Here is a 110,460-nt window from a genome sequence, read left to right as displayed (position 1 = left end):
GGTGCACGCGTTGACCAGCGCGAACCGCAGCCGGCGGGACGCGGTCTGGGCGCCGGGAAGCAGCGGGACGGTCGTGGCGACCGGCTCGCCGGGCTCCACGAGAACCGGGTCGGGCGCAGCGGGGAGCGCGAGAAGCGCGGGGGCCGCGACGGGGTCGGGGCCGGTGTAGATGACCTCGGCCCGGGTGGCGGTGGCGGCGCGGCCCGCGTCGGCGGACCGGCGGGCCACCCGCACCAGCAGTGCCTGGCGGGCAAGGGTGCCGCCGCGGCGCAAACGGCCTGCCCAACGGCGACCGGCGGGACGGGGACTATCCGTCGTTCGACGCCGGCGCCAAGGGGTTCTCGGCACGTGTCTCCTCCATGGGATCGGTATGCCCACCGGCAACTCTTGCGGTGGGTCGTGGCCCCCTAACCCGCCGCACGCTCCGTCACCGGAAATGCGGGGGTTACACCATTGCACAGCCGAGCGATCTTGGCGAGAGATCGACCGGCACCCCGAACTACGAGCGCGCGGGCGGGATCGGGTGCATTTTCCCTCTCCCTGTGACGATTTTAACTCGCGCGTTCCGCATCGATCCGGTCCACAGCCTCGCGGGCCAGCTCGGTGAGCGTCAGGGCGTCGACCTCGGATCTGGTGAACCAGGACGCCTCGGCGGTGGAGCCGCCGGCCGCCTCGGTCACTACGGGTTCTGTCGGCAGGTCCACCCGAACCCTGAACAGGACCCGGATGACGTGCCAGTCGATGGGGACCCCCTCCGGCCCAACGGCGGTGGGGTCGTATCGGTGCGAAATGCCCAGCAGGCCGGTCACCCGGCCGTGTTGCGACGTCTCTTCGAACAACTCGCGGGCCAGCGCCTGTTCCGGAGTCTCGCCGTGATCGGTGCCACCGCCGGGCAGATGCCAGAGGCCGGCGCCGGGGTAGCCGGCGGAGATCCGGGTGAGCAGGATCCGGCCGTCCGGGCCGGTGGCGGCCGCGTACGCCCCGAAGCGCTGCACCCGCCGCGGCCGGAAGATCTCCTCGGGGTTGTCCGCGATGTCCGGGAAGTCGGCCGGAAGGCCGAGCTGAGCGGCGGTGAACGGCATCAGCGGCAGGCCGGCCGGGGTGACCCAGTCGACCAGGTCGGTCGTGCCGTCCGCCTCGGCGCGCAGGGTGCCGCCGACGATCGTCACGTCGTAGATGATCCGGTCGGTGTGCTCGAGGTTGCCGCTCGGCAGGCGGAAGACATCGGCCGTCACGGCGCGCAGCGCGCCCGGGCGCACCCGGAGGCCGGTCTCCTCGGCGAACTCGCGCACGACCGCCTCGTCGGGGTGCTCGCCCTGCTCGACGCCGCCGCCGGGCAGCGTCCACATGCCAGGGAACTCGCTGGCCGCGGAGTTCCGGGCGAGCAGCACCCGGCCGGCCTCGTCGCGACAGACGCCGTAGGCCCCGACCCGTCTGATCTTCACCCGGCTAGGCTAGCCGGGCCTTTTTCAGCGCCTCGGCGGTCACCTCGGTGAACTGGTCGTCGTCCATCGCGGTGACCTCCGTGAGCGGCATCCAGCGCGCCTCGGAGGTCGAGCCGCCGACGTCGTGGATGGTCACCTCGGTCGGCGCGTCGACGATCACCCGATAGAAGGCGCGGACGCCGTGCCAGTCGATCGGGTAGCCCTCGGGGCCCAGCGAGGCCGCGTCGCGATGGCTGGCCACGCCCAGCAACTCGATCAGCCGGCCCTGCTGGCCGGTCTCCTCGACCAGCTCGCGGATCAGCGCGGTGCCGGGCTGCTCGCCGTAGTCGGTGCCACCGCCGGGCAGGTGCCAGCGGCCCGCCCCGGGATAGCCGGGAGCGATCCGGGTCAGCAACAGGCGGGTCTGCTGGGCGTCGGTGGCGATCGCGTACGCCGCGAAGCGCTGCGCCCGGTGCAGGCCGTCGGGGCCGGGATAGGCGTAGAACGACGGGAACTCCGGCGCCGGCTCGGGCCGCAGGTCGGCGCTGGCCGCGCCCAGGCCCAGCGCGTCGGCGGTGAACTGCCGGAGCTTGAGCCGGGCCAGCTCGTCGCGGGTGTGCCAGCGGGCCAGGTCGGTGGGGTGGCCGACCCGGTCGATCAGCGTGCCGCCGCGGATCGACACCGCGTAGATCAGGCGGTCGGTGTGGATCGTGACGCCGCGGTGCGGCAGCGACCGCATGTCGGCGAGCACGTCGCGCAGCCCGGTGACGGCGACGGACAGGCCGGTCTCGGCCGCGGTCTCGCGGACGACGGTGTGGTTGGGATCTTCGCCATGGTCGACTGCGCCGCCGGGGAGCGACCAGACGCCGGGGGTGCCGGAGCGGCTCGAGGCTCGGACGAGCAGCACACGACCGCCGTCGTCGGTGGCGACGGCGTACGCGGCGATTCGCCGGAGTGGTTCCAGTGCGGGGGTCACGGGCGGCAATTCTGCCCGGAATCTGTTACCTACAGAAAACGTCTGTCAGATTCCTGACAGAGGGATGGCGGTGCGTAACCGCAGGTTACGGCGTTGACGCCTACTTTTGGCTGTTGGTCCACTACGAGGAGTGGCCGGGATTTCAGGGTCGTTCTCGGGGCTGTCACCGAGGTCGCCGGGCCGGTCGAGCGTCCAGCATGGTGGCATGACTGACGCACCCTACCGCCAGCTCCTCCGCCCCCAGGACGACCGCATCGTGGCCGGCGTCTGCAGCGGCATCGGCCGCTACTTCGGCGTCGACCCGGTGCTGATCCGGGTCGCGTTCGCCATCTTCGCCGTGGTGACCTGGGGCGTGGCCCTGATCGCCTACCCGGTCTGCTGGTTCCTCATCCCCGAGGCGCCGGCGCCGGCCGCGCCCGGCTGGCGGCCGCCGACCACCCCGTGAGCGCCCCGCCTACTCCCACTCGATGGTGCCCGGCGGCTTGCTCGTGACGTCGAGGACGACCCGGTTGACCTCGCGGACCTCGTTGGTGATCCGGGTCGAGATGCGGGCGATCAGCTCGTACGGCAGGCGGGACCAGTCGGCGGTCATCGCGTCCTCGCTGGAGACCGGGCGCAGCACCACCGGGTGACCGTAGGTGCGGCCGTCGCCCTGCACGCCCACGCTGCGGACGTCGGCCAGCAGCGCCACCGGGAACTGCCACACCTCGCGGTCGAGGCCGGACGCCGCCAGCTCCTCGCGGGCGATCAGGTCGGCCGCGCGCAGGACGTCGAGCCGGTCGCGGTCGACCGCGCCGATGATGCGGATCGCCAGGCCCGGGCCGGGGAACGGATGGCGGTCGACCATCTCGTCGGGCAGGCCCAGCTCGCGGCCGAGGGCGCGCACCTCGTCCTTGAACAGCGTGCGCAGCGGCTCGACCAGCGCGAACCGGAGGTCGTCGGGCAGGCCACCGACGTTGTGGTGCGACTTGATGTTGGCCGTGCCGGTGCCGCCGCCCGACTCGACCACGTCGGGGTAGAGCGTGCCCTGCACCAGGAACTCGATGTGCCGCTCGGCGTCGAGCTCACGGGCCGCCGCCTCGAACGTACGGATGAACTCCCGGCCGATGATCTTGCGCTTCTGCTCGGGGTCGGTCACGCCGGCCAGGTGGCCGAGGAACACGTCGGCCGCGTCCACGACCTTGAGCCGGATGCCGGTGGCGGCGACGTAGTCCTTTTCCACCTGCTCGGCCTCGCCCGCGCGCAGCAGGCCGTGGTCGACGAAGACGCAGGTCAGCTGGTCGCCGACGGCCTTGTGCACGAGGGCCGCCGCGACCGCCGAGTCGACGCCGCCGGAGAGGCCGCAGATGACCTGCTTGTCGCCGACCTGGGCGCGGATGGCGGCCACCTGGTCGTCGATGATGTTGCTCGGGGTCCAGGTGGGCTCGAGGCCGGCGATGTCGTACAGGAAGCGCTTGAGCATCTCCTGCCCCTGCTCGGTGTGCGCCACCTCGGGGTGGAACTGCACGCCGGCGCGCCGGGCGGTGAGGTCTTCGAACGCCGCGACCGGGGCGCCCGGCGAGGAGGCGACGACCGTGAAGCCCTCGGGGGCCACCGCGACGCTGTCGCCGTGACTCATCCAGACCGGGAGGCCGGCCGGCAGGTCGCGCAGCAGGGTGCCGCCCTGGGCGGTGAGGTGGGTACGCCCGTACTCGCGGGCGCCGGTGTGCGCCACCGTGCCGCCCAGCGCCTGGGCCATCGCCTGGAAGCCGTAGCAGATGCCGAAGACCGGCACCTCGTTGTCGAACAGGGCGGCGTCGAGGGTGGGCGCGCCGGTCTCGTACACGCTGGACGGACCGCCGGACAGGATGATGGCGGCGGGGTCCTTGGCGAGCATCTCGGCGACCGGCATCGAGTGCGGCACGATCTCGGAATAGACGCGCGCCTCGCGGACGCGGCGGGCGATCAACTGGGCGTACTGGGCGCCGAAGTCGACGACGAGCACGGGACGCGGGGTACTCACCCCGGAAATGCTACCGACGGACGGTGACCGCCCGGACGTTGCCCGCCCGGTCGTAGGCGCGGACCACCACGGTCCTGGCCTTCTTCGGAATGCCGAACCAGCGCAGGTAACCCGCGTACCGGGAGACGACCTTGCCGTTGACGACCAGCTCGAGGCGGGCGATGCCGGAGGCGTCGGTGGCGCGGGCCGTCACCGACGTGGCGCGGGGATAGACCTTGATCGCCGGTGGCGTGTTGTCGGTGCGGACGTAGCGGCGGACCAGCGCCACGTTGCCGGCGCGGTCGTAGGCGCGCAGGTCGAGGGGGACGTTGGCGGTGGTGGGAGCGGAGTTCCAGCGGAACGAGTACGGGGCCGACGTGTCGGTGGCGATGAGCTTGCCGCCCGCGTACAGCTGAACTCGCTGAACGCCGTGCTGGTCCGCGGCCGCCGCGGTGACCGTGACCACTCCCCTGGCTCGCGTGGGTGTGGCGCCGAAGGCGACGATCGGCTTGGTCTTGTCGCCGGCGTAGGGCAGCGCCGCCAGCGAGCGCAGGGCGTCGACGCGACCGCCGGTCAGCGCCTTGCGGATCGCCGCGGCCGAGGGCCGGGGATCGGTCGAGGCGAGCAGCCCCGCGACACCGGCGACGAACGGGGTGGCCGAGGAGGTGCCGCAGTACTGCCCGATCTTGCCGTTGGGCTGCTGGGCGGCGTTGCAGCCGGGAGCGGTGACGTTCACCCAGCTGGCGCCGTAGTTGGACCAGGAGTAGCGGCGGTCGTGCTCGTCCACCCCGCCGACCGCGAGCACCGACGGGATCGCCGCCGGGTAGTGCGGCTGCGCGGAGCCCTGGTTGCCGGCCGCCGCCACCACGAGCGAGCCCTTCGCGTCGGCATACGTGACCGCGTCGCGCAGCAGCTTGCTGTCGTCGGCGCCGCCCAGGGAGAGGCTGATGACGGTGGCGCCCTGGTCGGCGGCGTAGCGGATGCCCTTGGCGATCGTGTCGTAGCCGCCGTTGCCCTTCGCGTCGAGGACCTTGACCGGGAGGATCCGGCAGTACCAGCAGACGCCGGCCACACCGGTCTTGTTGTAGCCGGAGGCGGCGGCCACCCCGGCCGCCATCGTGCCGTGGCCGTTGTCGTCGGCCGGGTTGTCGTCGTCGTTGACGAAGTCGTGGCCGGTCAGCATGCGCGGGGCCAGGTCGGGCAGGCGGGTGACGCCGGTGTCGACGATCGCGATGGTGACCCGGGCGTTGCCGCGGACGGCCGACCAGGCCTCGTTGACGTGGGTGCGGACGATGCCCCACTGGCCGGCGTAACCGGGGTCGTCGGGGCGGATCGCGTCGGCGTGCGCGACCGGGGTCCCGCCGAGAGCGAGCAGAAGACCCAGAAGTACGCGCATCGACCCGCCCCCGTGACATGAAAGGAGCCGGCCACGGTGGCCGGCTCCTCCACGTTCGGTTCGCGGTCAGATCTTTTCGGTTCCGCGCGGTAGCAACCGGGTTGCCGCTCATGACGCCATTGAGCGATGGGGATGGGTCCTCTACTGTTCCGCTGTGCAAAACCGGAAGCTGTTGTGGTGGATCGTCGGGGCCGTCGTGGTCGTCCTCCTGGGCGGTGGCGGGATTGCCCTGGCCGTCGCCACCAAGCCGGCGCGGACCGAGCCCCAGGCGGCTCCGCCGTCGTCCGAGCCACCGCCCGCGGCTTCGCCGACTCCCACGCCGTCGCCCGCGGAGAGCCCCGGGGCCGACATCACCGGGCCGCTCGACCTCGTGCTGCTGGGCGTCGACACCCGGGTGAGCGTGCCGGGCTGGGAGCCGCATTCCGACACGATCATGCTGCTGCACGTCGAGCCGGGACTGAAGAAGGCGTACCTCTACTCGCTGCCGCGCGACCTGCGGGTCAAGATGCCGGCGTTCGCCAAGGCCGGGTTCGGCGGCGGGACGTACAAGCTGACCGAGGCCATGGGCCGGGGATCGCGGGTGCCGGGATCCAAGAAGCACAGCGTGCAGCAGGGCTACGAGCTGCTCACCCGGACGCTCACCAACTACACCGGGATCAAGCAGTTCCAGGCCGGAGCGATCCTCAACTTCGGCGGGCTCGACAAGCTCGTCGACGAGCTGGGCGGCATCGACATGGTCGTGGACCAGAAGGTGAAGTCGCACCACCGCAAGCCGGACGGGTCGCTGCGGCCGCTCAAGCCGGGTGGCGGCGACTACCTCGGGGCGCAGGCCGTCTACCGGCCCGGCAAGCGGCACTTCGTGGGCTGGCAGGCGATCGACTACGCCCGGCAGCGGTACGGCCTGCCCGACGGCGACTACGACCGCACCCGCCACCAGCGGCAGCTCGTGCGAGCCATCCTCGACAAGGCGCTCAGCCAGGGCCTGGCCGAGGACCCCGGCAAACTGCAGTCGGTGATCACGGCCCTCGGTGAGACGCTGGTCTACGTCGGCGGGCGGACGCCGCTGGAGTACGCGTACGCGCTGCGCGACCTGAGCCCGGGCGCGATCACGCTGGTGCAGCTTCCGGGCAGCGGGGTCGGCAGCGGCGGCGCCTACCGCGGCGAGCAGCTCACCGCCGAGAGCAAGGGCTTCCTCCAGGCGGTCGCGAAGCGGCAGATCGCGCCCTACCTGGCCAAGCACCCCAAGCTGATCAATAAGTAGGCGCCTTCTGGCCGTACAGCCAGGCCTGGAAGAACGCGCCGAGGTCCTGGCCGGAGATCTTCTCGGCCAGCGAGATCAGGTCGCCGGTGTTCACGTTGCCGTCGCGGTGCGCGCTGGTCCAGGTGGTGAGCAGCTTGTCGAAGGCTTGGTCGCCGATCTTCCGGCGCAGCGCGTACACGGTCATCCCGCCGCGGTCGTAGACGGCGCCGCCGAACAGGTGCGCGACGCCGGGGTTGCCCGGCGTCTGGGACCAGTCGAAGCCGGCGTACGTCCGCTCGAAGCTCTGCTTGACCGACTCGGTGCCCTCGTGCTCCTGCCACAGCCACTCGGCGTAGGTGGCGAAGCCCTCGTTGAGCCAGATGTCCTGCCAGCGCTCGAGCGCGACGCTGTCGCCGAACCACTGGTGGGCCAGCTCGTGCGCGACGACCGTCGGGTTGGGCCCGCCGTCGAAGAAGCCCTGGCCGTACGTGGGCCGCGACTGGGTTTCCAGCGCGTAGCGGATCCGGGTGTCGTCGATGACGATCCCGCCGTACGAGTCGAACGGGTACGGCCCGAACTTGGTGGCCAGGAAGTCGGCGATCTCGCCGGTGCGGGCCATCGACGTCGCGGCCGGCCCGTCCGCGGGCAGCGACGCGGGCACCGCGGTCACCATCGGCTTGCCGTCGTGGGTGGTCGTGGTGACGCGGTACTTGCCGATGACCACAGTGGAGAGATAGCTGGCCAGCGGCGAGCTCTCGGTCCAGCGCCAGGTCGTCCAGCCGGCGGCGCTGGTGCGCGGGCCGGGCACGCCGATGCTGAGCGCGGTCAGCCCGTCCGGGACGGTGATCGCCAGGCTGAAGGTGGCCTTGTCGGAGGGGTGGTCGTTGACCGGGAACCAGGTGCTCGCCGACTCGGGCTGGCCCAGGGCCAGCGCACCCTTGGCCCCGGCGCTCAGCCAGCCGCCGTCGCCGAGGGTCTTGTTCGACAGCTGGCCCGGAGTGCCGCCGTAGTCCACGACGACGGTGAAGGCCTTGCCCCGGCGCAGCCCCGACTTCGGAGCGATGACCAACTCGTTGCCGTCGGCTCTCGAGGTTGCCACCGCCCCGTCCACGGCGACCTTGGTGGCGGCGAGATGCACGAGGTCCAAATTGAATTGGGACAAGTCCTGGGTCGCCGTGGCGGTGATCCGCGCGGTGCCGGTGAGCTTGCTGGCGGCCGGGTCGTACCGGACATTTAAGTCATACCCGGAGACGTCGTAGCCGCCGTTGCCGTAGGTGGGGAAGTACGGATCACCGGCTCCGGCGGCGCCCGGCCGGTAAGCGGGCGCGGCGGCGGGTGCCGGATGGCCCGCCGAGCACGCGCCCAGCAAAAGCACAGCAACCAGACATCCCGCACGCCTCATGCGACCGAGAGTAGCCACCGTCTACCGGTCGAGGACCAACGCCACCTTCTGGAACTCCTTGACGTCGCGGTACCCGCACTTGGCCATCGCCCGTTTGAGCCCACCGAACAGGTTCAGCTGGCCGTCGGGCCGGTCGGCCGGGCCGTACAGCAGCTCCTCCAGCGTGCCGTCCGGCTCGCCGGCGATGCAGAAGCCGCCGCGCGGCAGCGACGGGTGGCTCGCCGAGGAGTGCCACCAGGCGCCCCCGGCCGGCGCGCCCTGGGCCAGCGACAGCGGCTCGCCGAGCATCACCGCGTCGGCGCCGCAGCCGATCGCCTTCGCGATGTCACCCGATGTGCTGATTCCACCGTCGGCGATCAGGTGAACGTAACGGCCGCCGGTCTCGTCCAGGTAGTCGCGGCGGGCGGCCGCGGCGTCGGCGATCGCGGTGGCCATCGGCACCCGGATGCCCAGGACCGTGTCGGTGGTCGACCACTCGTCGGCGCCCACGCCCACGATCACGCCGGCCGCGCCGGTGCGCATCAGGTGCAGCGCCGTCTTGTAGTCGGTGCAGCCGCCGACGATGACCGGCAGGTCGAGGTCGGCGATGAACTCCTTGAGGTTGAGCGGCTCGTCGGTCGTCGAGACGTGCTCGGCGCTGACCAGCGTGCCCTGGATGACCAGCAGATCGACGCCGGCGTCCAGCACCACCGGGGCGAGCGCGAGGGTGTGCTGCGGCGACACCCGCACCGCGACGGTGACGCCGCCCTCGCGGATCGCCCGGACCCGCTCGGCGATCAGCTCCGGCTTGATCGGCTCGGCGTACACCTCCTGGAGGCGCTTGGTGGCGTCGGCGTCCTCGCCGAGCGACGCCAGCTCCTCCAGGATCTTGGTGGGGTCTTCATATCGCGTCCACAGGCCCTCGGCGTTGAGCACGCCCAGGCCGCCGAGGCGGCCCAGGGCGATCGCCGATTCCGGGCTCATGGTGGCGTCGGACGGGTGCGCGACACAGGGGATCTTGAAGGGGTACGCGTCGACGCGCCACTCGGTGGACACGTCGTCCACGTCGCGGGTGCGCCGGCTCGGGACGATGGCGATGTCGTCCAGGTGGTAACCGCGCTGCGCGGTCTTGCCGAGACCGATCTCCACGACGTCACGCATCTCTGCAGTCCTCTAATCAGCGGGAGTGATAGTTCGGAGCTTCGACGGTCATCTGGATGTCGTGCGGGTGGCTCTCCTTGAGACCGGCGGCGGTAATCCTGATGAGCTGCCCCCGCTCCTGCAAGTCGGGGATGGTCTCGGCGCCCGAGTAGCCCATCGCCAGCCGCAGGCCGCCGACGAGCTGCGCGACCACCCGGGACAGCGGGCCGCGGTAGGGCACCTGGCCCTCGACGCCCTCCGGCACGAGCTTTTCCTCGGGCACGTCCTGCTGGAAGTAGCGGTCCTTCGAGTACGACTTGGCCTGGCCCCGGGTCTGCATCGCGCCGAGCGAGCCCATCCCCCGGTACGACTTGTACTGCTTGCCGTTCACGAAGATCAGGTCGCCGGGGCTCTCCTCGGAGCCGGCCAGCAGCCCGCCGAGCATCACGGTCTCGGCGCCGGCCACGATCGCCTTGGCGATGTCGCCGGAATACTGGATGCCGCCGTCGGCGATCACCGGGACGCCGGCCGGGCGGCAGGCGCGGGCCGCCTCCATCACCGCGGTGATCTGCGGTACGCCGACGCCGGCCACGATGCGGGTGGTGCAGATGGCGCCCGGCCCCACGCCGACCTTCACCGCGTCGGCGCCGGCCGCGACCATCGCCTGGGCGCCGGCGAAGGTGGCCACGTTGCCGCCGATGATGTCGGTGGCGGTGTCCCGCTTGAGCCGGGCGATCATGTCGAGCACCTGGCGCTGGTGACCGTGTGAGGTGTCCACGATGATCGCGTCGACGCCGGCCTCGATCAGGCCGCGGGCCCGCTTGTACGACTCGTCGCCGACGCCGATCGCGGCCGCGACCCGCAGCCGGCCCTGGTCGTCCTTGGTGGCCAGCGGATACTGCTCGGACTTGGTGAAGTCCTTCACCGTGATCAGGCCGCGCAACCGGCCGCCCTCGTCGACCAGCGGGAGCTTTTCCACCTTGTGCCGCTGCAGCAGCGCCTGCGCGTCGTCCTTGCTGACCCCGACCGGCGCGGTGAACAGCGGCGACCTGGTCATCACCTCGCGCACCTTGACGCCGTGGTCGGTGACGAAGCGCATGTCGCGGTTGGTCACGATGCCGACCAGGATGCCGTCGCCGTCCACGACCGGCACACCGGAGATGCGGTACCTCGCGCACAGCGCGTCGACCTCGCGCAGCGTGTCGTCGGGGCTGCAGGTGACCGGGTTGGTGATCATGCCGGACTCGGAGCGCTTCACGAGATCGACCTGGGCCGCCTGGTCCTCGGCCGAGAGATTGCGGTGCAGCACGCCGATGCCGCCCTCGCGGGCCATGGCGATCGCCATGCGCGCCTCGGTCACCGTGTCCATCGCGGCGGACAGCACCGGGATGGTCAGCCCGATGGTGCGGGTGAGGCGGGTGTTGGTGTTGACCCGGCTCGGCACGATGTCCGATTCGACCGGTTGGAGCAGCACGTCATCGAAGGTCAGACCGAGTGGAACCGTACGGGCCGAGTCGCTTTCCACGGAGCATCCCTAACTGCCGGAAGACGGATGGTTCATCGTACCCATCCACCCCGTACGCCCCCGCGCGACGGACAGGACGTGCGGGCCAGCACACTTCCGTCCGAGGTGAGTACGGTATGAGGGTGCAGGATGAGCCCATCGACCCGTTCAACGGCGACCCCACCGACCCGGCGGCGGAGCTCGAGGACCTCGGCGACGACGCCGAGACCGAGCCGCTGACCGAGGCGGAGCGGCAGGATGTCCTCGAGGACCTCTCCGACCTGGAGATCTACCAGGCGCTGCTGAGTCCCACGGGGATCCGAGGGCTGGTCATCGAGTGCGAGGACTGCCACGAGCCACACTACTTCGACTGGGATCTGCTCCGGGGCAACCTGCGGCATCTGCTGTCCAGCGGGCGGCCGCGGGTGCACGAGCCGGCGTACGACCCGGACCCCGATCACTACGTGACGTGGGAGTACGCGAGGGGTTACGCCGACGGCGTACACGACACGTTGACGGAGGGGACCGACGACTGAGCTGGCTGGCTCCGCTTCGCTCCGCGGGCGATCGCCCCTTCGGGGCTGATGAGCGGGCAGGCGATTTCCGGCGCCGCAAACCCCGCGGCGACGAAAAACCGACTGCCCGCTCATCAGCGGGGCGATCGCGGGTACCGAGTTAAGCCACTAATCCGGCGCGGAAGCCGGCGGCGACCGCGTGCGCGCGGTCGCGCGCCCCGAGCTTGCGGAACAAGCGGCGGGCGTGGGTCTTGACGGTGTCCTCCGAGACGAAGAGCTCGCGCCCGATCTCGGCGTTGCTCTTGCCGTCGGCCATCCCCCGCAGCACCTGCAGCTCACGCTCGGTGAGCGTGAGCCGCCGGCCCGAGGGCGCCGGGTCGGCAACGCCGACCTGGGTCTCGTTGCCCGGCCAGGCCACCATCGGCCGGCCGGTGGCCGGGTCGATCGGCGCGTCGCCGCGCTGGGCGGGCACCATCGGCGAGTTCGGGAGCATGGCCGGCACGGCCGCCGCGTTCGGCGACCCCATCGGCATGCCGTTCTGATAGGCGGCGGCCCGCGCCGCTGGTGAGTTGTTGTTCCGCGCGCCGCCGGCGACCCCCGCCGGCTGCGCGTTCGTTCCGTTGATCGGCATGCCCTGCGGCCGCACCGGCAGCAGGAGCAGCAGCAACGCCTTGGCGACGACGCTGACCAGGTCGTGCTCGACGCCACGGATGACGCCGCGGGCGCCGGCCGAGACGGCCGCCGCGGCGACCCGCGGATCTTCGGCGCCGAAGAGCACCACCTGCGCCTGCGGGGAGCGGGCGAGGACGCGCCGGGTGAACCCGACGCTGTCGGGACGGGTCACGGCGGTGTCGGCGAGGACCACTTCGGCCGGCCGTTCAGCCAGTCGGATCATGGCCTCGGTCTCGCTGACCGCCGTCCGGACGACGCCGGTCATGCCGAGCCGGGCCGCGGTGGACGCGACGGTCTGGGCCGCCAGCGGGGTACGGACGCACACGAGGACGGTACGCACAGTGATCCTCCTTCTCTCTCAGAGGAGATCACGCGAGGGCCGCAGCATTACGCGCTTTAGATGGAAAAAATGGGAAAGATCGGTATCAGTTGCTCTACCGATGTCATGCGGCTCGCGAACACATCGAAGATCGGTGTGTGAGCCGGGGATCACCGGGGTAACACCCGGCCAGGCCTGAGCAAGGCCCCTCATGATCGAGGAGGGTGTTTGATGTCGAACGTTCGCAGGCTGCCCGGGCCCATCGCCGACCTCTGGGACTGGCAGCGCCTCGGCCTCTGCCGGGGCCGGGACAGCGCGCAGTTCTTCCACCCCGACGGCGAGCGCGGGTCGTCCCGCAACCGCCGCGAGGCGAAGGCCAAGGCCATGTGTGGCGCCTGCCCGGTGCGGGCGGAGTGCGCCGCTCACGCCCTTGCGGTGCGCGAGCCCTATGGAGTCTGGGGAGGCTTCAGCGAAGCGGAGCGGCTGCGGCTGCTCGCCGTCGGCTGGGAAGACCTCGCGGACCGTCATCACGGACGAGTCGACCTTGCTCGTCTCGAGGCCCGCCTCGGCCGGCCCCACAAGTCGGCCGTGCCGGCGCAGCGGCAGGCCCCGGCGGCCTGAGACCGCCCGGCGCGGGAGACTACCCCGACTACCCGGTACCTGGTCGGAGACCGCTGGGTACCGCGGTACGGCGACCCTTCAACAACCGCATCGGTGGACATACAAGCCACCGTATGAGCGACTTGCGTTCCCGAGCCGCACTGGTAGTGCGACCGCGCACCAATGGCACTAGCCCACGCTGACCTGCACGGAATGCCATCCCGTCGCCCCGTCCGGCGCCGGGTCCGCGGGCGTCGAGGTCTGGGTGTACCCGGAGTTGTCGGTTGCGCGTACCCGGATAGTGTGCTTTCCCTCGGTCGCCTGCCAGGAGTAACTCCACTGCCGCCAGGTGTCGCTCGAGACCGTCGCCGCCAGCGTGGCCTCGGCCCACGCGCCGCCGTCGATCTGGATCTCCACCAGTTTGATGCCGACGTGCTGGGCCCAGGCCACGCCCGCGATCACCACGGTGCCCGGCGAGCGCTCGGCCCCGTCGCGCGGCGTGTCGATCCGCGACTCGGTCTTGATCGGCGCCTGCTGGGCCCAGCCGCGCGGCACCCAGTAGGCATCGAAGTCCGCGAATCGCGACAGCTCGATCTCGGTGATCCACTTGCAGGCGCTGACGTAGCCGTACAGGCCGGGCACCACCATCCGCACCGGGAAGCCGTGGTTCACCGGCAGCGGCTCGCCGTTCATCCCGATCGCGAGCAGCGCGTCCCGGCCGTCGAGCAGCGTCGCGGTCGGCGTGCCGCAGGTCCAGCCGTCCACCGCCCGCTGCACGACCTGGTCGGCGCCGGGCAGCGGACCGGCCTCCTCGAGCAGTTGATTGATCGGCGTGCCCAGCCACCGCGCGTTGCCGATGAGATCACCGCCCACCTCGTTCGACACGCAGGCCAGCGTCACGTACCGCTCGATCATCGGCCGCTGGAGCAGCTGGTCCCAGGTGATGGTGATCGGATTGCGCACCATCCCGTGGATCCGCAACTGCCACGTCGCCGGATCGACCTGCGGCGGATACAGCGCCGTGTCGATCCGATAGAAGTCCTTGTTGGGCGAGATGTAGGGCGTCGCCCCCGGCGCCTGCACACCGGCCGGCAGCGGCGGCGCGGTCTGCCGCGCCGCCGGCAGAACGACTTCCTTGCGCGCCGCGGTCACGGCCTTGCGCGAGGTGAGCAGCCGTCCGCCGACACCCGCGACCAGAGCGGCGCCGGCCGTGATCCCGCACGCTTTGAGGAAGCGCCGCCGGCTTTCGGGATCAATTTTGCGGTACGGGCCGGGTGACGCTCCCCGGCGCGGGGCGACGGCGCCGTCGTGGTCCGGGCCGTCTCCCGCCGCCGGGCCGGCGCCGACCCGGGCCGGTTCGACCATCCGGGCCGGTGGCGCCGAGGCGAGGTCCGCGCCCGCCAGGTCCAGCAGATAGCGCAGCACCCAGACCGCCAGCCCGGCCCCGACCAGCGTCGGCACGGCCGCCAGCGCACCGGCGTCGTGCCGGGTCACCGCCGCCGCCACCCCGATCGCCGCGAACAGCCCGATCCCGGCCAGCGCCCACCGCCACGAGCGCAGCGCGACCACGCCCACCCCGTACGCGTAAATCGCCAGCAGAATCGCGGTGCCGGTGATCAACGCGGTCTTGTCGTGCACGCCGAACACCTGCACGCCGAAGTCCTTCACCGGCGCCGGCACGTGATCGACCACGACCCCGCCCACCGCCAGCAGCGGCGCCGACAGCGGCCCGGTCCAGACCGCGACCACCTCGGCGACGCCCACGGCCGCCCCGGCCGCCGCCACGCCGGAGAGCCCGGCGCGCACCAAAAGATTCACCTCATCATCGTGCCGCGCGAACGGACCGCCGACGACTTTCGTCATCGGCCGGTAAGAATTTCGCTCCGGCTACGGCTCTTCGGCATCCGCGAGCCGGCGGAGCACGCCGAGCCCGGTCCAGACCTGGTGGGCGAAGTAGGCGCCGAGGCCACCGAGGAAGAGGATGCCGGCCGCGGCTCCGCTGTCGCCGCGCGCCAGGGCGACCGCCGAGATCGCCACCCCGCCGGCGAACAGCAAGCTGCCCAGCACTTTGAGGAGCAGCGAAAGTTGCGTCCGGGTGCTCGCCCGGCGGAAGCCGGTAAGCACCTTCTGCACCCGGATGGCGGCGGCCTGAAGCCCGGCGGGCGGGACCGGCCGGGGTCGCGGCCGGGGGATCGAGCCCGGCTCGCGGGGTGGCTGGCCGACCCGGATCTCCGGGCCGACCCGCGCGTCGATGGCCGCCACCGCCTGCGGGCCGTTCGCCGACAGGGTGGGCTCGACCCGGATCGCGGTGCCGTCGGCGCCGAAGAGCTGGCGCGCCCCGTCGGGCCAGGCCCGCACCAGGACGCAGTCGTCGAACCGCACGGTCGTCAGGGTGCCGCCGGCCGTCGCGGTGACCCCGTCGGGACCGACCACCAGCCGTTCGCCGGAGTCCTCGAGCGAGGCGTACGCCGTGCCGGTCACCGCGGACGCCGAGGCGAGCGGAGCCGCGGCGAAGCCGGCCCAGTCGGCGGGCTCCGGCGCCATCAGCAGGCCGGAGTCCCAGGCCGCCGCGGCCACGTCGGCCACGTCCGCGACGGTGACCGCCCGGGCGGCCGCGAGCGCATCCTCGACGTCCTCCACCGGGCGGCCGCTGAGCAGGGCGAACGCCTGGGCGGGCAGGCGCGCCGCGGACTCCTCCCCGTGCCGCAGCGCCTCGGCTCGCTGGTTGACCACCGCGGCGACGTCGGCCGGGTCGATCCGGCCGAACCGCAACGCGGCCAGCACGTCGACGAATCCGCCGAGGACCGCGCCGTGCTTCTCGGGCAGGGCGTCGGCGATCGCGGTGATCACGGCGGAGTCGGCGCCGACCGGCTGGTAGTCGGTCTTGGCGATGTAGGACAGGCCGGCCTCCTGACGCAGTTCGCGGAAGAGGACCCGCTCGAGCACCGCGGCGAAGACGCCGGCGGCGGTGGAGCGCGGCACCATCGCGTCCCAGGCCACGAGGCCGGGCGAGCCGGGAAAGAACGCCGGCGTGCCGGGCAGCGCCGAGGATGGCGCCGGCGCGGGGCGGCGGGCGCCCGCGGGCAGGTCCAGCCGCAGGTCGGCGGGCAGGGCGTCGCCGGCCACCCACAGCACGACGTTCTCCCGGGTGAAGTAGCGGGCCACCCAGGCGCGGAGGTCATCTTCGGTGATCGCGGGCAGACCCCACTCGGGGTAGGCGACGGTGCCATAGTCGCGCCCGCCGTGCCGCCACAGGGCCAGCGGCTCGGCCACCCCGGGCGTACGGCCGTTCGCCTCGGCCTGGAGCAAGTCGCGCTCCGCCGCCAGCCGCCGCATCGGCAGATCCCGCAGCGCGGCGCACACTCCGTTGAGGAATGTCGCCACGTCCTTCTCGGCGCCTCGCATGTGGAAGTAGGTGAACTCGACCCCGGTGGCGCCGTTGTAGTGGTAGTCGGCGACCCCGACCGAGTGCAGCGCCAGGTGCTCGACCAGGTGGGTGATGCCGCGGCGGGCCAGCGGCTCGTCCGCGATGCCGACCCGGAAGACCAGGCCGGCATGGCTGGGCCCGGTGGCGGGCGCCAGCAGCACGGGTACGCCGTCGCTCTCGAACTGCTTGATCATCGGGCGTCTTCCACGGTCCGCCGGGCTTCGGCCCGCCGCGCCGGGATCACCGTGTGCGGGTCGCCCAGGTAGTCCCACGGTCGTTCGCTGCCGAAGTTCCCCAGCAGCGCGAACGCCGCGTCGGCCGATCGCAGGTCGCCGGCCAGGCTGAACGCCATGGCGAAAACGCCGGCCGCCCGCACCCAGCCGATCGTGCGGCGGAAGTCGGCGTGCCAGATCGATCGCTGCGCGGCCTCGACGAGCTCGGCCTGCCGGTCGGCAAGGTACTGCTGGTCGTCGGGCTCGGGCAGATCGGTCCAGTGCTCGATGTGGGCCTCCGCGACCAGCGACCCGGCGTGCGAGCCGGGCGGCGCGGCCAGCATCGCCTCGCGGGCGAACGCGTGCAGCTCGTCCCAGTTGCCGGTCCACTTCGGGCACAGCTCTTGCAGGAGCTGCACCTGGCCCGGCACATGGTGCGGATCGGTCGCGGCGAGCCGGTCGTACCGGCGGCGCGCCTCGGGGCCGCCGAGGGACAGCCCCCGCGCGGTGGGCAGCCGGCACACCCAGACCGCCGGGTCCTCGGGATGGCGGGCGGCCGCCTCGATCAGCACCTGCTCGGCCTTGCACAGCCAGCCGTGGAACTCGGCGAATTGCTCCCGGCTCACGAACTGCGCCGGCCGCCGGGTGCGGATGCGCCAGCCGACCTCGGTGAAATGCGCACCGAGCATCGCCGCGGCCGCGGCGTCGGCCGGGTCCTTGGCCAGCACCCCGTGCAGGAAACCGGCCAGGTCGAAGCGCTCGGCCCCGATGCGGATGAGCTCGGTCCGCTCCGCCGGCTCGACCCGGTCGAGCACCGCCCGCGCGTCCGGCCAGCTCCACCCGGCGAGTGCTTTTCGCAGCTCGGCCACCTCGGGATAGATCCATCCCGGATCGAGCACGACGTTGCCGTTCACCGCCACGGCGCGGAGCATAGATGATCTCCACGGGTCCCGCCGTCCGCCTTCCGGGCGGGTTTCCGGCGGGTTTCAGGCCAGCAGCATGGGATCTTCGAGGAGGTGCTCGAACGCCAGCTCGGCGGCGCCGATCAGGGCCGCGTCGTAGCCGAGCTCGGGGGTGCGCAGGCGGATGTGCTCGCGACAGGCCGGCAGCGCGATGGCGTTCAGGCGGCTGCGGATCTGCGCGGCCGCCACCAGGTAGACATCCCGGAGCGTGCCGCCGAAGATGACGGCCTCCGGGTTGAAGATGTTCATGAGGTTGCCCACGCCGAAGCCGATCCACTCGCCGACCTGGCGCACGGCGAACTGGGCCTGGCTGTCGCCGCGCATGGCGGCGTCCACCACGCCGAGCACCGCCTCGCGACCGCATTGGTCGCTGCGACCGGCGTGCTTGAGCAGCGCGAACTCGCCGATCTCGGTCTCCCAGCAGCCGCGCGAGCCGCAGCTGCACTCCCGGCCGTACGGGTTGACCACCATGTGGCCGACCTCGCCGCCGTATCCACCGTGGCCGGCCACCCGGCGGCCGTCGGCGATGATGCCGGCGCCGACGCCGACGTCGCCGTAGAGATAGACAACGTTGTCGCAGCCGGCCGCGGCGCCCCGGCTGTGCTCGACCAGCGCCGACACGTCGGCGTGGTTGCCCACCGTGAGCTGGCCGGCGTCGCCGAGCTCGGCGCGCAGCGCGGCGCCGACCGGCTCCTCGACCCAGCCGATCGTGGGCGCGAGCCGCACCATGCCGTCCTGGCGCCGGACCATGCCGGCGACCGCCACGCCGGTGCCGATGTAGCGGGCGTCGCCGGAAACCGCGGCCCGCATCTCGTGCACGAAGCTCGACAGGGGCTGCACCGCGTCCAGCACCTGCATGCCGCGCGGCCGGTCGGTCTCCCGGCGGTCCAGGATCTGTCCGCCGAGGCCGACCCGGGCCGCGCGCAGGCGGTCGACCTCGATGCTCAGGGCGTACGCATAGACCTTGGCCGACTCGGGCCGGACGACCAGCGACGGTCGCCCGGCCCGGCCGACGGTCTCCCGCGGCGCCGCCTCGCTGACCAGCCCTGCGGTGGTCAGCTCGGCGGTCAGGGCCCCGATGGTGCTGCGGTTGAGGCCGAGCCGGCTGGTCAGTTCCGCCCGGGACGTCGCGCCGTGCACGTGCACGTATCGCAGCAGCGTCCCGAGGTTGTGCCGGCGAACCTCCTCCTGGCTGGGGCCGGCCCGCATCAGCGTGCCGTCCCCGCACCCAGGATGTCGTTCACCGGTTTCCGGTGGACGCCGCTCTGCGCCGCGCGAGGGCATCGACGCTGGCGGCGATCAGCAGGATCAGGCCGGTCACGATGTACTTGGTGCCGGACGAGTAGCCCATCAGGCCCATGCCGTTGTCGATCACGGTGATCACCGCGCCACCGATGACCGCGTTGATCGCCTTGCCCTTGCCGCCGAAGAGGCTGGTGCCGCCGATGACCGCCGCGCCCACCGAGTACAGCAGGATGTTGCTGCCGCCGGTGTTCGGGTCGACCGAGTTGGCCCGGCTGACGGCGAGGATGCCACCGACCGAGGCCATGAACGAGCCGATCACGAAAACCGAGATGCGGATCCGGTCGACCGGGATACCGGCCCGGCGGGCCGCCTCGGTGTTGCCGCCGACCGCGTAGACGTGCCGGCCGTAGGTGGTGCGGCTGAGGATGAACGTCCAGATGACCAGGAAGACCGCGATGATCGGGGCGACGATCGGCACGCCCTTCACCGAGTTGAGCACCGGGTTGATCGAGCGCTCCTGGGTGAGCAGCGCGGTGGCGACGAGCAGCACGATCGCGAGGCCGGCGATCCGCATCGCCACGATCCCGATCGGATCGGTCACCAGGTTGCGGGCGGCGCGGCTGCGGACCTGGTTGAGCTGGGCCGCGGCGTAGCCGACGATCGCGATGATGGTGAGGATCCAGCTGATGGCCACCGACAGGTTGCCGTTGGCCAGCTTGAGCACGAACGTGTCGTTGATCGAGATGTTCTTGCCGCCGCCGAGCAGCTTCAGCAGGATGCCCTGGAAGGCGAGGAACGCGGCGAGGGTGACCACGAAGGACGGGATGCCGAACTTCGCGACCAGGAAGCCGAGCACGAAGCCGATCACGATGCCGGTGACCATGGCAGCGGGGATGGCGCCGTACCACGGCCAGTCGTGATTGGTCAGCAGGATCGCCATGATCGCGCCGCAGACGCCGGAGGCGAAGCCGGCGGAGAGGTCGATCTCGCCCAGCAGCAGGACGAAGACCAGGCCCATCGCGATGAAGACGTACTGCGCGCCCTGCGAGAACAGGTTCGCGAAGTTCAGCGAGCTGAAGAACGTGTCCCGGGCGACGCCGAAGATCAGGCAGAGAATGATCAGGCCCAGGACGGCCGGCAGACTGCCGAGGTCACCGCCGCGGACACGGCCCCAGTAATCGTGGATGTGACTCGAGACGGTCGGCTTGACGACCTTGACGCCGCCGGCCGTGGTGGTCGTGGTGGTGCTCACTGGTCGCCTCCGGGCGTGATGTCGACGACGTCGCCGTTGAACTCGGACGGCTTCTCGGGGGGCAGGCCGATGTTGCCGCTGCGTCCGGCGGTGATCAGCTCCACGACCTGGGAGTGGGTCACGTCCGTGGCCTTGACCTGGGCGGCCATCCGGCCCAGGTAGAGTGCCGCGATCCGGTCGGACACCGCGAAGACGTCGTTCATGTTGTGCGAGATCAGCACGACCCCGAGGCCGTTGTCCGCGAGGCGGCGGACCAGCTCCAGCACCTGGGCGGTCTGCGCGACGCCGAGCGCGGCGGTGGGCTCGTCGAGGATCACGATGCGGCTGTTCCAGAGCACCGCCTTGGCGATCGCCACGGTCTGCCGCTGGCCACCGGAGAGGCTGGCCACGAGCTGCCGGAGCGACTTGACCGTGCGGACCGAGAGGCTCGCGAGCGTGTCGCCGGCCATCTGTTCCATGGTGGGCTCGTCGAGGACGATGCCGCGCTTCTTCTCCCGGCCGAGGAACATGTTCTGGACGATGTCGAGGTTGTCGCAGAGGGCGAGGTCCTGATAGACGACCTCGATGCCGAGCGCGGAAGCGTCGCGCGGGCTGTGGATCGCCACCGGGTTGCCCTCGAAGGTGATCGTGCCCGAGTCGATCGTGTAGATACCGCTGACGCACTTGACCAGCGTCGACTTGCCGGCGCCGTTGTCGCCGACGAGAGCCGTGACCTCGCCGGGGTAGACGCTCAGGCCGACGTCATGCAGGACCTGAACGGGACCGAAGCTCTTGTCGATCCCGCTGAGCTCCAGAAGGGGTGTCGCGGCCACGCTGGTTCTCCTTCGCTAAGTGACCGGTTTCGTCGTGGCTCCGCCACAGGCGAGAAGGGTGGGGGTGACCCAACTCCGGCGCCGCCCACCCCCGGTGCCCCGGGAGTGAGCGGCGCCGTCGTCAGCCGTTCGGGACTAGCCCGTCACAACTCGGGTCAGCTGATGCCCGCGTCCGTGCACGCCTTGGCGAACTCGGCGGTGCAGACCTCCGCCTTGGTGACGAAGCCGTCAGCGATGACGTCCTTCACGTTCTCCTTGGTGATGGCCTGCGGGGTCAGCAGCACCGAGGCGACGTCCTTCTTCGACTCCGGGTCGGTGACCTTGCCGGTGGCCGTGGTCGGCTTCTGGCCCTTGGCGATCGCGATGGCCAGCTCGGAGGCCGCGTCGGCCTCCTGCTTGATCGCCTTGTAGACCGTCATGCACTGGTCGCCGGCGAGGATGTTCTGCAGACCCTGAACGGTAGCGTCCTGGCCGGTCACCGGGACCTGGCCGTTGAGCTTGTTCTTCTTCAGAACCGAGATGACCGCGTTGCCGAGGCCGTCGTTCGCCGCGAGGACGCCCTTGATGTCCTTCTTCTGGGTCAGCATCTGCTCGAAGATCGTGCCGCCCTGCGCGTTGTCCCAGTCCGGAACGGACTGGTTCGGGCCCTTGACCAGGGTGCCGTCGGCGTACAGCGGGTTGAGCACCGAGTCGTAGCCCTGGGCGAACAGGGTGGCGTTGTTGTCGGTCGGGGAGCCGTTGAGCTCGGCGACGACCGGCTTGGTGTAGTTCTTGGCCTTGAGACAGTCGACCAGGCCCTGGCCCTGCAGCTCGCCGACCTTCACGTTGTCGAACGACACGTAGTAGTCCGCGCCACCGTTGAGGGTGAGGCGGTCGTAGTCGATCGTCGCGATACCGGCGGCCTTGGCCTTGTCCAGCACGGCCTTGCCGGTGCCGGAGTCCAGGTTGACGATGATGAGGACCTTGACGCCGCTCGAGATCATGCCGTCGGCGATGGTCTGGAACTGGGTCTTGTCACCCTGCGCGTTCTGGATGTCGGCCTGCACACCGGCCGCCTTGAAGGCGTCCGTGAGGTACTTCAGGTCCGCGGTCGCCCATCGAGCCGAGCTCTTGGTGTCGGGGAGGATGACGCCTACCTTGCCGGTGGACGAGCCGCTGTCGCCGCCGCTACCGGAATCGCCGTTGTCGTCGCCACAGGCGGCCATGCTGCCGGTCGCCAGGAGGCCGACCGCGGCAAGGGCGAACAGTCCCTTACGCATTCCTTGTGTCCTTTCGGGTAAATCCGGGCCTTCGATCGGATTCGATGGTGTGCGCTGCGGGAGTGTCGCTCCCCGAGACGCCGAGTGATCAGGAGCTAGTTTGTTGTGCCCGGCAACGTATTCCCGTTGCGCCCCGTCGCACAAGCCGTGCGCCCCGGCGATCTCATAACCCGGCATAACAATCCGGCAACACGGCGGTGACACGGGTAATCGGGCCCTGCCGATGGCCGGAGGACTGCCCCGGACGATCGCCTAAGGTCGCTCACATGGTGACGCTAAGTCACTCCCATGCCTGTTCTCGTCCGATCTCGGGATAAAGATCCCCGAGGTCAGTAACGTTGTCGTAACGGCTTGGCACCGATCGAGTTTTATGCCCTGATTGCGGCGGTAACAGCGCCGGTCAGCCGGATCAGATCGCGCGGCGCCAGGCCCACCTGAAGACCGCGGCGGCCCGCCGAGACGAACATGCGGTCCAGCGCGAGCGCCGACGAGTCCACCACCGTCGGCAGCTTCTTGCGCTGACCGAGCGGGCTGATGCCGCCCCGGACGTAACCGCTGCTGCGCTCGGCCGCGGCCCGCTCGGCGAGCACGGCCCGCTTGCCGCCGGCCGCGCCGGCGAGGGCTTTGAGATCGAGGTCGCCGGTGACCGGCACGACGCCGACGACCAGCCCGCCGTCGACCTCGGCGATGAGGGTCTTGAAGACCCGCTCGGGCCCGATCCCCAGCGCCCGCGCCACGAGCGCGCCGTAGTTGGGCGCGTCCGGGGAGACGTCGTAGGGGTGCAGGGTGTGCTCGACCTGCTGGTCGCTGAGCACGGCGGTCGCCGGGGTGCCGGCCGCGGGCTTCTTGGCCATAGCCCAGGAACGTACTCCTGCTCAGATCGGGCTCAGATCGGGCGGCAGAGCAGCGCGGTGGGCGCGCCGGCCACCCGGGTCAGCACCATCGACGCCGCCTCGGGCCCGGAGAGGCGCAGGTCACGGCGGAGTTGATCGGGCTCGAGGGCGGAGCCGCGCTTGCGGATCTCGAGGCGGCCGACGCCGCGCTCGCGCAGCAGGGCACGCAGCCGTTTCAAAGAGAACTGCAGCACATCGGTTATCTCCAGGCGGCGGCCGAACGCGGTGTCGGCGGGCTCGTCGGCGTACACGTAGGCGATCTCGCGATCGGCGAGGCGACCCCCGACGCTCGCCGCGAACTCGGCGACCAGGTGCGAGCGCACGACGGCCGGATCGGGGTCGTAGACGTAGCGGCCCACCGGGCCCACCGATGCCTTCGCCAGGCCGCTGCCGGTGATCCCGCCCCTGCGGGAGCCCAGCAGCGTGGCGCGGCGGGGGACCTCGGCCAGCGGGCCGCACCAGAAGGCGGCCTCGACCAGGTCACCGTCGACGCTCACCCACTCGCCCTCGGCGCCCGGCGGCAGCAGGGCGTGGTCGATGCCGGGCGCCAGCTTGAGCACCGTGCGCGGCACCCGCTCGGCGAGCCCGGCGACGAAGTCCCACGGCGGCGAGTACGAGCCGGGGTCGAACACCCGGCCGCGGCCCGCCCGGCGCCGCGCGGGGTCGGCGAAGACCGCGTCGTAGTCCTCGACCCGGACCGAGGTGGCGTCCGCGCAGTCGACCGTGATCCGATCGTCGAGGCCGAGGGCGCGCACGTTGGCGGCGGCGACCCCGGCGGTCAGCGGGTCGGCGTCCACGGCGTACACGAAAATCCCGGCACTTGCCGCCGCCAGCGCGTCCGAGCCCAGGCCGCACCCCAGATCGGCCATGGTCCGGACCCCGGCGGCCGCGAGGCGCGCCGCCCGGCGCTCCGCCACCACCGCTCGCGTCGCCTGCTCGAGCCCGGGACGGGTGAAGAACATCCGCGCGGCCCGCTCGCCGAACTTCGCGGTGGCCTTGCGACGCAGCTCCACCTGAGTGAGCGCGGCGGCGGCGAGCTCCGGATCGACGCCCGTCGACCTCAGCGCCGACGCCGCCGCCAGCGGATCGCCATGATCCACAGCCGCGGCGGTGGCCAGGGCGTTCACCCCTTCGGGGGTATGGAGGCGGGCCAGGAGTTCCGGAGTCACGAAGGCATTCTCCCCGGCGTGCCGAGACTGGCACTCTGGTTGACGGAGTGCTAGTTCCGGCATAACCTCGCGGTTAGCACTCTCAACATGAGGGTGCCAACCGGACGCCCTCATGGCGGACGGTTAGGCACCAGGCGGACCGGCACCCGCGACGACGGCCCCGCCCGGTGGCATGAGGCATGAGACCGGCCTGGTTCATGGCCGGCAAACCTGTACCCAGGAGGGTATGCCCGTGACTACCGCGACCAAGGTTGCGATCAAGCCGCTCGAGGACCGCATCGTGGTCCAGGCGAACGAGGCTGAGACCACCACGGCGTCGGGCATCGTGATCCCCGACACCGCCAAGGAGAAGCCGCAGGAGGGCACCGTCCTCGCTGTCGGCCCGGGCCGCATCGACGACAAGGGCAACCGCGTCCCGATCGACGTCCAGGTGGGCGACACGGTTCTCTACTCGAAGTACGGCGGCACCGAGGTCAAGTACGCCGGCGAGGAGTACCTGGTGCTCTCCGCCCGCGACGTCCTCGCGGTCATCGAGAAGTGACCTACTGACAGTGCTCGCCGCCCTGGCCCGGCTTCCGGGTCAGGGCGGTGGCGCGTGAAGGGACCTATACATGGCGAAGATTCTCAGCTTCTCTGACGACGCGCGGCACCTGCTGGAGCACGGCGTCAACACGCTCGCCGACACGGTCAAGGTCACGCTCGGCCCGCGTGGGCGCAACGTCGTCCTGGACAAGAAGTTCGGCGCGCCCACGATCACCAACGACGGCGTCACCATCGCCAAGGAGATCGAGCTCACCGACCCGTACCAGAACCTCGGCGCCCAGCTGGTCAAGGAGGTGGCGACGAAGACCAACGACGTCGCCGGCGACGGGACCACCACGGCGACCGTTCTCGCCCAGGCGCTGGTCCGCGAGGGCCTGCGCAACGTGACCGCCGGCGCCAACCCGCTCGGCCTCAAGCGCGGCATGGATCAGGCGGCCGAGGCCGTCTCCAAGGCGCTGCTGGCCAAGGCGGTGGAGGTCGACGACCACAAGGCGATCGCCAACGTCGCCACCATCTCGGCCCAGGACGCCACCATCGGCGAGCTGATCGCCGAGGCGATGGACCGGGTCGGCCGCGACGGCGTCATCACCGTCGAGGAGGGCTCGGCGATGCTGACCGAGCTCGAGGTCACCGAGGGTCTGCAGTTCGACAAGGGCTTCATCTCGCCGAACTTCGTGACCGACGCCGAGTCGCAGGAGGCCGTCCTCGAGGACGCGTACATCCTGATCACCACGCAGAAGATCGCCAGCATCGAGGAGCTCCTCCCGCTGCTGGAGCAGGTGCTGCAGTCCGGCAAGCCGCTGCTGATCATCGCGGAGGACGTCGAGGGCCAGGCCCTGTCCACCCTGGTGGTCAACTCGATCCGCAAGACCGTCAAGGTCGCCGCGGTGAAGGCGCCCGGCTTCGGCGACCGGCGCAAGGCGATGCTGCAGGACATGGCGATCGCCACCGGCGGCGAGCTGATCGCGCCGGAGCTCGGCTACAAGCTCGACCAGGTCACCCTCGACATGCTGGGCCGGGCCCGGCGCATCGTGGTCGACAAGGAGAACACCACCATCGTCGACGGTGGCGGCAAGACGTCCGAGGTTGCCGACCGGGTCGCGCAGATCCGCAAGGAGATCGAGGCGTCCGACTCCGACTGGGACAAGGAGAAGCTGGCCGAGCGGCTGGCGAAGCTCTCCGGCGGCATCGCGGTGATCAAGGTCGGCGCGGCCACCGAGGTCGAGATGAAGGAGCGCAAGCACCGCATCGAGGACGCCATCTCGGCGACCCGGGCGGCCGTCGAGGAGGGCACCGTCCCCGGCGGCGGCGCCGCCCTCGCGCAGGTCGCCAAGGATCTCGACGGCGGCCTCGGCCTGACCGGCGAGGAGGCGATCGGCGTCGGCATCGTGCGCAAGGCGCTGGTCGAGCCGCTGCGCTGGATCGCGCAGAACGCCGGCCACGACGGCTACGTCGTGGTGGGCAAGGTCGACGAGCTGGGCTGGGGCCACGGCCTCAACGCGGCCACCGACGAGTACGTCGACCTGGCCGCGTCCGGCATCATCGACCCGGTGAAGGTGACCCGCAACGCGGTCTCCAACGCCGTGTCGATCGCCGGCCTGCTGCTGACCACGGAAAGCCTCGTGGTCGACAAGCCGGCCGAGCCGGAGCCGGCCGCCAGCGGCGGCGGGCACGGGCACAGCCACGGTGGCCACAGCCACCAGCACGGCCCGGGCTTCTGATCGTTCGTTCCACCGATAAAGGGCGCGCCGGCCGGCGCGCCCTTTTCGCGTCCCCACCCCACCCTGGCGCGGCGCGTCACCCTCGCCGCTGGGCGTTCAGCCTCGGCGCGACGATCACGGCGTCAGCGGGGTGACGCCGACCGTGTCGGCCAAGGGCTCGTCGGTGTCCTCCGGGGTGCGCTCGCCGTGCCAGGAACGCCACAGCGACGCATACGGGCCGTTCGCCGCGACCAGTTCGTCGTGCGAGCCCAGCTCGGTGATCCGGCCGTCCTCGACGACGGCGACCCGGTCGGCGTCGTGTGCCGAGAAGAGCCGGTGCGCGATCGCCACCACGGTGCGCCCGTGCAGCACCGCGGCCAGCGACCGTTCCAGGTCGCGCGCCGCTCGCGGGTCGAGCAGCGACGTGGCCTCGTCGAGCACCAGAGTGTGCGGGCCGGCCAGGACCAGCCGGGCCAGCGCGATCTGCTGCGCCTGCGCCGCCGACAGCGGATGACCGCCGGCGCCGACCGTTGTCGCCAATCCGTCGGGCAGCGCCAGCGCCCAGTCGAGCGCGTCCACCGCCGCCAGCGCCGATCGCACCCGCTCCGCGCCGGCGTCGGGACGCACCATCGCCACGTTGTCCGACACCGAGCCGATGAAGACGTGATGCTCCTGGCTGACCAGCGCCACCTCGGCGCGCAGCTGGTCGAGCGGCAGATCGCGGAGCGGTGTGCCGCCCACCGTGATCGTCCCGCCGGTGGGCTCGTGCACCCCGGCCAGCAGCCGGCCGAGCGTCGACTTGCCCGCCCCGGACGGGCCGACGATCGCGAGCCGCTCCCCCGGCTCCAGCGTCAGGTCGATCCCGTGCAGGACCTCGCGCCCCGGCACGTACGCGAAATGCACGTCACGGACCTCGATGCGGGTCCCATCCGGCCGCGCCGCCGCGGCCGCGACCGGCGGCTCGTCCGCCGCGACGCCGAGCAGGCGGGCCAGCGACGCGGTGCCCACCTGCAGCTCGTCGAGCCAGCCGAGCAGCCGGTCGAGCGGATCGATCAGCAGCTGGACGTAGACGACCGCGGCGGTGAGCTGGCCGAGAGTGACCGAGTCGTGCAGATAGAGCAGCCCGCCGACCAGCAGCGTCGACACCACCGGCAGCACGTAACCGACCTCGACCGCGGGGAACCAGACGGTGCGCAGGAACAGCGTGTATTTCTCGGCCAGCCAGGTGCGGCGCAGGTCGGCGTCGGTGCGCTCGATCCGGCGGCGCCGGCGGCGCAGCGCGTCGACCGTGCGGGCGCCTTCGACGGTCTCGGCGAGGCCGTCGGTCACCATCGAATACTCGGCGTTCTGCTTCAGATAGGCCGCCGGGGACCGCCGCAGATACCACCGGGTGCCGGCCCACAGGATCGGGACCGCGGTCAGCAGCGGCAGCGCGAGCAGCGGGGTGACCACGGCGAGCGCGCCCACCACCAGCAGGATCGTGATGACCGCGATCATCGTCTCGGGCACCGCGAGCCGCACGCAGCGCGACATCGCGTCCACGTCCCGGGTCGTCCGGGTCAGCAGGTCACCGCTGCCCGCCCGCTCCACCGTGGACAGCGGCAGGGCGAGCACCCGCTCGACGAACTCCTCGCGCAGGCCGGCCAGGACCCGCTCGCCGAGCTGGGCGGAAGACAGGTATGCAAACCGGGTCAGCACCGCCTGAAGCACCACGAAGCCGGCGATCAGCGCCGCGAGCCGGTCGACGAGGCCCGCGCCCCGGCCGTGCTGGATGCCCTCGACCAGCTCGCCCAGCAGGCGTGGCCCGGCCAGGCCGGCGATCGCGGCGAGGACGTGCAGCGTGACCGCGCCCCAGAGCACCCGCGGATAGCGCCGGAACAGCTCGCGGACGTACCGCCGCACCTGCGAGTTGTCGGCGACCGGCAACAGCGCGCTCATGCCGGGCCTTCGTCTCGCAGCACCGTGCGGGCATAGCGGGGCTCGCGGTCGAGCAGGGCGTGGTGGGTGCCGGTGGCGGCCAGCCGGCCGCGCTCGACGAAGCAGACCCGGTCGACCCGGTCGAGGACCAGCGGGCTGGACGTGCAGATCACCGTGGTGCGGCCGGCCCGGGCGGTGATCAGCCGCTCGGCGATGCGCGCCTCGGTGTGCGCGTCGACCGCGCTGGTCGGCTCGACCAGGATCAGCGTATCGGGGTCGGCCACCAGCGCCCGGGCCAGGCGCAGCCGCTGCTGTTGCCCGCCGGAGAAGGACCGGCCGCGCTCGGCCACCTCGCTGTCGAGCCCGTCGGGCAGCGCCTCGACGATGTCGGTCGCGGCCGCCGTGTGCAGCGCGGCGGGCAGCGAGCCGCGGTCGTGCGGGTCGAGATCGTCGCGCAGCCGGCCGGTGAACAGGCGGGCGTCGTTGTCGGCCACCAGGATCCGCTCGCGGACCGTGGCCATCGCGAACTCCCCGAGCGGCCGGCCGCCGGCCGTGCCGCCCTCGGCGTAGCGACCCAGGCGGTCGGCGATCTCCGCGGCCTCGGCGGGCGCGGTCGCCACGATCGCGGTGATCTCGCCGGGGTGGATGACCACACCGGACCGTGGGTCGGCGAGGTCGCCGGCCAGCCGCTCGGGCCGTAGCGGCGCGGACGGGTCGGGCAGGTCGGTGACGGCGCCGAGCATGGCCACGACCCGGCGGCCCGCCACGTGGCCGCGAGTGATCTTGTCGAGCGTCTCGGTGAGCTGCCGCAGCGGGGCGACCAGGAAGGCCGCGTACGCGTAGAAGGAGACCAGCTGCCCCACCGTGATCCGGCCGCTCAGCGCGAAGTGTGCGCCCAGCCAGGTGACCAGCACCAGGAAGACGCCGGGCAGCAGCACCTGGGCGGCCTCGAGCAGGGACTCGACCCGCGCGGTGCGGACCCCGGCCGCCCGCAGCGACTGCGACTCGGCGCGATAGCGCTCGGCCATCACCGCCTCGCCGCCCACGCCGCGCAGCACCCGCAGGCCGCCCACCAGGTCGGCGGCCCGGCCGGTGAGCAGGCCCTGCTGCTCGCGGGTGACCTGCTGCCGGTGGTGCAGCGGCTTGATCAGCAGGCCGACGACGGCCATCAGGATCGGCACGCCGAGCACCACGACGAGGCCGAGCGGCACCGAGGTGTACAGCAGGATGACTGTCACCGTGACGACCGCGACCAGCGAGCCGGTGCCGCGGGCGGTGATGTCGACGGCAGCGCCGAGCGCCCGGATGTCGGCGGTGCCGATGGCCACCACCTCGCCGGTGTCGAGCCGCCGGGACAGCGCCGAGCCGAGCCGGGCGGCCTGCCGCACGGTGATCTGGACGGTGACGAACATGGCGCCCACGAAGTTGACCACCGCGAACCGGTGCCGGGACACGCCCGCGATCGCCTGGCCGGCGCCGGCGGCGAGCAGCACGAGACACCAGAGCAGCAGGTCGTGCTCGTCGCGCCGGGTCGCGGCGTCGATGGCCCGGCCGATGATGGCGGGCACGACGGCCTGGCAGAGCATCCAGACGACGGCCAGCACGATGGCGGCGGCGACGGTCAGCTTGAAGCGCCGGACCAGCCAGCCCAGGAAGTGGGTGGCGGACCGGCCGTCGGGTACGCCGGGGTCGGCGTCGGGCAGCGCGCGCATCAGGTCCCCGACGTTACGGACGGGGTCTGACAGTTTGCGACCCGTTTCCTACCGGCGCCCGGCCTCGGGCCGGTCCGATCGGTGCTACCGATCGACCGGACTGAAGTCCCACACGTGCGGTGCGCGGGCCACCAACTTGGCCGGCGGCGCGGGCAGGCTCTCCGGGGTGCTGCGCCATTTCGAGATGACCACAATGCGGTGGTCGGTCGACGAGTACACCTCGCTCGACACGTGCTGCGGCAGGACCTCGATCCGGGGCACCGCCACGTCGCAGACCCAGGTCAGCAGCTCGTCGAAGCCGCTGCCGAGGGCCCGCACCTCCCACATCCGCGCGATCATGCTGGCTTCCTACCCCGCCACGCTGACCGAGGTCAATGCCATCGAGGAATCGGCGGGCAGATCGAGACGCGACGGCGCGACGCCGGCCGCCACCAGCCGCGAGCCGAGGGCGGCGACCATCGCGCCGTTGTCCGTGCACAACTGGGGGCGCGGAACGCGTACGCGAATCCCGTGCTTTTCCGCCTTTTGCTCCGCCAGGGTGCGCAACCGTGAATTGGCCGCCACCCCACCCCCGATGATCAGGGTTTCCACGCCGTGGGCCCGGCACGCGTCGATCGCCTTGGCGGTCAGCACGTCGCAGACCGCCTCCTGGAAGCTCGCCGACACGTCGGCCACCGGCACCGGCTCGCCATCGCGCTCGCGCGCCTCGACCCAGCGCGCGACCGCGGTCTTGAGGCCGGAGAAGGAGAAGTCGAAGCGGTGCGCCGCAAGGTCTTTGGGCGCGGTCAGTCCACGAGGGAACGCGATCGCGGCCGGATCGCCCTCGCGCGCCCGCCGGTCGATCACCGGGCCGCCCGGGAAGCCCAGCCCGAGCAGGCGCGCGACCTTGTCGAACGCCTCGCCGGCCGCGTCGTCGATGGTGGCACCGAGCGGGGTCACGCCGTTGGTCAGGTCGTCGACCAGCAGCAGCGACGAGTGCCCGCCGGAGACCAGCATCGCGACCGCGGGCTCGGGCAGCGGACCGTGCTCCAAAGTGTCCACCGCCACGTGCGCGGCGAGATGGTTGACGCCGTAGAGGGGCTTGTCGGCCGCCAGCGCGTACCCCTTCGCGGCGGCGACCCCGACCAGCAGCGCACCGGCGAGCCCGGGACCGCTGGTCACCGCGATCGCGTCGATGTCGGCCAGGGTGACCTCGGCCTCGTCGAGCGCGCGCCGCATGGTCGGCACGATCGCCTCGAGGTGGGCGCGGCTGGCGACCTCGGGCACCACCCCGCCGAACCGGGCATGCTGCTCCACACTGGACGCCAGCGCGTCGGCGAGCAGGGTGTGGCCGCGCACGATGCCCACGCCGGTCTCGTCGCAGGAGGTCTCGATCCCGAGGACCAGGGGCTCGTCAGGCATTGCGCATCATCACCAGGGCGTCGGTGTTGCTCGGTTGGTAATAGCCGCGCCGGATCGCGACCGGCTCGAAGTCGTACATGGCGTACAGCCGCTGGGCCGGCGCGTTGTCGACGGCGACCTCCAGCAGCGTCTGCTTGACGCCGCGCCGCGCGGCCTCGGCCAGCAACGCCTCGAGCATGGCGCGCCCGACGCCGCCGCGCTGGGCGGTGCGGCGGACGGCGATGTTCTGCACCCAGGACTCGTCGGCGGTCACCGAGAGACCGGCGTAGCCGAGCACCTGCTCGCCGTCGAGCGCGACCAGGTAGAAGTTGCGCTGGGCCAGTTCGTTCCAGAACATCGCCGACGACCATTTCTCGACGCCGAACAGGTCTTCCTCGATCGGCAGCACCTGGGCGATGTGCCACCACCGAAAGCGTTCGATGCGCACCCGGCCGTCACCCACCCGGCCGACACCCACTGGGCCGTTCTCACCCACGGGGCTCTTGTCTCCCACCAGGTCTTCGGCGGCCATCAGGTCAGCACGGGCTTGCGGCCGGCCGGTTCGACGGCGTCGGGACGCCGCAGGTAGAGCGGCGTGAGCGGCTCGCTCGGCACGGCCTCGCGAATCCGCTCGGCCGCGAGGGCCACGAGGGCGGCGCCGGGTGGATAGAGGAGATGCTCTTCCACGGGTACGCCGAAGATGTCCCCATATTTGAGGCCACCCTCGCCGCACACGCGCTCGTAGTCGCCGGTCACCTCGGCCGGCTTGGCCACCTCGGGACCGGCGGTGCGCACCCCGTCCAGATAGGTCGCGTAATAGACCTCGCGCCGGCGCGCGTCGGTGGCGACCAGCACCCGGCCCGGGCCGGCGGCGCGGCCGAGCCCGTCGAGCGAGCACACGCCGTACGTCGGGATGCCGAGCGCCTGCGCCATGCTCGCGCCGGTGGCCAGCCCGACCCGCAAGCCGGTGAACGGCCCCGGCCCCAGCCCGGCGACGATCGCCGCGAGGTCGGCCGGGCGGGCGCCCGCCTCGGCCAGCACCGCCGCGATCTCGGGCGCCAGCCTCTCCCCGTGCGCGCGGGGGTCGACGGTGCGCCGCTCGGCGACCCCGCGCAGGCCGTCGGCGGTGACCTCCACCAGCGCGGCCGTCGACGCGGGGGTCGCGGTGTCCAGAGCTAGAACGAGCACGTGCCGACCCTAACGCGGATCCCAGTCGATCAGCGGGCGACCGCCGTCGGCCAGGGCCTTGTTGGCCGCGCTGAACGGGCGGACGCCCAGGAAGCCCTCGCGATTGAGCGGGCTGGGGTGGCCGGCCTCGAGCACCGCGTGTGCCGGATTGGTGATCAGCACGGCCTTCTTGCGGGCGTACCCGCCCCACAGCAGGAACACGACCCGCTCGCTGCGGGCGTTCAGCGCCCGGATGGTGGCGTCGGTGAAGGCCTCCCAGCCCTTGCCGCCGTGCGAGGCGGCGGCCCCGCCGCGCACGGTCAGCACCGCGTTGAGCAGCAGCACGCCCTGCCGGGCCCAGCCGGTGAGATCGCCGGACTTCGGCGGCGCGACGCCGACGTCCGCCGCCAGCTCCTTGAAGACGTTGCGCAGCGACGGCGGGATCCGGACGCCGTCGCGGACGCTGAAGCTCAGCCCGTGCGCCTGCCCCGGCCCGTGGTACGGGTCCTGGCCGAGGATCAGCACCCGGGTCTCGGCCGGCGGGCACAGCCGGTACGCCGCGAACAGGTCCTCGATCGGGGGATAGATGGTGTGCGCCGCATACTCGGCGGCCACGAACTCGCCGAGCTTCGCCGTGCCTTCCGGGTCGAGGAAGGGGGTCAGCTCGTCCCGCCACTCGGCCGGCAGCAGGTCGGGAAGATTCACTGGCTCTCCAGTCGGGTCAAGCGGGTGGCCCAGTCGCCGCCGTGCGGCACCAGCTCCACCACCCGGGTGTCGTCGTCCAGGCGGTCGATCCGGACCTGGAGATATTCGTCGTTGAGCTGCTCGACCAGGCCCGCGCCCCACTCCACGACGGTGACCGCGTCCTCGGCCGAGGCGTCCAGATCGAGGTCGTCGATCTCGGCGCGCGGGTCGGGCCGGTCGCCGAGACGGTACGCGTCGGCGTGCACCAGCGGGACGGGACCCCGGTGCACGCGGGCGATCACGAAGGTCGGCGAGGTGATCGCGCCGTCGACGCCCAGCCCGGCGCCGATGCCCTGCACCAGGGCGGTCTTGCCGGCGCCCAGCGGGCCGGTGAGCAGCAGCAGATCCCCGGCCCGGAGGATGCCGGCCAGCCGCCGCCCGAAGGCCCGGGTGTCCTCGACCGTGGCGAGCTTCATGAGATCTTCTCCACGAACGGCAGCATGGCGGCGTTGACCTCGTCGGACTTCTCCAGCATGACCATGTGGCCGGTGTTCTCGACGGTTACGAGCCGGGCGTCGGGCAGCCGCTTGATGATCTCTTCGGAGTGCGCGACCGGGGTCAGATAGTCCCGGTCGCCGACGATGACCAGCACCGGGACCCCGCGCAGGGCGGCCAGCGCCGGATAGCGGTTGTGGTTGTACAGCGTCGTCAAATACCTGGTCAGCGTCTCGACCGAGGTCTTGCCGTTCATCCCCTCCACGAACGAGACCAACGACGGGCTCGGCTTGGCGTCGCCGAAGCCGTACCGCCGGGTGAGCAGCCAGGCCAGGTCGGAGGAGGCGAACCGGGCCCGCTCGATCACGTTGCCGCCCAGGTGGGCGGCGGTCCCCCAGAGCGGGAAGAACGGCGCGCTGGCCCGCGCGACCAGCGACGGCAGCGCCAGCTTGGCGCGGTCGACCAGCCGGGCCGAGGTGGAGATCAGCACGACGCCGGTGACCCGGTCGCCGAACCACTGCGGATACTTCTCGGCGAACGACATGATGGTCATGCCGCCCATCGAGTGGCCGACCAGGATGATGTGGCCGTCCGGCACGGTCGCGTCCAGCACGGCGGCGAGCGACTCGCCGAGCCCGGCGATGTCGTAGTTGCCCGACTTGAGCCTGCCCGACCGGCCGTGGCCGGGCTGGTCGTAGAAGACCAGCCGATGATCACCGCGTTCGCCGAACAGCTTGCGCTGGAAGTAGAACGTGCCCATGTCCAGCGCGAAGCCGTGCACGAAGACGATCGTCGGCTTGTCGGTCGGCTCCGTCGGCTCGACCACCTCGACGTGCAGGTCGGTGCCATCGGCGGCGGTGACGGTGAGCTGGGCGTCGAAGGGCTGGTCGCCGAAGTCCTCGTCGGCGTGCGGGTCGCCGGGGGCGTTGACCGAGCGGCGGACCAGCGCGCGCTCGACCGCGAACGCCGTGGCCAGGCCGGCCGCCACCACGCCGATCGCGGCGCCGGCGATGCCGACCTGTTTGGCCCGGCGCCGCGGGATCTTGGGGCTCACGCGGCCGTCACCGTGCCCGCGGCGCCGTCGTACACCCGGGGGACGCGCGAGCTGCCGAACCGGGTCACGATCTCGTAGTTGATCGTGCCGACCACCTCGGCCCAGTCGTCGGCGGTCGGACCGCCGTCGTCGCCCGGGCCGAAGAGCGTGGCGATGTCGCCGGCTGCCACCTCGTCGTCGCCGACGTCGAGGACGATCTGATCCATGCAGACCCGGCCGGCCACCGTGCGGCGCTTGCCGCCCAGCTGCACCGGCCCCGCGTTCGACGCGGCGCGCGGCACGCCGTCCGCGTAGCCGAGCGGCACCAGTGCCAGCGTCGTCTCGCGCTCGGTGAAATAGGCGTGGCCGTACGAGACGCCCTGACCGGCCGGGACGCGCTTGGTCTGCGCGACCCGGGCCCGCGCGGTCATCGCCGGGCGCAGGCCGAACGTCTCCCCCGGCACCGGCGACAGGCCGTAGACCGCGATGCCCGGCCGGACCAGGTCGTAGTGGGCGTCGGGGCGGGTGAGCGTGGCCGCCGAGTTGGCGATGTGCCGATAGCGCGGGGCTATCCCGAGCCGCTCGGCCACGGCCAGCCCGTCGGCGAACGCGGCGAGCTGACGGTCGGTGATCTCGTCGCCGGGCGCGTCGGAGCTGACGAAGTGGCTCCACACCCCGACCACGTCGATGACGCCGTCGGCCTGCGCCTTCGCCGCGGCCTCCAGCACCGCCGGCCATTCGGCCGCCGTGGCGCCACCGCGCGAGAGGCCGGTGTCCAGCTTCAGGTGTACGCGTGCCGGCCGCTCCGCGCGGCGGGCCGCCTCGACCAGCTCGCCGACCATCGGCAGCGAGCTCGCGGACAGGTCGATGCCGGCCGCGACCCCGTCGTGCAGCGGCATGCCCGGCGAGTGCAGCCAGGCCAGCACCGGCACGTCCAGGCCGGCCCGGCGCAGCTCCAGCCCCTCGCCGAGGGTGGCCACGCCGAGCCAGGTCGCCCCGCCCGCCAGCGCCGCCCGGGCGGACGGCAGCATGCCGTGCCCGTAGCCGTCGCCCTTCACCACCGCCATCACCTCGGCGGTCGTGCCGGCGCGCATCAGCGCCACGTTGTCCCGGATGGCGTCCAGATCGATCCGGACCTCGGCCTGCCACATGATTCCCAGCCTACTGATCGGTATGACGATTTCCGTTACGGCGGCCCACCCGCTCGACCTGTGGATCTGGTGCGTCGCGACGAGCGGAAGCGGCGCCCTCGGGCCACCGGCGGCTCACTCCAGCAGCGCCGCCACCGCCGGCCGGAGCGCGGCCGCGACGTCGGACGAGGTCACCGGGCCGTCGTCGGCCGCCCAGCGACCGGCCAGGCCGTGCGCGTACGCCGCCGCGATCGCCGCCCGCTCGGGCGACAGCCCACCGGCCAGCAGCGAGCCGAGCAGGCCGGCGAGCACGTCGCCGCTGCCGGCGGTGGCCAGCGCGGAGCTGCCGGTCGGGTTGACCCAGACCTCGCCGCCCGGCGTCGCCACGATCGTCCGGTCGCCCTTGAGCAGCACCACCGCGTTGATCCAGGCGGCCAGCCGGCACGCGGCGCCCACCCGGTCGGCGCCGGGCGCCTCGCCCGCCAGCCGCTTGAACTCCCCGTCGTGCGGCGTGATCACCAGCGGCGCGTCCCGGCGCAGGTCTTCCGCGTGCGAGCCGTCCACCAGCAGCGTCAGGGCGTCGGCGTCGAGCACCACCGGCACCGACGTGGCGAGCACCGTGCGCAGCGTCGTGCGCGCCTCGTCGTCGGTGCCGAGGCCGGAGCCGCACACCCAGGCCTGCACCCGGCCGGCGTCGAGGACGCGGCTCACCGCGACCACCGACGGATGCGCCCGAACCACCTCGCGGTGGGCGCTCCCCGCGTAGCGCACCATGCCGGTGGGGCCGGCCAGCGCTCCGCTCGTCGACAGCAGCGCGGCCCCCGGATATTGCGCCGACCCGGTCGCGATGCCGACCACGCCGCGGGTGTATTTGTCGGAAGCCGGGCCCGGGGCCGGCCACCACTCGGCGATGTCGGCGGCATCCGGCACCCGCACCGCGGGGCCGGCCCTCAGCACCGGGCCGAGCCCGATGTCGACCAGCTCCACCTGCCCGCAGCGCACCGCGGCCGGGCCGACCACGTGGGCCGGTTTGAGGCAGCCGAAGGTCACCGTGACGTCGGCCGTGACCGCCTCGCCCGGCACGTCGCCGGTGTCGACCGCCACCCCGCTCGGCACGTCGACCGCGACCACCGGCGGCCGGCCGCCGGAGCGCCCGCGCAGGTCACCCAGGCGGGCGACATGACCCGCCGCCGGCGCCCGGAGCCCGCCGCTCGCCCCGATGCCGACGATGCCGTCCAGCACGAGATCGGCCCGGTCGGGCATCTCCCGCACCGAGCGGCCGCCGGCCGCCCGCAGCGCCGCCAGACCCGCCAGGTGGACCCGGTCGGGCCGTAGCAGCAGCGCCCGCACCTGGGCGCCCCGGCGGGCCAGCGCGGCGCCCGCGTAGAGCGTGTCGCCGCCGTTGTCGCCGCTGCCGACCAGGAGCAGCACCCGCGCGCCGTACACCCCGCCGTCGTCCTCCAGAAGCAGCGCGCAACGCCGGGCCAGGCCGGCCGCGGCGCGCTGCATGAGCGTGCCCTCCGGCAGCGTCGCCATCAGCGCCTTCTCGGCCGCTCGCACGTCCGCGACCCGCCATGCCTGCCGCATCCGTCCTGCCCTCCCAAGCCGTTCGTGATGCCGTCGGTTCTACGGCCCGGGTACGACAATTTCGCGTTCGCGCCGGCCGGGCCGTTGCTCAGGACTCGGCCACGACCATCGCCGAGGCGATGCCGCCGTCGTGCGAGAGCGAGAGGTGCCACCGGGCGATGCCACGCTCCGCCGCGGCCGCGGCGACCGTACCGGACACGGTCAACCAGGGCCGCCCGTCCGGGTCGGCGACCACCTCGCAGTCGTGCCAGAGCAGGCCGGCCGGCGCACCCAGCGCCTTGGCCACCGCCTCCTTCGCCGCGAACCGGGCGGCGAGCGACTCGGCCGAGCGCGGACTGCCGGAGCCGCTCAGCCGCTCACCGTCGGTGAACAGCCGATCCCCCAGCAGCGGGGTGCGTTCGAGGGCGCGGGCGAAGCGGTCCACCAGGACTACATCGATGCCGACAGCCACAATCACGGCCCAACCCTATCGGTCGGCATGGGGTCGCGCTGCGGGCTAACGCACGGCCGCCGACGGCGCAAGGCCTGTGGACAACCCGGGCGTACGCGGGAGCGCGGTTGTCCACAGGCGCCTCCGGAGCCGGTCCCCGGCCCCTAAGGTCGGCGCATCCCGTTGCCCCGCATGGAGGTTGCCGATGAATCCCGATCTCGAGGCCGACACCGAGGAGATGCGTCGCGCCGCCTCCGCCCTGAACGCCACGGCGGCCGAGACAACGGCGGCGGCGGCGTCGGCGCCCTCGGTGCCGCGCATTCCGCGCTGGCAGGCCACCGACGCCGCGATGCTGGCCGCGGAAGCCGCCCGGCAGCAGCTGTGGCACCTGGGCGCCGACACGGCCCAGACGGCCCGCCAGGTGCTGGCCGCCGCCGCGGCCTACGAGGAGGCCGACGCCCGCGCCGCGACCCGCTTGCGGCTGTCCCGATGATGGCGGCTGTCCCGATGATGGCGGCTGTCCCGATGACGGGGGCTGTCCCGATGACGGGGGCTGTCCCGATGACGGGGGCTGTCCCGATGACGGCGACGGACGGGCCCGTCGCGGCCGCCGTCTCGCGGACGATGGTGTGGTCGACCGCCGCCGGCTACGCCCGGTTGCGCGTCGCCGACCCTGGCCGCTGGCGTGCGGTCGCGCACGCCTGGCGGCACTGGGCCGCCCGGGCCGGCCGGTTGGCCGCCCGGCTCGGCGCCGATCTCGTACGTCTCGGCGCGGCCTGGTCCGGCGCGGCGGCCAGTGCGGCCGCGGCCCGGTTGACGGCCGTGTGGCGCGGCCTGGTCCTGTTCCGGGTGCTGTGCTGGCAGGCCGACCAGGCGGCCAGCGAGTTCGCGGCGGCGCTCACCCGGGCCAAGGAGTCGCTGGCCCGGGCCTTGGCGGCTGCCCACCGCCTGGGCCTGACCGTCGACGACGAGGGTGTCGTGCGCGGCAGTCCGGCCGCGCACGGGGTGGCCGACGACCTGCGGGCCGCCGTCGCGATCGCGTCGGTCGCCGACGAGACGGCGGCCGAGCGTCTGGAGCGGATCGAGGCGGCCGTCCGCCGCCTGGCCGGGCCGGCGTGGTTGCCGGGTTCGGCGGCGTCGGCGCGGTCAGCGTTACCCGACTGCACGGCTTCGCCGGCCGAGGTGCGGCTCTGGTGGGCCGGGCTCGACCCGGCCGAGCGGCTGTGGCTCCTGGCGACCGAGCCGTCCCGGCTGGCCCCGCTGGACGGGATACCCGCCGCCGACCGCGATGCGGCCAACCGGCTGCTCCTCGACGAGCGCCGGGAGCAGGTCGAGCAGGCGCTCGCCCAGGCGCACGGCGGGGAGCGGCCGAGGTTGCGGAGCCTCCGGCACGGCCTCGACACACTGGCCGACCGGCTGGCGGACGACGACGGCCCGCGGGCCTACCTGCTGCGGCTCGACCTGAGCGAGGAGGGCCGGGTCGTGGTGGCGCTGGGCGACCCCGACCGGGCCGGCCACGTCGTCACCCACGTGCCGGGGATGACGGCCGAGCTGGCGTCGTTCGGCGGCGAGCTGTCCCGCGCCGAGCGGGTGGCCCTCCGGGCGACGGAGCTGTCCCCGGCGGCATCGACCAGCGCCGTGCTCTGGCTCGACTACGACGCGCCCGACTTCGTCGACGAGGCCGCGAGCGCCCGCCGGGCCGAGGCGGGAGCGCCCGCGCTGCGCCGCTTCCAGGAGGGCTTACGAGCCACGGCCGACGCCACGCCCGGCGCCCCACCCGGCGGCTCGCCGGCCCGGCTGACCGTCGTCGGTCACAGCTACGGTTCGCTGGTCGTCGGCAAGGCGGCCGCCGGGAGCGGCCTGGCCGCCGACAACGTGGTCTTCGTCGGCTCGCCCGGCGTCGGTGTCGACTCGGTCCGCGACCTGGCCACCCCGCCGGGCCGGGTCTGGTCGACCACGTCGAGCAGCGACATCATCCAGTACGCGACGCCCGGACCGGCCGCCCTGGCCCGCGATCTGGCGATCTCGCGCCTGGTGCCGGTCCTCGGCCCGGCGATCGCCTTCGGATCCCCCGAGCGCGACCTGTGGTTCGGCCACAACCCGAGCGACCCGTCCTTCGGCGCCCGCACCTTCGCGAGCGCCCCCGGTGCGGGCCACCTCGGCTACTGGGACCGCGGCAGCCCATCCCTCGACATGCTGGCCGCCATCACGCTCGGCACCGCCCGATGACGCCCGGCGGGGCTTACTCGACGGTGACGGACTTGGCGAGGTTTCGCGGCTGGTCGACGTCCAGGCCCCGGGCGGCGGCGATCTCGCAGGCGAGGATCTGCAGCGGCACCGTGGTCATCAGCGGGGCCAGCAGGGTCGGCGTGTGCGGGACCGCGATCAGGTGGTCGGCGTAGGCCTTGACGGCCTCGTCGCCCTCCTCGGCGATGACGATCGTGCGGGCGCCGCGGGCACGGACCTCCTGGATGTTGGAGACGACCTTGTCGCGCATCACGCCGCGGCCGGCCGGGGAGGGCACCACGCACACCACCGGCGTGTCCTGGTCGATCAGGGCGATCGGGCCGTGCTTGAGCTCGCCCGCCGCGAAGCCCTCGGCGTGCATGTAGGCGAGCTCCTTGAGCTTCAGCGCGCCCTCGAGCGCCACCGGATAGCCCACGTGCCGGCCGATGAACAGCACCGTGGACGCCGTCTTGAGGTCGCGGGCCAGGGCTCGCACGTCCTCCATCTGGCCCAGCAGCTTCGTCAGCGCCTCGGGGGTGCTGCTGAGCTTCTCGACCACGGCCGCGACCTCGTCGGCGTACATGACGCCGCGGATCTGGGCCAGGTGCAGGCCGATCAGGTAGCAGGCCACCAGCTGGGTGACGAACGCCTTGGTGGACGCCACCGCGATCTCGGGGCCGCCGTGGGTGTAGAGCACCGCGTCGGACTCGCGCGGGATCGTCGAGCCGTTGGTGTTGCAGATGGCGAGCACCCGGGCCTTCTGCTCCTTGGCGTGGCGCAGCGCCATCAGCGTGTCCATCGTCTCGCCGGACTGGCTGATCACGATCATCAGGGTCGAGCGGTCCAGGATCGGGTCGCGGTAGCGGAACTCGCTGGCCAGCTCCACCTCGCACGGGATGCGCACCCAGTGCTCGATGGCGTACTTCGCGACCATCCCGGCGTGGTAGGAGGTGCCGCAGGCCACGATGAAGATCTTGTCGACGTCGCGCAGGTCCTGGTCGGTGAGGCGCACCTCGTCGAGGACGATCTCGCCGCGGTCGGAGAGCCGGCCCAGCAGGGTATCCGCGATGGCCTGCGGCTGCTCGGCGATCTCCTTGAGCATGAAGTAGTCGTAGCCGCCCTTCTCGGCGGCCTTCGCGTCCCAGTCGATGTGGAACTCGGTGCCGGTGGCGGGAGCGCCGTCGAAGCCGGTGATCTCGATGCCTTCGGGGGTGATCAGGACGACCTGGTCCTGGCCCAGCTCGACCGCGTCCCGGGTGTGCTCGATGAACGCCGAGACGTCGCTGGCCAGGAAGTTCTCCCCCTGGCCACGGCCGACCACCAGCGGCGAGTTGCGCCGGGCGGCGACCACCGCGCCGGGCACGTCGACGTCGACGGCCAGCAGCGTGAAGGCGCCCTCGAGCCGGCGCACCGTGCGCCGCATCGCCTCGGCCAGCAGCGCCGGGCCGGGGGCGGCGCCGGACGAGCGCAACTCCCGCATCTCGGCCGCGATCAGGTGGGCGGCGCACTCGGTGTCGGTGTCGCTGGCGAACTCGACGCCGGTCGACTCCAGCTCGCCGCGCAGGCGGGCGAAGTTCTCGATGATGCCGTTGTGGATGACCGCGACCCGGCCGTCGGCGGACAGGTGCGGGTGGGCGTTGCGGTCGGTCGGGCCGCCGTGCGTGGCCCACCGGGTGTGGCCGATCGCCGTGCTGCCGGTGGCGATGCTGTCGCCGGCCCGCTGGGTGAGGGCCTTCTCCAGATTGGCGAGCTTGCCGGCCCTCTTCTCGGTCAGGACGGTGTCCCCGTCGACCACGGCGACCCCGGCGGAGTCGTAACCGCGGTATTCGAGCCGGCGAAGGCCGTCGAGAACGATGCTGAGCGCCGGCCGACCGCCGACGTAACCCACGATGCCACACATGCGGGGCAGCGTAGCCGACGATCGCTCATGACGCATGCTCGAGAAGCACACTTTCGAGCATCCGAGTTGCTCGAAAGTGTATCCGGAAGATGACCCAGAGCGAGATGCCCGGCGCCCGCCGATGGCGTTGTTGGCGTACCGTCGGCTTGCGCGCCGCACGATCACGCCGCCCCGGGAGAGACGCTTGACCAACCAGCACGACACCCCACCGCCGGAGGAGCCGACGCCGCCCGGCGGAAGCGCGCCGATCTCCGGGCAGCCCTGGTCGACGCCCTCCGGCGACACGCTCTCCCCCGAGCCCTACCAGCCACCGGCGCCGACCTTCACGCCCGGCTCGGCGCCCATTCCCGAGCCGGACTACCCGCCGACCGCCCAGTTCCCGCCGGTGAGCCACGGCCCGGCCGGCCACAACGCAACAAGCCAGGGCCCGGCCGGCCAGGACCCGATCGGACAGGGCCCGATCGGACAGGGCCCAATCGGACAGGGCCCGGTGAACTACGCCCCACCCGGCTACGCGCCCGACTACGGCGGCTACCCGCCCCCACCGGCATACGCCCCACCGCCGGGCTACGCCGCGCCCGGCTACGCGCCGCCGCCACCCCCGCCGCGCAAGAGCAACGCCCCGCTCGTCGCGGTCATCCTGGCCGTCGCGCTGCTGCTGTGCGGCGGCGTCGTCACCGCCGGCGTGCTGGTCGCCCGCCGCGTCGCCGACAAGGCCAAGGAGGTGGCCGCGCCGTTCGACGTGCCGACCGAGGCGCCGACCTTCCCGGGCCTGCCCACCGAGCTGCCCACCGACGCGACCGGCGGCGGCCGCGAGATCAGCGTGACCTACGAGGTCACCGGCGACGGCCCGGTCTCGATCCTCTACCTCGAGAAGGCCGGCAGCACCCCGGTCCGGCTCAGCGACGTGAAACTGCCCTGGAAGCTCACCACCCGGATGGAGACGCCGGCCCTGCTCTCGGTGGTCGTCCTGCGGGTCGGCGCCAGCGCCGGCACGGTCAGCTGCAAGGCCTCGGTCGACGGCGCCGAGGTCAAGTCCAAGACCTCCGACGACGCGAACTTCGCGACGGTCACCTGCACCCATCTGGCCCTGGATTGAGATGACGAACGATCCCCTGGTCGAGCGCATGCGCGCGTTCGGCACCACGATCTTCACCGAGATGTCGGCGCTGGCTCTGCGCACCGGCTCGATCAACCTGGGTCAGGGTTTTCCGGACACCGACGGCCCGCGGGAGATGCTGGACGCGGTGGCCCGGAGCGGGCCGGCCAACCAGTATCCGCCGCTCTACGGCATACCCGCCCTCCGCACCGCCATCACCGGGCACGAGCGACGATTCTGGGGCCTCGAGCGCGACCCCGAAAGCGAGGTCGTGGTCACGGCGGGCGCCACCGAGGCGGTCGCGGCCGCGATTCTCGGGCTGTGCGAGTACGGCGACGAGGTCGTGTGCTTCGAGCCGTACTACGACTCGTACGCCGCCTCCATCACCCTGGCCGGAGCGGTCCGCCGCCCGGTGACCCTGCGCCCCGGCCCGGACGGCCGCTACCGCTTCGACGAGGGTGAGCTGCGCGCCGCGTTCGGCCCGCGCACTCGCCTGGTGCTGCTCAACTCGCCGCACAACCCGACCGGCAAGGTCTTCACCCGGGCCGAGCTGGCGCTGATCGCCGAGCTCTGCCAGGCGCACGACACCTACGCGGTGACCGACGAGGTCTACGAGCACCTGGTCTTCGCGGACGCCCCGGAACGGCACACCCCGCTCGCCGCCCTCCCCGGGATGCTGGAGCGCACCCTGCGCATCTCCTCGGCGGGCAAGACCTTCTCGTGCACGGGCTGGAAGGTCGGCTGGGCCACCGGCCCCGCCGCCCTGGTGTCCGCCGTGGCGCGGGTCAAGCAGTTCCTGACCTTCGTCAACGCCGGCCCGCTCCAGCCCGCCGTGGCGGTCGCCCTGGACCTGCCCGACGCCTACTTCACCGAGTTCCGCGCCGGCCTGCAGGCCCGCCGCGACCGCCTGGTCACCGGCCTCACCGAGGCCGGCTTCACGGTCCTGCCGTCCGAGGGCACGTACTTCGTCACTACCGACATCACCCCGCTGAGCGACCGCGGCGGCGCCGACTTCTGCCGCGAGCTACCGGCCCGGTGCGGGGTGGTGGCGGTGCCCACCGAGGTCTTCTACGACCACCCGGAGGAGGGCCGCCACCTGATCCGCTTCGCCTTCTGCAAGCGCGAGGAGGTCATCGAGGAGGCGGCCCAGCGCCTGTCGAAGCTGAAACCCTAGAACGCCCGGACCTCGTCGGCGATCCGCGAGGCGATCGCCCGGGCCTGATCCTCGGCGCCGGCTTCCACCATGACGCGTACGAGGGGCTCGGTGCCCGACGGACGCAGCAGCACCCGCCCGGTCTCGCCCAGCTCCGCCTCGGCCGCGGCCACGGCCGCCAGAACGGCCGGGGCGGTGGCGCCGGCCTCCCGGTCCGAAACCCGTACGTTGATCAGCACCTGCGGCAGCTTGTGCACCACCGCGGCCAGGTCGGCCAGCGACTTGCCGGACGCCGCCACCTGGGCCATCAGGTGCAGCCCGGTCAGCACGCCGTCGCCGGTCGTCGCGTACGCCGGCATCACGATGTGCCCGCTCTGCTCGCCGCCGAGCGCCAGCCCGCCCGCGTTGAGCTCCTCCAGCACGTAGCGGTCGCCGACCTTGGCCTCGATCAGCTTGATGCCGGACTGCTTCATGGCGATCCGCAGGCCCAGGTTGCTCATCACGGTCGCGACCAGCGTGTCGTCGGTGAGCGTGCCGGCGTCCCGCATGGCCAGGGCCAGGATCGCCATGATCTGGTCGCCGTCGACGACGTCACCCGACGCGGTGACGGCCAGGCAGCGGTCCGCGTCGCCGTCGTGCGCGATGCCCAGATCGGCGCCCTCGGCGACGACCCGCTCGCGCACCTTCTCCATGTGGGTCGAGCCGCAGTCCTCGTTGATGTTCAGACCGTCCGGCTCGGCGTGGATGGCAATGACCTCGGCGCCCGCCTCCTCGTACGCGGTCGGCCCCACCTCGCTGGCCGCGCCGTTCGCGCAGTCCACCACGACCTTGATGCCGCTGAGCGGGTGCGGCGTCGAGCCGACCAAATGCTTGACGTAGTGCTCGGCGCCGTCCAGCAGGTCGTGGACCCGCCCGATCCGGCCGCCGGTGGGCCGGCCGATCAGCCCGTGCCCGTCCTCGATCGCCCGCTCGATCCGGGCCTCGAGGTCGTCGGGCAGCTTGGTGCCGCCGGCCGCGAACAGCTTGATCCCGTTGTCGGGCATCGGGTTGTGCGAGGCGGAGAGCATCACGCCGAGGTCGGCGTTGGTCTGCGCGACCAGGTAGGCGACGGCCGGCGTCGGCAGCACCCCGACGCGTACGACATTGGCGCCGGCGCTGGTGAGGCCGGCGACCACGGCCGCCTCGAGCATCTCGCCGCTGGCCCGCGGGTCACGCCCGACGATCGCCAGTGGCTGGTGGCTGCTGTCGCTCTCGACCAGGACCCGGGCCGCCGCGACCGCGACGGAGAGGGCCAGTTCCGGGGTCAGGTCGCCGTTGGCGAGCCCGCGCACGCCGTCGGTCCCGAACAGTCGCCCCATGGGCAGCTTCCTTTCAGTGGAAAGCAAAACGGCCGGGTCCGCCCCCAAACCGGAAGGGGCGAACCCGGCCGCCTGTCAAGCGATCAGCGCTTCGAGTACTGCGGAGCCTTACGGGCCTTCTTGAGGCCGTACTTCTTGCTCTCCTTGACCCGGGCGTCACGGGTGAGGAAGCCGGCCTTCTTGAGGGCCGGGCGGTCGTCCGGGTCGCTGGTGATCAGCGCGCGGGCGATGCCGAGGCGCAGGGCGCCGGCCTGGCCGGTGATGCCACCGCCGCGGAGGTTGGCGATCACGTCGAACTGCTCGGCCTTTTCCGCGGTGGTCAGCGGCTCGCGGATGAGCTGCTGGTGCACCTTGCTCGGGAAGTAGCTCTCGAGGTCACGGCCGTTGCAGACGATCTTGCCGGTGCCGGGGATGAGGCGCACCCGGACGATGGCCTCCTTGCGGCGGCCGACGGTCTGGATCGGACGGTCACCGGGACGCGGGGCGCGGACCGGGGCCGGCGCGGGCGTCTCGACCACGACGACCGTCTCAGCGGGCTCCTCGACGGTCTCGACGACCTCGGGCTCGATGATGTCGGACATGCTGCTGCCTTCTCCCGCGCTCACTGCGCGATCTGGGTGATTTCGAACGGCTGGGGCTGCTGAGCGGCGTGCGGGTGCTCGGCACCCGGGTAGACCTTCAGCTTCTTGATGATCTGCCGCGCGAGCTTGTTGTGCGGCAGCATGCCCTTGACGGCCAGCTCGATCGCCTTCTCGGGGCGCTTCGACAGCAGCTCCTCGTAGCCGACCTGCTTGAGACCGCCCGGGTAGCCCGAGTGGCGGTACGCGACCTTGGTCTGCCGCTTGTTGCCGGTGAGAGCCACCTTGCCCGCGTTGATGATCACCACGAAGTCGCCGGTGTCGACGTGCGGCGCGAAGGTCGGCTTGTGCTTGCCACGCAGAAGGTTGGCGGTGTGGGTAGCCAGGCGGCCCAGGACGACGTCAGAAGCGTCGATAATGTGCCACTGACGCTCGATCTCACCCGGCTTCGGGCTGTACGTACGCACAGAATTACCTTGTCTTGTCGTCGGTCTGGGGCTGCGCGCTGGTCGCCCCGAGCACAAGATGTCTCGAGCGCGAACGGCTGTCACACAACAGCAGGCAACAATACCCGGCCGCGCGGCGCGTGGTCAAAACGACGGTCCTGCCGGACCCCCAACAATATGCCGATCCAGCATACTCCGCGCGCACGACGCACCCGACGCCGGGATCCGGCGGGGGATAAGTGTCGGCAAGGCCACAGGCCGGCGGCTCTTAGCAGGCTCGAAACAAACGGGACGCCGTGGTGAAATCCCCCGGCGGCAGGCTTCGGGGATGGCCGATGGTGCACACCCCTCGAGGACGCGGGTCAGGCATAGCCGCCGCGTGCGGGGACGGAGCACTATTGATAGGCCACCGTCAGGGTTGAGGACGGACCTGACGGTGACTGCCGAGCCGGTTCCCCGGCTCGGCGAGGAGGAGTCGCGGTGTGCGCCGGGCGGAGGTACGGCGGAGAACGCAGGCGTGACATGGGAGCGGGTCGACGCTGAGGACGGCGGGCTCCGAGCGTGCCCTTCGGTGGACCGTACGGCCACGCCGCGACTTCTCGAAAACCAATGACCCGCCGGACGGTGATCGGGGCGGGGGCCCTGGCACAGCCTGCGGCATCGCTGTCCGGGTACACGGTGGGGGTCACCGCCGACCGGCGGCGCGACGAGCTGGCGAGCCTGCTCGAGAGCCGGGGCGCCCGCGTGGTCCTGGCGCCCGCGCTGCGCATCGTCCCGATCGCCGACGACGCCGAGCTGCGGGCCGCGACCCGCGCCTGCCTCGACAACCCACCCGACGTCGTGCTGGTCAACACCGGCATCGGCCTGCGCGGCTGGCTGGAGGCCGCCGAGGGCTGGGGCCTGGCCGAGCCGCTGCGGACGTCGCTGGGCCGGGCGTACCTGATCGGCCGGGGCCCGAAGGCGCGGGCCGCGATCCGCTCGGCCGGCCTGCACGACAAGTGGTCCCCCGAAACGGAGAGCTACGAGGAGGTCGTCGACCACCTCAAGGCCCGGGGCGTCCGCGGCCTGACGGTGGTGCTCCAGCTACACGGCGAGAGCCAGCCGGAGTACACCGAGGCGCTGCAGGCGGCCGGGGCCCGGGTGATCGAGGTGCCGGTCTACCGCTGGGGCCCGCCCACCGATCCCGCGCCGCTGCACCGGCTGGTCGACCTGGTCACCGCGCGGCTGGTCGACGCCGTGACATTCACCAGCGCCGCGGCCGTGAACGCGCTGCTGCGCGCGGCCGGGCCGACCACCGACGGCCTGCTGGAGGCGCTGCGCGCCGACGTGATGGTGGCCTGCGTGGGCCCGGTGACCGCCGCGCCGCTGCGCCGGCTGGACGTGCCGATCGTGGCGCCGGCGCGGGCCCGGCTCAGCGCGCTGGTCCGCACCATCGTCGAGGAGCTGCCGAAGCGGGCGGTCACCCTCGAGGTGGCCGGCCACTCGCTGACCCTGCGGGGACACGCCGCGATCGTCGACGGCGACCTGCGCCCGCTCGCCCCGGCCTCGATGGCCGTGCTGCGGGCGCTGTCGGCCGTGCCGGGCCGGGTGCTCTCCCGAGCCGCGCTGCTGCACGCGCTCCCCCGGGGGGCCGACGAGCACGCGGTGGAAATGGCGGTGGCCCGGCTCCGGGCGGGCCTGGGCGCGCCCGGAGTGGTCCAAACGGTGGTCAAACGGGGATACCGGCTCCCGAACTGAGCCGGCTTCCGACATGGGCCGGCTTCCGACATGGGCCGGTTCCCGAATCGAGGGCCGGCTCAGCCGACGACCGCCGGGTATCCGCCGCTCTGCTCGGCCACCAGCGTGGCCATCGCGTGCTCGACGACCTGCACGAGCACACCCTTCACCGAGTCCCGATGGCGGGCGTCGCACAGCACCAGCGGCACGTGCGGCGGGATCGCCAGGGCCTCGCGCACCTCGTCCGGCTCGTAGCGCGGCGCGTTGTCGAAGCAGTTGAGGGCCACGATGTACGGCAGGTGCCGGTTCTCGAAGTAGTCCAGCGGCGCGAAGGCGTCGGCTATCCGGCGGGTGTCGACCAGCACGGCGGCGCCCACGGCGCCCCGGATGAGCTCGTCCCACATGAACCAGAAACGGGTCTGCCCGGGGGTGCCGAAGAGGTAGAGGATCAGGTCGTCGGCCATGGTGATGCGGCCGAAGTCCATCGCTACCGTGGTCGTCTCCTTGCCAGGCACCTTGGACGCGTCGTCGACGCCCTGACCGGCCGAGGTCATCAGCGCCTCGGTGGTCAGGGGCTCGATCTCGGAGACCGATCCGACGAGCGTCGTCTTGCCGACGCCGAAGCCGCCCGCAATGACGATCTTCGCGGAGGTGATCTCCCTGGGTTGCGCCCCCGCCCGCTCAGAGCTTGCGAAGTCCACTCAACACCCTTTCCAGCAGATCCATCCGCTCCGTGAAGCCCTTCTTGGGAGCGGCGCTGTGCAATGACAGCAGTCCGTCGGCGACCATGTCCGCGACCAGGACCCGGCCCACACCCAGCGGGAGCCGGGTCAGGGCCGCGATCTCGGCCAAGGACTGCGGTTTCGCCTCACAGAGCACCGCGATGCGGTACTTGTCGTGCCCGGCGAACCGGGCCTCTTGCACGGCGGCCTGGCTGGCTACCAGGACCGCCTCGATCGGAATGTCACGGCGTGGCTCGGTCCGTCCGCGCGTGACCGCGTACGGGCGTACCAGGTTGCCCCGTGGGTCCTGTGGCTGCCCCATGACGCGATCACCCCCTTCCGGCCGTCCGCCGGCTAATGACTGACGGCCTCACGCGGGGCGGGCGTCAGCGCGGCGCCGACCCGCTCCACGAGCAGGGCCATCTCGTAGCCGACCTGGCCGACGTCGCAGCTGCGCGCCGCGAGCACGGCCATCGACGAACCGTCGCTGACGGACATCAGGAACAGGTATCCGCTGTCCATCTCGATGATCGTCTGCTGGACGGCGCCCGCGCTGAACATGCGGGACGCGCCCTCGGTCAGGCTCACCACGCCGGAGGCGATGGCGGCCAGCTGATCGGCGCGATCCGTCGGGAGGTCGCGTGAGGACGCCAACAGCAGGCCGTCCGCGGACACGGCCACGACGTGGGCGATGCCGGCGACGCTGTTGGCGAAGTTGTTGAGCAGCCAGCCCATGTCGTGCATGGTGGGGGGCCTGGTCACTGGTCCTTCTCCTTAGCCTGGAGGGTGGCGGCTTCGGCAGTGCCGTCCGTACGCCCTCGTTGCACACCACGGTGGTACGCGGACAGGAGTCCACGGACCTCGTCCGGGCTGCGACGGTTCTGGTTGCGCGGTCCGGCCTGTACGCCGCCGGGCACGAGCTGTGCCTGCGGTACACGCTTGGGCAGGCCGGACCGGGTGGTGCCGGCGTCGACGGGCTCCGCCGCCGCCATCGCCCGCTTCCAGCCTTCGTCGGCAGCCGTCTTCCACCGGTCCTCCGCCGACTGGCGCGGTCGCGGAACCGATGATCCATTGTGTCCGGTCGCGTCGGCGACCGGTGCGGCCGGCGCCGGCGAGGCGGGCGCCGGAGCCGGCACTGCCGGAGCCGGCGCTGCCGCAGCGGGTGCGGCCTGGGGCGGTGCGGCCTTGGATCGGGCAGCCTGGGGCGGTGCGGCCTTGGGTGGTGCGGCCGGGGGCGGCGACGCGGGCGAAGCCGGCTGTGCGGACCCCGAGTTGGGCGGCGGTGCGTATCCGGCGGTCGGCATCCCCCACTCCTCGGTGGCCGCCGTGTCATGGTTGCGGAACCAGCTCTGCTGCATCTGCACGAAGATCGGAGCATCGTTCCGCTCCTCGGCCGGCGCGGGCGCCGGCGTGGCCGGCACCGGCGGCATCGCGGCCAGGGCAGCCCCCCAGCTGCCCGAGTCCGGCTGGGCCGGGGCCGGGGTCGGCGCCATCGGCTTCGGGGTGAAGCCGTTCATCGTGGTCGGCGCGGTCTCCGCGGTCACCGGCCTGGTCACCCGGGTGGGCAGCGGCGGCCGGTTCGGGGTCGGCGCGGCCGGCGCCGCCGGCGAGGCCGGGCGCTGCGACGGGAACATCGGCAACGAGGGATGACCCGGTTGGTCGGACCAGGATTCCGAGGCGGGCGAGATGGCCGGAAGGGTCGCCGTGGCCGCCCGGGAGGACCAGCCGCCGGTCGGCGCCGGGAGCTCCGGCGTCTGCCCGCCGCTGGGCAGCGCCCCGCCGCCGCGGTGCGGGAGCACCACGATGCTGCTCGGCAGGATCACCTGGGCGACCGTGCCGCCCTCGATGTTGGCGCGCAGCTCGACCCGGATGCCGTACCGGTTGGCGAGCCGGCTGACCACGGCCAGACCCATCAGCCGGAACGCGGCCACATCCACGTCGGCCGTCTCGGCGAGCCGGCGGTTGAGCTGGTCCATCTGCTCCTCGGACATGCCGAGGCCCCGGTCCTCCACCTGGATCACCACGTAGTCGCGGATGCGCCGGGCGTCGGCGACCACGGTGGTGGTGGGCGGGGAGAAGCGGGTGGCGTTGTCGAGGAGCTCGGCGACCAGGCGGACGACGTCGTTGACCGCCAGCGCCGCGATCGCGATGTCGGTGTCGACGGTGCCGAACTCGATCCGGTTGTACAGCTCGACCTCGGACTGGCTGGCCCGCAGCGCGTCGACCAGCAGCGCGTCCTCGCGGCGCGGCGCGCTGGAGTCGGCGCCCGCCAGGACGAGGAGGTTCTCGTCGTTGCGGCGCATCCGGGTGGCGAGGTGGTCGAGCTCGAAGAGCCGGGCGAGACGCTTCGGGTCCTCCTCGGTGCGCTCGATGCTGTCCAGCTCGCCGATCATGCGGTCGACCAGGGACTGCGAGCGGCGGGCGAGGTTGAGGAACATCGCCGAGACGGTGGTGCGCAGCGCCGCCTGCTCGGCCGCGATGCGGACCGCCTCGCGGTGAACCACGTTGAACGCCTGGGCGACCTGGCCGATCTCGTCGCGGTTGGTGAGCCGGATCGGGTCGCGGATCTGTCCGATGATCTCGTCGGCGCCGCTCTCGCCGAGCGTCCGGGCGTCGCGCAGCCGGGCCACGGCGTCGGGCAGGTCGCGGTTGGCCACCGCGAGCGCGCCCTCACGCAGCCGGCGCAGCGACAGGTTGAGCGAGCGGGCGAGGATCACCGCGAGCGCGATCGCGACGATCAGCACGAGCAGGACCAGCGCGGCCTCGAGCGCCGCCTGGCGTACGACCGAGTCGCTCTCGTCCGCGGCCAGCTTGATGTTGCGGCTCTCCAGCTCCCGCTCGGCCCAGCGCATCAGGTCGACGACGGCGCCGTAGGCGTTCGTCACCTCGGCGGCCGGCACCGGCACGCCGCGGCCGAGCTGGATCGAGACCTGGTCGGCGAGGTTGACGGCGTCCCCGGTGACCACGTCGTCCACCAGGGACTGCTGCTCCGGCGAGGCGAACGCGGCGAAGGTCAGCAGACCCTCCTGCTGGCTGGTCTGCGCCGCGATGAAGGAGGCCCGCTGCTCGTTGCTGAGGTCGTTGGAGACCAGCGCCGAGTAGGCGATCGAGTCGAGCTCGGCCGCGCCGGCCTTCGCCTTGGCGAACGCGCTGGTGGCCCGCAGGCTGTCGCCGACCTCGTCGTCACCGGCGTACTGGCTCACCGCGTCGCCGTAGCCGAGCAGGTCGGTCAGGACGACCCCGTATCGGGACATCGCCTCGGCCACGCCGAGACCGTCCTTCTTGGCCACCTGGCTGCGGGTGGAGTTGAGCGCGTTCAGGTTGTCGTCGATCTGCACGAGCTGGCTCTGCACGGCCGGTGGCGGGTCGTCCAGCGCCTGCCGGTGGTCCCGGTAGGACTGGATCTCGGCGTCGGTCTTCTTGACCGTGGCGTCGTAGGTGGCGACCGGCGCGCCCGGCGTCGCCAGGTACACCGCGGCCTGCATCCGCTCGTCGTGCAGGAGCTGGGTCAGGGTGGAGACGTCGGTGCCGAGCTGGGTGAGCTTCTCGACCTGGCCGGCCTCGGTGGCACGCTGACTCACGTCGACCAGACGGGCGGTCGCGAGCACGATCACCGCGGCGAGCGGAACGAACAGGATGAGGGCCAGTTTGGCCCGGATCCGTGCGTCCCTCAGCCGGGGGAAGACACCACGGCGCGTCACCTGGGTCGAAGATCCGGTGCTCACGACTTCTCCTCCGTGGTCATTCCCCGTATCTCTTCGCCCGCCAGAGGCTGCGGCTCGGCGATTTCATCAGAGACAGTTGCGGTTTGGGAAGTCGGAGTCTGCCCGGAAACAAACTTGTTGTCCGATGAGTAACAGCCCTTTCGGTTCCACAATCGACACCGAACGTGTGTTGACGTGCACGAATGTCCGGCCGACCACCGATTGTGATTTTCCGGTTACGGAGCACCGTCAAGATTCCAACCAATATGTGGGACGACTGTCCCGCGCCCGCAATCGGCACCGGCTTGACCTGCCGCCTTCACGTTGGCAAGGTTTGGCGCGATCAGACGGACATGTTGTCCGAGCAGGCGCGCCCGCGGCCGGTCACCGTTGCCGCCGGTGTTCCGCGTTTCGCCCCTCGAGGAGGCACCGCAGTGAGGCTCCCCCGCCTCGCCATGGCATCCGTCGTGGCCTCGACGCTTCTCGTCGCCGGACTGACCGGCTGCACATCGGACGACGGCGACTCGGGCGGTGACGGCGACACCATCGTGATCGGCGCCGACCTGAACAACTCGTCCAGCGTGGACCTCGCCTACGGCCGCGCCCTCCAGTTGCGGATCGACCAGGTCAACGCGTCCGGCCGGCTGGGCAAGCGAAAGCTGGAGCTGCGCACCCAGGACAACCGCTCCGATCCGAAGGCGTCGCTGAGCAACCTCACCAACTTCGCCGACGACCCGCAGGTGGCCGCCGTCGTGACCGGCGCGTGCGAGGAGTGCCTGCTCGACAACGTCAAGACGATCAACGACCGGAAGCTGCCGACCATCTCGCTGGCCGCCGCCGACGAGATCGCCCAGCCGGTCGGCGAGCGGCCGTACATCTTCAAGATCGGTCCCAACTCGGCCGACAGCGCCGCCACCATGGTGAGCGAGCTCAAGCGGCTCAACGTGCCGAGCGTCGCGGTGCTCTACGCCGACGACCACTACGGCCGGGGCGCCGACAAGGCGCTGAACGCCGAGCTCGCCAAGGCCGGCATCGACGAGGCCGCCGCCCGCTCGGTGAAGCCGGCCGCCACCGACATCACCCAGGCCGTCGGCACGCTGACCGACACCGAGCCCGGCGCGCTGGTCGTGCTGGCCTCGCCCGACCAGGCCGCGCTCGCCGCCTCCGGCGCCCGGAGCGCCGGCTACAAGGGCCGCATCTACTTCGACGCCGCCGCCGCGAGCGACATGTTCATCCCGCTCTCGGCGGCCGCCGCCACCAACAGCACCACGATGGTGTTCACCCAGATCCTGGCGATCGACGACGTGATCGCCACGACGCCGGCCAAGGCCTCGCGCAAGCAGTGGTTCCGCGACTACGTCTCGCGCTACGGCAGCTACTCGGGCGTCGCCTCGTTCGCGGCCGACGCGGCCGACCTGATCGCCGCCGCCGTCACCCGGGTGGGCGCCGACCGCGAACAGGTCCGGCAGATCATCCAGACCTCTCAGGTGGACGGCATCTCCGGTCCGATCCGCCTCACCCCGGCCAACCATTCGGGCCTGATGCCGCAGGCGCTGACCCTGCTGGTGGCCCGGGCGGGACGCTGGCGACTGGCGTCGTAAGAACACGAAGAGTGATCCGCCAAAAGCTTTCTCCAGAAAGTGGCGTCGCGGGGCACGGATTCCGTAACGTGCCCCGCATGGCATTCCGGACCTCGGCCAAACTGTTGGGGGTCGCGCTCGGCGTTGCCGCGCTGGCCGGCGCAAGCCAGCTCGGCCTGGCGTACGGCCTCGGCATAGTGGGGCTCACCCGCACGCTCGATATCACCATGCGTGACCACTGGACAGCCCAACTCGCCTGGGTCGCCTGGTTTGCCATGACCGCGGCCGTGGCCGGCGGCATGGCCGCCCGGCACCGCCTGCCGAATGGGTCCGGCGCGGGCACCCGGCTGGTCTCGGCGGTGGCCGCGGCCATCGGCGCCGGGGTGGTCGTGCCGCTGACCATGCAGCCGGCCCGCAGCATCCACGTGGCCGGGGTCCAGCCGGTTCTGGTGATCGGCATCTGCGCCGCGCTGGGCGCGGCGGCCGGCATCTTCGCCGCCTACGCGGCCCTGAGCCGCCCGGTCGCCCGCTGGAGCTTCGCGACCGTCGGCATCGCGGTGTGGGTGGTCGCGGTGGTCTCGGTGGCGCCGTCCATGGCGCCGGGCAAGACCCTTCCTTCGGTACGCCTCGGCGTGCTCGACCCCGAGTTCCTCCCCACCGACGTCACCAAGCGGACGGCGCTGTTCACCATGCCCGTGCTGGCCCTGGTCAGCGGCATCGCGCTGGGCTGGGTGGCACGCCGCCGCGGCCGGTCCACGCTGGCCATCGCGCTCGCCGGGCTGGCCGGCCCGGCCCTGCTCACGCTGGCCTACCTCATCGCCGGTCCGGGATCGGCCGACGACCAATACCAGACCGTCCCGTACTGGGCGGCGATGACCGCGGCCGGCGCCGGCGTGCTCGGCTCGGTCCTGGCGGCCGTCCTCCGCCGCGCCCCCGCGACGGACGGCGCGGGACCCGGCCCGGCGACCCCGCACCGCCCGCCGCTGCCCCAGCGCGACGCCCAGCCCGAGTCGGCCATCGTCCAGGCCGCCGCCGCGGCCGCCCAGCGCCCCGAGGAGCAGCTGCGCCCGTCCGACACCGGGGTCTTCTCGACGCAGGACATGCCGCCGTTCGACGGCTTCAAGCCGGCCCGGTCCGCGCCCACCCCGGTGCCGCAGCAGCCGGCCCGGTCCGCACCCACCCCAGTGCCGCAGCAGCCGGCCCGGTCGGCACCCACGCCGGTGCCGCCGCAGCCGGTCAAGTCCGCACCCACGCCGGTGCCGCCGCAGCCGGCCAAGGGCCGGGCCCGCCGCGGCCGGCCGCAGCCCGAGCCGCAGCAAAAGCCCTCCGACAACGTCGCCGAGTGGGTCAGCGGGCTCGGCAACGGATAGCCGGACGCACTACGAGCTCGAAAGCGGCACGTAGACCTTCGAGCCGGTGGCGCGGAACTCGTCGGACTTGTCGCGCATGCCACGCTCCCGGATCTCGTGCGAGATCTTCATCGAGCAGAACTTCGGCCCGCACATCGAGCAGAAATGCGCGGTCTTCGCGGGCGCCGCCGGCAACGTCTCGTCGTGGTAGGCGCGCGCCGTCGCCGGGTCGAGAGCCAGCTCGAACTGGTCCTCCCAGCGGAACTCGAAGCGGGCCTTCGACAGCGCGTCGTCCCACGCCTGCGCGGCCGCGTGCCCCTTGGCCAGGTCGGCCGCGTGCGCCGCGATCTTGTAGGCGATCATCCCGGCCTTCACGTCGTCCCGATCGGGCAGCCCGAGGTGCTCCTTCGGCGTCACGTAGCAGAGCATCGCGGTGCCGAACATCCCGATCATCGCGGCCCCGATCGCCGAGGTGATGTGGTCGTACGCCGGCGCGATGTCGGTGGTCAGCGGCCCGAGCGTGTAGAACGGCGCCCCGCCGCACAGCTCGACCTGCAGATCCACGTTCTCCTTGATCTTGTGCATCGGCACGTGTCCCGGCCCCTCGACCATCACCTGCACGTCGTGCTCCCAGGCGCGGTGGGTCAGCTCGCCCAGCGTCCGCAGCTCGGCGAACTGCGCCTCGTCGTTCGCGTCGGCGATCGACCCCGGCCGCAGCCCGTCCCCGAGCGAGAACGTGATGTCGTATTTCGCAAATATTCGGCACAGCTCATCGAAATTCGTATAGAGGAAATTTTCCTGATGGTGCGCCAGGCACCAGGCCGCCATGATCGATCCGCCGCGCGACACGATCCCCGTGACCCGGGCGGCGGTCAGCGGCACGTACGGCAACAGCACCCCGGCATGGATCGTCATGTAGTCGACGCCCTGTGCCGCCTGCTCGAGCACGGTCTCCCGGAACACCTCCCACGACAGCCGCGACGGATCGCCCTTGACCTTCTCCAGGGCCTGGTACAGCGGCACGGTCCCGATCGGCACCGGCGAGTTCCGGATGATCGCCTCGCGGGTCTCGTGGATCCGCGGCCCGGTCGACAGGTCCATGACCGTGTCCGCGCCCCACCGCGTCGCCCAGGTCATCTTCTCGACCTCCTCGTCGACCGACGAGGTCACCGCCGACGTGCCGATGTTCGCGTTGACCTTCACGAGGAACCGCGAGCCGATCACCATCGGCTCCGACTCCGGGTGATGGTGGTTGGCCGGCAGCACCGCCCGCCCGGCGGCGATCTCGTCGCGCACCACCGCGGGCTCGACCCCCTCCCGAATCGCCGCGAACTCCATCTCCGCCGTGATCACCCCGGCGCGCGCCGCCGCCAGCTGCGTCCCGTGCGTCCCGCGCCAGGGCGCCCGCAGCGGCGGCAGCCCCACCGACGGATCGCTGCCCGGCCCCGACGTGTCGTACAGCCGCACCGGCTCGTTCCCGTCGCTCAGCGGCACCTCGCTGAACGGCACCCGCAGGTCCGGACGGGAACCCTCGACGTAGACCTTCCGCCTCATCTTTCCTCCACAATAGGTACATAACGGGCGACTGATGGCCGCACGCATCCCCGGCGCCGGGCCTCACGAAAGATCAGGCGAAGTGGTCCAGCGGTCCGGGCCCGGCGCCCAGCCGCCATTTCCGGCCACCCCGCAGCGCGGCCGTCACGTATTTCTTGGCCGCGCGCACCGCCGACGGCACCGAGTCGCCGAACGCCAGCCGCACCGCGAGCGCCGACGAGAAGGTGCATCCCGAACCGTGGTTGTTGATCGTGTCGATCGGCTCGCCCGGCAGCACGGTGATCTCGCCGTCGTGCCACAGCACGTCGGTGGCCTGCTCGCTGCCGGTCACCACCACCGCGCGCGGCCCGCCGGCGGCGAGCCGGCGAGCCGCCGAAATCATTTCCCCGGCCGTCGTGACCGAGCTTTGCGTGAGGGCGCCGGCTTCCTGCCGATTGGGCGTCAAGATACTTTCGTACGCGACGAGGGGCTCGACAACCGCAGCGGCCGAGAGCCGTGCTCCCGAGGTGGCGACGAGAACCGGATCCACCACCAGGTTGGGCAATTGCGCCCCGCGGGCCCGGAGGAGCTCGGCCACCGCCCGGTCGCCGATCATCCCGACCTTCACGGCCGCCACCTCGAAATCGGACAGCACCGCGTCCAGTTGCGCCGCCACCACCTCGATCGGCACCGGATGAATGGCGGTGACCCCCCGCGTGTTCTGCGCGGTGATCGCCGTGACGACCGACGTCCCGAACGCACCCAGCGCCGCGAACGTCTTGAGATCGGCCTGGATCCCCGCTCCCCCGCCGGAATCCGAGCCGGCGATCGTCAGCACCACCGGCGGCGTCATCGCGTCCGCACCGATGCCGCCGCGCGGGCCTTGCCGAACGCCATGGCCAGCTCGCGCGACGCCCGCTCCGGATCGTCGGCGCGCATCACCGCGCCCATCACCGCGATGCCCCGGGCCCCGGCCGCGGCGCACTCCGCGGCCCGCGCCGGCGTGTCGATCCCGCCCAGCGCCAGCCACGGCACGCCGCCCGCGATCCCGGCCGCCCGGGCCGGGGGCAGCGCCGGCCCGTAACCCGGCTTCGACCGCGTCGGATAAACCGGCGACAGTGTCACGTAGTTCTCGATGGACAGTCGTGGGGTGTCGTGGCACGAGCGGCCGACCAGCGCGACCACGGCCGCCGGGAGCGGGTCGGCCGCCGCGAGATGCACGGCGTCCGCGCCCAGCGGGTCGGGCCCCGCGACGATGAGCCGCCCCGGCGGGAGCAGGTCGCGGAGGGCGACGGCGAGCGCCCTTCGCTCGGCGTACGGCAAATCGCGCTCCCGGAGAACGACCCACGCGACGCCGCCGCGGACCGCCCGCGCGACCACCGTCAGGAGCGAGCCGGAGGCGAGCCGTCGATCGGTCAGCAGGACCAGACCGCTCGGCGTCACCACCGCGCGAGCCCCTCGTCCGAAGTGGACGCCACCGCGTGGAAGCGCCGGGGGATCCGGCCCGACGCGTACGCGAGCCGGCCCGCCATCACCGCGTGCCGCATCGCCGCCGCCATCCCCGCCGGATCGTCGGCCCGGGTGATCGCGCTCGCGATGAGCACCGCGTCGCAGCCCAGCTCCATCGCCAGCGCCGCATCCGACGCCGTGCCGATGCCCGCGTCCAGCACCACCGGAACGTCCACCGACTGCCGGATCAGCCGGATGTGGTGCGGATTGGAGATGCCCAGGCCCGAGCCGATCGGCGACCCGGCCGGCATCACCGCCGCGCAGCCCACGTCGGCCAGCCGGCGCGCCAGGATCGGGTCGTCGCTCGTGTACGGCAGCACCGTGAAACCGTCGGCCACCAGCCGCTCGGCCGCCGCCAGCAGCTCCACCCCGTCGGGCAGCAGCGTCCGCTCGTCGCCGATCACCTCGAGCTTGATCAGGTCGGTCTCGAAGGCGTCCCGGGCCAGGTGGGCCGTCTTGATCGCGTCGCCGGCCGTGTAGCAGCCGGCCGTGTTCGGCAGCACCCGCACGCCGAGCCGGTCGAGCATCGGCAGCAGGCCCGGCCCGGCCCCGGTCGAAGAAGGCGCTGTGACCCGGCGCAGCGCGACGGTGACCAGCTCGGTTCCCGACGCCCGGATCGCCTCGTCGAGCGCGGCGAGGCTGGTGGCGCCGCCGGTGCCGAGGATGAGCCGGGACTCCCCGAACAGCATCGTCATCCCCCCTGCGCCGCGGTGAGCACCTCGACCGCGTCCCCGTCGGCGAGCCGGCTCGTCGCCCAGGTCGACCGCGGCACCACCGTGCCGTTGACCGCCACCGCGACCCCGCGCCGCGCCTCGGTGAGCCGCTCGACCAGGGCCGCGACCGACAGGCCGTCCCCGGTCTCGACGAGCTCCCGCCCGTTGACCGTCAACCGCATCAGAACCTCCCCGGCGCGAAGTGCTCGAGCAATGGGTCTTCCTCGCCGGCCACCAGCCCGGCGATGAGGTCGGCCGTGATCGGCGCCAGCAGCACCCCGTTGCGGTGATGCCCGGCCGCCACGATCTCGTTGTCCCGCAGCCGCCCCAGCAGCGGCGCGTTGTCCGGCGTGCCCGGCCGGTGGCCCACGGTGGTCTCCACCAGCTCCGCCTCGGCCAGCCCCGGGACCAGGTCGATCGCCGCGTGCAGCAGGTCGTGCACCCCACCCGCGGTGATCGCCCGGTCGGTCCGCTCCTCCTGGGTGGCGCCGACCACGATCTCGCCGTCGGACCGCGGCACCAGATAGACGTGCCGGCCGTCCACGGTCGCGTCGAGCACGTGCCGCAGCAGCCCCGGCTCGCCGCGCAGCCGCAGCACCTGCCCCTTCACCGGCCGCACCGGCAGCCCGGTCAGCGCCGCCGTTCCGCAGCCGGCCGCGACCACCACGGTGTCGGCGTCCACGTCGGACAGTCTTTCGACGCGCCGCGCGACGATCCGGCCGTCCAGCCGGTCGCGCAGCGCCGCCACCACCTTGCGCGGGTCGACCTGCCGCTCGGTCGGCGCGTAGACCCCGGCCCGCACCCGCGGCGACAGGGCCGGCTCGCGCTCGCGCAGCTCCGACGGGCGCAGCAGCGCCAGCTTCTGCCGAGTCCAGACCCGCGCCGCGTCGGCCAGGTCGTCGGCGGTCATCGCCAGCCCGAGCGTCCCCGCGTCGTCGTAGCCCACGTCCACGCCGAGCGCCGCGGCGAAGGCCGGCCACCGTTCGCCGGACTCCGCCAGCAGCCGGGTCAGCCACGGCTGCTCGAACGCGGACTCCCCGCCCGGCGCCAGCATGCCGGCCGCGACGTGCCAGGCGCCGCGCTCGCCGCTGTCCAGCACCGTGACCTCGAAGCCGCGCTCCCGCAGTCGCCACGCGATCGACAGCCCGATGATGCCCGCCCCGACGACCGCGACGGTCATCGCGCGAGCACCTTCAGCAGCTCGATGGTGGCCCCGGCCGGATCCCGGGCGATCGCCGAGATCGCCGCCACCCCATGACCTGGCAGCTGGGCCGCGTTCGCGGCGGTGATCCCCCCGATCGCGATCACCGGCGTGCCCGGCACCGCGTCGACCACCGCCCCGATCCCGGCCGCCCCGAGCGGCGGCGGCAGACCGTCCTTACTGGACGTGGCGAACGCCGGCCCCACCCCGAGATAGCCGGCCCCGTCGGCCACCGCCGCCCGCGCCGCTGCCGGATCCCGGCACGTGGCGCCCACGAGTGCCGACGGACCCAGGACCCGCCGCACCGCTGCGACCGGCAGATCGTCGGCCCCGACGTGCACCCCATCGGCTCCGGCGGCGAGCGCGACCCCGACCCGGTCGTCGACGAGACACAGCGCACCGGCCGCCCGGCACACCTCCAGCGCGGCGACGGTCAGCTCGTACGCGAGCCGGTCAGACTTCTTGACTCGGATCTGAATCGCAACGGGTCCGTGCCCGACGGCTCCGCGCACCACGTCCAGCGAGTCGGTGACGATGTGCAAACGAGGAAACAACGAACGCTCCTCCCTGCGCCGGCATGATCCGGATCAGGTTCGACGGTCGGGGGCCGCATCAGCCCCCCTCTCAGCCCGGTGCATCCGGACTCCCGTGGGGTTGTCTTTCTCCCCGGACGCTAACCGTCCCACGACCAAAAATCCAGCGATCGCCGCCGGTGAGATGGCACTCGGTTTTCGACGCCGCGGGGTTTGCGGCGACGAAAATCGCGTGCCATCTCACCGGTTACCAGGCGATCGCCCGCGGAGCGAAGCGCAGCCAGCCGGCTCAGCGCACGTCCCAGACCGGCTCGGGGGTCTCGATCACTTCGCCGTCGCCCTGGAACAGCACGAAGCGGTCGAACGAGCGGGTGAACCACCGGTCGTGGGTGACCGCGATCACCGTCCCCTCGAACTGCTTGAGCCCCTCCTCCAGCGCCTCCGCCGACGCCAGGTCGAGGTTGTCCGTAGGCTCGTCCAGCAGCAGGACCGTCGCCCCGGACAGCTCCAGCAGCAGCACCAGGAACCGCGCCTGCTGCCCGCCGGACAGCGTGCCGAACCGCTGATCGCCCTGCCCCGCCAGCTCGTACCGGTTGAGCGCCTTCATCGCCCCGGCCCGGTCCATGCCGGACCGATGATCGTCCCCCCGCCACAGGATCTCGACCAGCGTCCGCTCCTGCAGTTCCGGCCGATCGTGCGTCTGCGAGAAGTGCCCCGGCCGGACCCGCGCGCCCAGCCGCGCCACGCCCTCGTGCGCCACGTAGGCCAGCGGCGCCCCGTCCACCGGCTTGTTCTCCGCTTCCGGGTCGGTGCCGCCGGCCGCCAGCAGCCGCAGGAAATGCGATTTCCCGGTGCCGTTCGCGCCCAGCACGGCGACCCGATCGCCGTACCAGATCTCCAGGTCGAACGGGAACGTCAGGTTCTCGAGCTCGAGCTGCTCACAGATCACCGCCCGCTTGCCGGTACGCCCGCCGCGCAGGTTCATCCGCAGCGACTGCTCCTTGGGCGGCAGCGGTGGCGGCCCCGCCTCCTCGAACTTGCGCAGCCGGGTCTGGGCCGACTGATATCGAGAGGCCATATCGGAGTTGTAGGCGGCCTTCTGCTTGTACATCAGCACCAGCTCGCGCAGCTTCTGATGCTCCTCGTCCCAGCGGCGCCGGTTCTCCTCGAGCTTTTCGTGCCGGTGCACCCGGGCCTCGTGCCAGGAGGCGAACCCGCCCGGATGCGTCCACGCGCTGCCGCCCTCGACCGCCACCACCCGGTCGGCGGTCTGGGCCAGCAGCTCGCGGTCGTGCGAGACGAACAGCACCGATTTCGGCGACTCCGTGAGCCGCTGCTCGAGCCAGCGCTTGCCGGGCACGTCGAGGAAGTTGTCGGGCTCGTCGAGCAGCAGCACCTCGTCGCGGCCGCGCAGCAGCAGGTCGAGCGCGAAGCGTTTCTGCTGGCCGCCGGAGAGCGTGCGGACCGGCCGGCGCCGCACCTCGTCCCACGGCTTGCCCAGGATCGCGACGGCCACCGTGTCGAAGAGCACCTCGGCGTCGTACCCGCCCACCTCACCCCAGTGCGCGAGGGCGTTGGCGTAGGCGATCTGGCTGCGCTCGGTCTCGTCCAGGCTGGCGGCGGCGGAGGCAAGCCGAGCGCCGGCGTCGCCCAGGGCGGGCTCGACCAACGACAAAGCAAGATCTTCGAGGGTACGGTCGTCGCCGATCATCCCGATGAACTGGCGCATGACGCCCAGCCCGCCGGAGCGCGCGATCCCCCCGGCCTGGGTCGGCAGGTCGCCGGCGACCATCCGCAGCAGCGTGGTCTTGCCCGCGCCGTTCGGCCCGACCAGCGCGACCTTGGCGCCCTCGCCGACCCGGAACGACACGTCGGCGAACAGCTCCCGGCCGTCGGGCAGCACATAGCTCACCCCGGCGACATCCACGTAACCCATGGGGCAGCATTCTCCCGGGCCGGACCGCCGTGGTCAGCCGGTTTTCCGGCCCACCCGCAGCACTCGGTAGCCCTTCTGGCTGGCCACCCGCTCGACCTGCCAGCCGTGGTCGACGAGCCAGGCGTGCAGCGAATCGCCGCCGAGATGGCGGTTGATCACCAGCCAGGCCACCGCGGCCGGGGCCAGCCGGGGCAGCCAGCGCTCCATCAGCGCGTGCAGCTCGGCCTTGCCCACGTGGATCGGCGGGTTGCTCCAGATCTCGTCGAAGACGAGGTCCCCGGGCACCTCGTCGGGCGCGGCCACCTGGACGTTCGCCAGGCCGAGCGTCGCCGCGTTCGCGGCGGTGAGCTCGCGCGCCCGTGAGTTGACGTCCACCGCCCACACGGTGGCCCGCGGCGACTCGGTGGCCAGCACCGCCGCGATCGGGCCGTATCCGCAGCCCAGGTCGAGGAAGACCCCGGCGCGCTCGGCGGTGGGCAGGTCGCCCTTGCGCAGGAGCACCGCGGTGCCGGGGTCGAGCCGGCCGGCCGAGAAGACGCCGGACGCCACGGCCAGCCGGTAGTCGCGCCCCGCGACGTTGAACTCGATCTCGCCACGCTGGGCCGGCGTCGCGGGCTCGGTGCTGAAGTAATGCTCGGCGGTCACCCGGCAAGTCTGCCGCCGCCCCGGCCCGCCACCTGCGGCGGGGTGCCGCACATGGTGTCCGGCCATCGATCGGCGTGCGCGCCTAGCGTGAAATGCATGCTGTACGGCACCCCTCAACGCCGCGAGCATCGCGTGCCCGGCGGCGCGCCGGCCCTGCTGGGCAGCGTCATCGCCGCCGCCCGGCCGCCCGGCCGGCGCGGCAACGGCGGCGTCGGCCAGCACCGCTCGCCGGCCCGGCAACGCTCGCGCGCGGCCGGCGAGCCGCAGCGGACCGCTCAGCTGCTGGTTCGCGGGCTGGCCGCGCTGATCCTGCTCGCGCTGGTCTCGCTGACCGCGTTCTTCGTGCTGGCCGGCCGGCGCGGCGGTGGCGGCGCGGCGGCCGGCCCGGACTCGATCGCGGCCGGCATGCTGGCCTCGCGCACGGTCGACGCCGATCCGCTCACGGTCGAAGAAGTCTTCCCGGACAGCGACTCGGTCCGGCCGGCGGGCGCGCGGCCGTACCGGATCACGCTGACCCACATCGACGCGAGTTGCGACACCGCCACCACCGGCAGCCTGGGCGGCCTGCTCGCCGGGCACGGGTGCAGCCAGGTGGTGCGGGCCGGCCTGGTGGCGCCGTACGGCGACTACCGGGTGACCGCGGGAGTGTTCAACCTGGCCGACGCGGCCGGCGCCGCGGACGTGGACGATGTGCTGCGTCGTCTGGTGGAGACCGGCGACGGCAGCTTCGCCACCCTGCCCGCCGCGAGACTCGGCCCCGACGCGCTGCCCACCGCGCAGATCGGCTGGCGCACCCGCGGCCACTACCTGCTCTATTGCGTGATCAACCGGCCGGACGACGGCGTGGTCGCCGCCGACGACCCGTACGCGTCCCGGATCACCGTCGACCTCGTCGACAGCTACCTGGGCACCACGATCCTGGGCCGCCGCGCGGCCGGCGTCCCGGCCGGGCCTCTCCCAGAGGGGCCTTAGGGTCTGTATCGGACCTCAAGCCCGCAGCCGCCGGGTCGCGTCGGCCCGGGCCGCGTACTCGGCCTCCTCGGGATAGCCGACGGCCACCAGCGTCAGCCCGTGCGCCGGCGCCACGGTGACCTCGCTCGACCGTTCCCGCAGCCTCAGCAGCCTCGCCGGCCAGGACGGCTCGCGTCGGCCGTCGCCCACGGTCAGCATGGCCCCGACCAGGCTGCGCACCATCGACTGGCAGAACGCGTCGGCCTGCACGGTGGCCACGCAGACGCCGTCCGGATCCCGCCGCCATTCCAGCCGGGTGATCGCCCGGACCGTGGTGGCGTGCTCCTTCCGCTTGCAGTACGCCGCGTAGTCGTGCTCGCCCACCAGGCCCGCGGCCGCCGCGTTGAGCCGGTCCAGGTCGAGCGGCCGCACCCAGCCCAGGGTGTCGTGCCGCCGCAGCGGCTCCGGTCCCCACGGCGTGTCCGAGACGCGGTACTCGTACCGCCGGAAGGTCGCCGAGAAGCGCGCGTCGAACGACGCCGGCACCGGCGTGATCGCCCGGACCCGGGCGTCCGGCGGCATCAGCGCGGCCAGCCGCCGCAGCAGCGACCCCTCGAGGCCGGCCCACGAGTCCAGCGGCAGGTCGACGTGGCAGACCTGCCCGGTGGCGTGCACCCCGGCGTCGGTCCGCCCGGCCACGGTCAGCCCCAGCGGGGTCTCCGCCCCGACCAGGCGTCCCAGCGCCTCGGTGAGCACTCCGGCGACGGTCCGCCGGGCCGGCTGCGCCGCCCATCCGGAGAAGTCGGCGCCGTCGTACGAGACGTCCAGTCGTAGCCGAATGGTCTCCATCGATCTCCTCGGACACAGTGAGGCCCGGCACCCGGGAGGGGTGCCGGGCCTCACCCAGCTGTCGTGGCGAATCAGGCCTTGGTGTCTTCGCCCTCGGCCTGGTCGCCCGGGCCCTCGGCGCCCTTGTCACCGGAAGCGTTCTCCGGCGCCTCGGCGTCCTGGTCCGGCTCGGCCGTGGCGGCGGGCGCCTCGTCCTCGCGGGCCAGGGCCTCGACCTTGTCCTGCCGCGCGGCGGCCTTGCGGGCCGACTTCTTGGCCGGCGCCGTGGTGGCCGCGACCTCGAGCTCCTCGACCAGCTCGATGACGGCCATCGGAGCGGCGTCGCCCTTGCGCGGGCCGGTCTTGGTGATGCGGGTGTAGCCACCCGGCCGGTTGCCGTACCGCGGAGCGATCTGCTCGAACAGGGCGTACACGACGTCCTTGTCCCGCACGACGGTCAGCACCCGGCGACGAGCGTGCAGGTCGCCGCGCTTGGCCTTCGTGATGAGCTGCTCAGCCAGCGGGCGCAGCCGCTTGGCCTTCGTCTCGGTGGTCTTGATCTTCCCGTGCCGGAAGAGCTCCGTGGCCAGGTTGGCCAGGATCAGCTTCTCGTGCGCCGGGCTGCCGCCGAGGCGGGGACCCTTCGTGGGCGTGGGCATTTCAGATGCTCCTTGTGAATGGCAAGGGGGCCGAGCGCTTAGAGCTGCTCGGTCTCGCGGTAGTCGTCGGTGTCGTAGTCCACGTCGCCGAACGAATCCACGACGTGCGCCGGGTCGAAGGACGGCGCGCTGTCCTTGAGGCCCAGGCCCATTCCGGCGAGCTTCATCTTGACCTCGTCGATGGACTTCTGACCGAAATTCCTTATATCGAGAAGATCGGCTTCCGTACGCCCTATCAACTCGCCCACGCTGTTGATGCCCTCGCGCTTGAGGCAGTTGTACGACCGGACGGTGAGGTCCAGCTCCTCGATCGGCAGGGCCAGGTCGGCGGCGAGCTGCGCGTCCTGGGGCGACGGGCCGATGTCGATGCCCTCGGCGGTCTCGTCCAGCTCGCGGCAGAGGCCGAACAGCTCGACGAGGGTCGAGCCGGCCGACGCCAGCGCGGTGCGGGGCGAGATGGACGCCTTCGACTCGACGTCGATGATCAGGCGGTCGAAGTCGGTACGCTGCTCGACACGGGTGGCCTCGACGCGGTAGGTCACCTTCATCACCGGCGAGTAGATCGAGTCGACCGGGATGCGGCCGATCTCGGCGCCGGTGTTCTTGTTCTGCGCCGCCGTGACGTAGCCACGGCCCCGCTCGACGGTGAGCTCCATGTCGAGCCGGCCCTTGCTGTTCAGCGTGGCCAGCTTGAGGTCGGGGTTGTGCACCGAGACGCCGGCCGGGGGCTGGATGTCACCGGCGGTGACGTCGCCCGGGCCCTGCTTGCGCAGATACATGCTGACCGGCTCGTCGTGCTCGGAGCTGACGGTGAGCTCCTTGACGTTCATGACCAGCTCGACCACGTCCTCCTTGACACCGGGGATCGTGGTGAACTCGTGCAGGACGCCGTCGATCTTGATGCTGGTCACCGCCGCGCCCGGGATGGACGACAGCAGGGTCCGGCGGAGGGAGTTGCCGAGGGTGTAGCCGAAGCCCGGCTCCAGAGGCTCGATGGTGAACCGGGAGCGGGTCTCCGAGAGCGACTCCTCCGAGAGGGTCGGCCGCTGGCTGATGAGCACGCGTTTCTTCTTTCTGTCAGGCCACCCGCTATTTGATGGCCGTCCGATGGTTCGGGATGCCGGCTTCATCAGCCGGCATCCCATGGAGCCTTACTTGGAGTAAAGCTCGACGATCAGCTGCTCCTGCACCTGCGTGTCGATGACCGCGCGGGACGGGAGCGTGTGCACGAGGATCTTCATCTCGCTGGGGATGGGCTCCAGCCACGCCGGCACCGGCCGGGAACCGGCCTGCGCCTGGGCGACGACGAAGGGGGTCATCTCCTTCGACTTCTCCCGGGTGGTCACGATGTCGTGCTCCTTGACCCGGTACGAGGGAATGTCCACCTTCACGCCGTTTACCAGGAAGTGGCCGTGCTTGACCAGCTGCCGGGCCATGTCCCGGGAGGCGGCGTAGCCGGCCCGGTAGACGACGTTGTCGAGACGGGACTCGAGGATCTGCAGCAGCACCTCACCGGTCTTGCCGGGCTTGGTGACAGCCTCCTCGTAGTAACCGCGGAACTGCTTCTCGAGCACGCCGTAGACGCGGCGGGCCTTCTGCTTCTCGCGGTGCTGGAGCAGGTACTCGGTCTCCTTGGTCCGCCCGCGGCCGTGCTGGCCGGGCGGGAAGGGACGCGACTCGAACGGGCACTTCGGCCCGTCGCACTTGCTGCCCTTGAGGAACAGCTTCATCTTCTCGCGGCGGCAGCGCTTGCAGTCCGCACCTGTGTAACGAGCCATTGTTCCTAGATCTCCCTCAGACCCGGCGACGCTTCGGCGGACGGCAGCCGTTGTGCGGCTGGGGCGTGACGTCGGCGATCTGGCCGACCTCGAGGCCCGCGGCCTGCAGCGAACGGATCGCGGTCTCCCGGCCGGAGCCGGGGCCCTTGACGAACACGTCGACCTTGCGCATGCCGTGCTCCATGGCCCGGCGCGCGGCGGCCTCGGCGGCCAGCTGGGCGGCGAACGGAGTCGACTTGCGGGAGCCCTTGAAGCCCACCTGGCCGGAGGAGGCCCAGGAGATGACCGCACCGGTCGGGTCGGTGATCGACACGATGGTGTTGTTGAAGGTGCTCTTGATGTGCGCCTGCCCGTGGGCGACGTTCTTGCGTTCCTTGCGCCGGACCTTCTTGACGGCGGCCCCAGCGCGTGCCTTCGGTGGCATAAGTCAGTGCGCTCCTATTTACTTCCGACCGGGCTTCTTCTTACCGGCGACCGTGCGCTTCGGACCCTTGCGGGTACGCGCGTTGGTCCGGGTCCGCTGACCGCGCACGGGAAGACCCCGACGGTGGCGGATGCCCTGGTAGGCCCCGATCTCGACCTTGCGGCGGATGTCCGCGGCGACCTCGCGGCGCAGGTCGCCCTCAACCTTGAAATTGGCCTCGATGTAGTCGCGGAGCTGGACCAGCTCCTCGTCCGTGAGGTCCTTGGCGCGCTTGTTCAGGTCAATGGCCGTGGCGTTCAGGGCCTCGACGGAACGGGTGCGACCGATCCCGTAGATGTAGGTGAGCGCGATCTCCATCCGCTTCTCGCGGGGAAGATCGACGCCGACGAGTCGAGCCATAAGCGGGCGTACTCCTCGAAATCGTTCGGAGGTCTGTGCCCTTCCCACCCCGTCTGCCCGGACGGGCCCTGGCCTCCGACCAGGGGTGAAGTCACGACGTGACTCGGGACGAGCTTTGGTGATGCGGATCCGGCAGCTGGGGCTCAGCCCTGGCGCTGCTTGTGGCGCGCGTCGGTCTTGCAAATGACCATGACGCGGCCGTGCCGCCGGATGACCCGGCAGTTGTTGCAGATCCGCTTGACGCTCGGCTTGACCTTCACGGTTTGCCTTAACTCTCAATCGGGTTTCATTGGGGTTTCCGCCGCGAGCGAGGAGCGCACGGACGGGACATCCCCGCCCCCGGCTACTTGTAGCGGTAGACGATGCGTCCCCGGGTCAGGTCGTACGGCGACAGCTCGACGACGACTCGGTCCTCGGGAAGGATGCGGATGTAGTGCTGCCGCATCTTGCCTGAGATGTGCGCAAGAACCTTGTGACCATTGGCGAGCTCCACGCGGAACATAGCGTTCGGCAGGGGCTCGATCACTCGGCCCTCGATCTCGATGGCTCCGTCTTTCTTAGGCATGTCCTCCGCTACCTGACATTGGGGTTCGGGGCTAGCATGCAGCGCCATACCCGAGTTGCACTCGGACCAGCCGCGGCACCCGCACATCCCCGAAGCGCTGAGGACATGCAGGAGTGGACGCTGCGCGCCAGCTAGCCAGTGTACGCGTGCCCTATCGCCACGCCAAACCGAGGTCTCCCTGACCCGGGGTCGGGTGTGTCGCCGCTCCCAAAACCGGACGGATCACCCCTCGCCGTCCGGTTTTCGCGGCTTCGGCGGCAGGTCGCCGCGGGCCATCGCCTCCGCGATGAACGCCTTGCGCTGCTGCTTGCTCGGGTTCGCCGGCAGCTCGCCGGCCGCGATCGCCCGCCGGTACAGCATCTTGCGCTCGTGCCGGTGCTCCCGCAGGCGCCGCCGGTGCTCCTCCTCCAGGGCGTGCCTGCGCGGCTCGCCCGAGGCCAGGCCGCCGGCCGTGCGGACCAGCAGCACCAGCCCCCACGGCCCGACGATCCAGACCGGCCAGTAGAACACCGGCTCGCCCGAGAAGATCGAGCCGAACGCCCAGATCAGCGTGAAGAACACGAGCGCCTTGGCCCACTGCCCCCAGACGTGCCCGAGCCAGGCGGAGGTGAGCCGATCGCGCTGTCCGGTCGCCGCCGGCGCGACCGCCCGCGGCGGTGCGGGAACGACGGGTGCGGCGTTCGGCAGGTCGGTCAGCAAGCGGTCGAGATCGCCATAGGTCTTTGCCGCGTACGCGTCCCGCAGGCGTTCGTCGAACTCGGCGAGATCGATCCGGCCCTCCTCGAGCGCCGCGCGCAACTGCTCGGCGACCTGCTGGCGGTCGGCGTCGGCGGCGCGCATCTGTTCCCGGCCCATGTACTCAACCATGACGACTCGCCTCAACGACGGCGCCGGCGACGATCCCTCCGGCCGCCGTCGCCGAACCACTGGCCGAACACCCCGAGGATCAGCGGGATCAGCATCCAGACCGGCCAGAAATACTGGAGGTGGCCGGAGGTGATGCTGGTGATCAGCCAGATCAGGGTGCACACGAGGATGACGCCGGCATACGGGCCCACCCAGTTGGCCACCTGACGCCCCGAGGGGCCCGGAGGGTTGGCGGGTACACCGACCGGCGGCGCCGGGGCCGCAGGCTGGATCTGAGCATGCCGTACGGGCACCGTGCCGGGCAGGTCGTCCAGCAGACCGTCCAGATCGGCGTACGTCTTCGCCGCATAGGTCCGCTGCAGCCGCTCGTCGTACTCGCTCAGATCGAGCCGGCCCTCGTCGAGCGCCGACTTGAGCTGCTCCGCGACGGCCTTGCGATCATTGTCGCCGGCCCGCATGTCCTCCCGCCCCATACGTCCCAGCATGCCAGCCCAACCTCGCGGGTGGCGAGCCTGGTCTCACCGCGTCACCAACCTCCCGGCGCACGTGCGACCGGGCCCGGTCAGTTCTGCTTGGCCGTGACCAGGTCGCCCAGCCGCGCGCGGCCGCCGTCGGCGGCGGTGGTCACCCAGACGCCGTCCTCGAGCAGGCACATGGTGTGCTCGACGTGCGCGGCCATCGAGCGATCCCGGGTGATCACGGTCCAGCCGTCGGAGAGCTCCACCGTCCGCGGCGAGCCCAGGGTGATCATCGGCTCGATCGCGAGGCACAGGCCGGGCACCAGCTTCACGCCCTTGCCGGGCTTGCCGTGGTTGAGCACGTGCGGGTCCTGGTGCATCTCGGTGCCGATGCCGTGCCCGCCGTAACCGTCCACGATGCCGTACCGGCCGGCCTTGCGGACCGCCTTCTCCACGTTGAAGGAGATGTCGGTCAGCCGGCCCCGCCCGTTGGCGGCGCCGCGCGCGGCCGCCGCGATGCCGGCCCACATCGCGTCCTCGGCCACCTCGGCCATTTTGAGCAGCGCCGGGTCGGTCTCGCCGACGCCCACCGTGATCGCCGCGTCGCCGTGCCAGCCCTCCAGGATCGCGCCGCAGTCCAGCGAGATCAGATCGCCCTCGGCGAGCACCTGCTCGGGCCGGGGGATGCCGTGTACGACCTGCTCGTTGACCGAGGCGCAGATCGAGGCCGGGAAGCCGTGGTAGCCCTTGAACGACGGGATGGCCCCGGCGTCGCGGATCACCTTTTCCGCGATCGCGTCGAGGTCGGCGGTGGAGACGCCGGGCGCGACCGCGTCCCGCATGGCCGCCAGCGCGGCGGCGACGACCAGGCCGGCGCCGCGCATCTTCTGGATCTGCTCGGGGGTCTTCAGCTGAATGTCCAGCTGGGGGCGGCGCATGTCAGCCCCCGTACGACCGCAGGGCGTCGATGGCGCGCACCGTGACGTCCTCGACCGGGCCGGTCGCGTCGATTCCCACCAGCTTGCCCTGCGCGCCGAAGAAGTCGACCAGCGGCGCGGTCTTCTCGGCGTACTCGACGAGCCGGTTGGCGATCGTCTCGGCCTTGTCGTCGTCGCGCTGGAACAGCTCCGACCCGCAGCGGTCGCAGATGTTCTCCTTGCTGGTCGGGTCGAACTCGACGTGCCAGATCTTGCCGCAGCCGCGGCAGGTCCGGCGGCCGGAGAGCCGCCGGATGACCTCGTCGTCGTCGACCACGAGCTCCATCACCAGGTCGAGCGCGGTGCCCAGGTCGGCGAGCAATTTGTCCAGCGCCGACGCCTGCGGCACCGTGCGCGGGAAGCCGTCGAGCAGGAAGCCGTCGCCGGCGTCCGGCTCGGCTAGCCGGTCCCGGACCATGTTGATGGTCACCTCGTCCGGAACCAGCTGCCCAGCGTCCATGTACCGCTTGGCCTCGACGCCCAGCGGCGTGCCCTGCGAGACGTTCGCCCGGAAGATGTCACCGGTCGAGATCTTCGGTACGGCCAGGTGCGCGGCGATGAACTCAGCCTGGGTCCCCTTGCCGGCCCCTGGAGGGCCCACCAGCACCAGCCGCACCTACATCGCCTCGCTTCGGTGAGTTGAGATCCTCGACGCGCGAGCCCCCCGGCTCCGCGCCGCCACTACCGGAGGAACCCTTCGTAGTTGCGCTGCATGAGCTGGCTCTCGATCTGCTTCACCGTTTCCAGACCCACGCCGACCATGATCAACACCGCGACACCGCCGAACGGGAAGTTCTGGTACTGCTGTTGATTGAGCCAGATGAAGAAGAAGTTCGGCATGACCGAGATGATGCCGAGGTAAAGCGCGCCCGGCAGCGTGATCCGGCTGAGAATGAAGTCCAGGTAGTCGGCAGTCGGCCGACCCGGGCGAATACCGGGCACGAAACCGCCGTACTTCTTCATGTTGTCCGCGACCTCGGTCGGGTTGAACGTGATCGAGACGTAGAAGTACGTGAAGAAGATGATCAGCAGGAAGTAGACGCCGATGTAGAGCATGCTCGTCGGATCCACGAGCCACTTCTGGATCCAGATCTGGTAGCCCTTGAGGTTGTTCTGGTCGAAGAACTGCAGGTACAGCTGCGGCAGGTAGAGCAGCGAGGAGCCGAAGATCACCGGGACGACGCCGGCCTGGTTGACCTTGAGCGGGATGTAGGTGGAGGTTCCGCCGTACATGCGCCGGCCCACCATGCGCTTCGCGTACTGCACCGGGATCCGGCGCTGCGCCTGCTCGATGAAGACCACGAGGCAGATGATGACGAGGACCAGGCCGAGGACGAGCAGGAACTTGCCGACGCCGCTCGACTCCTTGATCGTCCAGCCCTCGCCGGGGAGGCGGGCCGCGATCGAGGTGAAGATCAGGACCGACATGCCGTTGCCGACGCCGCGGTCGGTGATGAGCTCGCCGAGCCACATCACCACGCCGGTGCCGGCGGTCATGGTCAGGACCAGGATGCTGAGCGTCAGCCACATCGGCAGCCCGGTGTTCTCCGGGATGATCTGCATCTTGGGGTCGGTCTGGTCGCATGCGTTGCCGAAGAGCTGACCGGTGCGCGCCAGCGCCACGAACGCCGAGGACTGGAGGACCGCCAGGCCGAGCGTCAGGTACCGGGTGTACTGCGTGATCTTGGCCTGGCCGGACTGGCCCTCCTTGCGGAGCTGCTCGAGGCGGGGGATCACGACGGTCAGCAGCTGCAGGATGATCGACGCGGTGATGTACGGCATGATGCCGAGCGCGAAGACCGACAGGTGCAGCAGCGCACCACCGGAGAACAGATTCAACAGGTTCAAGACACCGCCGCCGGCATTGGCGTCGTTCACTGCCTTCAAACACGTCTGCACGTTGGTGTAGGACACACCGGGGCTGGGCAAGGTGGCGCCCAGCCGGTACAGCGCGATGATGCCGACTGTGAACAGCAGTTTCTTGCGCAGGTCAGGCGTCCGGAACGCACTGGTAAAGGCGGAGAGCAACTTCTTCCTCCTGCGCGAGGTTACCGCCGTGTCCGGCGGATGGGGGACGGCATCGGTCCGGACGACCGATATCCCTAGCTGGGAACGGACTCTAACAGTCTTGGAGCGGTGCAGTGAGTCACGGTAGGGCCCACTGCGGGTAGGCATCAACCGGCCGGGAGAAATGCCAGGTCAGACGCCACAAAGGGGATGCTGCCCGGGCGACGTGTTTCCTCGGCGCCCGGGCGAGCACCCCCACAGCCTCACAGCTCGGTGGCGGAACCACCGGCGGCTGCGATCTTCTCCTTGGCCGACTCGCTGAACGCGTGCGCCGAGATGGTCAGCGACACGCCGCCCAGCTCGCCGGAGCCGAGCACCTTGACCGGCTGGCCCTTGCGGACCGCGCCGGCCTCGGCCAGCTCCACCGGGCCGACCTCGCCGCCGTCGGGGAACAGCTCGGCGAGACGGTCCAGGTTGACGACCTGGAAGACGACCTTGTTGCGGGGCTTGTTCTTCAGCCCCTTGAGCTTCGGCAGCCGCATGTGGATGGGCATCTGCCCACCCTCGAACGCCGCACTGACGTTCTTGCGGGCGCCGGTGCCCTTGGTACCGCGACCGGCGGTCTTGCCCTTCGACCCCTCACCGCGACCCACGCGGGTCTTCGCGGTCTTGGCGCCGGGCGCCGGGCGGAGGTGGTGGACCTTGATCCCCATTACTCGACCTCCTCAACACTCACGAGGTGGTTCACGGCGAAGATCATGCCCCGGATCTCGGGACGGTCCTCCTTGACCACCACATCGTTGATCCGCTTCAGCCCGAGCGACCGCAGGGAGTCCCGCTGGTTCTGCTTGCGGCCGATACCGGACCGGATCTGGGTGACCTTCAAGCGTGCCATCAGTGCACCGCCGCTTCCGCGCGCGCCGCCAGCATGGCCGCCGGCGCCACGTCCTCGACCGGCAGGCCACGGCGGGCCGCGACCTTCTCCGGCGACTCGAGGCCCTTCAGCGCGGCCACCGTCGCGTGCACGATGTTGATCGGGTTCGACGAGCCGAGGCTCTTGGAGAGCACGTCGTGGATGCCCGCGCACTCCAGCACGGCACGCACCGGGCCACCGGCGATGACGCCGGTACCGGCGGAGGCCGGCTTGAGCAGCACAACACCCGCCGCCGCCTCACCGGTGATCGGGTGCGGAATGGTCGCACCGATCCGCGGAACCTTGAAGAAGTGCTTCTTGGCCTCCTCGACGCCCTTGGCGATGGCCGCGGGCACCTCCTTGGCCTTTCCGTAGCCGATGCCGACCGTGCCGTCGCCGTCGCCCACGATCACCAGGGCGGTGAAGCTGAAGCGACGACCACCCTTGACGACCTTGGCGACCCGGTTGATCGCGACGACCCGCTCGAGATGCGGGGTCTTCTCGACGGGCGCGTTGCCGCGACCGCCCTCACGGCGGTTGTCCCGGCGGTTGCCACCCTCGGTGTTACCGCCGGACCCGCCGCCTCGGCGCTGCTGACCAGGCATTGGTCAATTCCTCCTAGAACTCGAGTCCGGCTTCGCGGGCGGCGTCGGCCAGCGCGGCGATGCGCCCCGCGTACTTGTTGCCACCGCGGTCGAAGACGACCTTGGACACGCCCGCGGCCTTGGCCCGCTCGGCGAGGAGCGCGCCGACCTTGCCGGCCAGAGCGCTCTTGTCACCCTCGGTGCCCCGCAGGGAGGTGTCGAGGGTGGAGGCCGAAACCAGCGTGTGGCCCTTGAGGTCGTCGATGATCTGCGCGGAGATGTGCCGCGAGGACCGGGTGACGACCAGGCGGGGACGCTCGGCGGTGCCGCGGACGTTCCTGCGGACCCGGAAGTGCCGGCGCGCCTTTCCCACGGCACGCTTGGCGGCGACACCGCCGCCATTGCGGCGCTTGAGCAGCGTGGCGGTCACTTCTTACCTGCCTTTCGAGCCTTGACACAGCCGGCGGATGACCTCGCCCAGCAGTTCGTGGAGACGGTCACTTCTTACCCGCCTTTCCAGCCTTGCGGCGGATGATCTCGCCCTGGTACTTGACGCCCTTGCCCTTGTAGGGCTCCGGCGGGCGGATCTTCCGGATGTTGGCGGCGACCTCGCCCACCAGCTGCTTGTCGATGCCCGCGACCGTGAACTGGGTCGGCCGCTCCACCGAGAAGGTGATGCCGGCCGGCGCGCTCACGTTGACCGGGTGCGAGAAGCCCAGGGCGAACTCGAGGTCCTTGCCCTTGGCGGTCACGCGGTAACCGGTGCCGTTGATCTCCAGCGTCTTCTTGTAGCCCTCGGTGACGCCGACGATCATGTTGGCGACCAGGGTACGCGAGAGGCCGTGCAGCTCCTTGGCCTTGCGCTCGTCGTTGGGGCGGTTGACGTGCAGCTCGTTGCCGTCCTGCTCGACCGTGATGGGCTCGGCGACGGTGTGCGAGAGCTCGCCCTTGGGGCCCTTGACCTTGACGGTCTGGCCCGAGATGGTGACGTCGACGCCGGCCGGGACCGGGATCGACTTACGTCCGATTCGCGACATGTCTGAGTCTCCAGTTACCAGACGAAGGCGAGGACTTCCCCGCCAACGCTCCGCTTGCGGGCCTGCTTGTCGGTCAGCAGCCCCTGGGACGTCGAAATGATCGCGACGCCCAGGCCGCCGAGCACCCGCGGGAGCTCGTCGGACTTGGCGTAAACCCGGAGTCCGGGCTTGGAAACGCGCTTGATGCCGGCGAGGCTGCGCTCGCGGTTCTGGCCGTACTTGAGCTCAACGACCAGACGCCTGCCGACGGCGCCTTCCTCGGGCTCCTCGGCCGACCAGGAGGCGATGTAGCCCTCGGTCTTGAGGACCTCGGCGATGTTCGCCTTGATCTTCGAGAAGGGCATGGTCACCTTGTCGTGGTACGCCTGGTTGGCGTTACGCAGACGCGTGAGCATGTCTGCGATCGGGTCCGTCATCGTCATGGGTATTCGTCAACCTTTCTCGCCGGGGTTCCCAGGATCCCGGGCCTACGGCGAAGCGGTATCTCAGACCAGCCTTCAGTCCGCCTATGGGTGGCGGGTGGGGCGGTTGGATGGGGTTACCAGGAAGCCTTGGACACGCCGGGCAGCTCACCGCGGTGAGCCATCTCCCGGATGCACACCCGGCAGAGGCCGAACTTGCGGTAGACCGAGTGCGGCCGGCCACAACGCTGGCAGCGGGTGTAGGCCCGCACAGCGAACTTCGGCTTCGCGGCAGCCTTCAGGATCAGCGCCTTCTTAGCCATGCTCAGTTCTCCTTGAACGGGAAGCCCAGGAGCTTGAGCAGCGCCCGGCCCTCGTCGTCGGTCTTGGCCGTGGTGACCACCGTGATGTCCATGCCCCGCGTGCGGTCGATCCGGTCCTGGTCGATCTCGTGGAACACCGACTGCTCGGTCAGGCCGAACGTGTAGTTGCCGTGGCCGTCCAGCTTCTTGCCGTCCAGGCCGCGGAAGTCGCGGATACGCGGCAGCGCGATCGACAGCAGCCGGTCCAGGAACTCCCACATCCGGTCGTTGCGCAGGGTGACCTTCGCGCCGATCGGCATACCCTCCCGCAGCTTGAACTGCGCGATGGACTTGGTCGCGCGCCGCACCAGCGGCTTCTGACCGGTGATGGTGGTCAGGTCGCGCACGGCGCCGTCGATCAGCTTGGCGTCGCGGGCGGCCTCGCCAACACCCATGTTCACGACGACCTTCACCAGGCCGGGAACCTGCATGGGGTTGCCGTACTTGTACTGCTCCTGAAGCGCGGCGACAACCTCGCTGCGGTACTTCTGCTTTAGGCGCGGCAGCGTCTTGGTCTCGGTGGCGGAGGTCATCAGAGTTCCTTACCGGTCGTACGTGCGATGCGGACCTTCTGGCCGTTCTCGTCGATCCGGTAGCCGATCCGGGTGGGCTTGCCCTGGTCATCCAAGATCTGCACGTTGGAGATGTGGATCGCGGCTTCCTGGGTCACGATGCCGCCGGTCTTGGAACCGCGCTGCGTCGTGCGGATGCGCTCGTGCTTCTTGACGCGGTTCACGCCCTCGACGATGACCTTGTCCTGCCGCGGGTAGGCCTGGATGACCTTGCCCTTGGCGCCCTTGTCCTTGCCGGCGATGACGACGACCGTGTCGCCCTTCTTGATCTTCATGATCAAAGCACCTCCGGCGCCAAGCTGATGATCTTCATAAACCGCTTGTCGCGCAGCTCGCGGCCCACCGGGCCGAAGATGCGGGTACCGCGGGGGTCGCCACCGTCCTTGATGATGACGGCGGCGTTCTCGTCGAAGCGGATGTACGAGCCGTCCGGACGGCGCTTCTCCTTGCTGGTGCGGACGATGACCGCCTTGACGACGTCGCCCTTCTTCACACCGGCGCCGGGGATGGCGTCCTTGACCGTGGCCACGATGACGTCGCCGATGCTCGCGTAGCGGCGGCCGGAACCGCCGAGCACGCGGATGCACAGGATCTCGCGTGCACCCGTGTTGTCGGCGACACGCAGTCGCGACTCCTGCTGGATCACTGGGGTCTCCTATGTCTGCCAGTTCTTCACCAGGACGGCGAAGCTTGGCGGAACGATGGTGTGTCGGGCCGGCCGGGAGACCGGCCCGACGCACTCACTTGGCCTTTTCGAGGATCTCCACGACCCGCCACCGCTTGGTGGCGGACAGCGGACGGGTCTCCATCAACAGGACCCGGTCGCCGATGCCGCACGCGTTCTGCTCGTCGTGCACCTTGAGCTTGCGGGTGCGCCGCAGAACCTTGCCGTAAAGGGCGTGCTTGACACGGTCCTCGACCTCGACGACGACCGTCTTGTCCATCTTGTCGCTGACCACCAGGCCCTCGCGAACCTTACGGGTCGCGCGAACCGGGGTCGTGCTCTCGTCACTCATGCGGTCACCTCATCCGGCGCAACCGAGAGCCCCAGCTCGCGTTCACGCATGATCGTGTAGATCTTCGCGATGTCCTTGCGGACGACCTGGAGCCGACGGTGATTGTCGAGCTGCCCGGTCGCGCCCTGCACGCGAAGGTTGAACAGCTCCGCCTTGGCCTCCCGCAGACGCGAAACCAGCTCCTCGCCGGAGAGCTCGCGCAGCTCGGCTGCCTTAACGCCCGCTGCCATCAGCTTTCACCCACTTCGCGCGTAACGATGCGGCATTTCATCGGGAGCTTGTGGATCGCACGGCGCATCGCCTCGCGCGCGATCGTCTCATTCGGGAACGACATCTCGAAGAGAATGCGACCCGGCTTGACGTTCGCCACCCACCACTCGGGAGAGCCCTTGCCGGAACCCATCCGGGTCTCGGCCGGCTTCTTGGTCAGGGCCTGGTCCGGGAAGACCGAGATCCAGACCTTGCCGCCACGCTTGATGTGGCGGGTCATCGCGATACGAGCCGACTCGATCTGCCGGTTCGTCACGTACGCGGGCTCCAGCGCCTGAATACCGAACTCGCCGAAGACGACCCGGTTGCCGCCCTTGGACGCGCCGTGGCGGTCCGGGTGGTGCGGCTTGCGGAAGCCCTTCGGGGGCTTACGCGGCATCAGCATCTGTCAGCCCTCCTGCTGCGTTTCGGCCGGAGCCGGAGCCGCGGCAACCGCGGCGTCGTTGACGTTCTCGCCGGCCGGCGTGTCACCACTACGAGCCTGCGCCGCCGCGCGGCCGGCCTCGGTGCCACCGGCGGTCGTGCCGGACGAGCCGGAACGGCCACGGCGCGGGCGCTCGGGACGGTCCCCGCGGTCGCGGCGCGGACGCGCCGGAGCCTCGGTGACGGCCTCGCGACCCGGCACGGCGTCGCCCTTGTAGATCCAGACCTTCACGCCGATGCGGCCGAACGTGGTACGGGCCTCGAAGAAGCCGTACTCGATGTTGGCCCGCAGCGTGTGCAGCGGAACGCGACCCTCACGGTAGAACTCCGTGCGGCTCATCTCCGCGCCGCCGAGGCGGCCGGAGACCTGCACCCGGATGCCCTTGCAGATCGGGTTCTTCATGGCCGACTGCATGGCCTTGCGCATCGCGCGCCGGAAGCTGACCCGGGAGGACAGCTGCTCGGCGACGCCCTGCGCGACCAGCTGAGCGTCCGACTCGGGGCTCTTCACCTCGAGGATGTTCAGCTGGACCTGCTTGCCGGTGAGCTTCTCGAGCTCGCCGCGGATGCGGTCGGCCTCGGCGCCCTTGCGGCCGATCACGATGCCCGGACGGGCGGTGTGGATGTCCACGCGGACCCGGTCACGGGTGCGCTCGATGTCGACCTTGGAGATGCCGGCGCGCTCGAGGCCCTTGGACATCATTCGGCGGATCTTGACGTCCTCGCCGATGTAGTCCTTGTAGAGCTTGTCCGCGAACCAGCGGCTCTTCCAATCGGTGGAGATACCGAGCCGGAATCCGGTGGGGTGAACTTTCTGGCCCATTACTCGGACTCCTCCGTGTTCTCGGGCTCAACGGCCGGCGCGGCCTTCTTGGCCGGCGCGGCCTTCTTCGCAGCGGCCTTCTTGGCGGGCCGCGCCACCTGGACCGCCTCGACGGCGACCGTGATGTGGCAGGTGCGCTTGCGGATCCGGTACGCCCGGCCCTGCGCCCGCGGACGGAACCGCTTGAGCGTCGGGCCCTCGTCGACGAACGCCTCGCTGACGAGGAGGGCGTCGGGGTCCAGCCGCTCGTTGTTCTCGGCGTTCGCGATCGCGCTGGCCAGCACCTTGTAGACCTGCTCGCTGGCGGCCTGCGGCGCGAACTGCAGGACGGTGAGCGCCTCCTTCGCGGGCAGACCGCGGACGAGGTTGACCACCCGGCGCGCCTTGTTCGGCGAGATGCGCACGTGCCGCGCAACCGCCCGCGCGCCCGGAAGCACCGGAGCGTCGCCCTTCGTTGGCATCGCTGTAGCTCCTAAATCCTCTGATCCGTGTGTCTGCTCTTAGCGGCGACGGCTCTTGCGGTCGTCCTTCTCGTGACCCTTGAACGTACGGGTCAGAGCGAACTCACCGAGCTTGTGCCCGACCATGGCCTCGGTGATGAACACCGGGACGTGCTTGCGCCCGTCATGCACGGCGATCGTGTGCCCGAGCATGTCGGGGATGATCGTCGAGCGCCGCGACCAGGTCTTGATGACGTTCTTCGAGTTCTTCTCGTTCTGGACTTCCACCTTCTTGAGCAGGTGGTCGTCGACGAACGGGCCCTTCTTCAGGCTACGAGGCATCTTCTTCTACTCCCGTTACCCGCGCTTGCGGGTGGCGTAGCGGCGGCGAACGATCAGCTTGTCGCTCTCCTGGCCCTTGCGGCGGGTACGGCCCTCCGGCTTACCAGCCGGGTTGACCGGGTGGCGACCACCGGAGGTCTTGCCCTCACCACCACCGTGCGGGTGGTCGATCGGGTTCATGGCGACACCGCGGACGGTCGGGCGCTTGCCCTTCCAGCGCATCCGGCCGGCCTTGCCCCAGTTGATGTTCGACTGCTCGGCATTGCCGATCTCGCCGACCGTGGCGCGGCAGCGGATGTCGACCCGGCGGATCTCACCGGAGGGCATACGCAGCGTGGCGTACGCGCCCTCACGGCCGAGCAGCTGGATGCCGACACCGGCCGAGCGGGCCAGCTTGGCGCCACCGCCGGGACGAAGCTCCACACCGTGGACCGTCGTACCGACCGGGATGTTGCGCAGGGGCAGGTTGTTCCCCGGCTTGATGTCCGCGCCCGGTCCCGACTCCACCCGGTCGCCCTGGTTCAGGTCCTTCGGCGCGAGGATGTAGCGCTTCTCGCCGTCGGCGTAGTGCAGCAGGGCGATGCGGGAGGTGCGGTTCGGGTCGTACTCGATGTGCGCGACCTTGGCCGGCACGCCGTCCTTGTCCACCCGCTTGAAGTCGATCAGCCGGTACTGCCGCTTGTGGCCGCCGCCCTGGTGCCGGGTGGTGATCCGGCCGTGGACGTTGCGGCCGCCCTTCTTGGGCAGCGGGACCAGCAGAGACTTCTCCGGCGTGGACCGGGTGATCTCGGCGAAGTCGGCGACGCTGGAGCCGCGACGGCCCGGCGTGGTCGGCTTGTACTTACGGATAGCCATTGTTTTACAACCCCTTAGCTGACCGGGCCGCCGAAGGCCTCGATACGGTCACCGTCAGCCAGCTTGACCATCGCGCGCTTGGTCGCCTTGCGCTGACCGAAGCCGGTCCGGGTGCGCTTGCGCTTGCCCTCTCGGTTCGCGGTGTTCACCGTCAGCACGCGCACGTTGAAGATCTGCTGGATCGCGATCTTGATCTGGGTCTTGTTCGCGTCCGGGTGGACGAGGAACGTGTACCAGTTCTGGTCGAGAACGCTGTAGCTCTTCTCGGAGACGACGGGCGCGATTACGACGTCGCGCGGGTCGGCGATGGTGGTCACTTGTTCCCCTCCTCGGAGGCCTCGGCCGGCACGCCCAGGCTCTGCCCGCCGGTTTTGCTCCCAAGGTCGCAAAACTCGTCGAGAGCATCCTTGGTGAAGACCACCTCGTCGGCGACCAGCACGTCGTACGTGTTCAGCTGACCGGCCTCGATCAGGTGCACGGTCACCTCGTTGCGCAGCGAGAGCCAGTTCAGCTCGTCGGTGCTGCTGAGCACGACCAGGACCTTCTTCGACTCGGTCGCCTTGCGCAGGGTCGCGATCGCGGCCTTGGTCGACGGCTTCTCGCCGGCGACGAACGCCTCGACCACGTGCACGCGGCCGTCGCGGGCCCGGTCGGAGAGGGCGCCACGCAGCGCGGCGGCCTTCATCTTCTTGGGGGTCCGCTGGGAGTAGTCGCGCGGCACCGGGCCGTGCACGACGCCACCGCCGGTGAACTGCGGCGCGCGGATCGAGCCCTGGCGGGCGCGACCGGTGCCCTTCTGCTTGTAGGGCTTCTTGCCGCCACCGGCGACCTCGCCCCGGGTCTTGGCCTTCGCCGTACCCTGCCGCGCGGCCGCGAGCTGGGCCACCACGACCTGGTGCATCAGCGGGATGTTCGCCTGCACGTCGAAGATGTCGCCGGGCAGCTCGACCGAGCCGGCCTTGTTGCCCTCGGCGTTGAGCACGTCCACCGAGCTCACTTGGCACCGCCCTTCTTGGCCGCGGTACGGACCAGGATCAGCGCGCCCTTGGGACCGGGCACGGCGCCCTTGACCAGCAGCAGGTTGTTCTCGGTGTCCACCGCCTGCACCGTCAGGTTCTGCACGGTGAAGCGCCGGCTGCCCATGCGGCCCGCCATCCGGACGCCCTTGAAGACGCGGCCGGGGGTGGCGCAGGCGCCGATCGAGCCGGGCGAGCGGTGCTTGCGCTCGACGCCGTGGCTCGACTTGAGGCCGTGGAAGCCGTGCCGCTTCATGACACCGGCGTAGCCCTTGCCCTTGGTCTTGCCGGTCACGTCGATCGGGGCGCCGACCGGGAACGAGTCGACGGTGACCTCCTGGCCGAGCTCGTACTCGCCGGCGTCGGTGGTGCGCAGCTCCACGAGGTGGCGCCGCGGCGACACACCGGCCTTGGCGTAGTGACCGCTCTCCGGCTTGTTGACCTTGCGCGGGTCAATCTTGCCGAACGCCAGCTGGACGGCGCTGTAGCCGTCCTTGTCATCGGTACGGACCTGGGTCACGACACAAGGGCCGGCCTGAACCACGGTCACCGGGACGACCTTGTTGTTGTCCCAGACCTGGGTCATGCCGAGCTTGGCGCCCAGGATCCCCTTTACTTGCCTGTCCATCAGTCCGGATCCCTACAGCTTGATCTCGATGTCGACGCCAGCCGGAAGGTCGAGGCGCATGAGCGAGTCGACCGTCTTCGGGGTCGGGTCGATGATGTCGATCAGACGCTTGTGCGTGCGCATCTCGAAGTGCTCGCGCGAGTCCTTGTACTTGTGCGGCGAACGGATCACGCAGAAACGGTTGATCTCCGTGGGCAGCGGCACCGGGCCAGCAACCTGCGCCCCGGTACGCGTCACCGTCTCCACGATCTTCCGCGCCGAGGAGTCGACGACCTCGTGGTCGTAGGCCTTGAGCCGGATGCGGATCTTCTGTCCCGCCATGGTGGCTTCTGTTTCCTTCTCTCGATGCCGCTACGTACGAAAGCGGTGGCTCTCGTATGCCCGCAGGACCCTTGATCCTGCGTTGTCCGACCCCCGCGGTCGGGCGTGTCGCGCCTGCCGTCGCTATGCAGCCTTATCAAGCAACTCGATCACGGGGATCTGAGGTGCCGGGCGGGCCAAAAACACACCCGGACACCCGGCGAGGGTGACCAGCTCCGATGGCACTTGAGCCCACCAGAATCTGGCCACCCGCGCGGACGCAACCTGACTAGTATGCCGGATACTCCCCGGCAACGCTAATCGGGGTACTGATCAGGCGTTGATCTTCGTGACCGTGCCGGCGCCGACGGTGCGGCCACCCTCGCGGATCGCGAACTTCAGGCCCTGCTCCATGGCGATCGGCTGGATCAGCTTGACCGACATGGTGGTGGAGTCGCCGGGCATGACCATCTCGGTGCCCTCGGGCAGCGTGACGACGCCGGTGACGTCCGTGGTGCGGAAGTAGAACTGCGGGCGGTAGTTCTGGAAGAACGGGGTGTGCCGGCCGCCCTCCTCCTTCGAGAGGATGTAGACCTGGCCCTCGAACTCCGTGTGCGGGGTCGTGGTGCCCGGCTTGATGACGACCATGCCGCGCTCGACGTCCTCGCGCTTGATGCCACGCAGCAGCAGACCGACGTTCTCACCCGCGCGGGCCTCGTCGAGCAGCTTGCGGAACATCTCGATGCCGGTGCAAACGGTCTTGGTCGACTTCTCGCGGATACCCACGATCTCGACCTCCTCGTTCGGCTTGAGGATGCCGCGCTCGGCCCGGCCGGTGACGACCGTGCCACGACCGGTGATCGTGAACACGTCCTCGATCGGCATGAGGAACGGCTTGTCGGTGTCGCGCTCCGGCTGCGGGATCGCGGTGTCGACCGCGTTCATCAGCTCCATGAGCCGCTCGGTCCACTCCGCGTCGCCCTCGAGCGCCTTGAGCGCCGAGACGCGCACGACCGGTACGTCGTCGCCCGGGAACTCGTAGGTGCTGAGCAGCTCGCGGACCTCGAGCTCGACGAGCTCCAGGAGCTCCTCGTCCTCGACCATGTCCGACTTGTTCAGCGCCACGACGATGTACGGAACGCCGACCTGGCGGGCCAGGAGCACGTGCTCCTTGGTCTGCGGCATCGGGCCGTCGGTCGCGGCGACCACCAGGATCGCGCCGTCCATCTGGGCGGCACCGGTGATCATGTTCTTGATGTAGTCGGCGTGGCCGGGGCAGTCCACGTGCGCGTAGTGGCGCGCCGCGGTCTGGTACTCGACGTGCGCGATCGAGATCGTGATGCCGCGGGCCTTCTCCTCCGGCGCCTTGTCGATCTCGTCGAACGGGGTGTACGGGTTAAGGTCCGGGTACTGGTCGTGCAGGACCTTGGTGATGGCCGCAGTCAGCGTCGTCTTACCGTGGTCGATGTGACCAATGGTGCCGATGTTGACGTGCGGCTTAGTCCGCTCGAACTTCGCCTTCGCCACTGGTGTCCTCCTGTGGACTGATCATTACTTTGCCCGGCACGCCCGATAAGGCGACTGGGACTCTGTCGACTGCTCGCGCGCGTGCGGATCGCGACGACCCGCACGCGCCTCAACGCGTCTGGACCGGGACGCTTACGCGCCGGTCGCCTTCGCGATGATCTCCTTCGCGACGTTCTGCGGAACCTCGGCGTAGGAGTCGAACTGCATGCTGTAGCTGGCCCGGCCGGCCGTCTTCGACCGGAGGTCGCCGACGTAGCCGAACATCTCGGACAGCGGAACCAGCGCCTTGACAACCCGGGCCCCGGAGCGCTCCTCCATCGACTGGATGATGCCACGGCGGGAGTTGAGGTCGCCGATCACGTCGCCCATGTTGTCCTCGGGGGTGGTGACCTCCACGGACATCATCGGCTCGAGGAGAGCGGGGTCGGCCTTGCGGGCCGCCTCCTTCATCACCATCGAACCGGCGATCTTGAACGCCATCTCGGACGAGTCGACCTCGTGGTACTGGCCGTCGAGCAGCGTCAGCTTGACACCGACCAGCGGGTAGCCGGCCAGCACGCCGTACTGCATGGCGTCCTGCGCGCCCGCGTCCACCGACGGGATGAACTCCCGGGGGATGCGGCCGCCGGTGACGGCGTTGACGAACTCGTAGGTCGGGCCGTCCGCGGTGAGCGGCAGGGGCTCGATGCCGACGATGACGCGGGCGTACTGACCCGAGCCACCGGTCTGCTTCTTGTGCGTGTACTCGATCTTCTCCACCTTGCGGCGGATCGTCTCGCGGTACGCGACCTGCGGCTTGCCGATGTTCGCCTCGACGTTGAACTCGCGACGCATGCGGTCGACGAGGATGTCAAGGTGAAGCTCGCCCATGCCGGCGATGATGGTCTGACCGGTCTCCTCGTCGTTGAAGACCCGGAACGTCGGGTCCTCCTCGGCGAGGCGCTGGATCGCGGTGCCCAGCTTCTCCTGGTCCGACTTGGTCTTCGGCTCGATGGCGACCTGGATGACCGGCTCCGGGAAGGTCATCGACTCCAGGATGACCGGGTTGGCCGGGTCGCTGAGCGTGTCACCGGTGGTGGTCTGCTTGAGACCCTGCACGGCGATGATGTCGCCGGCGTGCGCGGTGGCGCGCTCCTCACGCTTGTTGGCGTGCATCTGATAGATCTTGCCGATCCGCTCCTTCCGGTCCTTGGTGGAGTTGACCACCTGGGAGCCGGAGTCGAGCGTGCCGGAGTAGACCCGCACGTAGGTGAGCTTGCCGAGGTGCTTGTCGGTCTGGATCTTGAAGGCCAGCGCCGAGAACGGCTCGGTGTTCGACGGCTTGCGCTGCATCGGCGTCTCGCCGTCGGTCGCGGTGCCCTCGATGGCCGGGATGTCCAGCGGCGACGGCAGGTAGTCGACCACGGCGTCGAGCATGGGCTGAACGCCCTTGTTCTTGAACGCCGAGCCGCACAGCACCGGGTTGGCCTTGCTGGCGATCGTGGCGCGCCGGATGGCGGCCTTGATCTCGCCCACCGAGAGCTCCTCGCCCTCGAGGTACTTCTCCATGATCGAGTCGTCGACGTCGGCCAGGGTCTCGATCAGCTTCTCGCGCCACTCGCTCGCGGAGTCGGCCAGGTCGGCCGGGATCTCCTCGACCGCGTAGTCCTCACCCTTCACGGTCTCGCCGCGCCAGGTGAGGGCGCGCATCTCGACCAGGTCGACGACGCCGATGAAGTCGGCCTCGAGCCCGATCGGGATCTGCAGGACCAGCGGAGTGGCGTTGAGCCGGTCGATCATCATCTGCACGCAGCGGAAGAAGTCGGCGCCGGTCCGGTCGAGCTTGTTGACGAAGCACATCCGGGGGACGTGGTACTTGTCCGCCTGACGCCAGACGTTCTCGGTCTGCGGCTCCACGCCGGCCACGCCGTCGTAGACCGCCACCGCGCCGTCCAGCACGCGCAGGGACCGCTCGACCTCGACCGTGAAGTCGACGTGGCCGGGCGTGTCGATGATCTGGATCGTGTGACCCTTCCACTCGGCCTTGGTGGCGGCGGAAGTGATCGTGATACCGCGCTCCTGCTCCTGCTCCATCCAGTCCATCGTGGCGGCGCCGTCGTGGACCTCACCGATCTTGTACGTGATACCGGTGTAGAACAGGATTCGCTCGGTGGTCGTGGTCTTACCAGCATCGATGTGCGCCATGATGCCGATGTTGCGTACGTTGGCAAGCGCGTCTGCGGCGGCCACTTCAATCCCTACTTTTCTTCGTCGTCGTCTCGTGAACCGGTACGACTTGCCGGACGGCCCGGGGATCTCCGGGCCCGCGGCGGGGTCTTACCAGCGGTAGTGCGCGAAGGCCTTGTTGGACTCCGCCATCTTGTGGGTGTCCTCGCGCCGCTTGACGGCGGCGCCGAGGCCGTTGCTGGCGTCGAGCAGCTCGTTCTGGAGACGCTCGATCATGGTCTTCTCCCGGCGGGCCTTGGAGTACTGGACCAGCCAGCGCAGACCGAGCGTGGTCTGCCGCGGGGTACGGACCTCGACCGGCACCTGGTAGGTCGCGCCACCGACACGGCGGCTGCGGACCTCGAGGGTTGGCTTGACGTTGTCCATCGCACGCTTGAGCGTCACGACCGGGTCGGTGCCGCTCTTCTCCCGGCAACCCTCGAGCGCGCCGTACACGATGCGCTCGGCCAGCTGACGCTTGCCACCGATCAGGATCTTGTTGATCAGCTGCGTGACCAGCGGGGAGTTGTAAACCGGGTCCGCGACCACCGGGTGGCGCGGAGCGGGGCCCTTACGCGGCATGTCAGCTCTTCTCCTTCTTCGCGCCGTAACGGCTGCGGGCCTGCTTGCGGTTGCGGACACCCTGGGTGTCCAGCGAACCACGGACGATCTTGTAGCGGACGCCGGGCAGGTCCTTCACACGGCCGCCACGCACGAGCACGATCGAGTGCTCCTGCAGGTTGTGGCCGACGCCCGGGATGTACGCCGTGACCTCGATCTGGCTGCTGAGCTTCACACGAGCGACCTTGCGCAGCGCAGAGTTCGGCTTCTTGGGGGTGGTGGTGTACACGCGCGTGCACACGCCGCGCCGCTGGGGACTTCCCTTCAGCGCCGGCGTCTTGGTCTTGCTCGTCTTCGCCTGGCGGCCCTTTCGGACCAGCTGCTGGATCGTGGGCACCGGGTTTCTCCGCTCCCTTCGGCCGCGTCCTTCCGCGGCCGCACCGTCTCGTTATGCCTCTGTGTGCCGGATGCTCCGGCACCCGCGGTCGGGCGTGTCGTCCGGCTCACGGTCCCGCCACGCGTGGTCACGCGCACCGGGTCTTGTCTGCGTCGTCGTCCCGTCACATCGGAACGTCGATCCTCGGCGTGCTTATTACCCCGTCCTTGTTGTCGACTCGGGCGCACGCACGAGTTGCCCGGGCAAGCCCGGGCACGGAGGGAAAGAGTACCCACCACAAGCAGCCAGGTCAAAATCGACAGAGGCCAGGCCCCGCGGACGCGAAATCCTATCGATGTGCCTGAGTCCTATCGATGACGCCTGCTCCTCGCGACGGATATCTCCGATACGAGTGTACCGGGTGTCCCGGGACGACATTGCCTCGGTGCCGGGATACCGGATCGGGTGTTCACGATCACGCCCCACGGCGAGTGGTCACGCCCCGGAGGAGAACTGCAACACCAGTGACAACGCGAGGCCCGCGAGGGCAATTCCCGCGCCCGCGGACCCGCACGAGATCCCGGCCGTCGCGACGCCGCGGCCGGTGAAGCGCACCTGACCGGTACGGCCCGAGCCGCGGATCTGCCGGCGGGCGACCAGGCCGACGATGATCGCGCCGATTCCCACGATCACGCTGAGCAGGGTGAAGGCGCCGGCGACCAGCGCGCCCCAGCCGCCGTTCGCGCCCACCAGGCCGAAGCAGAAGACGATGAGCGACACCAGGATGGCCGCGATGCCGGCCACCAGGGAACCGATCGCCATGCCCGAGGTGATCGGCTCGACCCGCAGCTGGACCAGCCCGAACTCGGTGCCGGGCACGACGTCGACCCGCTCCGGCTGCCAGCGGCCGTTGGGCGGGGGCGGCGGCACGGGCGCCATCGGATACGGCTGCTGGCTCATCAGACGAGGATGTCACTCGTACGGGGCACGGCGCAGCCCGGGGATGCTCAGTCGGTGCCGGGCGCGAAGTCGGGCCCGGACGGCGCCGAGGCGAGGTGCAGCAGGCCGGCGATGGTAGCGACGACCAGCGTCGCCAGGGCCAGCACGATGCCGGCCCAGGCCAGGCGCCGCCCGCGCCGGATCCACGCCGACCCGGTCAGGTATCCGTGGGACGCGTACGCGTCCCGGGCGGCCTGGCGCGCCAGCAGCAGCGCGATGGTGGCGGGAATCACACCGCCCACGAACGCCCCGGTCAGGAAGGCCGCAACGCCCAGGGCGAAGACGGCCCGCGCCTTCGTCGAGGGCGCCGGATCGGGATCCAGGGGATGGCGCGCGGGCGGCGCGTCGGCGGCAGCGGGGACGGTCACCACCCCATCTTAGGAACGAGCCGATACGGAAAGCGGAGGGCGGCCGCGCAGCGCGCGACCGCCCTCCGCCTCATGCAACCGTCAGCGGTACGACCCGAAGTCGAAGTCGTCCAGCGGCACAGCCTGCCCGCTGGCCGGCCCGAAGCCGTAGTCGGTCTCCGGGTATCCGGTCATCGAGTACACCTTGGCCTTGGCCTCCTCGGTCGGCTCGACCCGGATGTTGCGGTACTTGCTGATGCCCGTACCGGCCGGGATGAGCTTGCCGATGATGACGTTCTCCTTGAGGCCGACGAGCGAGTCGCTGCGCGAGTTGATCGCCGCGTCGGTCAGCACCCGGGTGGTCTCCTGGAAGGAGGCCGCCGAGAGCCAGGAGTCGGTGGCCAGCGAGGCCTTGGTGATACCCATCAGCACCGGACGACCGGCGGCGGGCTCGCCGCCCTCGCCGACGAGCCGGCGGTTCTCCGACTCGAAGAGCGCCCGGTCGACCAGCACGCCCGGCAGGAACTCCGCCGCGCCCGAGTCGATGACCGTCACCCGCTTGAGCATCTGGCGGATGATGATCTCGATGTGCTTGTCGTGGATGAGCACACCCTGCGAGCGGTAGACCTCCTGGACCTCCTGGGTCAGGTGGACCTGGACCGCCCGCGGACCCATGATCCGCAGCAGCTCGTGCGGGTCGATGGTGCCCTCGGTCAGCTTCTCGCCGACGCCGACGTGGTCGCCGTCGTGGGCGCGGAGCTTGACGCGCTTGGAGATCTTGTCGTACACGATCTCCTCGCTGCCGTCGTCCGGCACCACGATGATCTTCCGCGAGCGCTCGCCGTCCTCGATCCGGATGCGTCCCGGGGTGTCGGCGATGGGCGCCTTGCCCTTGGGCACGCGGGCCTCGAAGATCTCCTGCACACGCGGCAGACCCTGGGTGATGTCCTCACCCGCGACGCCACCGGTGTGGAAGGTACGCATGGTCAGCTGCGTGCCCGGCTCACCGATGGACTGGGCGGCGATGATGCCGACCGCCTCGCCGATGTCGACCCCCTTGCCGGTCGGCAGCGAGCGGCCGTAGCAGGCCGCGCACACGCCGAGCTTCGACTCGCAGGTCAGCACGCTGCGCACCCGGACGTTCTCGACGCCCGCGGCGACCAGCTTGTCGACCAGGATCGAGTTGAGATCCGAGCCCCGCGGCACCACCACGTTGCCACCGGCGTCCTTGACGTCGTCGGCCAGCGTACGGGCGTGCACGCCGGTCTCGGCGTGCGTGTGCACCACCAGCGAACCGTCCGGCTCGCGGTCCGCCACCTGCATCGGGATCGCGCGGTCGGTGCCGCAGTCCTCCTCGCGGATGATGACGTCCTGCGAGACGTCCACCAGACGCCGGGTCAGGTAACCCGAGTCGGCGGTACGCAGCGCGGTGTCGGCCAGACCCTTCCGGGCGCCGTGCGTGGAGATGAAGTACTCCAGCACGGTGAGACCCTCGCGGTACGACGACGTGATCGGCCGCGGGATGATCTCGCCCTTCGGGTTGGCCACCAGGCCACGGATCGCGGCGATCTGCCGCAGCTGCAGCAGGTTGCCACGGGCGCCCGAGTTGATCATCACCCAGAGCGGGTTCTCCTGCGGGAGAGCCGTCGACATCTCGGCGGCGATCTCGTTGGTCGCCTTGGTCCAGATCTCGATGAGCTCGCCGCGGCGCTCCTCACCAGTCATCAGACCACGCTGGTACTGCTTGTCGATCTTGTCGGCCTCGCTCTGGTAGCGGGCCAGGATCTCCGGCTTGCGCGGAGGCCCGATGACGTCGCCCATGCCGATCGTCACACCGGACCAGGTGGCCCAGTGGAAGCCGGCCTCCTTGAGCGCGTCCAGGGTCGCCGCCAGGGCGACCTTGGGGAAGCGCTCGGCGAGGTCGTTGACGATCGCCGACAGCTGACCCTTGCGGATCTCGTAGTTGACGAAGCGGTACCCGGGCGGGAGCGTCTCGTTGAAGAGAACGCGGCCCAGGGTGGTCTCGACCAGGAGCGGCTCGCCCTCGGTCCAGCCCTCCGGAGCCTCCCACTTGGCGTCCCTGGCGCCGTTGTCCACGCCGACGACGTCGCGAAGACGGATCTTCACGTTCGCCTGAAGGTGCAGCTCGCCGTTGTCGAAGGCCATCCGCGCCTCGGCGTCCGACGAGAACAGCCGGCCCTCGCCCTTCGCACCGGCGGTCTGGTGCGTCAGGTAGTAGAGACCGATGACCATGTCCTGGGTGGGCATGGTGACCGGCTTGCCGTCGGCCGGCTTGAGGATGTTGTTGGACGAGAGCATCAGGATCCGGGCCTCGGCCTGCGCCTCGGCGGACAGCGGCACGTGCACCGCCATCTGGTCGCCGTCGAAGTCGGCGTTGAACGCCGTGCAGACCAGCGGGTGGATCTGGATCGCCTTGCCCTCGACCAGCTGCGGCTCGAAGGCCTGGATGCCGAGGCGGTGCAGGGTCGGCGCGCGGTTCAGCAGCACCGGGTGCTCGCTGATGACCTCCTCCAGGACGTCCCACACGACCGGCCGCTGACGCTCGACCATCCGCTTGGCCGACTTGATGTTCTGCGCGTGGTTCAGGTCGACCAGGCGCTTCATCACGAACGGCTTGAACAGCTCCAGCGCCATCTGCTTGGGCAGGCCGCACTGGTGCAGCTTGAGCCGCGGGCCGACGACGATGACCGAACGGCCGGAGTAGTCGACGCGCTTGCCCAGCAGGTTCTGCCGGAACCGGCCCTGCTTGCCCTTGAGCATGTCGGACAGCGACTTCAGCGGGCGGTTGCCCGGGCCGGTGACCGGCCGGCCGCGGCGGCCGTTGTCGAACAGCGCGTCGACGGCCTCCTGCAGCATCCGCTTCTCGTTGTTGACGATGATCTCGGGCGCGCCCAGGTCGATCAGGCGCTTGAGCCGGTTGTTCCGGTTGATGACCCGGCGGTACAGGTCGTTCAGGTCGCTGGTCGCGAAGCGGCCACCGTCGAGCTGCACCATCGGGCGCAGGTCCGGCGGGATGACCGGGACGCAGTCGAGCACCATGCCCAGCGGCGAGTTGCGCGTGTTCAGGAACGCGGCGACGACCTTGAGCCGCTTGAGGGCACGGATCTTCCGCTGGCCCTTGCCGCTGCGGATGATCTCCCGCAGGTTCTCGGCCTCGGCGTCCAGGTCCATGTTCTCGAGCAGCGCCTTGATGGCCTCGGCGCCCATCCCGCCGGTGAAGTACTCACCGAAGCGGTCGCGCAGCTCGCGGTAGAGCAGCTCGTCGGTGACCAGCTGCTTGGAATCGAGCTTGCGGAAGGTGTCGAGCACCTCGTCGAGGCGGTCGATCTCGCGCTGCGCCTTGTCGCGGATCTGGCGCATCTCGCGCTCGCCGGCCTCCTTGACCTTGCGGCGCACGTCCGCCTTGGCGCCCTCGGCCTCGAGCTCCGCGAGGTCCTGCTCCAACTTGGCGGCACGCTTCTCGATCTCCGAGTCGCGGCCGTTCTCGGACTGGCGCTTCTCCGCGAAGATCTCGTTCTCGATCGTGGACATGTCGCGGTGACGCGCCTCGGCGTCCACGCTCGTGATCACGTACGAGGCGAAGTAAATGATCTTCTCGAGGTCCTTGGGAGCCAGGTCGAGCAGGTAGCCCAGCCGGCTCGGCACACCCTTGAAGTACCAGATGTGCGTGACCGACGCGGCCAGCTCGATGTGGCCCATGCGCTCACGGCGGACCTTGGACCGGGTCACCTCGACGCCGCAGCGCTCACAGATGATGCCCTTGAACCGGACCCGCTTGTACTTGCCGCAGTAGCACTCCCAGTCCCGCTGCGGACCGAAGATCTTCTCGCAGAAGAGTCCGTCCTTCTCGGGCTTGAGGGTGCGGTAGTTGATCGTCTCGGGCTTCTTGACCTCGCCGTGCGACCACTGCCGGATGTCGTCGGCGGTCGCCAGGCCGATACGCAACTCGTCGAAGAAGTTGACGTCGAGCACTTGGACTATCCCTCGTGTTTCGTTGCTCGGGTGAATTCAAGGCCGGCGGGGGGTGGCCCCGATTTCTGATGCGATGCCGGGGCCACCATCCGTCAGATCTCTTCGACGCTGCTGACGCCCTCGTTCGGGCGCCGGGACAGGTCGATACCGAGTTCCTCCGCGGCCCGGAAAACCTCGTCGTCCGTCTCGCGCATCTCCAGGGCCACGCCGTCGCTGGACAGCACCTCAACGTTCAGGCACAGCGACTGCAGCTCCTTGAGCAGCACCTTGAAGGACTCCGGGATGCCCGGCTCCGGGATGTTCTCGCCCTTGACGATGGCCTCGTAGACCTTCACGCGGCCAAGCACGTCGTCGGACTTGATGGTGAGCAGCTCCTGCAGCGCGTAGGCCGCGCCGTAGGCCTGCATGGCCCAGCACTCCATCTCGCCGAACCGCTGGCCACCGAACTGCGCCTTACCACCCAGCGGCTGCTGCGTGATCATCGAGTACGGGCCGGTCGACCGCGCGTGGATCTTGTCGTCGACCAGGTGGTTCAGCTTGAGGATGTAGACGTAGCCGACCGAGATCGGGTCCGGCAGCGGCTCACCGGAGCGGCCGTCGAACAGCTGCGCCTTGCCGTCGCCGTTGACCAGCCGCTTCCCGTCGCGGTTGACCAGCGTCGACTCGAGGAGGCCCTTGATCTCCTCCTCCTGAGCGCCGTCGAACACGGGGGTCGCGACGTTCGAGTCCTTGGGGGACTCGTGCGCCTCGATCGCCCGCAGCTGCCGCTTCCAGTCGGCGTCGTCGCCCTCGACCTCCCAGCCGGTCTTGGCGATCCACCCGAGGTGGGTCTCCAGCACCTGGCCGATGTTCATCCGCGAGGGCACACCGAGCGGGTTGAGCACGATGTCGACGGGGGTGCCGTCCTCGAGGAACGGCATGTCCTCGACCGGGAGGATCTTGGAGATGACGCCCTTGTTGCCGTGCCGGCCGGCGAGCTTGTCGCCGTCCTGGATCTTCCGCTTCTGCGCGACGTACACGCGGACCAGCTCGTTCACGCCCGGGGGCAGCTCGTCGCCGTCCTCGCGGGAGAAGGTGCGAACGCCGATGACCGTGCCGGTCTCGCCGTGCGGCACCTTCAGCGAGGTGTCGCGGACCTCGCGCGCCTTCTCACCGAAGATCGCGCGGAGCAGCCGCTCCTCGGGGGTCAGCTCGGTCTCGCCCTTGGGCGTGACCTTGCCGACCAGGATGTCGCCGGGGACGACCTCGGCGCCGATCCGGATGATCCCCCGCTCGTCGAGATCCGCCAGCATCTCCTCGGAGACGTTGGGGATGTCGCGGGTGATCTCCTCCGGGCCGAGCTTGGTGTCCCGGGCGTCGACCTCGTGCTCCTCGATGTGGATCGAGGTGAGCACGTCCTGCTGCACGAGGCGCTGCGACAGGATGATCGCGTCCTCGTAGTTGTGGCCCTCCCAGCACATGAACGCGACGAGGAGGTTGCGGCCCAGGGCCATCTCTCCGTCGTCGGTGCACGGGCCGTCGGCGATGACCTGGCCGGCCTCGACCCGGTCACCCTCGAACACGACCGGCTTCTGGTTGACGCAGGAGCCGGCGTTCGAGCGGCGGAACTTGTGCAGCAGGTAGGTACGGCGGTGACCGTCGTCCTGGTGCACCGTGACGTAGTCGGCGCAGAGGTCCTCGACCACGCCGCCGACCTCGGCCACGACCACATCGCCGGCGTCGACCGCGGCACGGTACTCCATGCCGGTGCCGACCAGCGGCGCCTCGGCCTTGACCAGCGGCACGGCCTGACGCTGCATGTTCGCGCCCATGAGCGCGCGGTTGGCGTCGTCGTGCTCGAGGAACGGGATCATCGCGGTCGCGACCGAGACCATCTGCCGCGGCGATACGTCCATGTAGTCGACCTGCGTGCCGGGCACGTAGTCGACCTCACCGCCCTTCCGGCGGACCAGGACGCGATCCTCGGCGAACGTGCCGTCACTGCTCACCACGGCGTTCGCCTGGGCCTTGATGTACCGGTCCTCCTCGTCGGCGGTCAGGTAGTGGACCTCGTCGGTGACCGTGCCGTTCTCGACCTTCCGGTACGGCGTCTCGATGAAGCCGAACGGGTTGACCCGCGCGAACGTCGCGAGCGCGCCGATCAGACCGATGTTCGGCCCCTCGGGCGTCTCGATCGGGCACATCCGGCCGTAGTGGGACGGGTGCACGTCGCGAACCTCGAAGCCGGCCCGCTCACGCGACAGACCACCCGGGCCGAGCGCGCTCAGCCGGCGCCGGTGGGTCAAGCCCGCCAGCGGGTTGGTCTGGTCCATGAACTGCGACAGCTGGGAGGTGCCGAAGAACTCCTTGATCGCCGCCACCACCGGGCGGATGTTGATCAGGGTCTGCGGCGTGATCGCCTCGACGTCCTGAGTCGTCATGCGCTCACGGACGACCCGCTCCATCCGGGACAGGCCGACACGGACCTGGTTCTGGATGAGCTCGCCGACGGTGCGCAGGCGACGGTTGCCGAAGTGATCGATGTCGTCGGCCTCGTAGCCCTCCTCACCGGCGTGCAGCCGGCAGAGGTACTCGACGGTCTTGACGATGTCCTCTTCGGTGAGAACGCCCCGGTCGATCGGGACGTCGATCTCGAGCTTCTTGTTGAACTTGTAGCGCCCGACCTTGGCGACGTCGTACCGCTTCGGGTTGAAGAAGAGGTTGTCGAGCAGGGTCTGCGCGTTCTCCCGGGTCGGGGGCTCGCCCGGGCGGAGCTTGCGGTAGATGTCGAGCAGGGCCTCGTCCTGCCCGGCGATGTGGTCCTTCTCGAGGGTGGTCATGAGCAGCTCGGACCAGCCGAACCGCTCCCGGATCTGGTCGGCCGACCAGCCGATCGCCTTGAGCAGGACGGTGACGGCCTGCCGGCGCTTGCGGTCGATCCGGACACCCACGGTGTCGCGCTTGTCGATGTCGAACTCCAGCCAGGCGCCCCGGCTGGGGATGACCTTGACGCTGGAGAGGTCGCGGTCGGAGGTCTTGTCCGGCTCCTTGGTGAAGTACACGCCCGGCGAGCGGACGAGCTGGCTCACCACGACCCGCTCGGTGCCGTTGATGACGAACGTCCCCTTGGGGGTCATCATCGGGAAGTCGCCCATGAACACGGTCTGGCTCTTGATCTCGCCAGTCGTGTTGTTGGTGAACTCCGCGGTCACGAACAGCGGCGCGCAGTAAGTCAGATCCTTCTCCTTGCACTCCTCGATCGAGGCCTTGACCTCGTCGAATCGGGGAGACGAGAAGGACAGCGACATAGTGCCGGAGAAGTCCTCAATGGGACTGATCTCTTCGAGGATCTCTGCGAGGCCCGACTGGGCATGCGGGTCGTCCGTCGACCGGGCCTGCCAAGCCTCGTTGCCCACCAGCCAGTCGAAGGACTCGGTCTGGAGTGCGAGGAGGTTGGGGACCTCTAGTTGCTCGGTGATCCTGCCGAAAGAGACACGGCGGGGTGCGTAAGCGCTCGACGTACGGCTGGTCTTCGCAGGGCGGGAAGCTGCCAAGATGCGTCCTTCCGAGGACCGGTGCTGCTGATGCGGCTGCAGCTGCGGTATGCAACTGTTTGCGTTGCCCTCGTTTGTAGGCACTGTAACGAGCCCCCAGGAAGTCACCCAGATGGATGTCCTGGCAGGGCTCAAGGCAGAAGGCAGCGCAAACTAGCAGTGTAGCCGCTCGGCTAACCGCTGTCCAGCCCACACCAGAGGGGGCCTGCGGAACGTGTCCCCGACGGCCTCTGACCTGCGCCTCCATGGTCAGTGCCCAATGCCGGGGCCGCTCTAAACGCGGCTTGTCTCCCTCGGTGCCGTCTGCCGGAAGCCCGTTGAAGACCGGACCCCCCGCAGGGCGGCTGTCGCAAGCGCGGAGAACTTGCTGATGTCAGCGTGCCTGTCAGCGGACACTCAGTCAAGGGCTGCGCCGCGGGTCGGACATGTGCCGCCTCCCGGCGGGCACGTCCTAGCGACCATAGCCCATGATTTGCCCGATTAAAGCGACTTTGCCGGTCGGGTGGCCGACAGCCTCGCGCATCGCCGCTAGCTGGGACAATGCCTCCGAAAGTGGAATGGCGGAGACCCGGACCCCGGGTCTCCGCCATTCGCAAGAGAAAAGCGTGGAGCGTCAGATCACTTGAGGGTGACCTTGGCGCCCTCGCCCTCGAGCTTGGCCTTGGCGGCCTCGGCCTTCTCCTTGTTGACACCCTCGAGGATGGCCTTGGGGGCACCCTCGACGGCGTCCTTGGCCTCCTTGAGGCCCAGGCCGGTCAGCTCGCGCACGACCTTGATGACCTGGATCTTCTTGCCGCCGTCGCTCTCGAGGACGACGTCGAACGAGTCCTTCTCCGGCTCGGCCTCGGCAGCGGCGCCGCCGCCGGAACCGCCGACGGCCGCCACGGCGACCGGAGCAGCCGCGGTGACCTCGAAGGTCTCCTCGAACTGCTTCACGAACTCGGACAGCTCGATCAGCGTCATCTCCTTGAACGCGTCGAGCAGCTCGTCGGTGCTGAGCTTCGCCATGTCTGGCAACCTTTCCTAGCTTCTGATCAAAAGTCGTACTGGTTCGCGGTGGCTCAGGCCTCCGCGGGACCGTCCTTCTCGCGCTTCTCCTGCAGGGCGGCCGCGAGGCGAGCCACCTGCGACAGCGGGGCCTGGAAGAGGCCGGCCGCCTTGGACAGGTTGCCCTTCATGGCGCCGGCCAGCTTGGCCAGCAGAACCTCACGAGACTCGAGGTCAGCGATCTTGTTGACGTCGTCAGCCGTGATCGCGCGACCCTCGAAGACTCCGCCCTTGATCTTCAGGACGGGGTGGGCCTTGGCGAAGGCCCGAAGGCCCTTGGCCGCCTCGACCGGGTCGCCGGTGATGAAGGCGAGCGCGGTAGGACCGGTGAACAAATCGTCGAGGCCCTCGATACCCGCGTCGGTCGCCGCACGCTTGGACAGCGTGTTCTTCGACACGGAGTACTTGGTCTCCTTGCCGAGCGAGCGCCGCAGCTCGGTGAGCTGCTTGACCGTGAGGCCGCGGTACTCGGTCAACACGGTGGCCGACGAGTTGCGGAAGTCCTCCGTCAGCTCGGCGACGGCGCTGGCCTTGTCGGCCCGGACCGGCTTGTCCGCCATGTCCCTCCTCTCTCAGTGCTCAGCGCCACTGGTCAGGGAGAAGGAACCACGAAAATGAGAAACGCCCCGGGCACAGGGCACGGGGCGACAGGCTTTTGATCAGCCGGATGCTAACCGTTCTCCCTGCGCGGGCCGCCCGCATCCTGCGGGACCTTCGGCGCGGCGTCCGTCGTGGGTGACGGCTGCCGCGGCGACCAGCGGTCTATGGGTGGAACTTCGAGATGCAACAGTACGCGGTCGCGCCGCCCTCGCCAAATCAGGAGCGGGCGCGCCGCAGCCATCCATATCCGGCATACGCCACCGCGCACCACAGAGCCGCCCAAGCGACCAGGAGGGTCAGCTCGCCGGCCGGGGGCACGGCCGGGTCGTTGAGAGCCCGGGCGGTGGCCATGACCGGCGGGACCAGCCACGGGGCGAACGACCCGCTCAGGCCCAACACCACCACCAGCATCGCCGACACCACCAGCACCGTCACACCCAGGCGGACGCTGCCGGTGACCGCGCGGCTGGCCAGGGCGCCGACCGCGACGGCCGGGGGCACGGCCAGCAGGTGGGCCAGGACGCCGAGAAGGACGCCGCTGCCGAGCGCCTGGCTCGTGTCGATGCCGCCGAACAGCCAGGGAGCGGCCATGGCGGCCGCGCAGACGGCCAGGGAGAGCACGACGGCGGCGAGGAGACCGGCGGTGGCCTCCCGGGCCGGGCCGACCGCCAAGCGGGCCAGGCGGCGCTGCACATCGGGCTCGGTGTCGAGCAGGAGCTTGGTCAGCCAGGCGAGCACCGGGAACAGGGCGGCGGCCGAGTAGCCGTAGGCGACCGAGGCGGGCGACGCTCCCCCGCCGTAGATGATGCCGAGCACGACCAGGACGGCGATCAGGGGCGGCAGGGCCCGGCCGCCCCGCACGAAGCCGGCGACCCGCATCCGGACGAGCGCGCTCATTCCCGTACGCCCAGAACTCGGTGACCGGCGGCACGCAGCGCGACCATCGCCCGGTCGGCCTCGGAACGACGGACCGCGACCTCCACGATCACCTCATCCTCCTCGTGGCCGGCCGGCGAAGCCGCCGCCGCGTCCACCAGACCCTCGGCGACCGTCCAGTGGATCGCGCCCGGCAGCGCGGTGATCTCGCCGCGGTGGTCGCTGACCAGGACCGAACCGCCGGCCGCGGTCACCTCGCGGACGATGTCGGGGATCAGGGTGCGGGCGACCGAGTCGAGGCCCTCCCAGGGCTCGTCGAGCACCAGCAGGCCGGGCGGGACCAGCACGGCCTGGGCCAGGCCGACCTTTTGCGCGGTGCCCTTGGAGAGCTCGGCGAGACGGGTGCCGGCGTGCTCGCTGAGCAGCAGGCGATCGATCCAGCGGTCGACCGACCGCGGGGACGCGCCGCGCACCGAAGCCATGCGGAGAAGGTATTCCCGGGCCGTGAACGGCTGGTCGGCCGGGAAGCGCTCGGGGACCCAGCCGATCACCGCCGGCCGGTCCTTGATCACGCCGCGGCCGGGACGCAGCACACCGGCGGCCAGTTGCAGCAGGGTGGACTTCCCGGCGCCGTTACGGCCCAGGACGACGACCGTGGCGCCCGGCTCGACGGTGGCGTTCAGCTCGCGCAGGGTCCAGCCGGCCCGCCGGGCGTACCGGAACCACACCTGCTCGAAACGCACGGCCGCAAGCCTGCCACAAAGAAGGCCCCCGGGGTGTCCCCGGGGGCCTTCGTCGATCGAGGATCAGGCCTCGGCCTTGAGACCCTTCACCACGTTCGGGTCGACCGGCACGCCGGGGCCCATGGTGGTGGTCACGGTGACCTTCTTGAGGTACTTGCCCTTGGCCGCGGACGGCTTGACGCGGAGAACCTCGTCGAGCACGGCCGCGTAGTTGTCGACCAGCTGGTCTTCGCTGAACGAGGCCTTGCCGATGATCAGGTGCAGGTTCGAGTGCTTGTCCACCCGGAAGGTGATCTTGCCGCCCTTGATCTCGTTGACCGCCTTGGTCACGTCCATGGTGACCGTGCCGGTCTTCGGGTTCGGCATGAGGCCACGCGGGCCGAGGATCCGGGCGATCCGGCCGATCTTGGCCATCTGGTCCGGCGTCGCGATCGCGGCGTCGAACTCCAGCCAGCCACCCTGGATGCGGGCGACGAGCTCGTCGGTGCCGACCTCGTCGGCGCCGGCCGCCACGGCCTCCTCGGCCTTGGCGCCCTGGGCGAAGACGATCACGCGGGCCGTCTTGCCGGTGCCGTGCGGCAGGTTGACCGTGCCGCGGACCATCTGGTCGGCCTTACGCGGGTCGACGCCGAGGCGCATCGCGACCTCGACGGTGGCGTCGAACTTGGTCGGGCTCGACTCCTTGGCCAGCTTGATGGCGTCGGCGGGCTCGTAGAGCTTGTTGGGGTCGATCGACTCGGCCGCCTTGCGGTAGCCCTTGCTGCGCTGCATTTCTGTTTACTCCTGTGGTAGATGGCGGGGCTTTCGAATGAAGCCCCTCCCACTGACTTCTTGGTCAGATCTTGGTGACCTGGTTGAAGTTGAGCTCCACCGGGGTCTCGCGACCGAAGATGGAGACCAGAACCTTCAACTTCTGCTGGTCGGCGTTGATTTCGCTGATCGAGGCCGGCAGCGAGGCGAACGCGCCGTCGGTGACCGTGACCGAGTCGCCGACCTCGAAGTCGAGGACCTTGATCTCGGGCTTGGCCTTCTTTTCCTCCTGCTCGACGGCGGGTGCGAGCCACTTGAGCACCTCGTCCAGCGAGAGCGGCGCCGGCCGGTCGACCCGGTCGGTGGCGCCCACGAAGCCGGTCACCCCGGGCGTGTTGCGAACGCAGGAGTACGACTCGGGGGTCAGATCCATCCGGACCAGGATGTAGCCCGGGAAGACCTTGTTGTTGACCTGCTGGCGCTTGCCGTTCTTGACCTCGACCTCTTCGCGGGTCGGCACCTCGACCTGGAAGATGAAGTCCTCCATGTCGAGGCTCGTGATCCGGGTCTCGAGGTTGGCCTTGACCTTGTTCTCGTAACCGGCGTAGGAGTGCACGACGTACCACTCGCCCGGGGCGTAGCGCAGCTTCTGCCGCAGCTCCTGCACCGGGTCGAAGTCCTCGTCCTGCACCGTCTCGGCGGCGGGGGCGGCCTCGACCGACTCGTCGGTTTCCGCCGTGGCCACCGACGAGAGCTCGTCGGCGGACTGCGCGGTCTCGTCGTCGTACTCAGGCACGCTCGCTCACTTCCAAAGAATTTTCTAGGTCACTAGCCGCCGAAGGCCCACAGGATGCCCTTGCCGAACCCGTAGTCCAAGACAGCAACGATGGCGGTCATGACCGTCACGAAGACGATCACGATCGACGTGTAGGTCAGCAGCTCCTTGCGGGTCGGCCAGATGACCTTACGCAGCTCGCTGACGACCTCACGGACGAAACCACCGATGCGGCCGAAGATGCCGGAGCGACGGGCTTCCTTCTTCTTCTTCGGCGCCTCGTCCTTGGTGCGCTCCGCGACGGCGGTGCCGCCGCGGCCGACCGGCTCGGCCTCGAGATCGTCGTTGGACTCCGCGTCATCGGCGACGACGTCGTCAAACACCTCGTCGTCGGCCGGGCCGCCGGCGTCACCGGGTCGATTCCTCTCGGCCATGGCGCCCTACTTCCGTCGTCGGTGATGGTGGACCCCATCGGCGCCCGTTCCGGGCCGGGGTCGTGCGGACCGCTGTCCCGGGCGGGCACGTCGGGGAGAGTTGCGCAGGGGTGACAGGACTTGAACCTGCAGCCTGCGGTTTTGGAGACCGCTGCTCTGCCAATTGAGCTACACCCCTGTGCGAGGCTGGTCGCCCCCGTGCTCGCGCAGGCGAACTCGGGGGGTCACTGCCCCACGGCGGACCAGTGTACGGGTAGACCCGGGGTTCGCCCAACCCGCCCTACCGTTTCCGCACGACCGCCTGTGCCATGGACAGAACTTTCTCGCCCTGACAGGTCGCGGTCAGCGCAAGTTTGGTGTGGCCCTCCTCGGTCTCGCCCTTCACCACGGCGGAGACCACGACCTCGGTTCCCTCGTCGGTGTCGGGCACCGGGACCGGCCGGGAGAAGCGCACGCTGAACTCGACGACCGCGTCGGGGGCGCCGGCCCAGCCGGTGACGGCCCGGCCCACGAGCGCCATGGTGAACATGCCGTGGGCGATCACGCCGGGCAGGCCCACCGAGTTGGCGAAGCGCTCGCTCCAGTGGATCGGGTTGAAGTCGCCGGACGCGCCGGCGTAGCGGACCAGGTCGGCCCGGGTGACCCGGAAGGTCTGCGGCTCGAAGGTCATGCCGGTTCCTCCCCGCGCTGCACGAGCTTGGCCCAGACGGTGACGACGGGCTCGCCCGCCTCGGTGGTGACGTCGCTGCGGGTGGTCATGAAGTCGTGCCCGCCGCGGGAGGTGATGTCCTCGACCGTGTTCACACAGACCAGGGCGTCGCCGGCCACGATCGGGCGGGCGTACGAGAACCTCTGGTCGCCGTGCACCACGCGGCTGTAGTCGACGCCCAGGGCCGGGTCCTCGACGATCTGCGCGTGGCTCGACGCCATCGTGAAGATGATCGGGAAGGTCGGCGGGGCGATCACGTCGGCGTAGCCGAGTGCGCGGGCCGCCTCGGGGTCGTGATACTCCCGCTCGGGGGCGCCGATGGCGCGGGCGAACTCGCGGATCTTCTCGCGGCCGACGAGGTACGGCTCGGTGGGTGGAAAGCTTCGTCCCACGTACGACTGGTCCAGGGGCATGCCCCACAAACTACTCTGCGCCGCCCTCGCGGACGGCGCAGCAGGTCGTGCTCGGCTGAGAGGTCAGCGGGTCTCGCGGTGCAGGGTGTGCCGGCCGTCCCGCGGGCAGAACTTCTTCAGCTCGATGCGGTCGGGGTCGTTGCGCCGGTTCTTCCGGGTGATGTAGTTCCGCTCCTTGCACTCCGTACACGCCAGGGTGATCTTCGGACGGACGTCGGTCGCCTTGGCCACGGCAAGGTGCCTTCCTACTAACAGGGTTACTTGACGGCACACCAGCGTAAATGACTGACACGCCGAACTGCAAAAGTAGCGGTGGCCGGACTTGAACCGGCGACACAGCGATTATGAGCCGCTTGCTCTGCCAACTGAGCTACACCGCCGAGCCAGGCTCCGTGTCCTGCGCCGGTGGCGGGGAAAGAACCCGGTAGAGCCCCCTTACGGAATCGAACCGTAGACCTTCTCCTTACCATGGAGACGCTCTGCCGACTGAGCTAAGGGGGCTTGCATCTGCGTGCGATCTCTCGCTCGCGGCGCAGGGAAGACAATACACGGCCTGGCCGCGGCGGTGAAATCGGGGTCAGATGACCGCGCGGAGCCTGCGGACCTCGCCCGTGGGCGTGGATTCGGGCTCGGTCTGGGCGCTGAACCAGGCCTCCAGCCGCTCGTACGGCAGCGGGCGGGAGAACAGGTAACCCTGGCCGATCTCGCAGCCCATCTCCTCCAGCAGATCGAGGGTGAGCTCGCTCTCGACCCCCTCGGCCACCACGGTGAGACCGAACTCACGGGACAGGCTGATCACCGCCCGCACGATCGCCAGGTCGCCCGAGTCGGTCGCCATGCCCTGCACGAAGCTGTCGTCGATCTTGACCTCGTGGACCGGCCACTGCCGCAGGTACGACAGTGAGGACGCGCCCGTGCCGAAATCGTCGACGCTGAGGCGTACGCCGAGGTCGCGCAGGCGGTAGAGGGTAGGCAGCACCCGCTCGATGTCGCCGAGCATGCCCGGCTCGGAGATCTCGAAGGTCACCTGGGCCGGCGCCACCGCGTAGTGGTCGAGCAGCTCCTCGACGTGGTCGGGGAAGCGCGAGTCGAGCAGGGTGCGCACCGACAGGTTGACCGCGATGGAGAGCGGGCGATCGGCCTCGGCCCACTCGCGGCAGCGGCGCAGGCCCTCGCTCAGCACCCGCTCGGTGAGCCGGGAGAGCTGACCGGTGTGCTCGGCGACCGCCACGAAGTCCTCGGGGGCGACCTCGCCGTGCGCCGCGTGGGTCCAGCGGGCCAGGCACTCGACGCCGACCAGGTGCCGGTCGGACAGGGTGACCTTGGGCTGGAAGTAGACGTCGAGCTCGTCATTGTCGAGCGCCTTGCGCAGGTCGGCGGCGATGCCCAGCCGGCGCACCGCGCGGGACTCCAGGGCCGGGTGGAACAGCTGCACGCCGTACGGAAGCACCTTGGCCGCGTTGGCGGCCAGCTCGGCCCGCTGGATCAGCGTCTCGGGGTCGCCGCCGTGATCGGGGTAGACCGACACGCCGACCGCGGTGTCCACGTCGAGGGTCAGCGTGCCGACCGTCATCGGGCCGCGCAGCTGCTCGCGCATCTCGGTCGCCAGCCGGACCGTGACGTCGGTGCTCTCGGCCCGCAGGGTCACCACGAACTCGTCGCCGCCGATCCGGCCGACCAGGGCGCCCGGGCCGGCGATGCCGCGCAGCCGCTCGGCCACCTCGGCGAGCAGCTTGTCGCCGGCGGCGTGGCCCATCGACTCGTTCACGTCGCGCTGGCCGTCGACGTCGAACAGCAGCGTGGCGACGACCTCTTTCTCGGCGCGCACCCGGACCGCCTCGGCCAGCGCGTCGGTGATCCGCCGCCGGTTGGGCAGGCCGGTGAGGCGGTCGTGGTACGCGTCGTGGCGCAGCCGCTCGACCAGCCGGGAATTCTCCACCGCGGCCGCCGCGTGCGCCGCGATGGTCTCGAGCACCTGCACGTCGGCGGCCCGGAACGACCGGGTGTCGCCGAGCCGGTTGACCACCTCGAGGCTGCCGATGGTCGTCTGGCCGGACCGCAGCGGAACGATCACCGCGTCTTTGATCTTGGACGTGCGAAGTTCCTTGCGCAGTTCCTGGGTCGTGCCGAACTGGGGGCCGACGGCGAGCGTCTGGCCGTCGGTGATCGCCCTTTCCCGGATCGCGGCCGGCGTCGGCGAGAGGTCGAGCAGGCCTTTGTTCTCCACCCTTGCGGTCAGCAGCACCTCGGGGTGCCGGCCCTGCGAGGGCAGCCACAGAGTCGCGTACTCGGCGCGCATCAGGGCCCGGACCCGGCCGAGCAGGACGTCGGGCAGGCTCACGTCGGCGCCCTCCTCGCGGACCGCCTTGGTCAGCTCGTAGACGTCGGTGAGCGTGCGGTGCTGCCGGAAGAACTCGGCGAACGACCGCAGCATCAGCACCAGCGCGGCGACGAGAACCGCCAGCAGGATCGCCGACCAGCGGTTGGCGACCAGCGTGACCAGGAAGACCAGGCCGATCACGATGTTCACGCAGGAGATCGCGATAGCGGGCGGCAGGCCGCGCAGCACCTCTTGACCCGCCCGGGGCCCCTGGACGACGCCCATCACGCCGGCGAGGCAGATCAGGTCGACAATGGTGTTGACCAGCAGGGCGATGGTGATGACCACCCAGGTCCCGGGGCCGGCGCCCTCGAACGCGGGCAGCGCGGCCACGACCAGCGAGGCGGCCGAAATGGTGGCCGCGCCCTTGGCGACGTTGAACCACATCTTGGCCGGAATGACCACGGCCGAGCGCGCCACCTGGGTGATGATCGTGGCGGCCGCGACAACAAGGGTGATCATCGCGGGCGGCAGGTAATACAGCGCCAGGACGAGCGGGACCTCGGTCAGGATAATGCTGTAGGTGCTGCGCCGGATGACGACGTTGAAGACACCGACGTACGCCATGCAGACGCCGGCCAGCGCGAGCAGGCCACCGGGCCACGATCTGTACCAGGTCGGATCGGTTGCCCAGAATGCCGCCAAGCAGACGGCGGCGAATAGCGCAAGCGGTCCGGTGATCAGCCATGCGTACTGCGTGGAATGCTGGCGCGCCCGCGGACGCCTGGCCATAACGCTCCCTTGTCAGTCAGCGTCCCATCGCGGGGTGGGCCCAGCGGGATATCGTCAGTCCCACTCCGCGACAAGGGTGCTGACCTGAATCGCGTTGTTGCTCTCGCCTGGGTTTCCAGCGGCGACACCCACGCCACCAAAGACGACAGCAAGCGCGAGCACCAAGCCGGCGAGGCGGCCTAGCCTTCTTGCAGACATCTCGACTCCTGCGACGTGTACGCGAACGAAGTGTTACGCAAACCGGTGGGGTGCACATGATGGTGCCACACCAGGTGTGCGACAGGGAGTCTCCATGGGCGGGTCGAAGCCGCACATGCCGAAATCCTGACCGAACGGCTGAGGTGTTCACGCCACGTGGACGCAAAGGATTGAGGCTTTTACTCTGGATTTAGTGGGAGAAATGAGGCCAATTCACCGATGGGCCGTCAAGATCACTTGACGTCAGGTTGGCCTGACGGGCACGCTTTCCGGATGACGGCCTCACCGGACGAACTGGAGCGCGAGCACACCCTCTCCACCGCTACAACGCGGTACGACGAGCTCCGGATGCGGGACGCGCTGGCCTCGGTGGCCGGTCAGGACCCCGAGAGGGGCAGCGCGACGCCCCTGAGCCGCGACGAGGCCCTGGAGATGCTGGCGCTCAGCGAGGTGGTCATCCGCAAGGCCGGGTACGGCCGGCAGGCGATGGTGCGGGCGGCCCGCGGCGCCGGGGCATCGTGGACCCAGATCGGCTCGGCCCTGGGCAGCAGCAAGCAGGCGGCCTGGGAGGCGCACACCCGCTGGATCGAGGAGCAGGGCCGCCAGCACGAACGCACCGGCTACGAAGGACTCGGGCCCGACGACGTCGCCTCGGCGCGCGACCTGGCCGGCGGCCCCGACTCCTAGGATCCCGTCGCGGCCGGCCGCTCGGTCGCGCTGTACTGTGACCACGAGCCCGGATACAACCGGCCCGGCGCGAACCCGGCCCGCTCGAGGGCCAGCAGGTTGTGGCAGGCGGTCACCCCCGAGCCGCAGTAGGAGACGACCGTGGCGCCGTCGGTCACGCCCACCGCGGCGAACCGCTCCCGCAGCTCGGCCGGCGTCAAGAACATCCCGGCCGCGTCCACGTTCTCCCGGCAGGGCAGGCTGCGGGCGCCGGGGATGTGCCCGGCCCGCGGGTCGATCGTCTCGTTCTCGCCGCGGAACCTCTCCGCCGGGCGCGCGTCGATCACCACGTTCTGCGGGCCGGCGGCGTCGTCGATGCCGGCGAGCTTCTCGCTCGGCCAGGGCCTCGCCTCGAAGCTCCCCCGGGCCCGCCGCGGCGTTTCGGTTTCGAGCTTTTTCGCGTACGCCGTGAGCCCGCCGTCGAGCAGGGCGGCCTCCCGCCCGGTGGCCCGCAGCATCCAGACCAGCCGGGCGGCCATCACCCCGCCCGCGTCGTCGTAGCCGATCACCACGTCGTCGTCGCTCACGCCCAGCTCGGCCATCCGCTCGGCGAACGCCTCGGGCGAGGGCAGCGGGTGCCGCCCGTCGGCCGGCGCGGCGTGGGCCGCCAGCACGGTGTCCATGTCCACAAAGATCGCGCCGGGCAGGTGACCGCTCTCGTAGGCCGCCCGGCCCGAGCGCCCGTCCAGGTAGTAGCGGACGTCGGCGAACACCACCCGGGGAAGCGCCTCGATCTCCTCGATGCGGACGACCGGATCGATCATGACCTGTTCCTTTCTTACTACCTGCCGCCTCTTACTACCTGCCGCGGAGACTCCTCCTACCGGCTGCCCAGGCCCAGCTTCACCCCGAACCCGAGCAGAACGGCTCCCGTGCCGCCGTCGACCGCCCGCCGCACCGACCGCCGGGCCAGCTGCCGCCGCAGGGCGCCCGCCCCGGCGATGATCGCGCTGAACCACAGGATGCCCTCGAGGTCGTGCACGAGCGCGAGCAGCACCCCCACGGCCAGCGGCGACGACCCGTCCGGGACGAACTGCGGCAGCACCGCGACGTAGAAGGCGCCGACCTTGGGATTGAGCAGGTTGGTGAACAGGCCGCGGCCGAAGGTGTTCCACACTGTCGGGGCCGCGTGCTCGGCCGCGGTCGCCGGGTCCGCGGCGCGCCTGCGCAGCGCGCCGCACACCATGCGGACGCCCAGATAGATCATGTACGCCGCGCCGGCGACCCGCAGCGCCGTGTAGGCCACCTCGGAGGCGGTCAGCAGCGCCGACACGCCGACCGCGGCGGCCGCGCCCCAGGTGAGCGCGCCCGCGCCGACGCCCAGCGCGGTCGCGAAGGCGGGCCCGCGGCCCATGCTGACCGCGGCCCGCAGCACCAGCGCCGTGTCGAGGCCCGGGGTGATGGTCAGCAGGGCGCCGAGCACGGCGAACGACAGAACGGCATGCGTCAGGTCCACGGCCCGTTCCTAGCCCTCCGCCGCCGGGCGGCGCGCCCACTTCCCAGCCGGTGGTCAGCGGTGCACGCGGCGATGCCCCCGCGGACGGAACCGGATCACCGCGACGGCGACCAGGACGATCGCCGCGAGCGTGGTCACCAGCGTCACGACGCCCGCGTCGAGCGCCGTGCCCACCACGACCAGCCCCAGCCCCAGCCCGAACAGCAGGTGATAGCGACCGGCGTCGCGCACGCTGCGGAACGCCCGCGCGGTCGCGTCCGGCGCCCGCCCGGTGACCAGCATGCCCGCCCCGAACACGGTCAGGGCGATCCCGGCCAGCCCGCCGACCACCACGGTCCACGTACCGGTGCTCATCGCCCCAGTCTGCCGCCGCGCGGCCGCGCGTCAGCGGTAATTGGTGAACTGGAGGGCGACGCCGAAGTCCTCCGCCTTGAGCAGGGCGATCACGGCCTGCAGGTCGTCCCGCTTCTTGCCGGTCACCCGCAGCTGGTCGCCCTGGATCTGGGCCTGCACGCCCTTGGGCCCCTCGTCGCGGATCTTCTTGCTGATCGCCTTGGCCTTGTCGGTCTCGATGCCCTCGATCACCTTGCAGTCGATCTTGTACGTCTTCCCCGACTGCCGCGGCTCGCCGGCGTCCAGCGACTTGAGCGAGATGTTCCGCTTGACCAGTTTCTCCTTGAACACGTCGAGCGCGGCGCTCGCCCGCTCCTCGGTCTCCGAGGTGATGGTGATGCCGTTCTCACCCGACTTGGCGATGACGGTGCCCGTCCCCCGGAAGTCGAACCGGGTGCCGAGCTCCTTTTCCGCCTGATGGAACGCGTTGTCGACCTCCTGACTGTCGACCTTGCTGACGATGTCGAATGACGGGCTGGCTGCCATGATCAGACTCCTGCCGGGCTGGCGTACGTCGATGTATGCGGAGGACCGCGCCGGGCCCTCGACATGCCGACGGTACCCGGTTGCGTTCCGGGGCAGCGGTACGGCTATCCTGTTGTCCGCTGCTGTGCGAGAGCGCAGGAGTGTGCCCAGGCGGGTTGCCCGAGCGGCCAATGGGAGCGGACTGTAAATCCGTCGCGAAAGCTACGAAGGTTCGAATCCTTCACCCGCCACCCGGTGCACGGAGAGGC

Annotated in this window: 119 protein-coding genes, 4 tRNA genes and 1 riboswitch (1 of these 124 only partly in view); of the genes, 16 read left to right on the top strand and 107 right to left on the bottom strand. The window is 70.7% G+C overall.

The features are described 5' to 3' along the window. The 3 genes from ACFQS1_RS06925 to ACFQS1_RS06915 form a co-directional block, all read right to left on the bottom strand. On the bottom strand, window positions 1–273 hold the 5' end (the start) of the coding sequence (locus tag ACFQS1_RS06925; RefSeq protein ID WP_378965283.1) for a CDP-alcohol phosphatidyltransferase family protein. 618 nt of this gene lie to the left of the window's left edge; the window shows 273 of its 891 coding nt (coding positions 1–273); the start codon lies at window positions 271–273; its stop codon lies beyond the left edge, outside the window. Window positions 274–551: 278 nt separating this feature from the next. Further along, window positions 552–1,445: an NUDIX hydrolase gene (locus ACFQS1_RS06920; RefSeq protein WP_378965282.1), complete on the bottom strand. Its 894-nt coding sequence runs from the start codon at window positions 1,443–1,445 to the stop codon at window positions 552–554. Window positions 1,446–1,449: 4 nt separating this feature from the next. Further along, window positions 1,450–2,400 (bottom strand): NUDIX hydrolase, encoded by a 951-nt coding sequence (locus tag ACFQS1_RS06915; protein ID WP_378965281.1) that lies wholly within the window; start codon window positions 2,398–2,400, stop codon window positions 1,450–1,452. Between the two features lie 205 nt (window positions 2,401–2,605). Between ACFQS1_RS06915 and ACFQS1_RS06910 the strand changes: the two genes are divergently transcribed. Further along, on the top strand, window positions 2,606–2,845 hold the full coding sequence (locus ACFQS1_RS06910) for a PspC domain-containing protein (protein ID WP_378965280.1): 240 nt from the start codon (window positions 2,606–2,608) through the stop codon (window positions 2,843–2,845). A gap of 9 nt (window positions 2,846–2,854) precedes the next feature. On the opposite strand, the gene guaA is transcribed toward ACFQS1_RS06910, so the two are convergent. Together guaA and ACFQS1_RS06900 are read right to left on the bottom strand one after the other, a co-directional pair. Then, on the bottom strand, window positions 2,855–4,402 hold the full coding sequence (gene guaA / locus ACFQS1_RS06905; protein ID WP_378965279.1) for a glutamine-hydrolyzing GMP synthase: 1,548 nt from the start codon (window positions 4,400–4,402) through the stop codon (window positions 2,855–2,857). A 10-nt stretch (window positions 4,403–4,412) separates the two neighbouring features. Next, a complete protein-coding gene (locus ACFQS1_RS06900) occupies window positions 4,413–5,777 on the bottom strand; it encodes a S8 family serine peptidase (protein WP_378965277.1) in 1,365 nt (454 codons plus the stop codon). Window positions 5,778–5,931: 154 nt separating this feature from the next. Here ACFQS1_RS06900 and ACFQS1_RS06895 point away from each other — a divergent pair, with 154 nt between their 5' ends. Then, complete coding sequence (locus tag ACFQS1_RS06895; protein ID WP_378965276.1) at window positions 5,932–7,038, top strand: LCP family protein; 1,107 nt, start codon at window positions 5,932–5,934, stop codon at window positions 7,036–7,038. Here ACFQS1_RS06895 and ACFQS1_RS06890 read toward each other — a convergent pair. Genes ACFQS1_RS06890 through guaB form a run of 3 tightly spaced genes read right to left on the bottom strand, consistent with a single transcriptional unit; the run spans window position 7,028 to window position 11,063 of the window. Next, on the bottom strand, window positions 7,028–8,419 hold the full coding sequence (locus ACFQS1_RS06890; RefSeq protein ID WP_378965274.1) for a M1 family metallopeptidase: 1,392 nt from the start codon (window positions 8,417–8,419) through the stop codon (window positions 7,028–7,030). The genes ACFQS1_RS06895 and ACFQS1_RS06890 overlap by 11 nt on opposite strands. A gap of 21 nt (window positions 8,420–8,440) precedes the next feature. Then, window positions 8,441–9,559 carry a GuaB3 family IMP dehydrogenase-related protein gene (locus tag ACFQS1_RS06885; RefSeq protein ID WP_378965273.1) on the bottom strand — a complete coding sequence of 373 codons (1,119 nt, stop codon included), beginning with the start codon at window positions 9,557–9,559 and terminating at the stop codon, window positions 8,441–8,443. 16 nt (window positions 9,560–9,575) lie between these two features. Then, complete coding sequence (gene guaB, locus ACFQS1_RS06880) at window positions 9,576–11,063, bottom strand: IMP dehydrogenase (RefSeq protein ID WP_378965272.1); 1,488 nt, start codon at window positions 11,061–11,063, stop codon at window positions 9,576–9,578. Window positions 11,064–11,185: 122 nt separating this feature from the next. On the opposite strand from guaB, the gene ACFQS1_RS06875 reads away from it, so the two are divergent. Continuing rightward, entirely contained in the window at window positions 11,186–11,578 is a 393-nt protein-coding gene (locus ACFQS1_RS06875) for a DUF5319 domain-containing protein (RefSeq protein WP_378965271.1), read from the top strand. A gap of 139 nt (window positions 11,579–11,717) precedes the next feature. On the opposite strand, the gene ACFQS1_RS06870 is transcribed toward ACFQS1_RS06875, so the two are convergent. Beyond that, entirely contained in the window at window positions 11,718–12,569 is an 852-nt protein-coding gene (locus ACFQS1_RS06870; RefSeq protein ID WP_378965270.1) for a response regulator transcription factor, read from the bottom strand. Between the two features lie 210 nt (window positions 12,570–12,779). Here ACFQS1_RS06870 and ACFQS1_RS06865 point away from each other — a divergent pair, with 210 nt between their 5' ends. Beyond that, window positions 12,780–13,169 carry a WhiB family transcriptional regulator gene (locus ACFQS1_RS06865; RefSeq protein ID WP_097322711.1) on the top strand — a complete coding sequence of 130 codons (390 nt, stop codon included), beginning with the start codon at window positions 12,780–12,782 and terminating at the stop codon, window positions 13,167–13,169. A 168-nt stretch (window positions 13,170–13,337) separates the two neighbouring features. On the opposite strand, the gene ACFQS1_RS06860 is transcribed toward ACFQS1_RS06865, so the two are convergent. From ACFQS1_RS06860 to ACFQS1_RS06820, 9 genes are all read right to left on the bottom strand, one after another. Beyond that, window positions 13,338–14,966 (bottom strand): molybdopterin-dependent oxidoreductase, encoded by a 1,629-nt coding sequence (locus ACFQS1_RS06860; RefSeq protein ID WP_378965269.1) that lies wholly within the window; start codon window positions 14,964–14,966, stop codon window positions 13,338–13,340. A 69-nt stretch (window positions 14,967–15,035) separates the two neighbouring features. Continuing rightward, complete coding sequence (locus tag ACFQS1_RS06855) at window positions 15,036–16,769, bottom strand: M16 family metallopeptidase (protein ID WP_378965268.1); 1,734 nt, start codon at window positions 16,767–16,769, stop codon at window positions 15,036–15,038. Beyond that, on the bottom strand, window positions 16,766–17,719 hold the full coding sequence (locus tag ACFQS1_RS06850) for a hypothetical protein (RefSeq protein ID WP_378965267.1): 954 nt from the start codon (window positions 17,717–17,719) through the stop codon (window positions 16,766–16,768). Before ACFQS1_RS06850 ends, ACFQS1_RS06855 begins: the two co-directional genes overlap by 4 nt. A gap of 54 nt (window positions 17,720–17,773) precedes the next feature. Further along, entirely contained in the window at window positions 17,774–18,958 is a 1,185-nt protein-coding gene (locus ACFQS1_RS06845; protein WP_378965265.1) for an ROK family protein, read from the bottom strand. A gap of 31 nt (window positions 18,959–18,989) precedes the next feature. Further along, window positions 18,990–20,246, bottom strand: coding sequence for a sugar ABC transporter permease (locus tag ACFQS1_RS06840; protein ID WP_378965264.1), 1,257 nt, complete (start codon window positions 20,244–20,246; stop codon window positions 18,990–18,992). Continuing rightward, on the bottom strand, window positions 20,243–21,058 hold the full coding sequence (locus ACFQS1_RS06835) for an ATP-binding cassette domain-containing protein (RefSeq protein ID WP_378965263.1): 816 nt from the start codon (window positions 21,056–21,058) through the stop codon (window positions 20,243–20,245). The genes ACFQS1_RS06840 and ACFQS1_RS06835 overlap by 4 nt, the downstream gene beginning before the upstream one ends. Before the next feature lie 155 nt (window positions 21,059–21,213). Next, complete coding sequence (locus ACFQS1_RS06830; protein ID WP_378965262.1) at window positions 21,214–22,317, bottom strand: sugar ABC transporter substrate-binding protein; 1,104 nt, start codon at window positions 22,315–22,317, stop codon at window positions 21,214–21,216. Between the two features lie 368 nt (window positions 22,318–22,685). Further along, entirely contained in the window at window positions 22,686–23,171 is a 486-nt protein-coding gene (ybaK, locus tag ACFQS1_RS06825; RefSeq protein WP_378965261.1) for a Cys-tRNA(Pro) deacylase, read from the bottom strand. Window positions 23,172–23,203: 32 nt separating this feature from the next. After that, the gene (locus tag ACFQS1_RS06820) at window positions 23,204–24,379 is read right to left on the bottom strand and encodes a class I SAM-dependent methyltransferase (RefSeq protein ID WP_378965259.1); all 1,176 of its coding nucleotides are present in this window, start codon (window positions 24,377–24,379) and stop codon (window positions 23,204–23,206) included. Window positions 24,380–24,605: 226 nt separating this feature from the next. Here ACFQS1_RS06820 and groES point away from each other — a divergent pair, with 226 nt between their 5' ends. Both groES and groL read left to right on the top strand, forming a co-directional pair. Continuing rightward, window positions 24,606–24,920, top strand: coding sequence for a co-chaperone GroES (gene groES / locus ACFQS1_RS06815; protein ID WP_084297906.1), 315 nt, complete (start codon window positions 24,606–24,608; stop codon window positions 24,918–24,920). 70 nt (window positions 24,921–24,990) lie between these two features. After that, complete coding sequence (gene groL / locus ACFQS1_RS06810; RefSeq protein ID WP_378965258.1) at window positions 24,991–26,643, top strand: chaperonin GroEL; 1,653 nt, start codon at window positions 24,991–24,993, stop codon at window positions 26,641–26,643. Between the two features lie 114 nt (window positions 26,644–26,757). On the opposite strand, the gene ACFQS1_RS06805 is transcribed toward groL, so the two are convergent. The 12 genes from ACFQS1_RS06805 to ACFQS1_RS06750 form a co-directional block, all read right to left on the bottom strand. Next, complete coding sequence (locus ACFQS1_RS06805; RefSeq protein ID WP_378965257.1) at window positions 26,758–28,560, bottom strand: ABC transporter ATP-binding protein; 1,803 nt, start codon at window positions 28,558–28,560, stop codon at window positions 26,758–26,760. After that, window positions 28,557–30,251 carry an ABC transporter ATP-binding protein gene (locus tag ACFQS1_RS06800; protein WP_378965255.1) on the bottom strand — a complete coding sequence of 565 codons (1,695 nt, stop codon included), beginning with the start codon at window positions 30,249–30,251 and terminating at the stop codon, window positions 28,557–28,559. Before ACFQS1_RS06800 ends, ACFQS1_RS06805 begins: the two co-directional genes overlap by 4 nt. Before the next feature lie 84 nt (window positions 30,252–30,335). Beyond that, on the bottom strand, window positions 30,336–30,590 hold the full coding sequence (locus tag ACFQS1_RS06795) for a hypothetical protein (protein ID WP_378965254.1): 255 nt from the start codon (window positions 30,588–30,590) through the stop codon (window positions 30,336–30,338). A 9-nt stretch (window positions 30,591–30,599) separates the two neighbouring features. Then, complete coding sequence (gene tsaD, locus ACFQS1_RS06790; RefSeq protein ID WP_378965253.1) at window positions 30,600–31,652, bottom strand: tRNA (adenosine(37)-N6)-threonylcarbamoyltransferase complex transferase subunit TsaD; 1,053 nt, start codon at window positions 31,650–31,652, stop codon at window positions 30,600–30,602. Then, entirely contained in the window at window positions 31,645–32,079 is a 435-nt protein-coding gene (gene rimI / locus ACFQS1_RS06785; protein WP_378965425.1) for a ribosomal protein S18-alanine N-acetyltransferase, read from the bottom strand. The genes tsaD and rimI overlap by 8 nt, the downstream gene beginning before the upstream one ends. Window positions 32,080–32,162: 83 nt before the next feature. After that, on the bottom strand, window positions 32,163–32,819 hold the full coding sequence (gene tsaB / locus ACFQS1_RS06780; protein WP_378965252.1) for a tRNA (adenosine(37)-N6)-threonylcarbamoyltransferase complex dimerization subunit type 1 TsaB: 657 nt from the start codon (window positions 32,817–32,819) through the stop codon (window positions 32,163–32,165). 9 nt (window positions 32,820–32,828) lie between these two features. Then, complete coding sequence (gene ung / locus ACFQS1_RS06775; protein ID WP_378965251.1) at window positions 32,829–33,503, bottom strand: uracil-DNA glycosylase; 675 nt, start codon at window positions 33,501–33,503, stop codon at window positions 32,829–32,831. Continuing rightward, window positions 33,500–33,958 (bottom strand): tRNA (adenosine(37)-N6)-threonylcarbamoyltransferase complex ATPase subunit type 1 TsaE, encoded by a 459-nt coding sequence (gene tsaE / locus ACFQS1_RS06770; protein WP_378965249.1) that lies wholly within the window; start codon window positions 33,956–33,958, stop codon window positions 33,500–33,502. The genes ung and tsaE overlap by 4 nt, the downstream gene beginning before the upstream one ends. After that, a complete protein-coding gene (locus ACFQS1_RS06765) occupies window positions 33,955–35,031 on the bottom strand; it encodes an alpha/beta fold hydrolase (RefSeq protein WP_378965248.1) in 1,077 nt (358 codons plus the stop codon). The genes tsaE and ACFQS1_RS06765 overlap by 4 nt, the downstream gene beginning before the upstream one ends. Next, window positions 35,028–36,161, bottom strand: a complete 1,134-nt coding sequence (gene alr, locus ACFQS1_RS06760; protein ID WP_378965246.1) for an alanine racemase — start codon at window positions 36,159–36,161, stop codon at window positions 35,028–35,030. Before alr ends, ACFQS1_RS06765 begins: the two co-directional genes overlap by 4 nt. A 114-nt stretch (window positions 36,162–36,275) precedes the next feature. After that, entirely contained in the window at window positions 36,276–37,727 is a 1,452-nt protein-coding gene (locus ACFQS1_RS06755) for an NAD(P)H-hydrate dehydratase (RefSeq protein ID WP_378965245.1), read from the bottom strand. An 88-nt stretch (window positions 37,728–37,815) separates the two neighbouring features. Then, window positions 37,816–38,184: a holo-ACP synthase gene (locus ACFQS1_RS06750; RefSeq protein ID WP_378965243.1), complete on the bottom strand. Its 369-nt coding sequence runs from the start codon at window positions 38,182–38,184 to the stop codon at window positions 37,816–37,818. 178 nt (window positions 38,185–38,362) lie between these two features. Here ACFQS1_RS06750 and ACFQS1_RS06745 point away from each other — a divergent pair, with 178 nt between their 5' ends. Then, window positions 38,363–38,650, top strand: coding sequence for a hypothetical protein (locus tag ACFQS1_RS06745; protein WP_378965242.1), 288 nt, complete (start codon window positions 38,363–38,365; stop codon window positions 38,648–38,650). A gap of 86 nt (window positions 38,651–38,736) precedes the next feature. Beyond that, window positions 38,737–40,386: an alpha/beta hydrolase gene (locus tag ACFQS1_RS06740; RefSeq protein WP_378965241.1), complete on the top strand. Its 1,650-nt coding sequence runs from the start codon at window positions 38,737–38,739 to the stop codon at window positions 40,384–40,386. Window positions 40,387–40,399: 13 nt separating this feature from the next. Here ACFQS1_RS06740 and glmS read toward each other — a convergent pair whose 3' ends face one another. Beyond that, window positions 40,400–42,283: a glutamine--fructose-6-phosphate transaminase (isomerizing) gene (gene glmS, locus ACFQS1_RS06735; RefSeq protein ID WP_378965240.1), complete on the bottom strand. Its 1,884-nt coding sequence runs from the start codon at window positions 42,281–42,283 to the stop codon at window positions 40,400–40,402. Window positions 42,284–42,467: 184 nt separating this feature from the next. Between glmS and ACFQS1_RS06730 the strand changes: the two genes are divergently transcribed. Continuing rightward, window positions 42,468–43,382, top strand: coding sequence for an MmpS family transport accessory protein (locus tag ACFQS1_RS06730; protein WP_378965238.1), 915 nt, complete (start codon window positions 42,468–42,470; stop codon window positions 43,380–43,382). A 1-nt stretch (window position 43,383) separates the two neighbouring features. Next, window positions 43,384–44,556 (top strand): pyridoxal phosphate-dependent aminotransferase, encoded by a 1,173-nt coding sequence (locus tag ACFQS1_RS06725; protein ID WP_378965237.1) that lies wholly within the window; start codon window positions 43,384–43,386, stop codon window positions 44,554–44,556. Here the strand turns inward: ACFQS1_RS06725 and glmM are convergent. The 3 genes from glmM to rplM all read right to left on the bottom strand — a co-directional run bounded on the left by glmM (window position 44,553) and on the right by rplM (window position 46,938). Beyond that, window positions 44,553–45,893, bottom strand: coding sequence for a phosphoglucosamine mutase (gene glmM / locus ACFQS1_RS06720; protein WP_378965235.1), 1,341 nt, complete (start codon window positions 45,891–45,893; stop codon window positions 44,553–44,555). The genes ACFQS1_RS06725 and glmM overlap by 4 nt on opposite strands. An 83-nt stretch (window positions 45,894–45,976) precedes the next feature. Further along, window positions 45,977–46,474, bottom strand: a complete 498-nt coding sequence (rpsI, locus tag ACFQS1_RS06715; RefSeq protein ID WP_378965234.1) for a 30S ribosomal protein S9 — start codon at window positions 46,472–46,474, stop codon at window positions 45,977–45,979. Between the two features lie 20 nt (window positions 46,475–46,494). Further along, on the bottom strand, window positions 46,495–46,938 hold the full coding sequence (gene rplM, locus ACFQS1_RS06710; RefSeq protein ID WP_133873190.1) for a 50S ribosomal protein L13: 444 nt from the start codon (window positions 46,936–46,938) through the stop codon (window positions 46,495–46,497). 588 nt (window positions 46,939–47,526) lie between these two features. Here rplM and ACFQS1_RS06705 point away from each other — a divergent pair. After that, window positions 47,527–48,654, top strand: coding sequence for a uroporphyrinogen-III synthase (locus ACFQS1_RS06705; RefSeq protein ID WP_378965233.1), 1,128 nt, complete (start codon window positions 47,527–47,529; stop codon window positions 48,652–48,654). A gap of 59 nt (window positions 48,655–48,713) precedes the next feature. Here the strand turns inward: ACFQS1_RS06705 and ACFQS1_RS06700 are convergent, their stop codons facing one another. Genes ACFQS1_RS06700 through ACFQS1_RS06685 form a run of 4 tightly spaced genes read right to left on the bottom strand, consistent with a single transcriptional unit; the run spans window position 48,714 to window position 53,080 of the window. Next, the gene (locus ACFQS1_RS06700; protein ID WP_378965232.1) at window positions 48,714–49,334 is read right to left on the bottom strand and encodes a GTP-binding protein; all 621 of its coding nucleotides are present in this window, start codon (window positions 49,332–49,334) and stop codon (window positions 48,714–48,716) included. Then, window positions 49,315–49,677, bottom strand: coding sequence for a DUF742 domain-containing protein (locus tag ACFQS1_RS06695; RefSeq protein WP_378965231.1), 363 nt, complete (start codon window positions 49,675–49,677; stop codon window positions 49,315–49,317). The genes ACFQS1_RS06700 and ACFQS1_RS06695 overlap by 20 nt, the downstream gene beginning before the upstream one ends. Before the next feature lie 32 nt (window positions 49,678–49,709). Further along, entirely contained in the window at window positions 49,710–50,117 is a 408-nt protein-coding gene (locus ACFQS1_RS06690) for a roadblock/LC7 domain-containing protein (RefSeq protein ID WP_378965230.1), read from the bottom strand. Beyond that, window positions 50,114–53,080: a sensor histidine kinase gene (locus tag ACFQS1_RS06685; RefSeq protein WP_378965229.1), complete on the bottom strand. Its 2,967-nt coding sequence runs from the start codon at window positions 53,078–53,080 to the stop codon at window positions 50,114–50,116. Before ACFQS1_RS06685 ends, ACFQS1_RS06690 begins: the two co-directional genes overlap by 4 nt. A 434-nt stretch (window positions 53,081–53,514) precedes the next feature. Here ACFQS1_RS06685 and ACFQS1_RS06680 point away from each other — a divergent pair, with 434 nt between their 5' ends. Both ACFQS1_RS06680 and ACFQS1_RS06675 read left to right on the top strand, forming a co-directional pair. After that, on the top strand, window positions 53,515–54,660 hold the full coding sequence (locus ACFQS1_RS06680; protein ID WP_378965424.1) for an ABC transporter substrate-binding protein: 1,146 nt from the start codon (window positions 53,515–53,517) through the stop codon (window positions 54,658–54,660). 77 nt (window positions 54,661–54,737) lie between these two features. Further along, a complete protein-coding gene (locus ACFQS1_RS06675; RefSeq protein ID WP_378965228.1) occupies window positions 54,738–56,009 on the top strand; it encodes a hypothetical protein in 1,272 nt (423 codons plus the stop codon). A 9-nt stretch (window positions 56,010–56,018) separates the two neighbouring features. Here the strand turns inward: ACFQS1_RS06675 and thiC are convergent, their stop codons facing one another. From thiC to ACFQS1_RS06630, 9 genes are all read right to left on the bottom strand, one after another. Beyond that, window positions 56,019–57,542 (bottom strand): phosphomethylpyrimidine synthase ThiC, encoded by a 1,524-nt coding sequence (gene thiC, locus ACFQS1_RS06670; RefSeq protein ID WP_378965227.1) that lies wholly within the window; start codon window positions 57,540–57,542, stop codon window positions 56,019–56,021. Between the two features lie 73 nt (window positions 57,543–57,615). Further along, entirely contained in the window at window positions 57,616–58,374 is a 759-nt protein-coding gene (gene thiD / locus ACFQS1_RS06665; RefSeq protein ID WP_378965226.1) for a bifunctional hydroxymethylpyrimidine kinase/phosphomethylpyrimidine kinase, read from the bottom strand. Further along, window positions 58,371–58,967 carry a thiamine phosphate synthase gene (locus ACFQS1_RS06660; RefSeq protein WP_378965225.1) on the bottom strand — a complete coding sequence of 199 codons (597 nt, stop codon included), beginning with the start codon at window positions 58,965–58,967 and terminating at the stop codon, window positions 58,371–58,373. Before ACFQS1_RS06660 ends, thiD begins: the two co-directional genes overlap by 4 nt. Continuing rightward, window positions 58,961–59,725: a thiazole synthase gene (locus ACFQS1_RS06655; RefSeq protein ID WP_378965223.1), complete on the bottom strand. Its 765-nt coding sequence runs from the start codon at window positions 59,723–59,725 to the stop codon at window positions 58,961–58,963. Before ACFQS1_RS06655 ends, ACFQS1_RS06660 begins: the two co-directional genes overlap by 7 nt. Further along, a complete protein-coding gene (gene thiS, locus ACFQS1_RS06650; RefSeq protein WP_378965222.1) occupies window positions 59,722–59,925 on the bottom strand; it encodes a sulfur carrier protein ThiS in 204 nt (67 codons plus the stop codon). The genes ACFQS1_RS06655 and thiS overlap by 4 nt, the downstream gene beginning before the upstream one ends. Beyond that, window positions 59,925–60,923, bottom strand: a complete 999-nt coding sequence (gene thiO, locus ACFQS1_RS06645; protein ID WP_378965221.1) for a glycine oxidase ThiO — start codon at window positions 60,921–60,923, stop codon at window positions 59,925–59,927. The genes thiS and thiO overlap by 1 nt, the downstream gene beginning before the upstream one ends. Continuing rightward, window positions 60,920–61,498 (bottom strand): thiamine phosphate synthase, encoded by a 579-nt coding sequence (locus tag ACFQS1_RS06640; RefSeq protein WP_378965220.1) that lies wholly within the window; start codon window positions 61,496–61,498, stop codon window positions 60,920–60,922. Before ACFQS1_RS06640 ends, thiO begins: the two co-directional genes overlap by 4 nt. Beyond that, window positions 61,492–61,604, bottom strand: a riboswitch (TPP riboswitch). Its footprint overlaps the gene before it by 7 nt. A 162-nt stretch (window positions 61,605–61,766) precedes the next feature. After that, complete coding sequence (locus ACFQS1_RS06635) at window positions 61,767–63,413, bottom strand: ABC-F family ATP-binding cassette domain-containing protein (RefSeq protein WP_378965219.1); 1,647 nt, start codon at window positions 63,411–63,413, stop codon at window positions 61,767–61,769. Between the two features lie 33 nt (window positions 63,414–63,446). Continuing rightward, on the bottom strand, window positions 63,447–64,058 hold the full coding sequence (locus tag ACFQS1_RS06630; RefSeq protein ID WP_378965218.1) for a class I SAM-dependent methyltransferase: 612 nt from the start codon (window positions 64,056–64,058) through the stop codon (window positions 63,447–63,449). Between the two features lie 96 nt (window positions 64,059–64,154). Between ACFQS1_RS06630 and ACFQS1_RS06625 the strand changes: the two genes are divergently transcribed. Beyond that, entirely contained in the window at window positions 64,155–65,030 is an 876-nt protein-coding gene (locus ACFQS1_RS06625; protein WP_378965217.1) for a hypothetical protein, read from the top strand. Between the two features lie 15 nt (window positions 65,031–65,045). Here ACFQS1_RS06625 and truA read toward each other — a convergent pair whose 3' ends face one another. The 56 genes from truA to ACFQS1_RS06345 all read right to left on the bottom strand — a co-directional run bounded on the left by truA (window position 65,046) and on the right by ACFQS1_RS06345 (window position 106,953). Then, the gene (gene truA, locus ACFQS1_RS06620; protein WP_378965215.1) at window positions 65,046–65,858 is read right to left on the bottom strand and encodes a tRNA pseudouridine(38-40) synthase TruA; all 813 of its coding nucleotides are present in this window, start codon (window positions 65,856–65,858) and stop codon (window positions 65,046–65,048) included. Between the two features lie 71 nt (window positions 65,859–65,929). Further along, entirely contained in the window at window positions 65,930–66,496 is a 567-nt protein-coding gene (gene rplQ, locus ACFQS1_RS06615) for a 50S ribosomal protein L17 (protein WP_378965214.1), read from the bottom strand. Window positions 66,497–66,534: 38 nt separating this feature from the next. After that, window positions 66,535–67,557, bottom strand: coding sequence for a DNA-directed RNA polymerase subunit alpha (locus ACFQS1_RS06610; protein WP_020513615.1), 1,023 nt, complete (start codon window positions 67,555–67,557; stop codon window positions 66,535–66,537). Between the two features lie 90 nt (window positions 67,558–67,647). Further along, window positions 67,648–68,274, bottom strand: coding sequence for a 30S ribosomal protein S4 (rpsD, locus tag ACFQS1_RS06605; RefSeq protein ID WP_378965213.1), 627 nt, complete (start codon window positions 68,272–68,274; stop codon window positions 67,648–67,650). Window positions 68,275–68,290: 16 nt separating this feature from the next. Beyond that, window positions 68,291–68,698 carry a 30S ribosomal protein S11 gene (gene rpsK / locus ACFQS1_RS06600; protein WP_020513613.1) on the bottom strand — a complete coding sequence of 136 codons (408 nt, stop codon included), beginning with the start codon at window positions 68,696–68,698 and terminating at the stop codon, window positions 68,291–68,293. A gap of 18 nt (window positions 68,699–68,716) precedes the next feature. Then, window positions 68,717–69,097: a 30S ribosomal protein S13 gene (gene rpsM, locus ACFQS1_RS06595; protein WP_378965211.1), complete on the bottom strand. Its 381-nt coding sequence runs from the start codon at window positions 69,095–69,097 to the stop codon at window positions 68,717–68,719. Window positions 69,098–69,240: 143 nt separating this feature from the next. Next, the gene (rpmJ, locus tag ACFQS1_RS06590) at window positions 69,241–69,357 is read right to left on the bottom strand and encodes a 50S ribosomal protein L36 (protein ID WP_015619018.1); all 117 of its coding nucleotides are present in this window, start codon (window positions 69,355–69,357) and stop codon (window positions 69,241–69,243) included. Between the two features lie 83 nt (window positions 69,358–69,440). Further along, window positions 69,441–69,662: a translation initiation factor IF-1 gene (infA, locus tag ACFQS1_RS06585; RefSeq protein WP_007073013.1), complete on the bottom strand. Its 222-nt coding sequence runs from the start codon at window positions 69,660–69,662 to the stop codon at window positions 69,441–69,443. A 222-nt stretch (window positions 69,663–69,884) separates the two neighbouring features. Next, window positions 69,885–70,529, bottom strand: a complete 645-nt coding sequence (locus tag ACFQS1_RS06580; RefSeq protein ID WP_378965209.1) for a DUF1707 SHOCT-like domain-containing protein — start codon at window positions 70,527–70,529, stop codon at window positions 69,885–69,887. Window positions 70,530–70,540: 11 nt separating this feature from the next. After that, complete coding sequence (locus ACFQS1_RS06575) at window positions 70,541–71,014, bottom strand: DUF1707 SHOCT-like domain-containing protein (protein WP_378965208.1); 474 nt, start codon at window positions 71,012–71,014, stop codon at window positions 70,541–70,543. Between the two features lie 77 nt (window positions 71,015–71,091). After that, on the bottom strand, window positions 71,092–71,925 hold the full coding sequence (map, locus tag ACFQS1_RS06570; RefSeq protein ID WP_378965207.1) for a type I methionyl aminopeptidase: 834 nt from the start codon (window positions 71,923–71,925) through the stop codon (window positions 71,092–71,094). A gap of 1 nt (window position 71,926) precedes the next feature. Continuing rightward, window positions 71,927–72,580 (bottom strand): adenylate kinase, encoded by a 654-nt coding sequence (locus tag ACFQS1_RS06565; protein ID WP_020513606.1) that lies wholly within the window; start codon window positions 72,578–72,580, stop codon window positions 71,927–71,929. 65 nt (window positions 72,581–72,645) lie between these two features. Continuing rightward, window positions 72,646–73,992 (bottom strand): preprotein translocase subunit SecY, encoded by a 1,347-nt coding sequence (gene secY, locus ACFQS1_RS06560; RefSeq protein WP_378965206.1) that lies wholly within the window; start codon window positions 73,990–73,992, stop codon window positions 72,646–72,648. Between the two features lie 242 nt (window positions 73,993–74,234). Beyond that, a complete protein-coding gene (rplO, locus tag ACFQS1_RS06555) occupies window positions 74,235–74,684 on the bottom strand; it encodes a 50S ribosomal protein L15 (RefSeq protein WP_378965205.1) in 450 nt (149 codons plus the stop codon). Further along, window positions 74,684–74,866 (bottom strand): 50S ribosomal protein L30, encoded by a 183-nt coding sequence (gene rpmD / locus ACFQS1_RS06550; protein ID WP_378965204.1) that lies wholly within the window; start codon window positions 74,864–74,866, stop codon window positions 74,684–74,686. Before rpmD ends, rplO begins: the two co-directional genes overlap by 1 nt. Next, window positions 74,866–75,489, bottom strand: coding sequence for a 30S ribosomal protein S5 (gene rpsE, locus ACFQS1_RS06545; RefSeq protein WP_020513602.1), 624 nt, complete (start codon window positions 75,487–75,489; stop codon window positions 74,866–74,868). Before rpsE ends, rpmD begins: the two co-directional genes overlap by 1 nt. 13 nt (window positions 75,490–75,502) lie before the next feature. Then, window positions 75,503–75,898 (bottom strand): 50S ribosomal protein L18, encoded by a 396-nt coding sequence (rplR, locus tag ACFQS1_RS06540; protein ID WP_465263194.1) that lies wholly within the window; start codon window positions 75,896–75,898, stop codon window positions 75,503–75,505. 67 nt (window positions 75,899–75,965) lie between these two features. Next, the gene (gene rplF / locus ACFQS1_RS06535; protein ID WP_378965202.1) at window positions 75,966–76,505 is read right to left on the bottom strand and encodes a 50S ribosomal protein L6; all 540 of its coding nucleotides are present in this window, start codon (window positions 76,503–76,505) and stop codon (window positions 75,966–75,968) included. A gap of 14 nt (window positions 76,506–76,519) precedes the next feature. Next, window positions 76,520–76,927, bottom strand: a complete 408-nt coding sequence (rpsH, locus tag ACFQS1_RS06530) for a 30S ribosomal protein S8 (RefSeq protein WP_378965201.1) — start codon at window positions 76,925–76,927, stop codon at window positions 76,520–76,522. A 116-nt stretch (window positions 76,928–77,043) separates the two neighbouring features. Beyond that, a complete protein-coding gene (locus tag ACFQS1_RS06525; protein ID WP_106130632.1) occupies window positions 77,044–77,229 on the bottom strand; it encodes a type Z 30S ribosomal protein S14 in 186 nt (61 codons plus the stop codon). Window positions 77,230–77,231: 2 nt separating this feature from the next. After that, the gene (gene rplE / locus ACFQS1_RS06520; protein WP_378965200.1) at window positions 77,232–77,801 is read right to left on the bottom strand and encodes a 50S ribosomal protein L5; all 570 of its coding nucleotides are present in this window, start codon (window positions 77,799–77,801) and stop codon (window positions 77,232–77,234) included. After that, on the bottom strand, window positions 77,801–78,121 hold the full coding sequence (rplX, locus tag ACFQS1_RS06515; protein ID WP_378965199.1) for a 50S ribosomal protein L24: 321 nt from the start codon (window positions 78,119–78,121) through the stop codon (window positions 77,801–77,803). Before rplX ends, rplE begins: the two co-directional genes overlap by 1 nt. Continuing rightward, window positions 78,118–78,486 (bottom strand): 50S ribosomal protein L14, encoded by a 369-nt coding sequence (gene rplN / locus ACFQS1_RS06510; protein ID WP_203782372.1) that lies wholly within the window; start codon window positions 78,484–78,486, stop codon window positions 78,118–78,120. The genes rplX and rplN overlap by 4 nt, the downstream gene beginning before the upstream one ends. A 94-nt stretch (window positions 78,487–78,580) precedes the next feature. Next, entirely contained in the window at window positions 78,581–78,856 is a 276-nt protein-coding gene (gene rpsQ / locus ACFQS1_RS06505) for a 30S ribosomal protein S17 (protein ID WP_030436513.1), read from the bottom strand. Continuing rightward, a complete protein-coding gene (rpmC, locus tag ACFQS1_RS06500; RefSeq protein WP_127499785.1) occupies window positions 78,853–79,086 on the bottom strand; it encodes a 50S ribosomal protein L29 in 234 nt (77 codons plus the stop codon). Before rpmC ends, rpsQ begins: the two co-directional genes overlap by 4 nt. After that, complete coding sequence (gene rplP / locus ACFQS1_RS06495; protein WP_020513593.1) at window positions 79,086–79,511, bottom strand: 50S ribosomal protein L16; 426 nt, start codon at window positions 79,509–79,511, stop codon at window positions 79,086–79,088. Before rplP ends, rpmC begins: the two co-directional genes overlap by 1 nt. Before the next feature lie 3 nt (window positions 79,512–79,514). After that, window positions 79,515–80,372: a 30S ribosomal protein S3 gene (rpsC, locus tag ACFQS1_RS06490; RefSeq protein ID WP_378965197.1), complete on the bottom strand. Its 858-nt coding sequence runs from the start codon at window positions 80,370–80,372 to the stop codon at window positions 79,515–79,517. Beyond that, window positions 80,372–80,833, bottom strand: a complete 462-nt coding sequence (gene rplV, locus ACFQS1_RS06485; protein WP_378965195.1) for a 50S ribosomal protein L22 — start codon at window positions 80,831–80,833, stop codon at window positions 80,372–80,374. The genes rpsC and rplV overlap by 1 nt, the downstream gene beginning before the upstream one ends. A 39-nt stretch (window positions 80,834–80,872) precedes the next feature. Next, window positions 80,873–81,154, bottom strand: a complete 282-nt coding sequence (gene rpsS / locus ACFQS1_RS06480) for a 30S ribosomal protein S19 (RefSeq protein ID WP_020513590.1) — start codon at window positions 81,152–81,154, stop codon at window positions 80,873–80,875. Between the two features lie 15 nt (window positions 81,155–81,169). Beyond that, entirely contained in the window at window positions 81,170–82,009 is an 840-nt protein-coding gene (gene rplB, locus ACFQS1_RS06475; protein WP_378965194.1) for a 50S ribosomal protein L2, read from the bottom strand. A gap of 14 nt (window positions 82,010–82,023) precedes the next feature. After that, window positions 82,024–82,326 carry a 50S ribosomal protein L23 gene (rplW, locus tag ACFQS1_RS06470; RefSeq protein WP_378965192.1) on the bottom strand — a complete coding sequence of 101 codons (303 nt, stop codon included), beginning with the start codon at window positions 82,324–82,326 and terminating at the stop codon, window positions 82,024–82,026. After that, complete coding sequence (gene rplD, locus ACFQS1_RS06465) at window positions 82,323–83,006, bottom strand: 50S ribosomal protein L4 (RefSeq protein WP_378965191.1); 684 nt, start codon at window positions 83,004–83,006, stop codon at window positions 82,323–82,325. The genes rplW and rplD overlap by 4 nt, the downstream gene beginning before the upstream one ends. Next, a complete protein-coding gene (rplC, locus tag ACFQS1_RS06460; protein WP_378965189.1) occupies window positions 83,003–83,653 on the bottom strand; it encodes a 50S ribosomal protein L3 in 651 nt (216 codons plus the stop codon). Before rplC ends, rplD begins: the two co-directional genes overlap by 4 nt. A gap of 12 nt (window positions 83,654–83,665) precedes the next feature. Next, window positions 83,666–83,974 carry a 30S ribosomal protein S10 gene (gene rpsJ, locus ACFQS1_RS06455; RefSeq protein WP_007073037.1) on the bottom strand — a complete coding sequence of 103 codons (309 nt, stop codon included), beginning with the start codon at window positions 83,972–83,974 and terminating at the stop codon, window positions 83,666–83,668. 312 nt (window positions 83,975–84,286) lie between these two features. Beyond that, complete coding sequence (gene tuf / locus ACFQS1_RS06450; RefSeq protein ID WP_378965188.1) at window positions 84,287–85,480, bottom strand: elongation factor Tu; 1,194 nt, start codon at window positions 85,478–85,480, stop codon at window positions 84,287–84,289. Between the two features lie 132 nt (window positions 85,481–85,612). Then, window positions 85,613–87,709, bottom strand: coding sequence for an elongation factor G (gene fusA, locus ACFQS1_RS06445; RefSeq protein WP_378965186.1), 2,097 nt, complete (start codon window positions 87,707–87,709; stop codon window positions 85,613–85,615). 87 nt (window positions 87,710–87,796) lie between these two features. Next, complete coding sequence (gene rpsG / locus ACFQS1_RS06440; protein ID WP_020513583.1) at window positions 87,797–88,267, bottom strand: 30S ribosomal protein S7; 471 nt, start codon at window positions 88,265–88,267, stop codon at window positions 87,797–87,799. 1 nt (window position 88,268) lies between these two features. Then, the gene (gene rpsL, locus ACFQS1_RS06435) at window positions 88,269–88,643 is read right to left on the bottom strand and encodes a 30S ribosomal protein S12 (RefSeq protein WP_014440718.1); all 375 of its coding nucleotides are present in this window, start codon (window positions 88,641–88,643) and stop codon (window positions 88,269–88,271) included. Between the two features lie 474 nt (window positions 88,644–89,117). Further along, window positions 89,118–89,582 carry a hypothetical protein gene (locus ACFQS1_RS06430; protein ID WP_378965185.1) on the bottom strand — a complete coding sequence of 155 codons (465 nt, stop codon included), beginning with the start codon at window positions 89,580–89,582 and terminating at the stop codon, window positions 89,118–89,120. A gap of 47 nt (window positions 89,583–89,629) precedes the next feature. Further along, complete coding sequence (locus ACFQS1_RS06425) at window positions 89,630–89,992, bottom strand: hypothetical protein (protein ID WP_378965184.1); 363 nt, start codon at window positions 89,990–89,992, stop codon at window positions 89,630–89,632. A 78-nt stretch (window positions 89,993–90,070) separates the two neighbouring features. Next, window positions 90,071–93,961, bottom strand: coding sequence for a DNA-directed RNA polymerase subunit beta' (locus ACFQS1_RS06420; RefSeq protein WP_378965182.1), 3,891 nt, complete (start codon window positions 93,959–93,961; stop codon window positions 90,071–90,073). A 92-nt stretch (window positions 93,962–94,053) separates the two neighbouring features. Beyond that, window positions 94,054–97,494 (bottom strand): DNA-directed RNA polymerase subunit beta, encoded by a 3,441-nt coding sequence (gene rpoB / locus ACFQS1_RS06415; protein WP_378965181.1) that lies wholly within the window; start codon window positions 97,492–97,494, stop codon window positions 94,054–94,056. Between the two features lie 618 nt (window positions 97,495–98,112). Next, window positions 98,113–98,502, bottom strand: a complete 390-nt coding sequence (gene rplL / locus ACFQS1_RS06410) for a 50S ribosomal protein L7/L12 (protein ID WP_378965180.1) — start codon at window positions 98,500–98,502, stop codon at window positions 98,113–98,115. Window positions 98,503–98,555: 53 nt separating this feature from the next. Beyond that, the gene (gene rplJ / locus ACFQS1_RS06405) at window positions 98,556–99,101 is read right to left on the bottom strand and encodes a 50S ribosomal protein L10 (RefSeq protein ID WP_378965179.1); all 546 of its coding nucleotides are present in this window, start codon (window positions 99,099–99,101) and stop codon (window positions 98,556–98,558) included. 256 nt (window positions 99,102–99,357) lie between these two features. Next, window positions 99,358–100,038 (bottom strand): hypothetical protein, encoded by a 681-nt coding sequence (locus tag ACFQS1_RS06400; RefSeq protein WP_378965178.1) that lies wholly within the window; start codon window positions 100,036–100,038, stop codon window positions 99,358–99,360. Then, entirely contained in the window at window positions 100,035–100,760 is a 726-nt protein-coding gene (locus tag ACFQS1_RS06395) for an ATP-binding cassette domain-containing protein (protein ID WP_378965177.1), read from the bottom strand. Before ACFQS1_RS06395 ends, ACFQS1_RS06400 begins: the two co-directional genes overlap by 4 nt. Window positions 100,761–100,823: 63 nt before the next feature. Next, complete coding sequence (gene rplA / locus ACFQS1_RS06390; protein ID WP_378965175.1) at window positions 100,824–101,531, bottom strand: 50S ribosomal protein L1; 708 nt, start codon at window positions 101,529–101,531, stop codon at window positions 100,824–100,826. Window positions 101,532–101,595: 64 nt separating this feature from the next. Then, window positions 101,596–102,306, bottom strand: a complete 711-nt coding sequence (gene nusG, locus ACFQS1_RS06385) for a transcription termination/antitermination protein NusG (RefSeq protein ID WP_378965174.1) — start codon at window positions 102,304–102,306, stop codon at window positions 101,596–101,598. A gap of 32 nt (window positions 102,307–102,338) precedes the next feature. Beyond that, entirely contained in the window at window positions 102,339–102,719 is a 381-nt protein-coding gene (gene secE, locus ACFQS1_RS06380; protein ID WP_378965173.1) for a preprotein translocase subunit SecE, read from the bottom strand. Window positions 102,720–102,824: 105 nt separating this feature from the next. Then, window positions 102,825–102,897: transfer RNA gene (locus ACFQS1_RS06375), tRNA-Trp, on the bottom strand. Window positions 102,898–102,999: 102 nt separating this feature from the next. Beyond that, the gene (locus tag ACFQS1_RS06370; RefSeq protein ID WP_378965172.1) at window positions 103,000–103,389 is read right to left on the bottom strand and encodes a MaoC family dehydratase; all 390 of its coding nucleotides are present in this window, start codon (window positions 103,387–103,389) and stop codon (window positions 103,000–103,002) included. Next, the gene (locus tag ACFQS1_RS06365; RefSeq protein WP_378965171.1) at window positions 103,386–103,841 is read right to left on the bottom strand and encodes an FAS1-like dehydratase domain-containing protein; all 456 of its coding nucleotides are present in this window, start codon (window positions 103,839–103,841) and stop codon (window positions 103,386–103,388) included. Before ACFQS1_RS06365 ends, ACFQS1_RS06370 begins: the two co-directional genes overlap by 4 nt. Before the next feature lie 63 nt (window positions 103,842–103,904). Further along, window positions 103,905–104,072 (bottom strand): 50S ribosomal protein L33, encoded by a 168-nt coding sequence (gene rpmG / locus ACFQS1_RS06360; RefSeq protein WP_015618978.1) that lies wholly within the window; start codon window positions 104,070–104,072, stop codon window positions 103,905–103,907. A 76-nt stretch (window positions 104,073–104,148) separates the two neighbouring features. Further along, a tRNA-Met gene (locus ACFQS1_RS06355) sits at window positions 104,149–104,221 on the bottom strand. Between the two features lie 48 nt (window positions 104,222–104,269). Further along, window positions 104,270–104,342 (bottom strand) — tRNA-Thr (locus tag ACFQS1_RS06350). Window positions 104,343–104,418: 76 nt separating this feature from the next. Continuing rightward, window positions 104,419–106,953, bottom strand: coding sequence for a putative bifunctional diguanylate cyclase/phosphodiesterase (locus ACFQS1_RS06345; RefSeq protein WP_378965170.1), 2,535 nt, complete (start codon window positions 106,951–106,953; stop codon window positions 104,419–104,421). Window positions 106,954–107,424: 471 nt separating this feature from the next. Here ACFQS1_RS06345 and ACFQS1_RS06340 point away from each other — a divergent pair, with 471 nt between their 5' ends. After that, on the top strand, window positions 107,425–107,838 hold the full coding sequence (locus tag ACFQS1_RS06340; protein WP_378965169.1) for a hypothetical protein: 414 nt from the start codon (window positions 107,425–107,427) through the stop codon (window positions 107,836–107,838). On the opposite strand, the gene ACFQS1_RS06335 is transcribed toward ACFQS1_RS06340, so the two are convergent. The 4 genes from ACFQS1_RS06335 to ACFQS1_RS06320 are packed head-to-tail and all read right to left on the bottom strand — an operon-like array spanning window position 107,835 to window position 110,212. Next, complete coding sequence (locus ACFQS1_RS06335) at window positions 107,835–108,641, bottom strand: sulfurtransferase (protein ID WP_378965168.1); 807 nt, start codon at window positions 108,639–108,641, stop codon at window positions 107,835–107,837. The genes ACFQS1_RS06340 and ACFQS1_RS06335 overlap by 4 nt on opposite strands. Before the next feature lie 56 nt (window positions 108,642–108,697). After that, a complete protein-coding gene (locus tag ACFQS1_RS06330) occupies window positions 108,698–109,333 on the bottom strand; it encodes a LysE family translocator (protein ID WP_378965167.1) in 636 nt (211 codons plus the stop codon). A 54-nt stretch (window positions 109,334–109,387) separates the two neighbouring features. Continuing rightward, window positions 109,388–109,687, bottom strand: coding sequence for a hypothetical protein (locus ACFQS1_RS06325; protein ID WP_378965165.1), 300 nt, complete (start codon window positions 109,685–109,687; stop codon window positions 109,388–109,390). Between the two features lie 30 nt (window positions 109,688–109,717). Then, entirely contained in the window at window positions 109,718–110,212 is a 495-nt protein-coding gene (locus ACFQS1_RS06320; protein ID WP_378965164.1) for a YajQ family cyclic di-GMP-binding protein, read from the bottom strand. A 149-nt stretch (window positions 110,213–110,361) separates the two neighbouring features. On the opposite strand from ACFQS1_RS06320, the gene ACFQS1_RS06315 reads away from it, so the two are divergent. Beyond that, window positions 110,362–110,442, top strand: a tRNA-Tyr gene (locus ACFQS1_RS06315). Window positions 110,443–110,460: the final 18 nt, after the last annotated feature.

Origin of the sequence: Paractinoplanes rhizophilus (genome assembly GCF_042664765.1) — a bacterium.
GTDB lineage: Bacteria > Actinomycetota > Actinomycetes > Mycobacteriales > Micromonosporaceae > Actinoplanes > Actinoplanes rhizophilus.
The sequence above is the reverse complement of the archived record's forward strand: the minus strand, read 5'-3'. Positions and strand labels throughout refer to the sequence as shown.

What these genes read in the sequence shown, in the direction of transcription:
- ACFQS1_RS06910 (WP_378965280.1), top strand. Translation starts at nt 2,606, where the DNA reads ATGACTGACGCACCCTACCGCCAGCTCCTCCGCCCCCAGGACGACCGC.
- ACFQS1_RS06900 (WP_378965277.1), bottom strand. Translation starts at nt 5,777, where the DNA reads ATGCGCGTACTTCTGGGTCTTCTGCTCGCTCTCGGCGGGACCCCGGTC.
- ACFQS1_RS06890 (WP_378965274.1), bottom strand. Translation starts at nt 8,419, where the DNA reads ATGAGGCGTGCGGGATGTCTGGTTGCTGTGCTTTTGCTGGGCGCGTGC.
- ACFQS1_RS06885 (WP_378965273.1), bottom strand. Translation starts at nt 9,559, where the DNA reads ATGCGTGACGTCGTGGAGATCGGTCTCGGCAAGACCGCGCAGCGCGGT.
- ACFQS1_RS06865 (WP_097322711.1), top strand. Translation starts at nt 12,780, where the DNA reads ATGTCGAACGTTCGCAGGCTGCCCGGGCCCATCGCCGACCTCTGGGAC.
- ACFQS1_RS06855 (WP_378965268.1), bottom strand. Translation starts at nt 16,769, where the DNA reads ATGATCAAGCAGTTCGAGAGCGACGGCGTACCCGTGCTGCTGGCGCCC.
- ACFQS1_RS06850 (WP_378965267.1), bottom strand. Translation starts at nt 17,719, where the DNA reads ATGCTCCGCGCCGTGGCGGTGAACGGCAACGTCGTGCTCGATCCGGGA.
- ACFQS1_RS06845 (WP_378965265.1), bottom strand. Translation starts at nt 18,958, where the DNA reads ATGCGGGCCGGCCCCAGCCAGGAGGAGGTTCGCCGGCACAACCTCGGG.
- ACFQS1_RS06830 (WP_378965262.1), bottom strand. Translation starts at nt 22,317, where the DNA reads ATGCGTAAGGGACTGTTCGCCCTTGCCGCGGTCGGCCTCCTGGCGACC.
- ybaK (WP_378965261.1), bottom strand. Translation starts at nt 23,171, where the DNA reads ATGGCCAAGAAGCCCGCGGCCGGCACCCCGGCGACCGCCGTGCTCAGC.
- groES (WP_084297906.1), top strand. Translation starts at nt 24,606, where the DNA reads ATGCCCGTGACTACCGCGACCAAGGTTGCGATCAAGCCGCTCGAGGAC.
- groL (WP_378965258.1), top strand. Translation starts at nt 24,991, where the DNA reads ATGGCGAAGATTCTCAGCTTCTCTGACGACGCGCGGCACCTGCTGGAG.
- ACFQS1_RS06805 (WP_378965257.1), bottom strand. Translation starts at nt 28,560, where the DNA reads ATGAGCGCGCTGTTGCCGGTCGCCGACAACTCGCAGGTGCGGCGGTAC.
- ACFQS1_RS06800 (WP_378965255.1), bottom strand. Translation starts at nt 30,251, where the DNA reads ATGCGCGCGCTGCCCGACGCCGACCCCGGCGTACCCGACGGCCGGTCC.
- ACFQS1_RS06795 (WP_378965254.1), bottom strand. Translation starts at nt 30,590, where the DNA reads ATGATCGCGCGGATGTGGGAGGTGCGGGCCCTCGGCAGCGGCTTCGAC.
- tsaD (WP_378965253.1), bottom strand. Translation starts at nt 31,652, where the DNA reads ATGCCTGACGAGCCCCTGGTCCTCGGGATCGAGACCTCCTGCGACGAG.
- tsaE (WP_378965249.1), bottom strand. Translation starts at nt 33,958, where the DNA reads ATGAAGCTCGCCACGGTCGAGGACACCCGGGCCTTCGGGCGGCGGCTG.
- alr (WP_378965246.1), bottom strand. Translation starts at nt 36,161, where the DNA reads ATGTGGCAGGCCGAGGTCCGGATCGATCTGGACGCCATCCGGGACAAC.
- ACFQS1_RS06755 (WP_378965245.1), bottom strand. Translation starts at nt 37,727, where the DNA reads ATGCGGCAGGCATGGCGGGTCGCGGACGTGCGAGCGGCCGAGAAGGCG.
- ACFQS1_RS06745 (WP_378965242.1), top strand. Translation starts at nt 38,363, where the DNA reads ATGAATCCCGATCTCGAGGCCGACACCGAGGAGATGCGTCGCGCCGCC.
- ACFQS1_RS06740 (WP_378965241.1), top strand. Translation starts at nt 38,737, where the DNA reads ATGACGGCGACGGACGGGCCCGTCGCGGCCGCCGTCTCGCGGACGATG.
- glmS (WP_378965240.1), bottom strand. Translation starts at nt 42,283, where the DNA reads ATGTGTGGCATCGTGGGTTACGTCGGCGGTCGGCCGGCGCTCAGCATC.
- ACFQS1_RS06725 (WP_378965237.1), top strand. Translation starts at nt 43,384, where the DNA reads ATGACGAACGATCCCCTGGTCGAGCGCATGCGCGCGTTCGGCACCACG.
- glmM (WP_378965235.1), bottom strand. Translation starts at nt 45,893, where the DNA reads ATGGGGCGACTGTTCGGGACCGACGGCGTGCGCGGGCTCGCCAACGGC.
- rpsI (WP_378965234.1), bottom strand. Translation starts at nt 46,474, where the DNA reads ATGTCCGACATCATCGAGCCCGAGGTCGTCGAGACCGTCGAGGAGCCC.
- ACFQS1_RS06705 (WP_378965233.1), top strand. Translation starts at nt 47,527, where the DNA reads ATGACCCGCCGGACGGTGATCGGGGCGGGGGCCCTGGCACAGCCTGCG.
- ACFQS1_RS06695 (WP_378965231.1), bottom strand. Translation starts at nt 49,677, where the DNA reads ATGGGGCAGCCACAGGACCCACGGGGCAACCTGGTACGCCCGTACGCG.
- ACFQS1_RS06680 (WP_378965424.1), top strand. Translation starts at nt 53,515, where the DNA reads ATGGCATCCGTCGTGGCCTCGACGCTTCTCGTCGCCGGACTGACCGGC.
- ACFQS1_RS06675 (WP_378965228.1), top strand. Translation starts at nt 54,738, where the DNA reads ATGGCATTCCGGACCTCGGCCAAACTGTTGGGGGTCGCGCTCGGCGTT.
- thiC (WP_378965227.1), bottom strand. Translation starts at nt 57,542, where the DNA reads ATGAGGCGGAAGGTCTACGTCGAGGGTTCCCGTCCGGACCTGCGGGTG.
- thiD (WP_378965226.1), bottom strand. Translation starts at nt 58,374, where the DNA reads ATGACGCCGCCGGTGGTGCTGACGATCGCCGGCTCGGATTCCGGCGGG.
- ACFQS1_RS06655 (WP_378965223.1), bottom strand. Translation starts at nt 59,725, where the DNA reads ATGACGATGCTGTTCGGGGAGTCCCGGCTCATCCTCGGCACCGGCGGC.
- thiS (WP_378965222.1), bottom strand. Translation starts at nt 59,925, where the DNA reads ATGCGGTTGACGGTCAACGGGCGGGAGCTCGTCGAGACCGGGGACGGC.
- thiO (WP_378965221.1), bottom strand. Translation starts at nt 60,923, where the DNA reads ATGACCGTCGCGGTCGTCGGGGCGGGCATCATCGGGCTGTCGATCGCG.
- ACFQS1_RS06635 (WP_378965219.1), bottom strand. Translation starts at nt 63,413, where the DNA reads ATGGGTTACGTGGATGTCGCCGGGGTGAGCTATGTGCTGCCCGACGGC.
- ACFQS1_RS06625 (WP_378965217.1), top strand. Translation starts at nt 64,155, where the DNA reads ATGCTGTACGGCACCCCTCAACGCCGCGAGCATCGCGTGCCCGGCGGC.
- truA (WP_378965215.1), bottom strand. Translation starts at nt 65,858, where the DNA reads ATGGAGACCATTCGGCTACGACTGGACGTCTCGTACGACGGCGCCGAC.
- rplQ (WP_378965214.1), bottom strand. Translation starts at nt 66,496, where the DNA reads ATGCCCACGCCCACGAAGGGTCCCCGCCTCGGCGGCAGCCCGGCGCAC.
- rpsD (WP_378965213.1), bottom strand. Translation starts at nt 68,274, where the DNA reads ATGGCTCGTTACACAGGTGCGGACTGCAAGCGCTGCCGCCGCGAGAAG.
- rpsK (WP_020513613.1), bottom strand. Translation starts at nt 68,698, where the DNA reads ATGCCACCGAAGGCACGCGCTGGGGCCGCCGTCAAGAAGGTCCGGCGC.
- rpsM (WP_378965211.1), bottom strand. Translation starts at nt 69,097, where the DNA reads ATGGCTCGACTCGTCGGCGTCGATCTTCCCCGCGAGAAGCGGATGGAG.
- infA (WP_007073013.1), bottom strand. Translation starts at nt 69,662, where the DNA reads ATGCCTAAGAAAGACGGAGCCATCGAGATCGAGGGCCGAGTGATCGAG.
- ACFQS1_RS06580 (WP_378965209.1), bottom strand. Translation starts at nt 70,529, where the DNA reads ATGGTTGAGTACATGGGCCGGGAACAGATGCGCGCCGCCGACGCCGAC.
- ACFQS1_RS06575 (WP_378965208.1), bottom strand. Translation starts at nt 71,014, where the DNA reads ATGCTGGGACGTATGGGGCGGGAGGACATGCGGGCCGGCGACAATGAT.
- map (WP_378965207.1), bottom strand. Translation starts at nt 71,925, where the DNA reads ATGCGCCGCCCCCAGCTGGACATTCAGCTGAAGACCCCCGAGCAGATC.
- rplO (WP_378965205.1), bottom strand. Translation starts at nt 74,684, where the DNA reads ATGGGGATCAAGGTCCACCACCTCCGCCCGGCGCCCGGCGCCAAGACC.
- rpmD (WP_378965204.1), bottom strand. Translation starts at nt 74,866, where the DNA reads ATGGCACGCTTGAAGGTCACCCAGATCCGGTCCGGTATCGGCCGCAAG.
- rpsE (WP_020513602.1), bottom strand. Translation starts at nt 75,489, where the DNA reads ATGCCTGGTCAGCAGCGCCGAGGCGGCGGGTCCGGCGGTAACACCGAG.
- rplF (WP_378965202.1), bottom strand. Translation starts at nt 76,505, where the DNA reads ATGTCGCGAATCGGACGTAAGTCGATCCCGGTCCCGGCCGGCGTCGAC.
- rpsH (WP_378965201.1), bottom strand. Translation starts at nt 76,927, where the DNA reads ATGACGATGACGGACCCGATCGCAGACATGCTCACGCGTCTGCGTAAC.
- ACFQS1_RS06525 (WP_106130632.1), bottom strand. Translation starts at nt 77,229, where the DNA reads ATGGCTAAGAAGGCGCTGATCCTGAAGGCTGCCGCGAAGCCGAAGTTC.
- rplE (WP_378965200.1), bottom strand. Translation starts at nt 77,801, where the DNA reads ATGACCTCCGCCACCGAGACCAAGACGCTGCCGCGCCTAAAGCAGAAG.
- rpsQ (WP_030436513.1), bottom strand. Translation starts at nt 78,856, where the DNA reads ATGAGTGACGAGAGCACGACCCCGGTTCGCGCGACCCGTAAGGTTCGC.
- rpmC (WP_127499785.1), bottom strand. Translation starts at nt 79,086, where the DNA reads ATGGCAGCGGGCGTTAAGGCAGCCGAGCTGCGCGAGCTCTCCGGCGAG.
- rplP (WP_020513593.1), bottom strand. Translation starts at nt 79,511, where the DNA reads ATGCTGATGCCGCGTAAGCCCCCGAAGGGCTTCCGCAAGCCGCACCAC.
- rpsC (WP_378965197.1), bottom strand. Translation starts at nt 80,372, where the DNA reads ATGGGCCAGAAAGTTCACCCCACCGGATTCCGGCTCGGTATCTCCACC.
- rplV (WP_378965195.1), bottom strand. Translation starts at nt 80,833, where the DNA reads ATGCCAACGAAGGGCGACGCTCCGGTGCTTCCGGGCGCGCGGGCGGTT.
- rpsS (WP_020513590.1), bottom strand. Translation starts at nt 81,154, where the DNA reads ATGCCTCGTAGCCTGAAGAAGGGCCCGTTCGTCGACGACCACCTGCTC.
- rplB (WP_378965194.1), bottom strand. Translation starts at nt 82,009, where the DNA reads ATGGCTATCCGTAAGTACAAGCCGACCACGCCGGGCCGTCGCGGCTCC.
- rplC (WP_378965189.1), bottom strand. Translation starts at nt 83,653, where the DNA reads ATGGACAGGCAAGTAAAGGGGATCCTGGGCGCCAAGCTCGGCATGACC.
- rpsJ (WP_007073037.1), bottom strand. Translation starts at nt 83,974, where the DNA reads ATGGCGGGACAGAAGATCCGCATCCGGCTCAAGGCCTACGACCACGAG.
- rpsG (WP_020513583.1), bottom strand. Translation starts at nt 88,267, where the DNA reads ATGCCGCGTAAGGGCCCCGCTCCGCGCCACCCGGTGGTCGCGGACCCG.
- ACFQS1_RS06430 (WP_378965185.1), bottom strand. Translation starts at nt 89,582, where the DNA reads ATGAGCCAGCAGCCGTATCCGATGGCGCCCGTGCCGCCGCCCCCGCCC.
- rplL (WP_378965180.1), bottom strand. Translation starts at nt 98,502, where the DNA reads ATGGCGAAGCTCAGCACCGACGAGCTGCTCGACGCGTTCAAGGAGATG.
- rplJ (WP_378965179.1), bottom strand. Translation starts at nt 99,101, where the DNA reads ATGGCGGACAAGCCGGTCCGGGCCGACAAGGCCAGCGCCGTCGCCGAG.
- ACFQS1_RS06400 (WP_378965178.1), bottom strand. Translation starts at nt 100,038, where the DNA reads ATGAGCGCGCTCGTCCGGATGCGGGTCGCCGGCTTCGTGCGGGGCGGC.
- rplA (WP_378965175.1), bottom strand. Translation starts at nt 101,531, where the DNA reads ATGCAGCGCAGCAAGGGCTACCGCAAGGCGGCCGAGTCGATCGACCCC.
- secE (WP_378965173.1), bottom strand. Translation starts at nt 102,719, where the DNA reads ATGGCCGAGAGGAATCGACCCGGTGACGCCGGCGGCCCGGCCGACGAC.
- ACFQS1_RS06370 (WP_378965172.1), bottom strand. Translation starts at nt 103,389, where the DNA reads ATGACCTTCGAGCCGCAGACCTTCCGGGTCACCCGGGCCGACCTGGTC.
- ACFQS1_RS06365 (WP_378965171.1), bottom strand. Translation starts at nt 103,841, where the DNA reads ATGCCCCTGGACCAGTCGTACGTGGGACGAAGCTTTCCACCCACCGAG.
- ACFQS1_RS06345 (WP_378965170.1), bottom strand. Translation starts at nt 106,953, where the DNA reads ATGGCCAGGCGTCCGCGGGCGCGCCAGCATTCCACGCAGTACGCATGG.
- ACFQS1_RS06340 (WP_378965169.1), top strand. Translation starts at nt 107,425, where the DNA reads ATGACGGCCTCACCGGACGAACTGGAGCGCGAGCACACCCTCTCCACC.
- ACFQS1_RS06335 (WP_378965168.1), bottom strand. Translation starts at nt 108,641, where the DNA reads ATGATCGATCCGGTCGTCCGCATCGAGGAGATCGAGGCGCTTCCCCGG.
- ACFQS1_RS06325 (WP_378965165.1), bottom strand. Translation starts at nt 109,687, where the DNA reads ATGAGCACCGGTACGTGGACCGTGGTGGTCGGCGGGCTGGCCGGGATC.
- ACFQS1_RS06320 (WP_378965164.1), bottom strand. Translation starts at nt 110,212, where the DNA reads ATGGCAGCCAGCCCGTCATTCGACATCGTCAGCAAGGTCGACAGTCAG.